This window comes from Achromobacter sp. Marseille-Q0513 (genome assembly GCF_018195695.1).
Lineage (GTDB): Bacteria > Pseudomonadota > Gammaproteobacteria > Burkholderiales > Burkholderiaceae_B > Achromobacter.
This window is the reverse complement of record NZ_JAGTJY010000001.1, coordinates 1-115,343: the sequence shown is the minus strand read 5'-3', so window position 1 is coordinate 115,343 and position 115,343 is coordinate 1. Positions and strand designations below refer to the sequence as shown.

The window sequence follows — 115,343 nt, the reverse complement described above, 5'->3', positions numbered from 1 at the left end:
ATGCGGGCGCCCACGACTTCACCTGGGTCGATCCGAAGCCGTCCAGGATCATCGAAACGCCCCCGGCGATCAGTTTCACGGTTTCGACCGCGAAGTTCGCCGGCCAGGTGACGATCCTCTACCAGCGCGGCAGCGATACCTATGCGGTGGAGCTGCGCCGCGACGGCGAGTTGGTCGATCGGCACGACGAGGTGTACTTCGACATGCTCGGCGAAGTGCTGGAGCGGCTCATCGACGACGGACGCTGGCGTCTGATCGATGTGAGCGTGATCGGCGCGGAGACGTCCCGACGGCGCCGCGCTGTACCTGCGTGACACCACGAAAAAAACCAGGCGACATGCCCCCACAGGCTCTCCCTCCATTCGGAAGGAGGGCCTTTTTTCTGCCTGGGAGATTCATCAAAGGGAATCGCCCGGATGCCGATTGATGGCTGCCTCGCGCGCGAGGCGAGGCCATGATGAGCCCATGCCTGCTGACGTTGTCAGCGACATGCCAGGCAACCATCGGTCTTCGAGGTTGCGGCGCAGCTCCCACTGCGTGACCGAGCCAGCTCGCACCGCATCCATCCGCGAGCGGCCACCAGTCTCTGGTGGTGGATGCTTTCGCCTTATCAACCCATCGCGGGGTTACGCACCTTTCCCCGCAGCGTGGGACTGGCGTGTCTCCGCTTCATCCCTATGGAGATTCACCATGAGCACCACGTCCAACGAGAAATCGTATTTCGACCTCCACACCTCGGGCATCGGTTACATCCAGCGTGTCCGTGAAGTACCTGTTCGGGGCGGCCGCCGTGCGCAGCCTTTTCTGGCATGCACCATCGCCGCGCTGGTCGGTTCCGCAAAGGACCCCAGCTATCGCTATTTCGATGTCAAGGTCTCGGGTGCCGAGGCCAAGAAGCTGGTCGAGCGCTGCATCGGCGTTGACGATCCCAAGCAGCGCCCGCTGGTGCGCTTTCGCCTCGGCGACCTGTGGGGCGATGCGTACATCCGCGACAAGGGCGAGCAGAAAGGCCAAGCCGCCGCGTCCCTCAAGGCGCGACTGCTCAAGGCCGAGCCACTTGACCGAGCCGAACTGGCTTCGATCAGGCATCACGAGCTGATCACCCGCGGCATCGGCTACCTCAGCCGTCCGAAGGACGTCACGCCCAAAGATGGCGACCCGTTCCTCTCTTGCACCGTCGCCGCGCTGGCCGGGCCTGTCGATGAACCGGAGTATCGGTACTTCGACACCATCGTTACCACCCCTGAAGCCGAGCATCTGGTTCGCCGGTGCGTGCAGGCCATCGAAGGCGACTGCAAGGTGCTGATCGCCTTCCGTCTCAACGACATGAAGATCGATCCGTACATCCGCGCCAAGGGTGAACGCGCTGGGGAACCGGCCGCAAGCCTGGAATCGACGCTGATCCACATCGGCCTGATCAAGATCGACGGCACCAAGGTCTATCCGACGAGCCCCGCGCAAGCCGAGACGCCGCCAGCCCAGGACGCATCCGCGTCCGAAGCCGAGGACGCCGGCCCCGCTGCCGATCAGCCTGCCGAGCCCGCCGAGCGCGAGCCCGAAGGTGAAGTGGAGAAGCAGGAGCCGGCATTGGCTGCTTCGTTCTGATCGGCAAGGCCCTCGCGGGCCTTGTCGTTTTCCCAATCGCTAAGGAGAACCATCATGGCAGCCACATCGGCATCCGATAAATCGGTTTCGCCCATTGTCGTCCCCGGCCAACTCACGCTGCGCACCATTCGCGGCAAGAACGGCCCCTTCACCGTCGGTCGCCTCGCCACGCACCTCGGTACGTTCGAGGTCAAGGACCCGGAGCTGGAGCAATACCCCGAAGGCAAGTACGACGGGGAATTCATCATCAGGTACATCTTCCCGAAGTCCTACCCGGTCGGTGGTGGCATGCGTTTCGAAATCCGCGCCAGTCTGGACGGAATGACGCTCTACGACATCGACAAACTGAGCCGTGACGAGGCACGCAGCTTCGCCACTCAGGACCTCGATCCACTTGACGAAGAGCTGGGCGCACAGCCTGCGGTAACGCCGGCAATACCGGCCAAACCAGCCAAATCGTCCAGGCCCGCCAAGCCCGCACCTGTGCAGGCATCCGCAGACCCGCTGGTCGATACCACCCCCTTTGGTGTGGATGCGCCGACGCCCGCTACGGCGACTGCCTCCGGCAGTACCGAAGAGGGCGATGCCGCGCTGTTCGGCCTGCTGTGGCCACTGGATGAGTCCGTGAAACTGGATTCGACCATCGACCGCCGCACCCTGCGCGCGCAGATCGCTCGCTTGAGCGAACTGGGTTATGCGCTGGACTTCAAGACGCAAGAGTGGAGCCGCCAGGCCGAACTGCAACCCGCGTAGTACGGAACGCTGCATCTGCGGTGTTCCTCACCCACCCGCCGGGGGCCTTCCCCTCGGGGGAAGCCTCCGGCTTCATTTCTCCCGGAGGCCTCTCATGGGCTGGTATTTCTCCCCCCAATCGCGGTCTGAACTGATCGCGGAACTGATCACACCGCAAGAGACCGAGCGCACCAGCGTGAAGGTCATCGCCCACGCACTGCGTGGCAACGTCCTCTGGTCTGTTACGCAAGTGACGGCCAAAGCCGACGGCGTACATCGTGATCTCGCGCCAGGTCAGTCCCTGCGCTATATCCGCTGCGATCTGCTGCAACGCAGCGGCGGCCAGTGGGGCTACAAGCCGCTGGACGAATCCATGCACCCGTACTACTACTCGTGCCCGCTGTCCTATCTGGATCTCGCACCGGAGCAATCCGCCGACTGGCGTGCAGGCGTTCGCGCCTACCACGCGCAGAGGCGCATCCCCAAAGCAGCCCCGGCTACGACGCTGACGGCCTGAGCCAGGGCGTTTGCCCTACCACCCCAAGGGGCAGCACTTGCCCCAGCGGCGCTGCTGTTCCCGCTTATCCGAGGACACCACTATGCCCGCAAACCCTTCTTCCACCACGCTGTATCGCATCGACGAATGCCCGGACGTGATGGCCGACGCTTGCGTCGGCGATGACCAGGGCAATCTGATCTTCCTGTCGATCTGGGCGCGGGACACCGCCGTCCAGCAGTTCCTTGCTCGCCTGACCCTCGGGCGTGACGAGCAAGGCCTGGAGCAGTTCCACGTCATCACCGACCAGGGCGGCAGCGTCCCGGTGTTCGTCGGCAACGTCGATCGCCTGGAAAAGCGCATGACCCGCGCCTACCGGCGAACGCTGTTCGGTTCGCTGTCCAACGTGTGGCTGTTCGATCGGCGCTGCGTCAAGCCCGACAAGGCCAACGCCAGCGCACTGGCATTGCTGCCCCGCGATAGCGACCACCGGCTTGACCGCCTGTGGACGTTGGTGCAGGACACCTGCCCACTGCCATTGCTCGACCACTGGCGCGAAACCGTGCTGGAACTGCTGCAAAGCCGCGAGATGCTGACCCGCCTGCCGTTCGCCCTCGGGCCTTTGGTGGGCCATCGGCTCGCCATCGACGTGCCGGCGCTGACCCAGGCGCTCGGCTCGCTGATCCGCAGTGACGTGCTCACCGCCTATCCCTATCCGGCCAAGATTTGGACGCCGGAAACGGTAGCGGCTTGACCCACCTGCGCAGGCACGCCAAGGCGTGCCTGCGCCAATCATCCCCGCCAACCAGGAGACTTCCATGGCTCTCATGTTCCCGCGGCTCGCCCGCAATTTCGTGAAAAACGGGTACTTCCCGACCGACGAACCCACGCTCGAAAGAGCGCTCAACGCATTGATGCCCAGTAACTCTGAATCCAATGGGCCGATGTGCATCCTCGATCCCTGCGCCGGCGAAGGCGTGGCAATCGCTGAAGCGGCTCATGCCCTGGGGCGCGAGCATGCCAAGGCGTTCGCCGTCGAGTTCGACGCAGAGCGGGCGCGCCATGCCCGTGGTCTGGTCGATCACTGTCTGCACGCGGACCTGATGGACACGATGATCTCCAAGCAGTCCTTCGGTCTACTCTGGCTCAATCCGCCGTATGGCGACCTGTCCAAGGACGTCAACGGCAACATTGGCTATCAAGGTCAGGGCCGAGCCCGCCTCGAAAAGCTGTTCTACCAGCGCACGCTGCCCCTGTTGCAGTACGGCGGCGTGCTGGTCTTCATCGTCCCCGGCTACGTGCTCGATGCCGAGCTGGTCGGCTGGCTGACACGCCACTACACCGACCTGCGGATCTATCGAGCGGTGGAAACGCAGTTCAAGCAGGTGGTGATCTTCGGGCGACGGGTGCGTCAGCGTGAGCAGACACCCGATGCCGTCAAGGCCGTGCGCAGTCTGTTGCTGCAGATTGGGCTTGGCGAAATCGAAGCCGAGGAGCTGCCGAGCGAATGGCCGTTCCTGCCGTACATCGTCCCCGCCAGCCCGGCGGAGCCGGGGCATTTCTTCCGCGTGACGATGGAGCCGGAGCAGTTCGCCGATGAGGTTGGCAGACTGCAAGGCCTCTGGCCGTCGCGGGATACGCAGTTGGGGGCCGCGCAGCAGACGCTGCGTCCACCGGCGCGGGCCTTGTCCCACTGGCATCTCGCCCTGGCTCTGGCCGCAGGCGCGATCTCGGGAGTCGTGCAATCCAAGACGGGGCGCGTGCTCGTCGTCAAAGGTGACACCCACAAGGACAAGACGCTCCAGCGGGAATTCACCGAGCGCGAAGACGGCTCGATCGCCGAGACGCGCATCCTCACCGACAAGTTTGTTCCCGTCATCCGCGCGTGGGACATGACGCCTGATTCCCCGACACGGGGCGAGGTGTTGACCATTCGCTGATTGTTTTTCACCGCCGACGGTTCGCCGTCGATTTTTCTACCCACCGGGGGCCAGTCGCCCCGATGGGGTGCCGTGGCCCCTCCAAATCCAGGAGCCTTCCATGGCAGCCCAAGCACTTTCCATCAGCCAGACACCGAGCCTGCGCTTCTCGCCAGGCCAGGTGGTCATGACCTGCGGCGTCGATGACCTAGTCCGACAGGGCCGGCTCAACCCGACTCCCTACCTGCGTCGCCACCTCGGCGGCGATTGGGGCGACCTCGACGACAGCGACAGGGGGCAGAACGATGCCGCGCTGAAGTCCGGCGAGGATCGTCTGTTTTCTTCTTACGAGGTCACACCCGGCCTGAAGATTTGGATCATCACCGAATGGGATCGCAGCGTCACCACGCTGTTGCTGCCCAGCGAGTAATGATCTTCTCCAACGCGGGGCCACCGACACCCGCAAGGGTGCCATGGTCCCTTCACTCAGAAGGAAGCCACATGACATCCAACCAACATGACAAGCATCGCCGCAAACGGCTGTTCGAGATCGGTGCACTGGAGTTCAGCGAAGGCGTCGAACGCCTGATGAACGAAGGCCGGCTCGATCCCATGCCGCTTTTCGAACGCCACATGCGTGGCGACTGGGGCGACGTCGCGGACTACCAATGGCAGCAGAACAACGCTGCGTTGGAGTCTGGCGAACGCATCGACTCGTTTTACGTCGTCACCCGTGACCTGAGCATCCGCATCTTCACCGAAGCAGATCGCAACGCGACCCACATCGTGCTGCCGTCCGAGTACTGACCCTGAGTTGTCACCGCAGGCCACAAGCGCCTGCACTGTCCAACCACCGACGGTTCGCCGTCTCTCTTCCCACCACGGGGCATGCCATCGCCCCGCTGGGGTGGTGCATGTCCCATTTTTCTTTGGAGCATCTCCATGTCCCTCGATCTCGACACCACTGCCAACGATGCAGCGCCCGTACAGGGCGACCTGCTCGATGCGCAATCTTCCCCTCTGACCCTGAGCCTTCAGGATTTTGTCGGTGAATTCGGCGACGAACTGCTCGACTCTCTCAACCGCGCCAACCCGCCGGTCTATACCGGCCAAGCGCAAGCACAGCGGCAACTCGTCGTCGCCAGCCTCAAGCGTAAGCTGTTCCAGGCCCAGGCCGAAGTTGTCCATGCCGCCGCCGAGCTGCTGGTCGATCAAGGCGAGCGCGCTGCGATCGTCAATGGCGAAATGGGCTGCGGCAAGACGACCGTCGGCATCGCCACGGCCGCGGTGCTCAACGCCGAAGGCTACCGCCGCACCCTGGTACTTTCGCCTCCCCACCTGGTCTACAAGTGGCGGCGTGAGATCCAGGAGACGGTGGCTGGCGCCAAGGTCTGGGTGCTCAATGGTCCGGACACGCTGGTCAAACTCATCAAGCTGCGCGAGCAGTTGGGTGTGCAGCCCACAGGCCAGGAGTTTTTCATCCTGGGCCGCGTCAGGATGCGGATGGGTTTCCACTGGAAGCCGGTCTTCACCCAGCGGCGCACCCGACACGGCGACGTGGCAGCGTGCCCGGACTGCGGCACGGTCATCACCGACCTCGACGGCGAGCCGGTCAACCCGGTCGCGCTCGAAGCCGAGGAGTCCCGCAGGAAGTGCAGCCACTGCGCCGCGCCCCTGTGGACGCTGATCCGCCCGCGCAGCCTGTCCGGCAGTGACCAGTCCTCGGTCGTCCTCAAAGCCTTGAAGCGCATCCCGACCATCGGGGAAGTCACCGCGCAGAAGCTGATGCAGAAGTTTGGCGATGGTTTTCTGGCGTCGATGCTGGGCGACAACATCCATGAGTTCATCAACCTCATGGATGGCAACGGCGAGCTGGTTTTTTCCGACCGTCAGGCCACGCGCATGGAACGTGCGATGGCCAACATGGAGTTTGGCTTTGGCGAAGGCGGCTACCAACCGTCCGAGTTCATCAAACGCTACCTGCCGCAAGGCACGTTCGACCTGCTCATCGCCGACGAGGCGCACGAGTACAAGAACGGTGGCAGCGCCCAGGGCCAGGCCATGGGCGTGTTGGCGGCGAAGGCTCGCAAGACCTTGCTGCTGACCGGCACGCTGATGGGCGGCTACGGCGATGATCTGTTCTACCTGCTGTTCCGGGCACTGCCAGGACGGATGATCGAAGACGGCTACCGCCCGACCACGAGCGGCAGCATGACCTCGGCTGCGATGGCATTCATGCGCGATCACGGCGTCCTCAAGGACATCTACTCCGAGAGCGTCGGCACGGCGCACAAGACAGCCAAGGGCACCAAGGTATCGGTGCGCACGGTCAAGGCCCCGGGTTTCGGCCCCAAGGGCGTCTTGCGCTGCATCCTGCCGTTCACGATTTTTCTCAAGCTCAAGGACATCGGTGGCAACGTCCTGCCGCCGTATGACGAGGAGTTTCGTGAAGTCCAGATGGACGTGGCGCAAGCCGCGGCCTACCGCGATCTGGCGGGTCGGCTGACCGCGGAGCTGAAACAGGCTCTGGCGCGACGCGACACGACCTTACTGGGCGTGGTCCTCAACGTGCTGCTGGCCTGGCCGGATTGCTGCTTCCGGTCGGAGACCGTGGTGCATCCGCGCACGCGCAACACCTTGGCGTTTGTCCAGGCTCAGTTCAATGAGTTCGAGATCAGTCCCAAGGAGCGTGAGCTGATCGATATCTGCAAAGCGGAGAAGGAACAGGGCCGCAAGGTTCTGGCATACACGGTCTATACCGGCACGCGCGACACCACGTCGCGCCTGAAGGTACTGCTGGAGCAGGAAGGCTTCAAGGTGGCGGTACTGCGCGCAAGCGTGGATGCCAGCCGCCGCGAGGACTGGATCGCCGAGCAACTGGATCGTGGCATCGACGTGCTCGTCACCAATCCCGAGCTGGTCAAGACGGGGCTGGACCTGCTGGAGTTCCCGACGATTGTGTTCATGCAAAGTGGCTACAACGTGTACTCGCTCCAACAGGCAGCACGCCGCTCCTGGCGCATCGGGCAGAAACAGCCCGTGCGCGTGATCTACCTCGGTTATGCCGGTTCCTCGCAGATGACCTGCCTGGAACTGATGGCCAAGAAGATCATGGTCTCGCAGTCCACCTCGGGCGATGTGCCCGAATCGGGGCTGGATGTGCTCAACCAGGACGGCGATTCCGTCGAGGTCGCACTGGCCCGGCAACTGGTCGCTGCCTGATTCCCACGCCCGCCGGCCTCGCGCCGCCGGCTTTCCGTTGTTCCCATCTTGCAGCCCCACCCGCGTTCTTCGTGGGCGGGGCTGCGTTTTTCTCTCATCCCAAAGGGTTCCCGTGAAGGCCCAGCACTTGCCCAAGGCAGAAAACCGGGCACCACCCAGTTCGCATTCCTAGCTGACCGCTCAACGGCGCTCCGCCAAGGTATCGGCATCGCAACAGAAGAGCCGATGCCATGCCCGCAACCCATGTATCCCGGCGTCTGGTCGGCGCTGCTCTCCTGGCCGCAGCGCTGGCCAGCGGCTGCGCCACCACGACCACGCCGCTGGCGCCGGACGCTATAGAAGAAGTTTCAACCGCTCCCGAACCCGAGACACCCGAGTTCATTCCCGTCGTGCGCTATGGCCGCTACACGCTGGTCGAGCTGGCACCCACGGCGGCGCAGCGTGACTTGCTGTCGCAGACCATCGACGTGTCCATGCCCGAGGACACCCGTACCACGGTGGGCGATGGCCTGCGGCATGTGCTCAAACGCAGCGGCTACCAGCTTTGCGAGACGCCCCGCGCCGTGACCGAGTTGTATGCGCTCCCGCTGCCGGCAGCACACCTGCATCTTGGCCCCATGACCATGCGCGATGCGCTGCTCACCCTGGCTGGCCCGGCCTGGGAACTGCATGCGAATGAGCGGGCACGGCAGATTTGCTTTGAGCAGCCTGGAGGCAGTGCGACTGCCGAGCACGCACACGAACCGCCTGCTGCCGAGGCGGTGCAGACGTTTCCGCTGATGCCTTCGGTTTCGGGAGGCCAGCCATGAATGCCGCGCAGTCTCCCCGTCGCCCGATCACCGCCGTGGTGTTGCAGAGCCTGATGTGGCTCTGGCTGATCGGCCTCAGCGTTTTCGTCGCTCTCGGCTACCAGGCGGTGAACGAGCAGGCCGACCAGAAGCGGCTTGATTCCCGCCTGCAACATCTCGAAGCGCAGGCGGCGAGCCTGACCGAGGCCATTGATGCCATCCAGCAGCGTCCAGCCGTCGCAACAGCGGCAGACCTCAAAGACACCCGCGAACTCCTGGAAGCACGCGCTGCCCAGGTCGAGACAACGCTGAGCGGCTATGCCGCTGCTGACGACCTTCAGGCTCTTCGTGCGGAAGTCGAGCAGATCAAGGCACGCCAGAGCGCCCTGCGTGCCGCAGCACCCGCTCAGCCGCGCGCACCGAGCAAGCCCACCGCCAAGCGGGAACCGCCGCCACTGCCGTTCCGCATTGTCGGCGCCGAACTTCGCGCCGGCCAGCGCAGCCTGTCCGTCGCGCCGAACAACGGGAACTTCACGCCCGACCAGCTTGAGGTGCTGCTTCCCGGCGATGCCGTCGGCCCGTGGCGCTTGCAGGCGGTCGAGGGCAACTCCGCCGTGTTCCAAACCGGCGACCAGACCCATCGCATGGCGATTCCCTGAGCGGAGCACGTTACATGAGGCCGTCCATCATCCTTTCCGCGCTCCTGCTGGCGTCTGCCCAGTTGTCCGCCTGGGCGCAGCAGCCGGCCACGGCTCCCGCCCGCAATACACAAAGTCAGGAGCGCTCGCTGATCGCCCGCTCCGTGGACGACCGGGTGGCAAGCGACTGGGGCCTGCAACCGCAGGAGTGGGCGCGTTATCGCGAACTGATGGACGGGCCGTTGGGCATCTACTCACCCAACCTGGACCCACTGTCCGCCCTGGGCATCGAGGCGCGCACAGACGAGGAGCGGCGCCGCTACGCCGAACTGCAGGTGCAGATCGAAGCGCGCCGTGTCGAGAGGCTGCTCGCCTACCAGCGTGCCTACGACGAGGCCTGGCAGCGCCTGAATCCCGGCATGCAGCGGGTGAACCTGCCTGACGACAAGCCCGACACCGGCACAAGCGCCAATCCCTTGCGCGGCTCCGGCCGCACGGCGGTGTTCGTCAAGGACGGCTGCGCGGCCTGCGGGCAGCTTGTGCAGCGCCTGCAATCCTCTGGCACCGAGTTCGACCTGTACATGGTTGGTAGCCGCCAGGACGACACACGTATTCGCGACTGGGCCAAGCGTGCGAACGTCGATCCGGCGCGCGTGCGCAGCGGTGGCATCACGCTCAACCATGATGGCGGGCGGTGGCTGTCGCTGAGCTTGCCCGGCGATCTTCCAGCAGTCGTGCGCGAGGTGAACGGCCAATGGCAGCGCCAGCCGTAACGGCCACCTCCGTTTCGCAGTGCTTGCGCGCACTGGCGCTCGCGGCGAGCCTGTGCGCCTGCGCCGCCCATGCCCAGGAGATTCCGCCACCGGCCTATCAGCTTGCCGCTCAGCGCGCGGGCATCCCCCCGTCGGTGCTCTACGCGGTGGCCTTGCAGGAGAGCGGCATCCGCCGCAACGGGCGCATCGTCCCGTGGCCGTGGTCGCTCAACGTCGCCGGTCAGTCGCGCCGCTTCGCCACACGCGCCGACGCATGCGCCGGTTTGCAGCAGGCAATGCGCTCCACGCCGCACACGCGCATCGACGCGGGCCTGGGTCAGATCAACCTCGGCTATCACCAGCAGCGCTACGTCAGTCCGTGCGACCTGCTCGACCCATACCGCAACCTCGCCATCGCCGCTGAAATCCTGAAGGAGCAGCACACCGCTGGCGAGGACTGGTTGCTGGCGATCGGTCGCTACCACCGTCCTGCGGGTGGAGAGCCTGCCGCCCACTATCGGCGCAGCGTGTCGCGCCATCTTGCCCGCGTGCAGGGCACGCGCCCAACCGCTGCGGCACTCGTCGCGCACCAGGAGAAATCCCCATGACGAAGTTCCAACTGACCAATCTCACGCTGAAGGGCCTGCTCGTGCTACTGGCGGCTCTGCCGCTGGCCTCGCGTGCCGGCGAGCCGCTGATCGTGGTCGAAGACCGTGGCGGCACATCGGCGCTGCCGTACTACGAGGCCCTGAACCTTCAGCCGCGCGCCGATGCTCCGGCCCGACCGCCCATCCCGATGCTCCCGGTGCCCGCTACGCCCATGGATGAGGCCGCGATGTTGCCGGTGCGCAGCGCCAAGCTCACGCCTGGCACCGTCGCGCGGCGCGTTATCGAGGCACCGGGCCTGCGACCTTTCGTGGTCGTCGGCGACGACGAGGCTTCCCACGCCTGGCTTCGTCGCCTGGCAACATCGCTGCGCGAGCGCGGCGCGGTGGGCCTGGTGGTTGACGTCGAGACCATGCAGGGCCTGGCACGGCTGCGTGCCCTGGTGCCGGGCGTAGCCCTTGCGCCTGTGGCCGGTGACGACTTGGCTGAGCGCCTGGGTCTGCAGCATTACCCGGTGCTGATCACAGCCACCGGCATCGAGCAATGAAGCCATGTCGGGGAAACAGCCGGTCGAGGTTTTGCTGCGTCCAGCGGTGGAGTTCTATACCGTCGCGGCGTGTGCAGGCGCCGCGTTTCTGTCCCTGGTGGCCCCGTGGTCGCTCGCGCTGAGCCCCGCCATGGGCGTCGGCAGTGCGCTGGCGTTCTGCATCTACGGTGCCATCCGCTACCGCGATGCCCGCGTCATCCTGCGCTACCGGCGCAACATTCGCCGCTTGCCGCGCTACGTGATGACCAGCAAGGACGTGCCGGTCAGCCAGCAGCGTCTGTTCGTGGGGCGCGGGTTTCTGTGGGAGCAGAAACATACCCATCGGCTGATGCAGACGTACCGACCGGAGTTCCGCCTCTACGTCGAGCCAACGCCGGCCTACTCGCTGGCGCGCAGGCTGGAGGAGCGGCTGGAGTTCGCGCCGTTCCCGCTGTCCCGGCTGCCCGCACTCACGGGCTGGGATGTGCCTTTCAACCCGGTGCGCCCGCTGCCGCCTGTGGGCGGCCTGCCGCGCCTGCACGGCATCGAACCCGACGAGGTGGACGTCAGCCTGCCGCTGGGTGAGCGCGTCGGGCATTCGCTGGTGCTAGGCACCACGCGCGTGGGCAAGACGCGGTTGGCCGAGTTGTTCGTGACCCAGGACATTCGACGCAAGAACGCCGACGGCGAGCACGAGGTCGTCATCGTCATCGATCCCAAGGGCGATGCCGATCTTTTGAAGCGGATGTACGTCGAGGCCAAGCGCGCGGGCCGCGAAGGCGAGTTCTACGTCTTCCACTTGGGCTGGCCGGACATTTCCGCGCGCTACAACGCGGTGGGCCGCTTCGGCCGCATCAGCGAAGTGGCCACCCGTGTTGCAGGGCAGCTCTCCGGGGAAGGCAACAGCGCGGCATTTCGCGAGTTTGCGTGGCGCTTCGTCAACATCATCGCCCGCGCCCTGGTGGAACTGGGGCAGCGCCCGGACTACATGCTGATCCAGCGCCATGTGATCAACATCGACGCGCTGTTCATCGAGTACGCCCAACACTACTTCGCCAAGAACGAGCCCAAGGCCTGGGAGGTGATCGTCCAGATCGAGGCCAAGCTCAACGAGAAGAACATCCCGCGCAACATGATCGGGCGCGAAAAGCGCGTGGTGGCGCTGGAGCAGTACCTCTCGCAGGCGCGCAACTATGACCCGGTGCTCGATGGCCTGCGCTCGGCAGTGCGCTACGACAAGACCTACTTCGACAAGATCGTCGCATCGCTGCTGCCGCTGCTGGAGAAGCTCACCAGCGGCAAGATCGCCCAGCTTCTGGCCCCGAACTACTCCGACCTGGCCGACCCACGCCCGATCTTCGATTGGATGCAGGTGATCCGAAAGCGCGCCGTGGTCTATGCCGGCCTGGATGCGCTGTCCGACGCCGAGGTCGCCGCAGCGGTCGGTAATTCCATGTTCTCCGACCTGGTTTCGGTCGCAGGCCACATCTACAAGCACGGGATCGACGACGGCCTGCCGGGCGCATCGGCTGGCTCGCGCGTGCCGATCAACGTCCACGCCGACGAGTTCAACGAATTGATGGGCGATGAGTTCGTGCCGCTGATCAACAAGGGCGGCGGCGCTGGACTGCAAGTCACCGCGTACACGCAGACCCTCTCGGACATCGAAGCCCGCATCGGCAACCGGGCGAAGGCCGGTCAGGTGATCGGCAACTTCAACAACCTGTTCATGCTGCGCGTGCGCGAGACGGCTACCGCTGAATTGCTGACCCGGCAATTGCCGAAGGTCGAGGTCTATACGACCACCATCGTCAGCGGCGCGACCGACAGCTCAGACATTCGCGGCGCAACGGACTTTACGTCGAACACCCAAGACCGCATCAGCATGTCCAGCGTGCCGATGATCGAGCCATCGCACGTCGTCGGCCTGCCCAAAGGCCAGTGCTTCGCGCTGCTGCAGGGTGGCCAGCTTTGGAAGGTGCGCATGCCGTTGCCGGCGCCCGACCCGGATGAGGTGATGCCGGAGGACTTGCAACAACTGGCTGGGCACATGCGTCAGAGCTACAGCGAGGCCACGCAGTGGTGGGAGTTCACCAGCTCCCCGGTCTTGCAGGACGCGGCCTTGCCGGACGACCTGCTCGATGAGGCGGCCAACGCCACACCCATCACCGACACGGGCGGCACGGCCAACGAAGAGACCGCGCCATGAGCGATGCCGCAGCCACTGCGCAGCGCGAGCAGAACCGCCGCCAGGGCCTGATCGTCGGCACCATCACCTTGCCGTTCCGGCTGCTCGGGGTACTGGTTGGCTCGCTGCTGTTCTCGATCCTGATGGAGTGCATCGGCATGCACCTGTTCTGGAAAGACCAGGGCTGGCAGCACTCCCAGCAGATGTTGCAGTACGAGTTGGGGCACCTGTCCGAGCACTTCACGCGCAGCGTGGTCGTGCAGGAGCCGGGGCGCACGGCGCATGCGCTGGTGGATACCGGTTATGAATGGGTATTCGTGCGATCAGGGCTGCTGGAGCGCATGAGCCAGACCGCAGAGCGCGCCCGTGCGCCCAGCCAAGGACAGGCGCGGAACTTCCGTTACTTCATCAGCCAGGTCTATGTCTGGACGGAGAGTTACTTGATCGCCGCAGCCTTCACGACGCTTACTTTCCTCGTGCGCCTGCTGATCCTGGCGCTCACGCTGCCACTGATTTTCACGGCGGCATTCGTCGGCTTGATCGACGGTCTGGTGAGGCGTGACGTGCGCCGGTTCGGCGCGGGCCGCGAGTCCGGCTTCATCTACCACCGCGCGAAAGCGAGCCTGATGCCGCTGGCCGTGCTGCCTTGGGTCACGTACCTGGCGCTGCCGATCTCCGTGCATCCGCTGCTGATCCTGCTGCCGAGCGCCGGATTGCTGGGGCTGGCCGTGAGCCTGACCGCGGGCAGTTTTAAGAAATACTTATAAGCAAATCGCGTGTGGTGCATGATTCTCGTGCGGAATTCATTCCATATTCAAACCATTGATAGAAATCATAAAGACTCCGTTCGAAGCAGCCACTCAACTTGCCGCCGCGCGGTGGAAATAACCTGACCAAAAATCCGAGCTTCAACATGCGGCTCACGATTGTCCGTAGGAAAGTCGGGGGAGCGACTGCCGCCAACGAGCAGAACCTGAATTGAAGAAGAAAAATACTTTGCCAATTCGTGCCTGTAACCGATCGCTTGTACGTAGTCATCGTGATTCAGCGCATGGTTCGGCCGCTTGAACTCAATCAACAGATACTGTCCACCGAGGTTTTCGTTGAGGAGAAGGTCGGGGCGCCTGTCAGCCTTTTCACCTTTGTAGGTCTTGCCCAGGATATCTTCCACTTGCCTCCGCAACGTACTGTTCGAGCTAAATAGCGAGTACTCGGGGCCAAATACCCATAGGTTTCGTTCCAGGGCTCTGTGCACGACTGCCTCCGTCGTAGCGGTGTCACGAGCGAGAGCGTCCAGTTGATCAAGGAAGACCTGACGAGCCGTCGCTTGCTGTACAAGGAAGGCCATCTCTGCCAAGCCAAATTCATCTAGGCGCTCAGCCACCCCAGCGACATCGCCCGGTGTTGCTTCTGCGATGTGCTCCAGAAGGATGCGGTAGTCAGAACGCTCCATCGCTTCCAACAGCACATTCACCACCGGCTCGACTTTGCTCTCCGGCTCACCGTAATATTTGTCGAGAATCTTTTTGATCGCGCGATCAGCAAATACACGTTTGTGCTCTGGCAGAGCCGACAAGCGCGTGAGGATCGCTCGCTGCAAGCGGGCTTGCGCTAACTGAATTTCGCGCCGGTATTGCTGCTCATAGGCTTCTCGCAAGATGGGCTGGACGTAGCCCTCAACCTCTCTCAGAAGTTCGCTGTTCTCGACCGCCGCATCCCAGCCCGCTGTGATGTGGTCGCGTAGTCCATCTGCTTCGATCTCGCCGTAGAGCTTTCGCAGCAGCTTGGTTGGAAAGTCATCTCGTCGATCAAGGCCGAAGAACCCAGGCCGCCCTACGGCCTTGCCGTCTACACGCAGAGTAACGCCAGGCTGGCGCAAGCCAGACTTGCCATCGCTGATGGAGAAACGCAGCTTTATCTTGCCCGCACGTGGAAGCTCCTCTTCATGCTCCGAATAGCTACCGGAGACATCATCGACGTCAAGCCGCTTGCCATCGATCGAGATTGCGAAGTCATCCTGTCGCCCATAGTCCTGCAAAAGAATCTGGCGCAGCCTATTGGCATCCGGATAAGCCAGACCCTGATGAAGATCGCTCAGCGTGATTGTCGTGCCGTGCAGGTTCGGCCCACAAGGCTCGCTCTGCAGGCTGATATTCAGCTGTTCAATGTCGTCGACTTGCGAAAGGTCGTCTAGGCGCAAAATAATGCGGCATGATCGACTGCGCGCACGGGTTTCAAGCGCCATCACCGCTGCGGCCATGAGCCCGGCGAACTTGCCGATGCCCTTACGCCCCTTGACCAAACGATTTTTTCCGGCCGTGCGCTCACCGCGCCGCGAGCGCCGATCAGATGCGATCGACAGATAGTGGCGGCGCAGTTCTTCCTCGGTCATGCCAGTGCCGTCATCTTGGATAACGAGAGGGTCGCCACTCAGGGGCGTGGGGAGGAGGATCGCTACCTGCTCCGCGTCGGCGTCCCATGCGTTGTCAACGAGTTCCTTCAGCGCTCGCTCGGACGAGGAATATTCCTGACTCAACAATGTGGCGAGGCGGGAATCTACCTGGAAGCGCAGATGAGCACGACTCATATCGGAATCTCCGTGGGGGAACAGCGGCCGTTCGACTACGCCTTGACCTCATAGCGCAGGTAATCCGCGAGCAGTTTCGACTCGTTGACCTCATCATGGGGCACCAGCAGGTATTTTCAGGGCTTGGTGCCGACGTTCGCCGCGTGGTCTGAAGCGTGCTTGCACCACCGCATGGCGGCTGCGGCCTTGGCCTGCACCTCCTGCGTGCTGATGTCGGCGCGCGCCTTGGTCTCCACCATGAAGATGGTCGCGTCCGTCTCGGCTACGAAGTCGGGGATGTACTCCGGCTGCTCGGTGCCGAGCTTGTAGTAGATCTGGAACTGCCCCTTCGCAGGCTTGATCCGCCAGCACCTTCTTCAGAATGGCCATGTATTGGGGTTCGAGCGCCGCCATGTCAGTTCTAGTTATTGTTTGCTGCTCATCAACGATTTTTGTGTTGGGTCCTCAAGCAAAAGCCTTGGCCTGAGGAATTTGCTCGTCCGGTACGACAAGGTTCTGGCTGAAAAACATCACCTCATTTCCCACATACCGGCGCTGTGCCGTGTAGTTCAAGCCATAGCTGAGCGATTGACTGAGTTTATACATAGCGCAAATTTCCTCGCTGTTGTCGTAGGAGACCACCCAAGGCCACTTGAAGCTATTTTTTTGTAGCTTTTTGGCAATCGCCACATGGTCGTCATGCTCGTAATAATTACGATACAGGCCCTTTCCTTTGACGTAGTAAGGCGGGTCAAGGTAAATCAGAGACTGCTTCGGCAGGAATTCAGAGCACCGCTTGAGAAGTTGAAGAGAATCCTCGCAATACACGGTAACGTCTTCCGCACGCTTGGAAATTTCTTGAATGCGAGCTGCAACCACGTCTTTTTTGAAGCGCGCATCCAGCTTGTATTCGCCATCCTGGTTCTTGCCACCGATAACACCGGCCTTGAGAATGCCGGAGCGATTTGTTCGGTTCATGAACAGAGTTGCAAATCCTCTCTCGACCATGCTGGCTTTGACATCGCCGCGCAAGACTGCTCGCCACTTGAACCACTCTTCGATGGTGATGGGCGTGGCTTCAAGCAGATTCAGCAGAGCACAAGAATGTTTAGTGACAGAAACCCAGAAGGCATACACCGCCGGGTCGGCATCGTTGATGTGAATATGGCTAGCGTGGCCGTGGAACAGCAACTCCAGCGCCACGCCGGCGCCGCCTGCATACGGCTCCAAGTAGTGACCACCGACGAGGCCGTTCTGCCGCATCACTTCAGCAATGAAGGGCGCGAATTGCGCTTTGCCACCTGGATAGCGCAATGGGCTATACAGCTTGTTGGAATACATGACTAACTCCCCTTCAGCTTTACTTTCAATGCGACCAACTTGCCACCATCAACAGCATAGCCGCCGCTCATCACGCCGCGAAGGGCCAACTCGAATTTTTTCAAGAATTCATTGCAAGCATCTTGATTGTTTTCAATCCAGTGTTTCCACGGGTTGTATGGCTTGGATGCCAAGGCAACAAGCTTTTGAAATTCAGCATCTTTGTAGAAGCGCTTGAAGATTTCTCGCGACTTACTTCCACCTTGGTATGCTGCGATGCTTGTCTTCACATCAGCTTGATTCCCGTTGATGGCAAATTCACGAATGACTTCCGCGGCTGATTGGGTGAAATTGGGGCGGGCATACCCTAAATCGTTTCGCCAAAAATCATCCCCGGCAGAGAGGTTGAATAGATATTCGAAAATCAGCTGGTCGGGAGGCAGTTTTCCCGGAAGAAGAACTACGGTCTTCGGGTTCTTCCTGCCAACCTGCTGAGCAGCATCCGAGTCCAGGCACACGATGCTTCTTTCGGAGAACTCCGTCACTCCCTTGTCGATCAGCTGAAGGTAGTTTGAACAACCCAAGGTGATTTCCGGCAGCGGGTTCGTAAACTTCTTGATGAATTGCCGATTCATCAGGGCAGCGAAGAAATCGGCCGCTTCCTTGTCCTCGAAGTAAACATTGACCTTGGGAAGCTTTTCGTCTGCCCCTGCCGCGACGGTTCTAGTGTTGATGTCCGCACCGATCTGAACCCAAGACCAGTCCTGCATCACCTGCACACCACCAAACGTGTTGCTCAGATAGATGGTTTTGTATTTCCGGCGGTATTGCTGGCTTTGCTGGTAGGCGTACTCAATCAGCGTGGGCGAGTGGGAAGTCATCACGACCTGAAGATTCAGGTCTTTGCATTCCCTGTCCAAAATTTTCAACAAATTCGCCTGTGCCGTTGGGAACAGCCCGGCATCCGCTTCGTCTATCAGCAACAAACCACCCTTGTAGTCGGCGTATTCCTCTTTTAACTTGCGGAATGACATCAACGCCAAGATGATCTGACCGGCATTATCTTCACCAGCGGAAACGGATTCTTGATCATAATTGTCACCATGCGCCACGGCAGAACTGATGGTTCCTTCCGTTCCTGTTGCCAAGGAAGATTGACGGTTGAGTAGCTCATTGGTCAATCCAATAAATTGTGACTTGTGGTTCTTCAGGTAATCGAAATCAATGACCTTGTAGTCCCGGTCTGCAATCGGGTAGAGCCTTTTGAGGCTCAGAAAAATTACCGGATGCGTGAAGTTGCGACTTGTATTCTCCCCCTTTTCGACAGTGCTGTTGTTGCGAACTACTGGTCTGGGCGATTTGCCCCGCTTCATCAATTCGAGCTTTGCGGTCGCATTCTGATCTGTGTATCCATCGTGCAGCTCTATGTTGACCGTCATCGAACCGGGCTGGTCAAATTGATCAGAAATTCTGAAATGCTCGCTGTATTGGGACTTGAACGGGCCACCAGCGATTTGCCGGAACGAAAGCGCTGAGTCTTTGAAATAGTCTTTCTCGAAGTTGAAAATTTGCGCAGCAATACCAAGAATGGATGACTTGGACGTGCCATTTTTTCCACAGATGACTGTGATGTGGTCGCCAAATTCGACTTCCACGTTATTCAGTGCGCGGAACTTTTCAACGATCAGCTTTTTAAGCTGAGTTTTTGGCATGTTCTTCATCCTTATTTCAGCTCCCACTCAACAGTGAACAGCGTGCGCCCTTCGATCTGCTACTGGAGTTGCCGAGCCCCACATCGTCAGCAAGGAGCACACCACGCGAAAGGGGATTGCGGCATGCGAAGAGAGCGGCATCGACCTGATGTGGATTGAGATCAACCTGCGAGTCGACCAGTGTTGAGGCCAGCGATTCCACGGAGTCGCCCGCCGCACGGCGCGTGAGCAGCCACGCAACGTACTGACGTTGATGCGGTGTCAAGAGCTGCGTTGTCGTCAACTGCGGTCTCCCCCATGTGTCTCAGGCGTTACTCGGCTGCTGGCTTTTCCAGACTCAGTCCGTCTCCAGTTTCATCTTGCTGATGCTGCTGGCGATCCAGCTATCCAGTTCGGATCGCCGGAAACGCCACGTCCCTCCCAACTTGAACGCCGGAATCTCTCCTCTTTGAGCCAGGCGATAGACCGTCCGCTTGCCGGCTTTGAGGTATGCCGCGACCTCTTCAAGCGTGAGGATTTCGCTTTCGGCGTCAGTCATCTGAAAACCATTTCGGTTGGTCTTTCATAGCCGTCACTTGCCAAGTTTGCTCAATTCTACCAATAGGCGGCTGTCGGTGACCACTATCCAGTGGTGAGTTCGCAGGCAATCCACAACCCGGTCGCCGCGCGGTTCCTATTTTTTGCAGCAGAAAAATCGCCTCTTTACCAAGATCACCGCATCGCTGATCTAGCGGAAGGAATAGTGCGATGTTGGCTACGATCTGGCTGCACGCCGCGCATCGCGGCGTGCCCGCCTTTCTTGTGACGGTCTTCCTGCTGGGCCAATCCCCGATGGCGCTGGCCGAGTCCCCGGCGCAGCGCCAGGAACTGGTCGCGGCACTTCGCCAGCTCGACGCACTGGAGCGCACCGTCGCGCACAGCGCCGCGCATGCCCCCGTCATCCCTGGCGAGCGCTACCACTTCGATTACCCGCGGCTACTGGCTGACCTGGCGCGCGTGCGCGCTGGCATCCAGGTCCATTTCACCCCGTCGCGCGCCCAGCCACGCGACCCTGCCGAACTGGCCGGCGACTACCGCACCGAACGGGTCGCTGAACCATCGCCGCTGGCGACTGCGGAGGGCAAGCCATGAACGGCGCCCAGGTCTCGGCATTTCAAGCCAACAGCGGCATCGCGCCTTCCGCGATGGCGACTGTCCTGGTCGGCGTTGTGTTCGCCGTCCTGCTCGTCTGGGGCGTCTGGGCCATCCGAACGGCCTATGTGGGGTGGTCCGAGAGCCGCCTCAACCAGCGCCAGTTCCTCGGCGTCTGCATCCGCTTCGTCGCGATGTACCTCGTCCTGAGTTTCTTCCTCCTCTCCTGACCTGAAAGGCATCACCATGCAAAACCGCATCCTCAATTCCCGTCTTGCCCAGCGCACCGTCGTGGCCCTGGGCACTGCCGCGCTGCCCGCGCTGTCGTTCGCGCAGGGTTTGCCGCAGTTGGAAAACCCGACCCGCGGCGCCGGCAGCGGCATCATGGAAACGATCAGGAACTACGGCTACGACATCATCATGCTCGTGGCCCTGTTGGTGGTGGCGTCGATGTTCATTGGCGTGTGCTACCACGCCTACGGCACCTACGCGGAAATCCACACCGGCCGCAAGACCTGGGGCCAGTTCGGTCTCACGGTCGCCATCGGCGCCGTCCTGCTCGTGATCGGCATCTGGCTGCTCACCGAAGCCACCGGCATCCTGTAAGCGAGGACGGGCCATGTCCGAGCAACAGCATGTCCGTGCCGATGGGACGGTCACATTCCTTCCACACCGGCTCAACAGGCACCCAGTGGTCGTGCGCGGCCTCACCGCCGACGAGTTGTGGATTTGCTGCGGCCTGTCCGGCGCCGCCGGCCTGGTGGTCGGCGCGCCGCTGTCGTGGGTGTTCCGCACGATCGCTATCGCGCCAACCTTCGTCGTCCTGGGCGTGGCGCTGGGCGTGTTCATCGGCGGCGGCATCCTGCGCCGTCTCAAACGCGGGCGTCCCGACACCTGGCTGTACCGGCAGTTGCAATGGCGCATCGCCACGCGCCATCCGCTGATGGCCGGTTGGATGGGCGGCCATGTGCTGATCTCGCGCTCTGGCTTCTGGACTACCCGCAGGGGCACGCACGGGGGCGCGCGATGAGCCGCTTCAAGAACGAGATCACCCACCTGCAGGCGCACATCAAGACGCTGCGCCTCGGCGCGGGTGCGCTGGTCGTCGTCGCCCTGGTCATGGGCGGAGGCTGGTGGAGCGCTCCCCGCGACCTGACCATCCACGTTCCGCCTGACCTGCGCTCCGGCAGTACCCGCAAGTGGTGGGAAGTACCGCCTGAATCGGTCTATGCGTTCACGTTCTACGTGTTCCAGACGCTCAATCGCTGGCCGACGAATGGCGAAGAAGATTACCCGCGCAACCTCCACACGCTCTCGCCGTACCTCACCCCGTCCTGCCAGGCATTCCTCAAGGCGGACTACGACTACCGCCGCAGCACGGGCGAGCTGCGCCAGCGGGTGCGTGGCATCTACGAAATTCCCGGTCGCAGCTATGGCGACAACCCCACGGCGCGCGTGCGTGTGATCTCCGACCGCGACTGGGTGGTGACGCTGGACATCAGCGCCGACGAGTACTACGGCGCCGAGCAGGTCAAGCGCGCCCTGGTGCGCTACCCCGTGAAGGTCGCGCGGGTGGATGTCGATCCCGCCCGCAACCCGTTCGGCCTGGTACTCGACTGCTACGAGGGCACGCCCCAGCGCATCAGCACCCCGGAGCCGACGCGCCCGGTGCCTGGTGGCCTGACGCCGCAAGCGCCTCAAGGAGGTAATTCCCCATGAAGCCCATGAAGCATCCTGTACTCGCGCTGCTTGGGCTGCTGGCCGTGGCCGCCGCAGTGGTCGTGTCCCCCGCTGTCCAGGCGGTGGAGATCCTGCGGTGGGAGCGCATGCCGCTGGCAGTGCCGTTGAAGGTCGGCCAGGAGCGCATCGTGTTCATCGACCGAAACGTCCGCGTGGGCGTTCCCGCAGGCGTCGGTGAGCGCTTGCGCGTGCAGAGCGCGGGCGGCGCGGTGTACCTGCGCGCCAGCGAGCCGATCGAGCCTACACGGCTGCAATTGCAGGACGCCGACACCGGCGCGCTGATCCTGCTCGACATTGCGGCGGAGCCGCCCAAGGACGGCGAAGCCGAGCTGGAACCGGTACGCATCGTCGAGGGCAACAGCACACCGGCACGGTATGGCGATCAGCCTGACGGTGCCGATGCGCCCCAGGCGCGCGCCCAGGATCAGGCGGGTACCCGGACGGCGCGGCGCGAAACGCCAATCCCCGTCGTGCTGACACGTTTTGCTGCGCAGAACCTCTACGCGCCGCTGCGCACTGTGGAACCCTTGCCAGGCGTTATGCGGGTCAACCTGCGCAGCGACCTCGACCTCGGCACGCTGATGCCGACCTTGCCGGCACGCGCGGTCGCACTCGCCTCGTGGCGCCTGGAAGACCAGTGGGTCACTGCCGTGCGCCTGACCAACACCAGCGCCGGCTGGGCCACGCTCGACCCGCGCGTGCTGCAAGGCGATTTCCTCACCGCCACCTTCCAGCACGAGGCGCTTGGCCCGCGCGGAACCCCCGAGGACACCACCGTCCTGTACCTGGTGACGCGCGGGAACGGCCTCGCGCAATCGCTGCTGCCGACGATCCATCGCTTCGACCCCGCTGTGCATCTCCCGCAGCCCAAAGCAGCAGCCAGCGACGACAGGGAGGCCCGCCATGCGCAGTAACGGACTCCTGAAGTGGCTGCTGATCCCCGTGGCCCTGCTGGTGCTGTTCGTCGCCATCCGGCTGTTCTCCGGTGGCGGTGCGTCGGCGCCGCCCACCGCAGATGGCAGCAGCAGGCTCACGCCGGAGGAAATGAAGGCGCTGGGCATCGAGGGCGATACCCCGCGCGACACCGTGGCAACACTCGTTGCCCAGGTGAAGCAGTTGCGTACCGAGCTTCAAACCGCGCTGTCCGACAACAGGTCGCAGCGTGAAGAGAACCAGCGGCTGCGCCAGCGCGAGAACGCCATCGACCAACGCATTAATTCGGCCCTCGAATCCGAGCGCTCCAACCTGCGCCGCGACCAGCAGCAGGCAGCCAGCACGCGCCAGCAGACCGAGGGGCTGCTCGCCGACCTGCAGCAACGCCTGGACAGCATCGGCGGACGTGGCGGCGGCCATGCCGATTTGCCGGTGGGGCTGGGCCTGCATGACGGCGACGAGGCCGGCATGGAAGGCGGTATGCGCTGGGTGGAGCCTGATGACGCGAAACAAAGCGACGGACGCGGCAGGTCGAATGGCGGCATAAACTTCCCCACCAGCTTCGGCTCCTCGCAGAGCACGCTGGAAACCACAGCGCAAACCGTGGCAAACGCGGGCGCACGCGCGGCTGGCGTCAAGAGCGCGATGCCCGTCTATACCGTGCCGACCAACTCGACGCTGATGGGGTCGGTGGCAATGACGGCGCTGATTGGCCGCGTGCCGATCGACGGCACGGTAAACGATCCATACCCCTTCAAGGTCTTGGTCGGGCCGGACAATTTGACCGCGAACGGCATCTACATCCCCGATGTGGCCGGGGCCGTGTTCTCCGGCACCGCATCGGGCGACTGGACGCTCTCGTGCGTGCGCGGCCAGGTGCGCAGCATCACCTTCGTGTTCCATGACGGGACCATCCGCACCATTCCCGAGGATCGCGAGGGCAACCAGCAGAACAACCAACAACGTGACGGCCTGGGCTGGATCAGCGACCCGCATGGCATTCCCTGTGTCAGCGGCGAGCGGCGCAGCAATGCGCAGCAGTACCTCGGCACCCAGGCGCTGATCACGGCGGCTGGCGCAGGCGTGGCCTCGCTCATCGAATCCGACAGCGGCAGGGCGTCCTATGTCGGCGCCGACGGCTCCATCGGCAGCGTGGGCATCAGCGGCCAGGAAGCCGTGGGCCGGATTCTCGCCAGTGGCGTTCAGGACATGTCGAGCTGGGTCAACAAGCTCTACGGCCAGGCCTTCGCTGCCGTTTATGTGCAGCCCGGTGCCAAAGTCGCCGTCCACCTCGAAAAGCCGCTCGCCATCGACTTCGATCCAGAAGGCCGCAAGGTCGATCACCGCGCAGGAGAAAGCCATGCTCTCGAACTTGAATAGCTGGGCTCAAGGCCTGGCGCTGGCCTTAGCCGTCGCGCTGCTCGGCGGCTGCGCCACCAGCAAGGAAAAGCTGCTGACCCACGGTGACCGCACGATGATGGACATCTGGCAGCAGGAGGCCGGCGACGGCGGTGGCGCGGCCGGACGGAATGCCGGCCGCCAACTGCTCGATGCGCGCCAGAGCCTGCGCCGGCCCCTTACAGAGGTGGACGTGCAGGCCGCGCCCGCCGAGCAGATGCGCTATACGCGCACGGCGCGCAACGAGGTCTATCGCCAGTTCCAGCGCCTGCCCAACCCCGACCTCGTGATGTACGTGTATCCCCATTTGGCGGGCACCGACCCGGTGCCGATTCCGGGCTATACGACCGTGTTCCCGCTGTACCAGCGCGTGCAGTACGCCATGCCAGGCGAGCGCGTGGAGGACTACTGATGCGCTGGAAACTCCCCTGGCCGAAGCTGGCCGCGTCCGGCGCTGCCGATGACGAGCAGCCGGACGGCTGGCAGCGCCACGTCGAGGCACTGCACCAGGCCGGCCTCCCCGAACCTGGCGCGGTGGTGCAAGCTCGCAGGCCGGCGACCATGGCAGACGAGCAGGCGCTGTACGAGGTCGCGCCGTCGTTCGTGGAACTGCTGCCCTGGGTGGAGTTCCTGCCACAGTCGAAGGCCATGTTGCTGGAGGACGGGCAATCGGTGGCGGCGTTCTACGAGCTGGTGCCGCTGGGCACCGAAGGCCGGGAACCTGGCTGGCTCGCGCAGGCCCGCGATGCTTTGGAGAACGCGCTGCAGGACAGTTTCGATGAACTGGACGAGAACCCCTGGGTGCTGCAGCTCTACGCTCAGGACGAGCCCAGTTTCGACCAGTACATGCAGACCCTGCGCGACTATGTGCAGCCGCGCGCCCGTGATACGGCGTTCAGCGAGTTCTACCTGCGCTTCTTCGGCCACCACCTACGCGCGGTGGCCAAGCCGGGCGGCCTGTTCGAGGACACGGTAGTCACGCGGTTGCGCTGGCGCGGCCAGACCCGGCGTGTGCGCATGGTGGTCTATCGCCGCGTGACCGGGCAAGGGCAGAACAGCCGTCGCGGGCAGACGCCTGAGCAGATGCTCAATATCGTCTGCGACCGCCTGTGCGGCGGACTGGCGAACGCCGGCATTCAGGCCCGGCGCATGTTGGCTGCGGATGTTCATGACTGGCTGCTGCGCTGGTTCAACCCGCGCCCCACGTTGCTTGGGCCTGGGGCCGAAGACCGGGAGCGCTTCTATGCACTGGCGCGCTACCCCGACAGTGCGGAGGACGGCGAGGACGGCGAGATCGAATTGGCGAGCGGGCGGGATTTCAGCCAGCGGCTGTTCTTCGGCCAGCCGCGTACCGACGTGGCGCACGGCACCTGGCATTTCGACAGCATGCCGCACCGCGTGCTGATCACCGACCGCCTGCGCATGCCGCCGGGCACGGGGCACCTGACCGGCGAGACGCGCAAAGGGGACGCCATCAACACGCTGTTCGACCAGATGCCCGAGGACACCACCCTTTGCCTGACGCTGGTCGCCACGCCGCAGGATGTTCTCGAAGCGGATCTCAATCATCTGGCGAAGAAGGCCGTGGGCGAAACCCTGGCGTCCGAGCAGACGCTCAAGGACGTGCATGAAGCCCGTTCCCTGATCGGCAGCGCGCACAAACTCTACCGGGGCACGCTGGCGTTCTATCTGCGCGGCCGCGACGAGGCGGAACTGGACCGGCGCGGCCTGGATCTGGCGAACGTGATGCTCAACGCCGGTTTGCAACCGGTGCGCGAGGACGACGAGGTGGCGCCGCTCAACAGCTACCTGCGCTGGCTGCCGTGCTGCTACAACCCTGGCCAGGATCGGCGCCGGTGGTACACGCAACTGATGTTCGCCCAGCACGCGGCGAACCTCTCGCCCGTGTGGGGCCGCGCCCAGGGTACGGGGCACCCCGGCATCACGATGTTCAACCGCGGCGGCGGGCCGATCACCTTTGATCCGCTCAACCGCCTGGATCGGCAGATGAATGCCCACCTGTTTCTGTTCGGCCCGACGGGTTCGGGCAAGTCGGCGACCCTCAACAACCTCTTGAATCAGGTCACGGCGATCTACCGGCCACGGCTGTTCATTGTGGAGGCCGGCAACAGCTTCGGCCTGTTCAGCGACTTTGCCCGGCGCCTGGGTCTGACTGTGAATCGGGTCAAGCTTGCGCCGGGCTCGGGCGTTACCCTGGCGCCGTTCGCGGATGCGCGGCGGCTGATCGAGACGCCCAGCGACGTGCAGACGCTCGACGCCGATGCGCTGGATGAAGACCTGCCCCCCGATGCTGTGGCCATGGAGGCGGATGAGCAGCGCGACGTGCTGGGCGAATTGGAGATCACCGCACGGCTGATGATCACCGGCGGCGAAGACAAGGAAGAAGCCCGGATGACGCGGGCCGACCGCTCACTGATTCGTCAGTGCATCCTCGATGCCGCCGAGCACTGCCACAGCAAGGATGGAGAGAAGCGCACCGTGCTCACGCGCGATGTGCGAAACGCGCTGCGCACGCGCAGCCAAGACCCAACGCTGCCGGAAATGCGGCGTGTGCGACTGCTGGAGATGGCCGATGCCATGGACATGTTCTGCCAAGGCACGGACGGCGAAATGTTCGACCGCGACGGCTCGCCGTGGCCTGAAGCCGACATCACCCTGGTCGATCTGGCGACCTATGCGCGCGAGGGCTACAACGCGCAGCTCTCCATTGCCTACATCAGCCTGATCAGCACGGTGAACAACATTGCCGAGCGCGACCAGTACCTGGGTCGCCCGATCATCAACGTCACCGACGAAGGACACATCATCACCAAGAACCCGCTGCTTGCCCCCTACGTGGTGAAGATCACCAAGATGTGGCGCAAGCTGGGAGCCTGGTTCTGGCTTGCCACACAAAATATCGACGACCTGCCGCGCGCCGCAGAACCCATGCTCAACATGATCGAGTGGTGGATCTGCCTGTCGATGCCACCCGATGAGGTGGAGAAGATTGCCCGGTTTCGCGAACTGTCACCCGCGCAGAAAGCATTGATGCTTTCCGCGCGCAAGGAAGCCGGGAAGTTCACCGAGGGCGTCATCCTGTCCAAGTCGATGGAGGTGCTTTTCCGGGCGGTGCCGCCGAGCCTCTACTTGGCGTTGGCGCAGACCGAACCCGAAGAGAAGGCGGAACGCTATCAGCTCATGCAGCAGCACGGCATCAGTGAACTTGATGCGGCCTTCAAGGTGGCCGAGAAGATCGACCAGGCGCGCGGCATCGAGTCGCCGGCCTTGGGCCTGCCGCAATAGCCGCCGGAGACTGCCGTGAAACCGAAACCTCCTTCCGTTCCTATGCCGGTGCAGGCGTTTCGCCATCGGTGCTCGCTCAAGCGCTGGCCCTGGTTCCTGGCCGCAGGATTGATCACACTGCTGCTGATCTGGCTGGTGTCCCGTGCACCCAGCGAATCAGTATCGCAAGCTCACGCGCCGATCAGCACGGCGCAGGTAGCCGGCCCGCCCTGGCAGATGGGCAACCCCGAGGGCCGATTCACGCTGACGCTCTATGCCGACCTCGAATGCCCGTTCTGCCGAGCGTACTTTCCGCAACTCAAGCGCTGGGTCGGCAGCAACACCGACGTGGCCCTGCAATGGCAGCACCAGCCGCTGGCCGCGCACGAACCGGCTGCCTCCGCCGAGGCACGCCTGGCCGAGTGCGCCGCCGAAACAGGTGGGCATGCGGCCTTCTGGCAGGCCATCGAATGGGTCTATGCGCACACGCGCAGCGACGGCCTGGGCTTGCCAGAGGGTCTGCGTTATCCCGGCCTCAACCCAGCCGTCGAGCAGTGTTTGGCCAGCGAGCGACCCGAAGCGTTGATTCGCGCTCAGGCCGAGGACGCCATGAAGGGCGGTGTGACCGCGACGCCTTCGATTCGTCTGCACGATCGCCAGACCGGCCAGGCGATCCTGCTGCAGGGGCCGATCGAAGGCGATGCACTGCTGTCGGCCATGGACATGCTGGCGGTTGAGGATGCCGCCACTCCACCCACCACCGAAATGCCTGCCGACGTCGTCGGCGACATGCCCAGGTAGCCCGCGGTCATTGAGGCTACGGTGCAGCACGCTGCGCTGACCGCTACCCGTTCGCCTCGCATCCTGGCCGCGAACGATCACCGCAGCAGCGGTGATGGATGCACCTTGTTCCCTTGTTCCATTCCCTGGAGGGCCTGCCCTCCTGGGGCATGTGCGCCCTCCGATTTCCCTGTCTGGAGGTTCGCCATGTCTGTCGTCATCAATGACTCCTGCCTGGAGTCACTTTCCGATATTGCCGCTCAGCACGAAGACTGGATCGTTCAGCAAGCCATCGTGCTGCTGGAGCGACGGGTTTTCAAAGCCGGGCCACGTCTTGAACGGCCCGCTGCGGTCAGGGACTACCTTCGCTTGAAGCTGGTCGCCGAGCCCAACGAGATCTTCGTCGTTGTATTCATGAACAGCATGCACGACGTGCTGGCCGTGGAGCCAATGTTCCATGGAACGATCAATGCGACCTCGGTTTATCCGCGCGTCGTGTTGCAGCGCGCTTTGCAACTGAACGCCGCTGCGGTCATCTTCGCCCATCAGCACCCCTCGGGCTCCACCGAGCCATCCAATGCGGATCGCGTGCTGACCGAGCAGTTGAAGACCGCCTTGGCGCTTATCGACGTGCGCGTACTCGACCATTTCGTGATTGGTCAGGGCACGCCGTACTCGTTCGCCGAATCGGGTCTTTTGTAGGAAAGCACGTGGTTCACTGATCACAGCGGGGGCTTCGGCCTCTGCTTTTTTCCATGCGGCAGCACCGAACAGGTATGCGGGGTGCCCGCGATGCGCATTGTTTGTTGGGGCCGCAGCGGGTTCGCGTTCGACTATGGCTCTGATCAACTTCCAGGGCACGCGACATGCCAGCATCTTTACTCCGCTTCACAGCAGGCTGGCGAACCCTTGGCCTGGCCGTTGCACTACCGGCGTCCTTGGCTGTTTTCAGCCCCGCCACCTTCGCCGCCGATGTGGTGGTCATCACCGATAGCCGCCACCCGGTCAAGACCATGGGTGGCGAGCGGCTGATTGAGCTGGATGAAGGCCCGCGCATCGAAGCCGAGCTTTCCGCACAACTGCCCGTCGATCCCGAGCAGGCCACGGCCATCGTCAAGCGCCAACTGAATCAAGGTGGCGCCGACCTTCAGCGCCGCATCGCTTCCGCCTACCAGGGCGTCACCGACGCTTGGAGTTTGGGCGTCACCAGTATTCCGGCGGTCGTGGTGGATCAGCGTTACGTGGTCTATGGCGAGCCGGATGTGGCCCGTGCCGTCGTGCACATCGAGCAACATCGGAGGTCCCAGCCATGACCCGAGCCTTCGAGCGGATGCGCCGCCTGCGCGCGGGCGTGGCCTCAGTGCTGCTGCTCAGCGCCACGGGCAGCTACGCACTCAACACCGCCACCATCGTTGGCTCAGTGGCATCGCCGGACTGCCTCGAATACCGCGTCGTCGGCATCTGCTACTGGCTCTACTGCACCTGGACGGGCTGCACGGTGCGCACGTCCATCAAGGTCCGCCACTACATCCCCGATGCGGTCGTATCCAGTTACAGCAACACCGGCGAGAACCCCTGGGTCGAAGTCCGGGCGATGAGCGTGCCCAACCCGTCCGCACAGGCCGGCGGAGACGGCACCACCAACGAGGATCACGAGAACAATCTCGCCAAGTTCAAGAACGCGGACGTCATCGGCCATCCCGGCGTCGAGGTGTTCAACCAGTTCATCTCGTCTTCGGGCTATTTCTGCGAGGGCGCGGGCACGGCGTTCATGCCGTACCTGCTCAGCACCCTGGACACGCTGGCTTGGCGCTACAACGTGCCCGAGATGGCCTACCCGGAGGCGCTGATTCCGGGTAGGCGCGAGATCGGCGCGCGCACCACGATGAACCTGTGGGGCAATGTGTATCCGCGTGGCGGCTTCCTGCACCAGGCCGACGACCACAAGGCCGGCGCCGTGGTGGCCCAACGCGCCGGCGATGTCGTCACGCGCCGTGGGCAAATCCACGTCTATCAGCCGCTGCTCGCCAACTCGCGGCCTGGCTATTGGCCTGCCGGCGCGCTGATGGAAGGCGATGGCTCGACGGGCAAGTGGCAGGAACTCACGCCCGTCCTGTCCTCGTCCTGCACGGTCTTCCCCCGCAGCGGCTTCCTGACTCAGGCGCAGCAAGGCGACTACGCCTGGGCGCTGTGGCGGCCCTATGCGTGCTGCGAACGTCGCGGCCAGGTGTTCCTCGGCAGCGTCGATTTCCAATGAGGGTACGGCGATGAAGCGTCCTGAACTGACAAACCTCTCCACCAAGGCGTGCCGCCTGCTGCGTCCCACGGTATTGACTGGGGTATTGACCGGGGTGCTGTCTGGCGCGCTCGTTCTTGGCGGCGGCCTGGCGTGGGCGCAGACCGGCTTTCAAACCGGCGGCTCCGTGATCGGCGACGAGGTGATGTATTCGATTGGCGGCGGCAGCGCAGTGTCCATGGGGCGTGCGGCCGGCATGCGCTCGATCGGCGTCAGCGTGGGCTGGAACAGCAACCTGATCTGCGGCGACATGAGCATCCAGACCACGCTGCGCAACCAGCTCAACGGCGTCACCAACGGCTTTCAGCAGATCATGAGCAACGTGATCCAGAGCGCCACCAGCGCGGTGGCATCGCTGCCTGCGCTGATCATCCAGCGCGCCGATCCGGGCCTGTACAACCTGCTGACCAACGGCGTGCTGCAGGCACGGCTGGATTTCGACCGTTCCAAGCTGACGTGCCGCGCCATGGCCGAGAAGATGGCCGAAACAGCTGGCGGACAGCTTCGCTGGAGCCAAGTCGCCGAGGGCATGGCACTGCGCGATGCGGTGTCGAGCACCGATGCCGTGTCGGCGATTGAGCAGGCAGAGACGCGCCGTGGCAACGACGGCGTGCCCTGGGTAGGCGGCAACAACGCGGGCGGTGCAGGTCAGTCGGCCATCCGCGTGGTCGGCGACGTCACCCGTGCGGGCTACAACCTGGTCAACGGTCGCAGCGTAACCGACACGTCGTCCATCGCTTCCGCCAGTTGCGCGAGCCTGTCCTGCCAGACCTGGACTTCGCCGCAGCAGGCGACCGAATGGGCCACGCGGGTTCTTGGGGAACAGGTGCAGCGCACCTGCGATGCCTGCACCAAGACCGAAACGGTGCCCGGCGTCGGGCTGACGCCGCTGATCCAGGAGGAGTACGAGGCCAAGCTGGAGGCCTTGCAGGAACTGGTCTCGGGAACGCGCAATACCACCTTCGGGAACCTGCGCGCGGCCGGCAGCACCTCGCTGCCCATCACCCGCGGCGTCATCGAGGCGCTGCGCGACGAGCCTGACCAAGACTTGCTGGCGCGGCGCCTGGCCTCGGAGGTTGCGCTGGCGTCGGTGCTGGAGAAGGCACTGCTGCTCCAGCGTACCCTGCTGACCGGCAAGAAGGAGCCCAACGTCGCGGCGAACCAGTTGGCGGTCGAGGCCGTGAACCACGAAAGCGACACGCTCGACCAGGAGATCCGCAACCTCAAGACCGAACTGGAGCTGCGCCGCGAGCTGGCGAATAACTCGCCCATGGCCATCATCCAGCGCCACGGCACGCGCGCGGCTGGCTCTCGCGGTATCTACGAGGGCGATCCCATTCCCGACCGCCTCGACCGGCTCCAGAAGGGCAATCCGGGAGGCAACCCATGAACCTGCCGCGCGCCAGTTGGCTGCGCCCACGCTGGCAGCTCAGCCTGCGCGCGGCGAAGGCGTTGCTGTGGGCAGTGGTGCTCGTCGCCGCTGCGGTGGGTGCCAACGTCGTCGGCATTTACCTCGTCGGCAGCGTTGCCAACTGGGAACTGTGGCTGACGGCCACGGCGGGCTACTTCCTGGTGTGGCGGCTGTGCCTGTACGGCGCAACCGCCTACGGCTGGGTCTGGATGCGTCGCCGGCTGCTGGCGCGTGAGGCCCAACGCGGGGCGGATAGGCAGGCGCGGCGGCGACTGTTGCGCAGCGAGATCGCTGGCGTCGCCGCCATTGTGGCGCTGGAAGCCAGCCTGTTGATGCAGGCCGCTTGAGGGGAGATCGGGGTCATGACGCTTTTTACGACCGACTACCTGGAGTACTACCTGACGCTGGTGTCGTGGATTGTCCATAACGGCATCTGGGCGGTGCTGGTGGCAAGCGGTGTCTTCGCGCTGCCTTTCATTGCCATCATCGTGCAGGAATGGCTGAAGGCCCGTGCGGAGGGTGCCGACGAAGGCAACAAGGGCGTGCTCTCGGCTGCGCGCATCGAGAACCGGGTGTTCGTCGCCATCGTGGTGGTGATGTTCGCCGGCATCCCCTTTATCGACGTGGATCTCAACACCATCCGCTACGACAGCGCGCGCTCGGCGCAGTGCCAGGTCAGCGTGCCACAACCCTCGGCGACCGGCTGGTCGCAGTCTTTCAGCACGCTCAACAACCAATCGGCGAAGGTGCCGGTCTGGTGGGCCTTCATGCACGCGCTCTCGCGCGCCGTCACAGGGGCCTCGGTGGCAGCGATCCCATGCGGCACAGACCTGCGGCAAATGAGGATGGAGATCGACGCGACGCGCATCGACGCCCCGGTGCTGGCTCAGGAAGTGGCGGATTTCTCGCGAGACTGCTACGGACCGGCGCGCGCCAAGCTGTTCATGCAGCGCCCAAACCTCGATGAGGCGCAGATGCACGACGTGACCTGGATCGGGTCGAGGTTTTTCACGGACACCGGCGGCTACTACGACAGCTACCGCTCCAGCACACCACGCGATGACTGGCCCTACGACAGCACCCGCGACGCGGGGCTTGCGCAAGTGGCCAGCGGTGGCGGTTATCCGTCCTGCAGGCAGTGGTGGGCCGATGGCAGCAATGGCCTGCGCGCACGCCTGCTGGGGCAGGTAGACGCAAGCCTGCTGAATCGCTTGGCGGGCTGGGCCGGCTTTCTGAGCCGAGCCGAGGTGGACGACTCGGTGATCCGCACGATCGCCTCGCCGAGGCAGCAGAAACTGAACCAGGGCAGCGTCTATACCGACTACGGCGGCCAGATCGACAAGACCCTGCCGAACATCGTGACGCGGGCCACCGGCGACGTCGGGATGGCCGTCGGCGCGATTGCCGCGTTTCCGGCCATGGACGTGGTGCGCCAAGCCTTGCCCATGGTGCTCGCCTTGCTCAAGATGGCGCTGGTCATCTGCATCCCGCTGGTGCTGGTTGTGGGCACCTACGACCTGAAGACCGTCGTTACTGTGAGCGTCGTGCAGTTCGCGCTGTTCTTCGTCGATTTCTGGTTCCAGCTCGCACGCTGGATCGATTCGACGATCCTGGATGCGCTTTATGGCTGGGGGTTCGGCTGGAACCGGCCACACGCCAACTTCGATCCACTCGTGGGGATGAACAACGCCTTTGGGGATCTGCTGTTGAACTTCGTCATGGGGACGATGTTCCTTGTACTGCCGGGATTCTGGCTCGCGAGTCTTACCTGGGTTGGAATTCGAGCCGGGCACGCCATCCAGGGGCTTTCAGACGGCAGCAAGAGCGCTGGCCAAGCGGGCGGTAAGGGTGCAGGGGCGCTTACCGGAGGTAAGCTGAAGTAGCGCAAGGCCGGTCAGTCGTCGGTGTATAGCTCGTGGGACGTGTCGTTGTACAGATTCGGATCGTAGCCCGGCGTCTTGCGCAATTCGGTGAGATCGGTGAAAGACCACTCGTCGTCATCCGAGGTATTGGCAGCAGCAGCCCATCCTGCCGCCACAACGCCCAGCAACACGAGGGCGAACCAGAACGCAACGTATAGCAGCAGCCCCAGCACAGCCAGCTTGACCGCCCACAGCAGCACGGTGGTGCCGGCCACCGGCACTCCCTTGGATACCAACCAGCTCGATGTGCGCCGCTCGCCCCGCGCATAAGCGCGCCATCCACGGCCAAAGGCGCGGCCGATGCGTTCTGCAGTGCTGATGCGGGTTGTCGTAGTCATGGTCGTCTCCTGCTACATGAGGAATGCCTATTCCAGTTTGCTCCAATCCTGTTTGCTTGACTCTACCAATGCGCTCCAGTCGTCCGGCGGGTTCCCGCGCCCGAGCATCTTCTCGAACACGGCATAGGGGTCTGATTTGCTCCCCGAAGACCGCAGGGTCTGCTCATCGTTGACCCAGGCGTACACGATGATCTTGGCCTTCGAGTCGTAGCGGAAGAACAGCCGGTATCGCCTTCCGAGCTTGGCTCGCCGCCAGTGGCGATAGACCGGCCCCATGGTATTGCCTTGACGGTACTCGTCGCGTGCTGGATCACTCGGCACCACGTCCTGTATCAACTGAACCAAGGCCCGGAAGAACTTGACGTTGGCGTTCGATCCGAACCCTTCCGGGTCGTTCTCTTGGGCGCGCAGCACAGCCGCACGCAGCTTCATCATCTGCTCGATCAGGTTGTCGTGGAACAGCAGTGTCCAGCCATGCTGTCGCATCAGATTTCCACGTCCTCATCGAAATCATCGCCCAGCTCCACCTTGTGGCCCGCGTGCTCCAGCATGGTGCGAGCCAAATCCTCGGGCAGGCCGCGCACATTCCGGCCCGCTTCAATGTCGTGGGCCAGCAGGGTCAGGAACGCGGCAATGGCAGGGTCCTCGTGCTCGGCATCGGCGCGGGTCACGACGACTTCACTGCCACGAAGCTCGAACGCGAGCTTGCTGCCGGTATCGGCACCCAGCGCCTGCCGGATGGATTTGGGCAGCGTGATCTGACCTTTGGAGGTCAGCGTGGCAACTTCGTGAATGGCAGGCATGGCGGCTCTCCTGATCGCAATGTCTGCATTGTAAGGAAATATCCTTACTTCGTCAATCTGTGGTCTCACCGCAGCTCTCCAGCATCCAACAATGGATCGCATCGTAGAGCGGGAACAGCCACCCTCCCCGCATCAACCCGGCCCCGCCATACTCGCATTGACGATGGACGACCCATGCTCACCGCTCTATATCCAAAGGCTTCTAAAGGCAAAAAGGTCAAGGGGGCAAGGGAATGGGGTGCAAGGGGAAAGGCCCTACCCGAAAAGGCGAAAAGGCCTCCCGCTTGGCCAGCCACCAGGACACCCACATGCTCTCCCTGTTCCAGCGGAAACGGCCTCCGGTCGCTGCCGCTCCGTCGCCAGCACCCGCCACCGATCTCCCGAAAGGGCTGATGCGGCCGCAGTCGGCCGCATCGCTGCTGGCGACACCGCGCCGGCAGAAGCTGCTGGAACACATCTGGCAGCGTACCTCGCTCTCGCGCAAGCAGTTCGCCGCGCTGTACCGTGCGCCGCTGGAACGCTATGCCGAGCTGGTCCAGGCTTTCCCTGCCTCCGAAGCGCATCACCATGCCTACCCAGGCGGCATGCTCGACCACGGTCTGGAAATCGTTGCCTACAGCCTGAAGCTGCGCCAGTCTCATCTGCTGCCCATCGGCGCCAGCCCGGAAGACCAGGCTGCGCAGGCCGAAGCCTGGACCGCCGCCGTTGCCTATGCGGCCCTGTTGCACGATATCGGCAAGATCGCCGTCGATCTGCACGTCGAGTTGGCCGACGGCAATACCTGGCATCCGTGGCACGGCCCGCTACACCAGCCATACCGCTTCCGCTACCGTGACGATCGCGAGTACCGCCTGCACAGCGCCGCGACAGGCTTGCTCTACCGGCAACTGCTTGACCGTGAAGTCCTGGACTGGCTCAGCAGCTACCCATCACTGTGGGCACCGCTGCTTTATGTCCTGGCCGGGCAGTACGAGCACGCTGGGGTGCTGGGCGAATTGGTGGTGCAGGCCGACCGGGCTTCGGTGGCCCAGGAACTGGGTGGCGACCCCACACGTGCCATGGCCGCGCCCAAGCACGCGCTGCAACGCAAGCTCCTGGACGGGTTGCGTTACCTGCTCAAGGAGGAGCTGAAGCTGAACCAACCCGAGGCCTCCGATGGCTGGCTCACCGAAGATGGCTTGTGGCTGGTCAGCAAAACGGTCTCGGACAAACTGCGGGCGCACTTGCTGTCACAGGGTATCGACGGCATCCCTGCGAACAACACCGCCGTGTTCAACGTATTGCAGGAACATGGCATGTTGCAGTCCACGCCGGACGGCAAAGCGATCTGGCGTGCGGTCGTGACCAGCGCCACCGGCTGGACCCATTCGTTCACGCTGCTGCGCCTCGCGCCCGCGCTGATCTGGGATTATGGCGAGCGACCGGCGCCATTTGCCGGGACGGTGGTGATTGACACACCCACCGCAGGCGAAGATGTCGTGGCAGCGGCCATCCTCCCTGCTGACGGCGAGGTGTCCGCCTTGGAGGGTCAAAACGCTCCGCCAGAGAAAGATCGTGACATTGCGCCGGCCCATACATCCAAAGCCCAGGCTATCCCTGACGTCATGGAGGACATGCTGGCGATGGTGGCAATGGAAAACTCGCCAACCACCCAGCAGGACGTGGAAACCGCAGCGAACGAAGTACCCGCTGATTTTCCCGATGAACCCCTGGCAACCTTGGCCGTCGTTGCGCCTTCGCCGTCGGCCTCCATGCCCTCGGCGACACAGCCATCAGGCGAGCACTTCATGGCGTGGCTGAAACAGGGCATCGCCACGCGCCGACTCATCATCAACGATGCGAAAGCGCTGGTGCATACCGTGAGCGACACCGCCTACCTGGTCAGTCCGGGTGTATTCCAGCGCTATGCGCAGGAACACCCGCAGGTAGGCAAACTGGCCAAACAGGAGAACCTGCAGGATTGGCAGTGGGTGCAAAAGCGCTTCGAACGGCTGCAATTGCATCGAAAACAAGCCAGCGGTTTGAACATCTGGACATGCGAAGTCACAGGCCCCAGAAAGTCGAGGAAGCTGCACGGCTACCTGCTGATTGAGCCTCGTGCGATATTCAGTGATACGCTTGCAAATAACCCATTCTTGAAGTTGACATAACCAATCAAAAACGGACGAATTGCTGGCTGTTCCCCAAAGAAGTCCGTGCCGCGAGGCGAACTGGCTACTTGGTCCCAACTTAGGCCCGACTTGGTCCCGACTCGATCTTCTGCCTGCGCGCGTGCTTCTCAATGCAACGCGGGAACGTGAGAATGTTCGGTAAAAATCCGGGCAAACTCTAAACCCGAAAAATATCGACCTTGGTCTCCAGGCACTTTCGCAGGCTCAGATCGTTCGCGCCCACCTCGAACCAGCCGCCAGGCTTCTGGTAAAAATCCAGTCCGCGCCCGATCTTGATGACCCAGCCGTTATCCAGACGGATCTCGCGGTCATGGATGTTCGGATTGAGCTTCACCTCCAGTTCGACATCCAGCTCCAGCAGGCTCTGCTTCAGCTCATCGAGTTTTTCGGCGATGTCGGCCAACTGTGTTTTGTCGTCGTAACCGGTGATCAAGTTGATTTTCTTTACCGTATCGGCCTTTAGCACCGTCTCGCAGAAGCGCACGAAATTCTGAATCTGGTGTTGCAGCCGGATGTACGGGTCTTCGATGACGACGGTCTTCGCACCCTGCAGATAGGGGCCAAGGATGGATTCATAGCTGTAGCCGGTATCGCCATAGAGGATGGTGAAGTGCTGTTCCTTGAGTTCGACCGATGGTGGGGTCAGCGCCGTAGGCGCAGGAGCCACCTGTATCGGCGTCGCCGGAGCTTCCACGACTGCAGCAGGCGCCGGCTGTGCGGAGAGCTGCACCTCGACTGCCTCAACGGGCTGCTCACCTGCCTGATTCAAACGACGGCGCGCTGGCTCTTGCGTGGCCGGTGCATCCTTCGATTCCGGGCAGAACACCACCACTTCCTCACCACTGGCCTTGAAGTAGGACAGATTGATGCGCGCGAACTCGTCATCCGGCTTGCGCTTGTTCATTTGTTCTTTGACGCGGCGGCGGCACTCCGTCGCGTAGGCCACGTATTCCTCGAACTCCTCGTCCGTTGGCGGCCCATTCGGATGCAGCACCTTCAAGAATGCGCAGACGGTTTTCTTGATGCCTTTCTCGTCGCGCCCCTCAATCGATTTCCCGAGTCGAATGCGCTTGCTGACCTCCTCATACCGGTTTGTGTGCTTGAACTGGTAGTGGAAGGCTTCCGCCAGGTAGTCGGTGATGAAGCCGTAGTTGCTGGTCAGGAACTCGCTGCTGTTCTTGGGCATCTCCCAACCTGGGATATACGCGGCGAAGCGATCCATCACCGCCAGATCGAGTTCCGGCGGCAAGGGCTGAAACAGGTCGTGCTCGTTGGAGTTGACCACCTGCTGCACCGATACGTCGATGTTGCCGACAAAGCTCAAGCTGGCATCGGCGATCACCTCGGCTCCGCGCGAAAAGCGCCCATTGGCCATGAAGTCCTTCATGATCTGGATGGTGTCCGGGTCGCGCACCTTGATGCCGCCGACTTCATCAAAGGCGACCGTATCCCAAAACCCAACCAGGCCCACCTTGCGCCGCGCGTTGTTGTAGAACAGGGTGGCCTTGGTCGCCTGTCCGCCTGAAATCAAGGTGGCGTAGGGCGAGAACTCACTGAAAAAATAGGATTTCCCCGTGCCGCGCGGCCCCAGCTCGATGTAGTTGAAGTTGGGTTCCACCAGCGCTGCCAGCCTGGCGATGAAATGCATCTGCACGCGCTTCGACAGCTTGCCGGGCTCCAAGCCGACGGAGCGCAGTACAGCCGCCAGCCATTCGTCGCGCGTGAACGCAGCGCGACCCTCGGCATAGCGCTCAAAATCGAATCGCGTCAGTTGGATAGGCCGCAAGTCCTCGATGGAGAATGCATAGTCATCCTCATCGATGTCGTTGTGCGCCAGGGTGACTTCGGCCCAGATGCCGCCTTCCAGCAGCCTGTCGTTATCCCGGTAGAACTTCTCGCCAATGGCGATGCGTTGCGAGTTGAAGTTTTCCAGCGATGCCCAGTGGCGCTTCTCCTTCTCGACATAGCGAACATGCACCTTGTCGATGAAGCGGTGCTTGCCCTTGGTGGCCACCTTGGACTGCGCAGCGTTGGCTTCATCTGGTCGAACATAGTTCTCCTGCAAGGAGGACAGCACGGCCTCCATGCCTGCATCCATCTCTGCCTGGTCATTGCTGGCGCAATATTTGGCGAGCAAAAACTCCAGGACGAAGGTCGGAACGTTGGTGCCTTTCTTGATTCGATGCAGCAAATCCTTGCGTAGCACCTTGCCGTCGAACGTGGCGTTCAGTTTTTGGTCGAGTTCGTCCATAGGGCTCATTCCGTGTAGTCGGTTTCAAGCGCCAGATTGCTGTAAGCGGCCAAGGTCGTCGGGTTCAGCGCCACCACCTTGAACTTGCCCCTGAACTCCTCATCCATGCGCAAGGCAATCTGCTTACGCTGGTTCGGCATCAAGGTCAGGGTTCGCGTCGCAGGGTTCACCTCGCCACCGGGGCGCGGCTCACCCACGACATTGCCTTTGCTGTCCTGGGCTTCCAGCAGAATTTCCACGCTCATGTCTTGCGTGAACATGTCATCGGAGACCAGGGTCACCTCAATCACGGGCAGGAAGGTGGTGATGCGCTTGGCGCCGTTCTTGTAGCTCAGCTCCACCAACACCTTGCGCGGCTCAGCATGGGTTCCGCCATCCAGCCGGGCGACCAGCACCGGAACAACCGCCTCCGCTAGCGACGCCCCGCCATGAAAGTAAAGATGGCCAGAGCGGTACGGCGCCATGCTGCGCGGCAGCGCCACCTGCGCAAAGTCGCCGCGAATACCGACCTTGTCAGCGCCAACAATCAGACTGTGACTGTCCGACGTGCCGTTGCCCAGCATCATGCGGTCATGGGCATTCAGCCATTTCCCCTGCGGTTTCACGCACACATCGCCAGCTTCCGCTTGGGCATTCAGGAAGAAACCGTGATCAGTCACGATGACCGCCTCTTTGAACCCCATGCCGCGCAGCTTGTGCAGTGCCACGCGAATGAGCTTCAAGGTGCCGGGGATCAGCCCCAAGGTGGTCTCGGGGTTGCTTTCCAGTTGGCTGTCGATTTCCGTAGAACGCAGCACCAGCAGATCGACGGTCTCGGCGATCTTCGGCTTGCCGCGAACAAAGTCGCTCAGCGGCATTTCCTCGAAGCGATCGCCATAACGCTTGGCCAACACACCCATGCGCTGTACCACGTTCCCCACGGATTCGCCGTCTAGCTTGGGCACCAGTCCATCGTTCTCCAGCGCCAGGGCCAGCCCTGTGCGAGCATTGGGCAACAAGCTGGCCATGCCGACCAAGGTGATGGTGGGCAACTGTGCATAGGCCACCTGCAATTCAACAGGGCCGTCCTCAGTCAGCAGCTTTTCAAGCGCCACGCCCAATTCGTAGCGCAGGGCGTCCACCATCAAATACGCCACCTTGCGGCCGCGCTCCTTAAGGCGGTCGGCCACTAGGCGATCAAACACATCGGCGTTGGCCAAGCGTCCGGCTGGCGGCCAGCCGGACGTCTCGATGTGCTTGACGAAGAGGCCCTGCACCTTCTCCGCCAAACGGCGATAGCGGGCACGCGCCTGACTGATGACCTCGTGCATCAGCCCGTGCGGATCGAGAAAATCACCTGCGGCCTGCTCAAACTCGCGCTGCAGGCGATCCGCCTCGCGCAGGCTGTTCAGATAGAAGTCGATCAGCTCGGCCTGGGAGCGAGCGTGGTCAGGCAGCTGGCGCTCGAAGTCGTCGCAGGCTTCAACCAGGCTCAGCCCCGAGCGCACCAGTTCCCACTGCGCCTGGCTCTCGCCCATGCCCAGCCAGACCGAGCCTTTGTGGCGGGCCAACACGCGGCGCGTGGCATCGGTATCGTCGGTGACGATGCCTTTGATGGCCGTGCGCAAGAAGGTTCGTTCCTCGAAGGGGAAGGTATCGCGCTCGCCCAGGTCTTCCAGCGAACCACAGAGTTCCACCAGGTTGAGTTCCTTCTCTATGGCTTCTGCACGGTCGATATAGGCCGCTCGCGCTTTGGGATCATTGCGCAGCTGCTCGCACACACCTTCGACGATAGGCTTGGCCTCCGGCGGCGCGTGCGGCACACCACTCAAGGCATCCGGCAAGGCCGCAGGTAGATCAAAGACGAACTCGGAAAACAGCACATAACGCCACAGTTCATCCGCCAGCGCGCCCCAGCTCTTGCCGCGCGTCTTTACGCTCAGCCCCAAGGTGGCACGGAGAAAATCGCGCGCTTCCTGCCCCCAGCCTTCCTGCCCCTTGAGCGCTTCGGTCTGGTTGGCGCTGGGTGCCAGCAGCGCGGCCAAAATCTCGCGGCCAGACTCCACCCGCAACGTGGCGCGCAACTGGGGCCAACTGACGCCACCGCCGATGGCATCGATCACCGCAAAAGTCGGCCCAGCGGGAGACGTGGCGAACACCTGGCGTATCTCGGTCGCGTGATCCGGCCTGGCGCGCAGGCACAGGCTCAGGTATTCGTCGCCATCGTCTTGCGGGAACACCGCGCCGCATTCTGCGTACAAGGCGAAGGGGTCAGCCTGCTTCTGTTCATCGGTTTCGGGGCGCTGGGTGGGCACATAGATCAACACCGCTTCCAGCGCAGCCTTGCCCACTTCGCGAAGCGCCAGTAGGGCCGCCTCGCGGCTTTCGATGCTGCTGATCGATGCATCCACCACCCGAAGCTGGTCGCCCGCCAGATCGAAGCATTGTTCGCGGTAGCGGCGGTCTGCGTCGTACACCACCAGGCAGCCCGCTTGCTTCAGGCGCGGTCGCAGCACGCTCTCGCGAATGAACTCGGCAATGCTCATACGCCTGCCCCCAAGCGCTCGTGTTTGTGGATCATGGATTCACCTCTATTGTTTTGCGGCGCACAAATAGCCGCTTCATGCGCAACAAAGTCGCTTGTATCGCACCCGTGCGCATCAAAATGCATCCCGCCCTTCGGCAATGTTGAGCAGCGCCGGGAAGCACAGCGTGGCCGCCCGCCGGCCGCTGGCCTCTACCAGTGCCCGCAGCACACCGGCGTCGCGCAGGGCAGGCAGCATGCGCTTGGCGGTAGGCTCTGGAATGCCACTGCTGGCCACAAAGTCCGAACTCTTGAAGATCGGCCGCTCAAAGATCCAGTCCAGGGCATGGATGGCGTACTGCGAGCGCGTCAGGTCGGCCAACTCGCGCTTCATGCGCTCATACAGCGCCAGAATGTCAGCGGCCTTGTTCTGGTTCTCTTCGGCCTGGGTCTTGATGGCCTGCAGAAAGAAGCGGCACCAGCCCGTCCAATCGCCATCGCGCGACACCGCCAGCAGGCGCTCGTAATACTCATCGCGGTGCGCCTCCAGAAAGGCGCTCAGGTAAAACATCGGTCGTTGAATCACCGCGTTCTGCCACAGAAACAGCGGCACCAGCATGCGGCCCAGGCGGCCATTACCATCCAGAAACGGATGCAGCGCCTCGAACTCCGCATGCACGATAGCCAGTTGCACCAGTCGGTCGGGCGCATCGATGTGCAGATAGCGCTCCCAGGCGCTCATGGCATCAGGCAGTTTGTCCGCGCCAATCGGCACAAAGCGCGCCTGTTCTACGGTGCAACCCGCCGGGCCAATCCAGTTGGGAATGCGCCGGTACTCGCCGGGCGATTTGCCCTGGCCACGCACGCCGTCGAGCAGCACCTTATGCGATTCACGCACGACCCGCTGCGACAGCGGCACCGTCGCCAGCATTTTTTCCGCCATGCGCATCGCAGCGCGGTAGTTGAGCACCTCGCGGATATCGTTGCGCCGCGCCTCGCTCAACTCGGGCGCACCGCCTTCGGCCTCGAACTCCAGCACCTCGCCCATGGTGGCCTGGGTGCCTTCGATGCGCGAAGACAGCACGGCTTCTTGCGTGGTCAACGGCGACAGCAGCACCGCCGCATTGGGAATAGCGGCCAGCGTACCGTCGTAGCGCGCCACTGCCGCCGAGGCAGGCCCCAGCAGCGGGATCAATTGCGGCCACTCCAGCTCGGCCGGAGGAAACGCGCCCAGGTGGTAGTGAACGGTCGCCATCAGGCCTCTCCCTTCTTCTTGCGCGTTTTCTTCGGTACAGCCTGCTTCAAACGCGACCGCCGCACGCTTTCCTGGATGAATTCAGAGATGCTCATACGGTAGCCTCCGCGCTATCCTTGTTATTGGCTAGGTGAGTAGCCCACAACGTCTCAAGCGCGGGACTGCCTCCCTCGGTGAGCAATGTCATCGCTGCAACAACCAGGTTGGCGCGATCACGCAAGAACTCGTTGAAGTCAGCGGCCAGTTTTTGCTTGAACGCAGCACCTTCCATTCCTGCGTAATGCGCCTTGGAAAGCAAGTCGAATGAAATCAGGTGGGACTTCAAACGCTCTCGAACGACGTTTTCATCGGCCCACTGAACACGCTCTTGCAAGTAACCCAGCGGATCTTTGCGGCCGATCATCCGATTGGTCTTCCAAGTAATAAGCGCGCAGTTCAGCGCCAGGTAACTTGGGATTTCAGCCTCCGAGAGCAATGCATCCGGAAATACATGGTGGTACTCGCGTTTCTGAATGCTGTCGTAGGTTGCCGTCTTGTGGTCTGCGAAGTCGATCGCCCCAAGATAGGTCGTTACCGCCAAGATCGCGCGAGCTTCTATACCCGCCGCCTTTGGCCAGCCGGCAGCCATCAATGAGTCCACATCTGCCAGCGGGAATTCCGAGCGATTCAGCGCAGGCACCGTCGTCAACTCGGCATCGGTAAAACCAGGATTTTTCAGCAGTGCCTTGATGGCCTTGAAGTCGGCAAATGCACGAGATGCTGCTGTATTCTCATAGCGGTCAGTAAAGAATGCCGACCAGAGATAGCGACGCAGCAGCTTCTCCGCTTTGGCTAGGAAATCACCGTGATCCGGGATCAGCTCGTAAGCAGCAGCAATGACTGCCAGAACCGCATTTGTGGGCAACCGAGCTTCGTCGAACACACGCTGGCTGTCCAAGAAAGACGCCATTCGCTCAAGCCCACGCTCCAGCTTCGGCCAGTTGGCCAGCAATTGCTTCTTGTCCATCTCGATCATGCCGCGCGTGTTGGGCAGCTTTTCCTGCAGCAACGCAGAGGTGGACAAGATGAGGTCGGACACATTGCCATAACGCCCGGCCGTCGGGCACTTGTCCGTCAGGCTGGCTTCAAGCGCGTGGAGGGACTTCTCGGCCACGCTCTCCACTTCTGCCACGATGATGTCGTACAGAGAAAGTGGTTTGCTATTGGTGTTCATGTTGATGAACACCTGTAATGCCACATCCTTGCTGGTATCCGCTGGCAACGAAAGGTAGGGCAGATTGAAGTGCGTCACCCGCTCGCGCAGCGTGGTGATCTCCCCGAGCAGCCCTTTCTTGAATTCGCCGAACTTTTCGAGCTTGGTAAAAGCATCGTCTTCAGTAGGCAGTGGCTTCAATGGCTTGGCGGCCTCATCCAGCCACTGCTCAATAGACTTCGAGAGGTCGCCTGGTCGAAGCAGCGACACCGGAACCAAGCCACGCTCCAAGCACTTGGCGGGTTCCTCGGCCCAGCGCGGCATCCGCAACTGATGCTTGTTGACCCAGCGTGGAATACAGCGAATCTCCACCTCCGAACCCGATTTGCTCTCCCCACGATCAAACTGCGGCAGATATACGAAAAACGTTTCCCACTCGTAGTTGTTGTGTAGCGAGCGCCAGAAAGCAGTGAGCCGTTGTTGACCGTCCAAGAGGTGCTGGGTCACTGTGCCAGGCGTCGCTGGGGCGGCACTTGCGATGTGGCGCGACTCGAATTTTTCCAGTCCAGCCACTTCAAGCGCCAGTGTCACACCCACTGGTAGGTTATTGATGATAGTGTTTAGAAAGCTGGTAATGCGCCCACGATCCCAGGCCTCAAAACGCTGGAAGCGCGGTAGTTTGACCATGCCTTGTTGTATGTGTTGAAACCACACGCCCAAGGTTCTGTCCTGGGCCTTGCTCGATTGCTGCATGATGCTCATTGGATTTTTCCTTCCCAGTGTCTGGTGTGAAGGCCGAGCCGAGGAGGAAGTGATGGGATGAACTGATTCAACTTCTCCACATCACGCCCACCAAACCAGCGCAAGGAATATTCTTTTCCATCAGAAAATTGCTCGGCTCCAGACATCTCTTCATAACGCAGAGGCGATGGATAACGGCCAGCCCACTCAGCACACCTCGATAAGCGCCTAAGAAGATCCTCTTCACCGTCCTCAAGATGAAGATTGACCTTGACAGCCAGCTCGAACAAATCGTGTGTTTTCAGCTCGGATGGGAAGCACTTTCCAGACTTCACTCCGCTCGCTACACATAATTTGAAATCGCTTTTGTATTGGGAACTGCCAGCCTGTATCAGTGCCGCTTTAAGAAAGTTTTCAACGCTAAACGACATCAGCATGAAGTACGTGCCCAGGAAATGGTCGGGAACGTGTTCTGCGTGCTTGCCTTCTGACTTGTTTCGCCAATAGCTCCAAAGCTCTTGGATTCTCGACTCGAGCAGCTTGGCGGATTCAAACAGATCAATACCTTTCTGAATCCACTTGGCTGAGCTAAACGCAGTGGATTCAAAGGTGGAGCGATGAACCGCACTCCAGTCGACGACATTACCTCCTGTTTTCGGCTGGCTCATTCATCGCCTCCGGTCTTCTTTCTGCCGCGCGTCTTCTTCGGCGCTGCCTCCGGCTCGATGTACAAATCCTCCAGCCCATGCGCAATAGCGAGACTCTTGTCGGTCTTGCACTTCTCGCGCACGCGCTCCGGCCAATAGTTCATGGCCAGGTGTGCCCAGTCATAGTCGCCTTTTTCCAGCTTGCCCCAGGTGTCTTTCAGCACCCTCTGCCATGGTTTGTGGCGGAACAGCGGCCACAGCGGAGCGGCGCTGATCTGCACGCCGTCGTCGTGGTTGGGCTTGTAGGTTGGCGCGAGCTTGAGCAGGGTGTCACGCAATTCGATCAACTCCAGCTCGAAAGCTTGCAACGTCTCGAACTGCTTTTCGTCGTCACGGGTCCGAGCAGAACCCTTGTTGCGCAGAGCCGTCACATCGGCGCCGACTTGTTTGAGCTTGGGCTCGATGAAGTCGTTGATGGCGGTGTACAGCGTTTGGCTGGTCAAGCTGGGGTAATAGACCCACAGCGTGTAGCTGCAAGACGTGGTGGACAGCGGCCAGTAGATAGGCGCTTTGCGGCGGCTCTTGGAGTAGCGCTGCAGATGGAAGGGGAAGAAGTCGCGTTGGAGCCAGCGACGCACGTCTTCCGGCACCGCGACATCCACGCGAGCCAACACCTCCTCCACCAGACGCGCGAGGTCATGGGGATGGCCTTGGTCGTCCACCAGGATGCCTTCGTGCACATGGAAGGGCGCGGCCCCGTCCGGCAGCATGCCTGGGCTCTTGGCAGGAAGTGGGTCAAATGGATCTGGCTCAGGAGGCGCAGATCTCTCAAGTGTCGCTAAGCGCAAGTCAAATCGACCAAAGCCGACACCTACGCACCACGACAGGAGATTTCCTTGGTCAGATGTGTTGTCACCCGATTCTTCTTCAAGATCGTCAGCGTCCGCTTCCTCGTCTGCCTCGATTGAGGAGTCAAGGCTAGATTCTTCTTTGTTCCCAAGCTTGATGGCGTTTTGGTCGTCTTCGCTGATTTCATAAAGTTCGAATGCGATTGCATCGATTTTCTCCTGAATTCCTTCAAGCTCGCTTACTAGGGCTGAGATTGAAAATTCTCCCACTCGACCTCGAAGCAACGCAGGCAACAAAAATGCGTGAGAAATTTCGTTGACGGTATCCAGTGTCCTCTTTATCGATATTGCTCTTTTTGCAGGTTCATCCAACGCGGATGCACACTGAGGGAAGTTCTTTGGAACCGGCGTCTTGCAAAGCGTCCCATTATCAAATTGTGGATGGCCGAACCTTCCAAGCATGCACTTGACCAAGAAATCGAAAGCTGACGAGGAATAAAGACCTGCAATCCGGAAAAGATCCTCTCGTCGACCATAGATCCCACTCCCTCTAACGCTAATAATTGCCCCCTCTGGCATAGGCATAACAGCGAGCCGATGAAGTCGCCGAGGATAAGTGAGGCCAGCTTGAAAAAAGTGATTCTTGGCGGACTCATTCAGCATCCAAATGTTGGATCGAACGCCACCCGCTGTATTCAAATTATGCCAATACTTAATACCATTCCCGAACCAGTCCACTAGCAGCGGTATGTCCGCGTAGAACGGTGAAAATTCGCCTCCTTTCGGATACAGTACCCAATATCGCTCCGAATTGATTTCGTCGGCGCGCGAAGCCACTCTTGATGATTCAATTTCCCAATAGGTTCTGACAAACCGAAAATCATCCGCCGTTGCAAGCCCCTGTTTAACGGTGCGACCATCTCCCTCGTATATTGGAAGCTTTGAAAATAGCGCTCGAATCTTGTCACTGACCCAGTAGGCAAACGGGCTACCCGGTATCTGTTTGAAAGATTCTGGATCAACGTCGAAAACCTTCTTGTCATCGACATTGGCGATGGCATTAAGCAATGCGCTACGTTTGTCCTGCGCCTCAATCAGGCGAATAAAGATCGTCATTATTGTTTCTCCAGAACATATGCAGCAGCTTCTACCATTGCATCATCCATTACGCCCATACCTAAGTCGGCAAGCACAATTGGATTTGCCGCATCGAGAACAGTGCTTTCTCTCCATTTCTTGAAACTAGAAAGGAAGAAACAGGTGCGTGACGTAATTGCGCCGAGCATGCCGTTTGATCTAAGCAGGTCCAATCCGCGCTCAACAAAAACCGCTAGCAAGTCATTCTTCGACTTCGCGTAACTCTTGTTTATTAATTCTTTTACGCCCAGGCTGACTGCCCCGAAGGGGGGGTTCATCACCACCACATCGAACACTTCTCTGCATAGATCGATAAGCCGCAATCCTTGCAGGGCATCCTGTGCAAAAAGACGTCCTTGGTAAGTCGATTTGGCAGCCTGGGCAAATTCGGTGAGTGCCTCACGCAGCCTTGCCTCTGCTTGCTGCCAGTTCTCCTGCTCCTGTTGGGCAAACAAGCCAGTACCCTTGCCGACATAAATCTGACGAATCAAATGTGGCAACTCGCGCTCGACCTGAAGCAGCACTCCTAGCTCCGGCAGGCCCTTGAGCAGTTGCAGGGTCTTCTCGAACAGCTCGGCATCGCGCTGATCGAGGTTGGCGGCAAACTGCTGGCGCAGCTCACGCTCTGCCGGCGGCGCAATGGCGGCAACTACATGGCCTCGCCCAATCGGCGGGCGGTCTTTGGCCTTCACACCGGCATCGTGCCAAGCGCGCTGCGCTCGCAGCCACAGCGCCAACGAAGCTATCTGCGCAGCGCGCGGATCGATGTCCACGCCATAGATGTTGTGCTCGATGATTAGGCGTGGCACGTCGCGCAGATATGCCGCCTCATCGTCGTAGGTTTGGCTCAGTGGCTTGAGTGCTGCCTGAGGTTGAGTCGATACATCCAGCGAACCGGGCCCCTGCTGCTGCTCCCAAGCCCAGGCTTCGCGGTAGATCTCGGCGAACAGGTCGAAGGCATACAGGCCGAAGTGCATGGAGCCGCAGGCCGGGTCCAGCAGCTTGAGGGTGCGCGGGTCACGCAGCTTTGTGGCGGCTTGTGGCGTTTCGTCCGGCTTCACCAGCAGGTACTGGCAGCGATCGCGCAGGCCGGTGGCCCCGCCCTTGGCGTTGAACCAGAGGCGCCCGAGGGTGTTGTCCACCAGAAACTCGACCACGTAGCGTGGCGTGAAGAACTGGTTGCGAACGGCCAGTTCGCGGCTGTTGCGCGGTGCCTGGCTGGCATCGCGCATGGCTTTGCGCTCTTCTTTCGAGTTGAAGTACTGGTAGATCCAGCCGATGGTTTCATCCTCGCTCCACAGCGGGGCGATGTCGGCATCGTTGATCAGGGTCAGCACTTGCAGCAGTGCGGCCTCGCGCGGGAACAGGCGGCCCTGCGGTGAGTAGCGGTCGAACAGGCCGGGCAGGTCTTGGGCGAGCTCATCGAACACGCTGAACAAGTACACGCGGTAGGCATCGCCGGTTTCGCCCAGGCCGGTGCCAGCCAGGCGCGCATAGAGTTGAAAGCCCTTGGCCTGGAAGCCGTTACCCACCGATTCCACCAGCAGGCCGCGAGCCTCCGCCATGCGCAGTGCGGCCAGGCGGTTGAGCACTGTGAAGGCCTGCTCGCGCACGATGCGATCCAGACCCTGGGTGGCATTCATGTCGCCGCTGGCGGTGTAGTGCGCCAGGGTATCTCGGAGGATACGAGCGGTTTCACGCTGGGCGTCGTTGATGTGGCGCAGGCTGGCCAGCTCCGCCACAGTGCCCGCGTTCGGGTCGAGCCCATAGTCGTTCTGCAACTGACGGGTGAATTCTTCTTCCAGCACCCGGCGCGCGTCGTTGACGAAGCGCTGCAGGCGGTTTCTGGTGGTTTGGTCAAAAGCCATCAATCGATTCCTATTGTTCTGTGCCTGCTTGCAGTGAACCGGGCGCTTGCCAATCCAGGCCAAAGTGAGCGCGCAGGCTCTCGATGGCGGGCGGCAGAGCGCCGTCGCAGGTCACGCCCAGGTAAGTGGCCGCGCGCGTGGTGCCCACGTACAGGTATTTGTCGAACAGTGCCGGGTGCTTTGCGGCGAGCTGGTCGATGCCCACGAAGAACACGGCTTCGAACTCCAGGCCCTTGATGTGCTGGATGTCGAAGACACGCACGTTGCCTTCTTGGCCCACCGTTCGCCCATCCGATGCGATCACCGGTATGTTGTGCTCGGCCAAGGCGGCATTCAGCGCTTCTGCCACTGCGGGAACGTCGTCTTGTGAATTTACAAAGATGGCGGTGGACGGCAGTTGGCCGACGAAGCGCTCGATCTCACGAATACGGTCGGCCAGCCAACTGATCACGACTTCAGTTTCGCTGGCGTACTCAAGCAGCGCAGGCGCTACGCCGCCACTGTCCACATGGACGGGCATGCTGACGCTTTGTTCGGTGCCGCCGACGGCGCGGATCATGGCGCGCGCCAGATCGTTCAGTTGCTTGCTTTGCCGGTAGGAGACGGTGATCTCCTTGATGTCGAAGTCGGCAAAGACCCACTTCATCTCGTCGGCAGATCGCGCACCCCAAGTGGTCAGGCGTTGGTTGAAGTCGCCGCATGCAAAAAACGAGCGCAGCTGTGGATGCGCCAGGGCTGCCATGCAGGCGAGCTGGATGGGCGAGAAGTCGGTGGCCTCATCTACCAAGACCTGGTTGCGGTAATGGCCCAAGATGGGCTGAAGTGCAGACCAAGCGGGGCTGTCGATATCCCGCAAAACGTTGGGCCGGCTGATCAAGTCGCCTGCGGCGCGCAGGATGGCGAGCAGGACAATGTCCAGTTCGAGCGAGTGGATATCGCGGGCTTCGAAGCCTTCGTTGCGATACCAGCTTTGGGCTTGTTGGCGTTCGCGCCGGAACGCACGGTAGCGCTTGGGAATGCCGTCGAGATAACGTTTAACCGGGTTCGCGAAGCGGCGCGCGTTGGTCTGCACCAGCAAGCTCGCACCTACTTCGGCGCGGTCGGCCTCCGTCAGGCCACGATCGGCCAGCCATTCGATGATCTTGCCGTTGCGTGACGTTTTGCTGACCGTGCGCTTTGAGACCGAGGCCCTGGCTTGGGCACGCACGGCTTGGTTGTACGCTGCCACAACCTTCTCTATAGGGGTCTTGGCGGGGCTGGATTCGTCCTCTTCCTCGTCCTGGTCATCGTCACCTTCAACAAGACTAGTTTGCTGCAAGCTATCAATAAGCTTCCCTAAGCTCCCAACAAAGGTCTTGTCCCGATTTAACTGAAGATTCAAGGATTCCCTCAACTTCTTGTCTGAGGTTTCCTTCAGGCTCGCGACGAGCGACTGCACTTTGGGAAGTTCGGCTGCCAGCGCTCCGAAGGTGGACGCCAGCGCGCCGTCGCCCGCTTGCGCCAGGATGCGGTGCAGCCGCTCGCCCAAGCTCTGGACGTCTGGCGCCTTGGCTTCGCGGAGCATGTTGGCCGCTTCATGCAGCTCTTGCACATAGGCGTTGCGCTGCCACGTGTTGAAGTCGTCGAACCACTGGATCGGACGTTCCAGCGCCTCCTCACTCAGGCTCGGTAGATCGTCTTTCAGGACAAAGCTACCGCCACCCGATGCGGTTCTGAGAACGCCGAAAGCGTTTCTGGCCAGTTCGCGCCGGTAGTCCTGCCAGGTTCTGATACGCAAATCAGAGGCGGGAACGCCTTCACGTGCAAAAGCCTCCTTGAGGTACTGCTTGAGCAATTCGGTGGGCGTGAACATCAGCCAGCTGTTGGCGTGGGCGACACCCTGGGCGGTAGCCACCATCTCGACCAAGCGCTGTTCACCTTCTTCCAGGAAGGCGGTGTCGAGCTTCTGACCCAAGCGACGGATCAGGGTCGTCGTTTTACCCGTGCCGGGCGGGCCAAGAATCAGCAAGCGCTTGTCGAGGGGAAGGCGAAAAATCTCATCCTGGTATTGATCCAGAACGGGCTGATCGCGCAGTCCCATCTTGGTGATGACACTGCGGCGCACGCCGTCGATGATGTTGGCCTTGACGGTTTCCTCAGCCAGCAGTTGACCCAGGAGGTCTTCGGTGACCTCTTCCCCGACAACCTCAGTCAGGAGCGCTCGCAGCGACTCGATGGTGAGTGGGCCGAAATGCTCGGTCTCCACCACGGTATCGCGCGAATCCCAACCATCGGCCAGCGCCGCGGGTCGCAGATGGGCGCGCTCAAGAACCTCGACGACATCGCCGTTCGGCAGGGTGAACTCGGTTCCTACTGTCAGGGAGGCCAGCCGGCCGACTGGTGCGCGGTAGCTGGCCAGGTTGGGAAAGCCCGCTATGGGTGTCGTGCGGCAGATGTAGTAGGTGCGTTCTTCACCTTCCTCGTCCGCGACGACAACACGAGCAATCGCTGGCTCCCTTTCCAGCACAGAATAACTGTCTCGATTCGCCTGATTGATCTGATCTAGACGCTGCACCGCCGAGCTGGACGTCATGGTGTTGATGCTCGCGAGGGCATCGGAGCCGAGCGTTCTTCCGTCGAGTAACTTGCTCTTTGCCGCTGCAGCGATGCTGTCAAGCTGGGTCAGTGCCTCCTCTGCAAGGTGCTCGATGTGTTGCCTGGATTCACTGGTCACTTCCATCCTTGACTCCCACCTGTTCCAGGTTGATCACTGACCACCAAAGAGACCTCGATCTCGGAGTAGAGGCCAAGCTGTACCTTGATTTCATTGAGCTGTTGGATCAGCGCGTCGATGTCTGCCGCCGAGGTCATCTTCACCGGCACAGCGATTGACTTGGTGAGCTTGGCTGGGCCTTGCTCGCCAGTCTTGGCCCGTTCTTCCTCCATGCGCTGACGCAGGCGTTCCTGTCCCTGGCGCTGGATCGACCGCTTCAGATCGTCGAGGGTGCTGTTGATGTCGTAGTCGCGCGCCAGCAGCTTTTTGAGCCCGGCCAAATCCTGTGTGGCGGCCAGGGTGAGCCCGTCCAGCCGATTCACGGCGTTGCCACGTTCTTCCTGGGTGAGCTCTTCCCACTCGGGGATACGCTGCAGGTCCTCGACGCCTTCCTTCAAACGCAGCTTTTGCTGATCTGAGAGCGTGATGACGGCATCGCGCACCCGGCCCTTCAAGTGGGTTAGTTGCGAGTTGAAGTCTGCGCAGTGTTTATAGAAGTCTTCTTGGCCCAGGCGCTCTGACAGGGTTCCCAGGTCTTCGGCAAGTTCGCGGCGCAGTTCCCCAGGCACACCGGTATCGGGCAGTGCTTCGATATCGCGGCGATGGACTTGCAAGTCACGCAGCGTGGCGTCGAGCCCGTTGTCGAGCACGCGCTTGACTTCCAGCGCCCACTTGATGTTGTCGTAAATGGCGGAAGTTTCGGCACCCAAGCGCTGCGGCGCGTCGGAGGCATCGGTGAACAGAACGTCGGCAATGTCCTGGTTCAAGCTGCGGATGCGGTCACTGCCTGCCAGCCCAAGACCGCTGAGCTTTTCGGCCAGGGAGCCGTAGTCGTGCTGGAAGCGTGGAAAGTGCTTGGCCGCCGCCTTGCTGATTTCTTGCTCCAGCGGGATCACCATGTCGCCGACCAGCTCAGAGAGTCGCTCTGCCGCCCGACCGAGGGTTTCGATGGATGGGCGCTCGTCGCGAAGTGAAACGCCGATCTGCTTGAACGAGTTGTTGGTCTTCAGCGCATCGATGGCCTGTTGCCCAGCCGCTGTGACTTCACGCCCCGAGACTTTGAGCTTGATTTCACCGGCCATGAGCATGGCGGCCACGATGTAGCGCGTGGTGTCTGGCGACCAGCCGAACGGGTCACTGCTGAAGTCGTCCAGTAGGCGCTTGCCATCGACCGTGCCGCGCTTGTCGATGTAGTCGCGGATGCTGATCATCGCCTTGTGGTCGGTCTTGAAGGAGGCGCGGCCTGCCACGGTTTGCACCAGGCCGAGCGGGTCCAGCGTGCTGCTGATGGCTGCGGGGTTGGCAACTTTGAGGAATTTCTCGGCGGTGTCGGTGCCAGCGCGTACCGGCGCTTCGACGTAACGGTCGAACACCTGGTCGGCCACGTCGGAAAGCAGCTTCTTGGCGGCTTCCAGCAGATCGGCATTCAGCGCCGACACGGCAGTGGCCTGCCCCCGGAAGACAAATGAGCCGGCTTGCAGGGTTTGCTTGATCTTGCTTTGCAGTTGGGTGGCGAGCTTGGCAGCGCGGTCGAGCTGGCCGGCGCAGTAGTCCTTGACCTCTTGGTCGGGTTCGTTGCGGTGCAGCTCGGCGATGCGCTGGCAGCGATAGATTTCGTTGGCCAGGTCGTCGAGGTCGGCGTTGGAGCGAGCCAGAAGGCCGATGACGTTACGACCGGCGCGACTGCGGGAGTCGTCCAGCATCCGGTTCTTGGCGGCTTCGTAGTCACTGGCAGGCACCAGCTCTACGACGGTTTGGATGGCGTTGTTGTCGCCCGCCAGGCTGGTGGTGGCGCTACCGGCCTGAACCTTCAGGCCCGTAGCAACGGCCATCGTGCCGTGGAGGCTGACGCGGGGCAGCGGATCGAATGATTCGCGCAGTGCATCGTTGAAGATGCGCTTGACATCGACCGTGCGCAGCGCAATGGCACCGCGTTCTTGTTCGATGTCACGCAATTTTTCGCTGAGGAACACAAGGTTGCCGTCTTTCTCGCCCAGCGGGACATGCACGTCGCCCAGCATTTCTTCAACGGCCTTCTTGACCGTATCGAGCTGCGAAGCTGCGGTGACGGAAGGGTGCATCAAGCTGGCAACGTTCTGCACCGACACCGGCAGGTTGCCGAGGATTTGCAGCACGGCAACAGACTTGGCAATGTCCTGGTGGAGCGGCGAATCCGGGAAGCGAATCTGCACCTTGCCGACCGCCTGGTGGATGGACGTGAAGGCGCGGCGAATGTCCTTTTCCAGCTCGTCGTACAGGGTGACGGTGGTGGCGAGCCAACCCACGGGTTGATCGGCCATGGCCTTGGAGCCGCCTTCACCCTTGAGGACGTCCTGGATCACCTTGATCGCGGAGCGCAGGCCGATACCGCCAGTGGACTTGGCCAGGGCGCCCAGCAGGTGCAGCAAGATGTCGAAGTGCGCCGGCAGGAATGGGTAGAGATTGGTGAAGCTCTCTTTGCTGAAGTCGGCGTCGTAGTACTTGGCGTCTTGCAGCTTGGTGTTGTGCCGCAGTGCCTGACCGTGGGCCTCAAACAGCTTGCCAAGCTCGGTCTCGCCCGTTGGCGATTTGCCGAGCAAGCGGCGGTAACAGATCTCCTTGATGTCGCTCGATTCGAGGTCGATCTGGATCGGGAAGCGGTCTTTCAGCTTGTAGAGCTTGTCGGAGTTCAGTGCGGCGCGCGGGTCGTCTTCTGTCAGCGTCTGCTGAGCGGTAGAGATGATCCAGGCCTTGCCGTCGCCCAACCGTTTGAGGTTTTTGGCCAGACCATCGAGGTTGAGAATCAGGTTGTCACGTGAGGCGACGTACTGGCCGACTTCGTCGACGATGAAGATGATGTTCTGCTTGCCGCTCTTTTCGCGGACGATGTCGATCATCTCCTGCACGCGCTGGTCTTCGAACTGGAAGAAGCCCTCGGTGCTGGATGAAAAGGACTTGGTCTCGGGGAAGAGTGCCGGATACATCTCATGGGCGATCTTTGGGATCAGACCGTCGATGGCCAGCGGGTTGTTCTGCACGCGCGCCCAGGTGGCACCCGGTAGCGCCTGCGCGATGCGTTCATGCAGCTCGGGCGTGCGACCGTCCTTCTCGACCATGCGCTCGAAAGCAGCCACCTTGAGGTTGCGCGAGTAGCCAGCCCACTGCAGCACCTTGAAGTAAAGGACGGTGGAGACATCCTCCATCGTGGCGCCGGCAAGCATTTCGCTGGCCAGGTCGAGCATGACCACGGCGGCCGGAAAGCGCTTTGCAACAGTGCTGAGGAGCGCCTTGGTCTGTGGCTTGTGCAGGCGATCCTGCAGGTAGTTGATGAATGGTGTGCCGTCGATGGTGCGCTGATCATCGAATGCCAGGCCGAGGTACTTGGTGAACGAGCTCTTACCTGAGCCATAGAAGCCGGACACCCAAACGCCCACTTCGTTTTCGCCACCGGACTCCATTGCCAGCTGCATGCGATCGAGAAGCTTGCGGAATTGCTCCTCGATGCTCTCGGTGACCACGTATTCGGAGATTTCAGCCTTCAGACGGCCTTCTTGCGAGGCGCCATAGGTGATGACCTTTTCGATAGTCCGGTAGATGTCCTTGCTTGGATCGAAGAGTGAGCGGATCGTCATAGATTTGTCCCAGGATGCTTTTGTCTGTTCAGCCGCCAACGTGTACGGAGCGGTAATTGCCATCTTCCGGGTAGAAGCCGAGAAATTTCAGGCGCGTTTTGCCGGTTCGCACACCGGGATACAGAAAGATTGTTGGCACGTGAAACTTGCCCTGGAGCTGGCTTTCGATGGCGCCGATGCGCATGAACGGATGCAGCGCTTCCAGGTCGGTGACCAGCAGCAGTGCGTTGTGCTGGCCTTCCAGCGGCTGCAAGACATCCTCAAGCCGCTTGAGCAAGCCGTTCTCCGTGGTCAGAATGTCGGCCAGTGCCTTGTTGGTGCGCGGCCAGTCCAGTGGTGCCGACTTGTCTTCCATCACGCACAGCGACCAGAACGGATCGTCTTTGAGCAAGGCCCAGATGTGCTCAACGATGGAAAAGGTATGCACATCCCAGCCTTCCTGATGCAGCTTGGCCACCCAGGCAGACGTTTGGCGTTTAACTTCCAGAATTTGTTCTGGCGAGAAGACCAGGTAGTAGATCGGCTCGAAGCTCGCATGGCCGAGCTCTCGCCCGTGCCGGATGCGCTCGCGCAACTCGTCGAAATCAGCTTTGAGTGAGGACATCGCAGAGCGTCTCCATGTCTTGTAGTTTCCAACTGATGCGGATCACGTCGCCCGCAGCCTGGACGATGAGCAAGCCCTTCAGCGATAACCGTTTGATTTCCTCCAGCACGTCTTCACGCGCTAGGCCAAACAGCTGCCAGTCTTCGTGGGTCAGCAGCGCGTTGTCGCCGACACCGGAAAAGTGCAGCTCAAAGGCCAAGTAAGCGGCCACGGCTGGTGAAATACGGAACGGCAGGATGCGACGACTCGAACGCAAACCGCGCTCAAGCATTCCGTAGTCCGCGCAGCATCCGGTCAGATAGGCGGAGACGCGCCGTACAGTGGTTTCCGACCAGCGTTTGACGGTCTTGCCGTCATCGATGCCGCGCTCGACAAAGGTTCGTGCATCTTCGTTGGTGATTTGGGTGTATCCGCCGGCATACCGAGCCCAGTAAACGTGGCGCACGAAGTCGCCAAGGATCGGGTTGGCCCGACTCGTGAATACGAGCATGAGCTGTGTCAGGTCAGCCGTGGATAGCGTTGCCGACAGCCGCTTGAGATGTGCCGCCGGTGCGCCGCCTGACACCAGGTAGCGAGGAGCGAAGCACTCAACAACGATGTTGCGCAATCGACGTGCGGTCACGGTGGGGAATCGGCCCGATTCCAGTGCGGCCTGATGCAACTGGTTTGCCGACATTCCTGACGACCACAGGTCAAGCAGCGTCTTGGTCTCGTTGACGAGCCCAAGGCCTGCTTGCAACTGAGTCGTGTAGGGCGTCTTGTCGGCCACGATCACCCCACCAAATACGGATAGGTTTTGGCGTCTTGGGTGAACGCTGATAGATAGGCCGCCGCGATTGCTTCCAGGGTGTCGCTGGAATCGAGATCCTTGATGCCCCCAATCGCCATTGGCCCCACGCCGGGCGTGCCGCCCGTGGAAGCCAATTGCTTCAACGCATCGAGCGCAGCCTCTTTGCTCTGTGGTGCCTGGCTGGCGAGTTCTTCTCCCACGCCGCTTTGCATGGCCACGTGCAGGTCTTGCTCAACCTCTTCGGGCAAGCGAAACAGGTGGTAGCTGCCCACACTCAAATGCTCGTCATGCAATCGCCTGGCGGCTTCCAGCACACCGTGGTACTGAGCGAGGCGAGACGTTTTCGAGAAAACCGGCTCCAGGAAGAGCTTGCTTGACGCCTCATAGAACGCCGTTGGCCACCATGCACACTGAGCACGCTCGCCAAGGAAGCCGACGAGGAGCCTCATCTGCAGCAATGTCGGTAGGTAGGATTCTCTCATCTCAATTCTCGTCATTTGTTTGTTCTGCCCAAGTGACCCATAAGGACAGCGTCATTTTTTGATCACTCATAAGCGGTTCCTGCGTCAGCACTTTCTGACGAGGCATACCCCGGTGCAAGCACCGCATTGCGCACGCCATAGATGGCGAGGTGATCCTTCAGCCAAAGCCGGTACTCGGGGCCGCGCAGGCGATGGTCGGGGGAACAGTCCACACTCCATTTGCGTAGGATGTAGCCCGCCGTGGCAGCACGCAGCTTCATGTGCAGCGCACCACCCTGCATGCCGTAGTCCATTTCGGTGATTTCTGGCCGAGGCTGGTCGGGATGAGGGACCAGCTCCAGCTCGACAATCCGGGTCCACTGGATGTCTTGATCGCTCATCTCACAGGACGCCACGGGCTGCCCTTTGCGCACCACAGGGCGTTTGATCCGGGTGAGGACGAAATCGCGGAACTCCTGCGATTTGCGGTCGAAGGCGCGCACGTGCCAGCGCAGGCCGTTGTCGATCAGCGCGAACGGGACGATCTCCCGCGCGGTGCGGCCGCTGGAGATGGAGTGGTACTCGATCCCCATCGGGCATTCATAGTGGATGGCACGAGTCACGCTCGCCAGGATTGCTAGGTCAGGGTGAGTGAGCCGGGACGGGCTCTCGCTGGCCACCCACGCCTTGATGTGCATCGGTTCACCGTCGCCAAACCCCTGCGTCAGCCACGACAACACTCGCTCGGGTGGGAAATCGAAGATCGGCTGGAAGCTCGAACCCAGGACGTAGAACTTGCCTTTGCCGTCGTAGTCGATATTGCCCGGTGCCAAGTCCTTGTACAGCGCCAGATCCCTGGACGCGGCAGCGGACTGGATACCAAAACGCGCGACCAAGTCCTGGCGGCGCATCTCCCCAATGAAGCGCAGACGCAATTCCACGAACGCGAGGCGGTCACGCTGTGGCTGGGTGAGATCGGCAAGCTGTTCGTGGAGCATCCTGGTTGGCTCGTTCGGGTTAGCGAATGCTTATGCAGATTTCTGCCGAAAGTATATTGTCTGTGTGGAAAGACGTCTATAAATCCAAGTTGATTCGCTAGTTGGCGGCATTATGATAACCATTTTTGAGGCGCAAATGAGCGATCCGACGTGAACTGGCGTGCATCCAGCAGGTCACTGCGGACGAGAACTGGTGCGAATAGATCGCTGATACGGAACAGGAGCACGGCCCATGGAACTGCGACACCTTCGCTGCTTTGTGGCTCTCGCAGAAGAGCTGCACTTCACACGGGCCGCAGAGCGCCTGCATATCGAACAGCCACCGCTGTCCCGCGCCATCAAGGAGCTTGAGGATGATCTGGGTGTGGTGCTTTTCGAGCGCAACCGCCGAGGCACGGTACTGACCGAGGCGGGTGCAACGTTCCTGCAAGATGTGCGCAGGGTGTTCGCCGTCCTCAAACAGGCTCAGGAGAACGTCCGGGCGGTCGCTGCGGGCTTGAGCGGAAGCCTTCGCATCGCCGTATCCGACGGCGCAATCGATCCCAGGCTGTCGGCCCTCTTGGCCCGCTGCCGCGAGGAAGAGCCGGAGATCGAGATTCGCCTGTCGGAAGTGCCGTTAGCCGATCAGTTGCGTGGTTTGCGCTCAGGCGACTTCTCGATCGGGTTTGCGCACACGGCGGAGGTCGGCGACGGCATCGTTACCGAGCCACTCTGGCACGATCCGCTGGTGGTTGCCGTGCCCGCCCGGCATCCTTTGCTTTCACACAAGGCTGTTCCGCTGCATCAGCTTGCGATCTACCCACTGGTCTTATGCGATCCGCAGGTATGCGAAGGCTACTATCGTGAACTAGCGCGGCTGCTGCGGCCTTTGGAGCGTCCACCCGACGTCGCCGAGCACGTGTCGTCATTGGACATGATGCTCACCCTGGTCGGTGCCGGCTACGGGGTAGGCTTCATCACCGAAACCAGGATCGCGGCGAGCCTGCGCCCCGACGTGGTGATCCGCCCTCTGGCTATGGATTCCGCGGTCATCACGACCTACTTGCTACGGCCCGCCGGCGAGGACTCGCCGGTGTCGGTGGAGCGATTCATCGCGCGCCTGCGCGCGCACTCGGACGATTGATCCGGCGGCAACAAGTGCCGTAATTGAAGTTCGCGACCGCTATGCCGAATCTTGCGGCTCAATGCCAGCGCTGAGGTTCTTTTCAGTCGCGGCCATCAATTCGCTGGCGCTGATCCCGAGTGCGACAGCAATTTTCAATATCAAAGGTAGCGTCGGCACATGCTCCCCGCGTTCGATCTTGCCCATGTGCGAACGCGATATTCCAGCCTGAAATGCAAAGTCGTCTTGAGCGACCCCTTGCGCGACGCGAGCGGCACGCACGGCCCGCCCGAAAGCTAATGCTGGTTCGGATTCATATGTGGGTGTGCCAGGCGGACGACCTGGCTGAATAGTAAGCTTCTGCATCAACAGAAGCGTCAAACAATCCTCTTAAATTAACCACGTTAAACATATAGACGTTAAACTTCTCTCTTTACTACGATGCTGGTTTGCCCTTGACCTGCTTCGTCGCTTCTGTAGGTTCTCCGTGGACAACATCACCAGCCAACCCGCCCAGCTCAGGCTTGCGATAGCGCCAGGCGTATCGTCATCTCAGCTCTCGGCGCTGCTCGCGCTGCAACGAGCGGAAGAACCCGAGGTCAGCATCACGTTCTTTGAAGTGGCAGGTGACGAGCTGCTTGATGGACTTCGTGAAGGCCGCTACGACGTGGGAATGTCGCTTCAAGGGGCGAGCGCTCCGGCCCTGGAAACCCAACCCTTGTGGACTGAGCACATGGCCGCTGCGATGCCGCTGCGGTTTCCCTTGCGTGATCAGACAGCGATTACCATCGCCGACCTCCAGAACTACCCGATCTTTCGCTGGGAGGCTGAGACCTGTTCTTCGCTGGATCGTCGGCTGCTCTCGCTCCAGGCGGCTGACCAGCAGAATCTTCAGTACGTGACTTCCTTCGAGATGATGGCGCTATGGGTTTCTGCCGGCTACGGTGTCGGGGTATCCGCACAATCGCGTATCAAGCACGCCCATGGATGGGGAGTCAGCATGCGACCACTGGACGACGGTCCCTACGAAATCGTGACGCACCTGCATAGGCCCCAGGGGCAAGCGAACGCTGTTTCCGAACGGTTCGAGCGCAGGGCACTGCAGATCGCGAAAGCGCTCCCTTCCTGATCGCAGTGGCTGTCGGTAGCTGCCAGCAGAAGGCGGTGGATTTATGCCTTTCGCCAAGAGGGGTGATGTGGTACATTCAGAGGCCACTTCTGGTTTGAATAACCAGAAAAAATCTTTATTAATCAATTGGTTGGCTGCCTTGGGTGATTCCCTTCGCCCGCTCCATTTTCCGGCAAGTCTTCCGCCGCAAGTTCAGCTTTCCTTTCCCTCGCTGTAGTGCCCATGCTCCAGCGACGCGCAGCTGAACCGCTGTATGAACCTTGGCGTCTTCTGCTCGTCCCGCCTGGGCACGAAGTGTCCCGCGCCCGTCGCCCAGTCATAGGCGCTCAGGTTCAGAGGCATTCTCGTCAGCACGCCCGACACGGACTGGCTTCTGATCCATTCCTCGGCGAGTGCCTTGTCGTCAAAGACCGCGGAGCAGAATTGGGCCGATTCGCCGGTGAAAACCCAGATCCACTTCTCTTGGTGATGTTCATTCATTGCTTGATCCATTTGCGCTGCCCAGGACGCCGCAGGCGCGGCCCGATTTTCCTATCCGCGCGTCCCGTTCAGCCCCGGCACGCGACGTGGAATGACTTCTTCCTGCCGGGGCGGTCCCAGTATCGCTGGTACATGTCAAAGCGATCCATGGCCCAGTTCAGGCCATGATTCGGACCGTCGTTGGGTTTCTTTTTCGCCTTGTTCAGGTTGACCAGCGTGATGTTGATGCGCTGCTCCGCAATCCAGCCCAGATCTTGCATGCCGCTGTCGACGACGCTGATGGCGTTCCAGAAGTCTCCCGGGAATTGGAATATCTCGTTCATGTGCCGAACAAAGCCGTTCTGCGTCAGGCATTTGGCCAGGTCGATTTCCACGTTCAGTTCGCTCATTTTTCAGATGCCTGAATCAGCTTGCATCGCTTGAATACCCGGACGAATTCAAGCCTGGGCGGCATGCCGGGCGGACGGCTGCATCCGCGTCCGGGAGGGCCGCCGCGCCGATCCCGTTGACGCGGTGGACAAGGCTGGCCGTGAAGGCGCGATCAAGGCACGGCCGTTTCCTGCAGATAGTGCCACAACAAGCCCTGGCTCGCCCGCTTCATGATCACCACGGAGCGGCGCGAGGTTTCCACCCCATTCAGCCGATGGGTTTCCCGGTAGCGCATCGCGATGCCGGTTTCATCCCGCCAGACCGGCTGCACCTCGTCCACGGCGATCTCCAGTCCCGGACGCTTGCCCGCAGCGAGCCTGAACATTTGCGTCACCTGGTCCAGCGCGACGACATCGCCCGCCGTGGTGACCATGCTGAACCCGGGCGTGAACATGGGCAGCAGCGCGTCCAGCGCGGCCTGCGAGTCCGTCGGGTGGGTGAAGATGGCGTGGATCAGGTCGTGGACCCGGTGGATGTTGCGCGCGGCCAGTTCAATGGCTGTGTCCTGCATGACGGTGTTTTCCTGTGTTGAAGAATCCCAGTTGCAGCGCGGGCAGCAATCCCGTCAACGACGCGATCACGAACGTCAGGTGATAGGCCCGGCTGGCATCCAGGTGGGTGGCGAGGGAATTGAAGATCATCAGGAAGAACGCCGCGCCGACGCTGAACGCCATCTGCCGGTTGATGTTCCAGATGACGCTGGCCTGATGCGTCTGCCGGCCGTCGAAGTCCAGCAGCGCGGTGGTCTGCGCGGTGTTGGCGCCCATGCCGCCGCCCAGTCCCATCAGGCCGTAGGCGGCGGCCAGCAGCCAGGTGTCGGTCGCGGCCGTCACGCCGGCCAGCGCGGCCACGCCCAGGCTGTGCAGCGCCATGCTGGCCAGGAACAGTGGCCGCATGCCGGCCCGGTTGTACAAACGGCCGCCGGCCATCATGGCCACGAAGGCGCCGCAGGCGTAGACGATCATGAGCATGCCGGTGGCCCGCGCGCTCATGCCCAGCACGTCCTGCAGATAGAAAATGTTGAGCAGGTTGACGCCAGTGAAGACGCCGGGGATGGCGTGATAGATGGCGACCGACAGGCGCAGGCGCGGACTGCCGAGCAGTTTCAGTTCCACGATGGCATGGGTCGACCTGCGATAGTGGAGGACATACGCGAAGGCGGATGCCACGCCCGCCGCCAGGCAGAGCCAAGCCAGCGTCATGTCCTGGCCGGCGCCATAGAGCGACATGCCCGTCAGCAGGCTGGCCAGCGCGATGCTGATCAGCGCCAGCCCCTTGAGGTCCGGACGCGGCGGGCGCTCGGAGGGGGTGTCGCGCACCCAGCCCCAGGCCAGCGCCGCTGCGGCCAGCGCCAGCGGGATGTTCGAATGGAAGATCCAGCGCCAGGATCCGTGATCCACGATCAGGCCGCCCAGCCACGGCGAGAGCGCGGGCGCGATCAGCGCCACCGCCATGACCAGCGTGGAGATCCGGGCGCGCTCAGGTCCCTGGAACAGATTGAAGGCGGCGGCCTGTCCCACCGGAATCATCAGGCCGCCCGCCATGCCCTGCACGAAGCGCCAGCCGACCAGCTGGCCGAACGTGCCGGCCAGGCCGCAGGCCCAGACCGCCAGCGCGAACGCCAGCATGGATCCGGCCATGAGCCTGCGCGCGCCCCAGCGGCCGGCCAGCCAGGTGCTGACCGGGATGGCCAGGGTCAAGCCCAGCATGTAGGCATTGGCGACCCAGGCGACGGCCGACACGCCGACGCGGAACTCGGCCGCGATCGTGGGCAGGGCGATCGCGGGCATGAATATATTGATGCAGTCGACAAAGAACCCCATCAGGAACACGGCGGCCAGTCGGTATCGGTACGTCATCTTGCTCACTCCAGGGCCGCAAGCGTAGCGAGCGTGGACGGGCGCCGTCGATATGGATATGCTTGATTCTTTGTTTGATGGAATTGAACAATGACCCGGCCAGCCATGCATACGCTGCTCAATCAGGCACAGACCTTCCTTGCCGTGGTCGACTTCGGTTCCTATACCAAGGCGGCGGATTTCCTGGGCATCAGCAAGGCCATGGCCAGCCTGCACGTCAAGGCGCTGGAAGAGGCGCTGGCGGTGACGCTGCTGGTGCGCAGCACGCGCGCGCTCTCGCTGACCGAGGCGGGCAAGGCGTTCCATGACGAGTTCAAGGACGTCGTGCGCGACATGGAAGGCGCGTTCGAAAACATCATGCATCAGGGCCGGCGGATTTCCGGCAAGCTGCGCATCAGCACCACCAGCGAATATGGCGAGCGGTTCGTCCTGCCGCTGATCCCGGACTTCGTGGCGCAGCATCCGGGCATCTCCGTCTGCTACGACGTCAACGCTTCCCTGAGCGACCTGCTCGCGGAAAAACTGGACCTGGTCGTGCGCCTGGGCAACCTGGCGGACTCCAGCTTCAGGAGCCGCAAGCTGGCGCAGTACGACATCGTGCTGGTCGCGTCCAAGGCATTCCTGCGCAAGCATCCCGTCCGGCGGCCGGCGGATCTTGCCGCCGCGCCCTGGATCGCCAACAGCAATCTGTCCCATCCCACGGCCTGGACGCTGCGCAGCGCCAACGGGCAGCGCGTGGACGTCGCCGGACGGGCCGCCCACCAGTCCAACTCATCGACCGCCATCCGGGCCATGGCGCGGTCCGGGCTGGGCGTGGCGCTGTTGCCGGCCTGGTTCGTCGAGGACGACCTGGCGAGCGGCGCGCTGCAGCGGATCCTGCCCGGCCATGCCTTGCCGCAACAGCCGATCAACGTGGTCTTTCCGAACAGCGGTCATCTGCCGCGCAAGACGCGGGCGTTCATCGATTTTCTTTGCGAGCGCCTGGGCGAGGCTTGAGGGCGCGGAGCGCGCGGCGCTGGCCAAGACCCGTCACGGCGCGCAGCCCGTCCCGGCCCGCGCCGCGGGCAGCGGCGTATCCCCCGACGTATTCCCCGCGTACTTGCGGATCCTGTCCGCCAGTTCCGCCGTGGGCCTTTCATAGCCATAGCAATACGGCGGCGTGGGCGCGGCTTCCGGCCGATAGTCCTGCAGCACCGGCTTGGCGTCGCCCAGGTACAGGTTGTCCTTCAGCCGCAGGAAGGCCTTGTAGTCGCGCGTGTAGCCATTCTGGGCCTTCAGGGTCTGGTAGGCGCCCTCGTCCGACGCGCCGTTGTCCAGCGCGCTGCGCCTGGCCGCCTCGGGGATGTAGCGGCAGTAGTTCACCTTGACGCCTTCCACCGTCGGGAAGAACTCCGGCTCCACGCATTGGCGCTTGGCGTCGTTGTTGAAGATGTTGCCCTCGACCAGGGCCTTGGCCTCCAGGCTGAAGCTCATGCCGTAGAAGTCCCAGTTCTCCAGCAGGTTGTTGAAAAGATGAAAGGTGCCGAACTGGCCCCGGGGATTGCGTTGCACCGTGTTGAAGAAGTAGTTGTGGTGCAGCGTCACGCGCGCGATCGAATCGCGTTCGTAGTTCTCGAACAGGTTCTTGGACGTGATGTTGTTCAGCAGCATGACCTTGTTCGAGTTGTGGAACTTGGTCCACGAGATCGTCACGTCCGTCGAACCGTTCTTCACGTTGAGCAGCCGGTCCGACATGCGCGACAGGTCCATGTGATCGACCCAGACGTCGCGGCTGCCGTTGGCCACGTTCACGGCCTGCGTGAGCCGGTTCAGGCGGCCGTCGATGGTCAGATGGGTCAGGATGACGTTCTGGCTGCCATACACGCCCAGGCCGTCGTCGATCAGGGCCACGCGTCGGCCGCGTCCGTCGATGGTGGTGTTCGATGGCACGCGCAGCTGCTTGTCCAGCACGATTGTCATGTCGGACGCGAAGCGGATCCAGGTCGGACCCTTCTTGGCCTGCGCCAGCGCGGCGCGCAGCGTGCCCGGGCCTGAATCCTGGTCGGAGGTGACTTCGATGAAGCGCCCACCCAGTCCGCCGGTGGCCTTGGCGCCGTAGCCTTCGCGCTGTTGCAGCAGCGCGGAGACCAAGGCACAGCGTTCGTCGGGGCTGGCGCAGGACTCGTTCGCGAGCGCCGCGCCGCCGTGCAGCAGGGCCAGGACGGGCAACCAGCGCATTGCGCGGACCAGCCCGCCAGGCCGCAGCCGGCGTGGCTGCCGGGGCGTCGCCGCCTCGGTGGAATGCATGTGTGATTTCATGGTGATTCACTCCTTAAGGCGGCGCGGATCGATCCGCTGCCTGCACATGGCGCCAGATGCCGCCGCTCAGGCGCAGGTTCTCCGGCGGACCGGCCACATGCGCGCGCAGATGTTCGAAATAGGCCTGCCGCCAGCGCAGGGCATAGGCGTCGGCATCCTCGCCGGGCGTCGCGGCGGGCAGCAGCGCCAGCGTGTAGGCCACGCTGCCATTTTCCCAGCGGGGCGCATAGAACACCGACGGCACGCCCTGGCGATGCGCCAGGCGGGCCGCGAAATCGGAATACGTCACTTCCTGTCCCGCGAAGGACGCGCGCGGCGCGGCGGGATTGGCCGCGCCGTCCACGGCCAGGCACAGCACATGGCCCGATGCCAGCGCGCGCATGCAGGCCTTGGCGACCTGAGCCTCGGTCTGATCGGCGGTGGAGATCAGGGCGGCGGCGTAGCTGCTTTGGGCGATGCTGGGCGCCGTCGCCAGCCAGCGCGACGGAATGCCCAGCAGTTCCAGCGCCATCAGGCCGGCGTACATGGGACCGACGTGGGCGGTGGCGACCACCACGCCCCGGCCCGCCGCGAGCAGCGGCGCGAAGAAGCGTTCGCCGGTGTCCAGCTCGCCCAGCAGCTGCATGGCCTCTTCGACGCTGTCCTCGCGGCATTCGAGCCAGTCGAACAGCAGATGATCCACCAGGTGGCCCCAGCGCGCGCGGCGCTCCCACTGCGCGCGGTCGGCCTGCGCGTCGCCGCGCAGCGACCAGGCCCAGTCCAGGCGCGCCTGCGGAATCTGCGCGGTATCGAGCCGGTCGTCCAACTGGTCCAGGGCTTCCCGGAAGGTCGGCGGCAGGCGCAAGCCGCGCTGCGCGACGTACTGCTCGAACAGCGCCTCGGCCTCGCGCGGGCGGCCCGCCTGCGACAGCGCGCCGATGGCCGAGCGCTGCCAGAGCAGCTTGTCCGGGGACTTGCCGACCAGTTGCAGCAACTGGTCGGCGGCGTCGTCGTACCGCAGCGTGTAGCGCAGCGCGCGGGCATAGAGGGCGCGGGTCTGCTCCAGTTCCGGCGCCAGGGCGATGGCCTGTTCCAGCGGCGGCGCGGCGTCCTTGTAGCGCCCGGCGCGCAGCAATGTCTCGCCGTACAGCGTCAGCAGCCGCACGTCCGCCGGCGCGGCGGCAAGGCCCGCCTCGAAATGCGCCAGCGCATGGCGCTTGCGGTCGTCCTCGGTGGCGCGGCGCAGGTGCGCCAGCCCCAGCGAGGCGCGCAGGTGCGCGCTGTCGTGACCGGCCGCCAGCGCGGCGCCGCCCAGCCGGATCGCCGCCTCGATCCGGTCGTCGTCGAGCAGGGCGCGCACGGCCACCGTGGCCACGCGCGCGTTCGGCAGACTGGCCGCGTCCAAGGCCGCCGCGATGCCCGCCGCCTCGGCGGCGTCGCCGTGGCGCGCGTAGGCCAGCATCCACCAGTGCGCGTCGGCGGGCGCGGCCAGCGCCAGGGCATGCGTCTGGCGCGCGACCCCGGCGGCGTCCTCGATCCGGCCGGCCTGCACGCGCAGCTGTATGCGCGCGGCGTGCAGGCTGGCGTCAGCGGGCGCGATGCCGGCGGCGGCGTCGGCCTGGGCGATGGCGCGGTCCCATTGCTCGGTGCGGCCCAGCAGGCTGGCGAGCAGGCGGCGGTCGTCCACGCGCGCGGGGTAGGCGGCGACCAGCGTCTGCAGCGCCGCGATGGCCGGCTCGTAGCGGGCCTGGCGCACCCAGGGCGACACCAGCAGGCGGCGCGCGTCGCGCCAGCCGTCCGCCGCCTGCGCAAGCGCCGGCCCCAGCGCGGCCATGGCTGGCACGGGATCGGCCGCTTCCAGGATACGCCGGATGACATCGCGCAGCCGCGTGGCGGCGTCCGGTTCCGTGGCGGCGCGCGCGCCGCGATGTTCGATCGTCGCGTCAACCATGGCGCAATCCTCTCAACAAGGCCATCGCCGCGCGCAGCACGAACATCAGCACGAAGCCCAGCGCCAGCGCCTGCAGCAGCAGGATGGCCGTGCGCGGACTGCTGGGCCGGTCGGTGGACACCGGCTGCGCGATGATGGACAGGTAGCGTTGCAGGCGCAGGGCGTCGGTCACGGCCTGCTGGTACGACTGCTGCGCCAGGGTCAGGTTCGAATCCGCGAAGGCCTGGGTGTTGCGCAGCGCCTCATAGGATTTCAGTTGTCTCGCCTCGGTGTTGCCGTCGCCGCTCAGGCGCTGGCGCACGGTTGCCAGCCGTTTCTTCAGCGCCACGACCTGCATCTCGGCAGGCTTGAGCATGAAGTGGTCCTTGTTGCCCAGCGCGCGGATCTTGTCCAGGTTGACCTGCGCGCTGCTCAGTTCCGCTTCCAGCTGGCTGGACAGGTTCAGCAGCATGGCCACCGTGGCCGTGGGATCGATATTGCCGTGGGTGGTGCGCCAGGCCGTCAGCGCCTCGCGGGCGGCCAGCGCCTTCTGTTCGGCCAGCTTGACCGATTCCTCGCTCACCTTCAGCTTGTCGGCCACGCCCTTTTCGTTCATGGAGCTGACGAATTCCTCCGCCAGGCCGATCAGGGCGCGCGACAGGGTTTCGGCGTCCTGCGGCGAATAGGCGCGCACGCGCAGCACGTCGATCTGTTCCAGCGCGTTGAAGGAAACCTGGACCGAGGCGCGATAAGCGCGGTAGAGATCATCCTCGCTCGAATCCTCGGACAGGTGGTTGACCGGGTCCATGCCCGCGTTCAGCAGGAACTGGCGCAGGCCGATCTTCTGGTCGAGCTGCCGCATGCAGTCGCGCGACTTGAGGAAGTCGCTGACCGCCCAGCCGTCGACGAAGCCGCCCAGCATGCCGCCCGAATTGCCGGTGGTGAGCAGGCTGGCCGCCATGGCCCCGCCGCCCTGCTGGCCCGAACCGGATTGCACGAAGAAGCGCGATTCCGCCTCGAAGCGCGGCGTCGCGATGCTGAGCGCGTAGATCAGCGCGCAGGCGACCGGCGCCACCACGATGAGGGCATTGAGCCAGCGCCGCCGGCGGCGCTCGCCCACCATCGCCTGCCGCTCGCGGCGGCGGCGCTCGATCTCGGAGCCGCCGTCAGAGGCCGAGCTGGCCCTCGTCGAATCCGCCGGGAATGTCGTCGCCTGCGCTGCCGGATTCGCTTCTTGATCGTCGCGGGGGGAACTTGCGGATGCACTGGTCGAGGTCGTCTTCGATGCGGAGTGCGCTTCGTTCATAAATCAGGCCCTTGAGGCAATAGTCCGCCAGCTGGTTCTGGCGGTAGCTGGAAAGAATGAGCGTCCTGCCGATCAGCCGTTCCTCGAACAGCGCCAGCCAGAGACGGGTGAAGCGGCAGGGCTCGAAGGGAATGGCGCCTTCGATCACGTAGACGTCGAACGCCGGCGCCAGCGCCAGCGCGAACGAGAACTCCTGCCGCGCATGCAGCGGCCAATGTTCCATGGGCCGCGCCAGGGTCGCGGGATCGCTGACCAGGTCCGCCACCAGCTCGCAGGTGGCGTCGGCGTCGATCTCGTACATCTGGCAGGCCAGCTCGATCATGTTCAGGCCGGTGGCCTTGCCTCGGATGAAGCCCTGCCGGCCGATGGCCCAGGACACGCTGCCTTCATGCTTGACGAAACCCTGGCGCGGCGGACGCAGGCCGCAGAGCACGTCGACGATCTGGCGATGCAGCTCGGGCGCGGGCGAGAGCAGGGCGTAGCGCCCGACCGGAATGTCGAGGTCGGCCCCGGCGAGCAGCGGCTGCCGGCTGCCGAAGGCATAGGGTTCGTCCGTCACGCCATTGAGATGGATCATCGTGCCTCCTCACATCGGCTGGACATTGGGGCGGGCCAGGCGCTCGGCCGCCAGGGCGAGCACCATCAGGAACACCAGCGAGGTCAGGAAATAGCCCAGGCTCGCGTCCTGCGAGGCGTATGCGTCGAAATAGGCGGACCGCAATAGCTGCATGCCATGCGCGAAGGGCAGCCACAGCATCCAGGGCCGCAGGTGCTCGGGCAGTTGTTCCGAGACGAAGAACACGCCGGAGAAGATCTGCAGGAAGCGTTCGATCACCGGCGCCAGCCGCAGGAAGAAGTGCCAGAAGGTCGCGATCGCGCCGAACAGCAGGCCCATGGCGGCGGCGCAGCAGGCCATCAGCACCACGTACAGCATGAATCCCGGCCAGCTCCTGGGCAGCGTGATGAGTTCCAGCGCATGGCCGGCGCCGATCAGGACCACGAACACCACCAGGTACACCGACACGTACAGCAGCGCCTGCACCAGCGCGCACATCAGGGGCGTCACGCCCTGGAAATTCAGCAGGCCGCGCGCGGACACATACGCGGTGCTGCTGCGGAACACGATCTGCCGGAACATGATCCAGGTCGTCGCGCCCAGCAGCGAGAAGGTCTGCACGTCCATCCCCAGGATGTAGTGCGTGCCCATCAGGATGTACAGCGACGAGATCAGCGTCAGCAGCACCACCGGGCCGACCAGCGCCCACAGCAGGGCGATGCGGCTTTCGCCATGCATCACGTGCAGCTGGTAGACGAACAGCGCCAGCAGCGTGCGGCCGCTGGGCCAGCCCTCGCCGGCCGCGCGCGGTTGATGGCGCGCATGCAGGCCGTTCAGCCTGTCCCGCAGGATCGCCAGGTCGCCGGCCTCGCCCCGGGGCAGCTCCATTTCCAGCGCGATGTCGTGGCGCGAGGCATGGCGTCGCGCGTCGCGCGCCGCATCCTGCCTGCGGCGCTCCTCGCGCCGCGCGTGCGCCTGGGCCAGGCGCTGGTCCTCGGCTTCCAGCCGGGCCGGCATGTAGCCCGGGACGAACACCGCGATGCCGGCGCGGATGTCCTGTTCGAGCAGCCGCACGATGAGGCGCAGCCGCCGCCGGGAAAAGTCGGCCAGCGTCTCGTCGACGCCGGCGCGCGCGATCTCGGCGTCCAGCTCCGCCTGCACCGCCTCGTACACCGTCCGCCGCGCCGCCACCGAGTCATGCGGCTCGCCCTGCAGGCGCGCGAGCAGCGGCTTGAGCAGCACGGCCGGCTTGGCCTGGGCCTCGAACAGCGCGGCCGGGTCCAGCCGCCAGGCCGAGACGCCGGCTCCCACCGCGTAGTTGCTGTCCTTTCTGCGCGCGCGCCACCCCTTGATCCGATCCTCGTTGCTCATCGGAACGCTATGGGTTGACGCCGGAGGCGCCGGACTTGTCGGCGTCGATCTGCCGGGTGGCGCTGAAGCCCGCGCTCATGGTCACGCGGAAAGCCGACAGCACCTTCTGCACCTGGGTGAAGGGCGCGTCGGAGATGTAGATGGCCTGGCCTTCGCGCACGCTGAAGTCGCGCGCCAGCGCCACCTGTTCCGGGCGCGTGAGGTCGAACTGGTACACCACCGGCAGCAGGTCCGGCTTGCCCTCGACGCCGGCCTGCGCCGGCGTGAACAGGAAGACGGAGCGCGGGTCGGCGGTCTGGTCGTCCAGGCCCTTGGCGTCGGCCAGCGCGTCCAGCACGCTGTAGTTGCGCTTGCTGATGGCCACGCGCCCCTGGTTGCCGGCCGCGCCCAGCACGGTCAGGAACTCGCGCGATTCATAGGCGGTGATGACGTCGCCCGAGCGCAGCAGGATGTCGTTGTTCTGATTGCGGTAGATGTCCGACAGCCGCACCGAGGCCACCTGGTTGTCGCGGCGCAGGCTGATGACGAGCTGTTCGGGGTTGGTCTGCACCGGTGCCGCCTGCGCCAGCGCGCTGCTCAGGCGCTGGGCGGTCTGCGTGATCGGATACATGCCGGGCTTGGTCAGGTTGCCTTGCACCGTCACCATCTGGCCGCGCGCGTCGGCGGCGCGGGTCACGCTGACATCGGCGCCCGCGACCAGCCGGCTCAGGCGCGCCACGATGGCGTCGTGCAGCTGCGCCAGCGTCATGCCGCCGGCCTGGAACCTGCCCAGGATGGGGAAGGAGACATTGCCGTTGCGGTCCAGCTCCTGGACGCCCAGGTCGCTGACGCCGGACGGATCGGCGGCGAACACGCCCAGCCCGCCGCGTTCCCACACCTTCACGTTGATGCCGTCGCCCGGCACCAGCCGGTCGAAGCCGGCCTGCGTGAGGTCGCGGTAGGGCACGGGAAAATCGGCGACCTCGGGCACCTTGCTCGCGCTCGCGAGCGCGCGCGAGGCGGGCATCACGATCACATCCTTTTCGTGGGCGCCCGTCATCTCGCTCAGCATCGGGCCGGAGCGCGGCAGCTGGCAGCCGCTGAGCGCCAGCACGGTAATCAGCAGCAGGGCCGGCGCCGCGAGGCGGCGCGGGCCCGCCGCCGGGACTGTCATTTGCATAGATTCCTTTCTTGTTCCAGGACGCGGGGACGGCCGGCGGCCGTTCAGGCCTGCATCAGGCGCATTGGCGCCATGTCCATGCATTCATCGTTCTCCGATTCGGGCATGACGGGCACGCACAGGCTCAGGAACTTGGCCAGCATCGCGTCCAGCGAGAACAGGTTCTGCGCCCGCTGGCGGCTTTGCGTCTTGAGGGTCTGGTCGCCGCGCACGCGGTCCACGATCGAGGCCACCTTGTCGCAGGCCTCGTGCAGGTCCGGATGCTCGACATCGCCCAGCAGGTGGCCGGTCTGGTCCTCGACGAAGCACTCGCCCGCGCCGCCGGCGGGGGTGGAGACCACCGGCACGCCCAGCAGCTGGGCCTCGATCAGCACATTGGGCAGGCCTTCGTAGCGCGACAGCAGCACCTTGGCGTCCATCCGTGAATACCAGTAGCCCACATGGTTGGACAGGCCGACGAGCAGCAGCCGTTCCGTCACCTGCAACTCATCCGCCAGCGCCACGATGTTCTCGTGCAACCGGCCGTCGCCGACGATGACGAAGCGCGCCTGCGGACGCTGCTTCAGGTAGAGCGCCGCGAGCTTGATCCACAGCTGCGGCCGCTTGTCCGGTTCCAGGCGGAACACGCCGCCGATGGTTTCCGTGGCATCGGCCGTACTTTGCTGGAACGCCTGCCATTTCTCCTGGTCCGTGGCCGCGGCATCGGTGGCCAGATCCGGCACGCCGTTGTACAGCACATGGAAGCGCACGATGGGAATGCCGAGCCATTCCGAATAGGCCTCGGCCGCCTTGCGGCTGTTGCTGACGAAGTGCACGCCGGGCACCTGGGCCAGGGCCTGGTACAGCTCGGGATACTCTTCGCGGAAACGGTCCTTGCGGATGTTCGGCGGCAGCCCTCGGAACACCAGGTGGATGGTGGGCGCGCCCGCCAGCAGCGCCGCCAGCGCGCCGAACAGGCAGGTGCCGTCCTGCCACAGGCTCACCACGTCGAACGTGTTCGCCCGCAGCACCGGCGTCAGACGCGTCACGCCGTAGTGCACCGGCGGCGGCAGCTGTTCCAGCAGGCGGCCCAGGCTGCCGTCGGGCACGGCCTGGTGCGACGCGGAGATCGCCGGCAGCTTGTTGATTTCCGTGACCGGGATCTGCGCCTTGACCAGCACGGGCAGGAAGAAATCCAGGCCCTGCTTCTTGGTCGCGCCGGACGGCTCGGTGTGCTGCTTGACCAGCACCTCGACCTTTTCCGGCTTCGGCAGCAGGTCCACGGGGGCTTCCTGGGGCTGTTCCGCCAGGCGGGTCAGCTCGCCGGCCAGCCGCGTGAGCTGGCGCTCGGCGCCGCCCGGGCCGAGGCTGCCGGTCACCAGCGCGACGGAAACGGGTTTTTCCGGCGCATGCTCGGGCAGATGCCGGCCGCGGAAGTGCAGGATCGCGTGCTTCATCGACACGATCCGGATGTCCTTGCCGGCCAGCGCCGTCTCGGGCTCCAGGCGTTGATAGAAGGCATAGTCGGTGGCCAGCGCATCGGCCAGCTCCGCCGCCTTGCTGCCCGGCGCCAGATGGCGGGCCACGGGCGCGATGACCTCGAACGCATCCGCCAGCAGCCCGCGCTTGCGCAGGCGCTTGGCGAATTCCACGCGCATGTTGCGGTCGGTGTGCTGCGAGATCAGCCGACGGAACAGCGCGTCGGACTGCTCGTGCGCGCGGATGTCGCTCAGCAGCTTGGCGCGGGCGAACAGCCGGGCGGGGTTGTCGCTGGACTCGGGCAGATGGCGCTCGACCAGGGCCAGGGCTTCCTCGACATGCCGTTCCTTGACCAGGCGGGTCGCGCAGTAGCGCACGATCTCCAGGTCATCGGGGCACTCCTGCAGCAGCGTGGTCCACTGTTCGGACAGGCCGTCGTTCAGGCCCGCGGCTTCCTGCAGCCGCAGCAACAGGAAGCGGACCTTGGAATCGGCCATGTGATCGCGCGCCAGCGACTGCGCGCGCGCCAGGTTGTCCCGCGCGACCTGGACCCTGCCCGATGCCGCGACGATTTCCTCCAGCCGCGCCTGGACCTCGGGCAGGTCGGACGCGGCGTGCTTGCGCTCTGTGGTCAAGGGCGGATTCATGCTGCCTTCCTTCGGTTGGCCTTTTCGATCCACACCAGGCAGCGCTGGATGTAGTGGTCATACTGGGCAGGATTGTCGGAACGTTCCTTGAGCGCGCGCCAGTAGGGCAGCGCTTGTTCGAAGCGGTGCAGGCGCATGGCGCCGACGGCGGCCAGGCGCAGGCCGATGGGATCGTCCGGCACGAGCTGCAGGATGCGTTCGCCCAGCGCCAGGCGTTCGGTGGTGCTGGACGATTCCAGCCCGCGCGCCTCGGCGTACAGCACGGCCAGGATGCGCCGCTTTTCGTGGTCCACTTCCGTCATCTGCGGCCAGGACTGCGCAACGCGCTCCAGCAGCTTCCAGGCCCCCTTGGGATCGCCCGCCGACAGGATCTCCCGGGCGCCTCGGATCGCGCGCGGCCCCAGCCGGCCGAGCTGGCGTTCGGCCTCGTCGCGGGCGCTCTGATCGGCGGACGCATGGGCCAGCACCATCTGGTAGGCGTCGATGGCTTCGCCGAACCAGCCGCCGTTGAACGCCACCCGCGCGAAATGCAGCTGCGTGCTGAACGGCGCGGACTCGTTGGCGGCCGCCTGTTCCAGGTGCCGCATGGCGGTCTGCTTGTCGCCCAGCGCGTCGGCCGCGCGGCCGCGCATGGCGTGCAGCTCGGGGAATTCGACCTGGGTGTCGAGCGCGATGTCGGTCAGGTCGATGACTTCCTTGTGATTGCCCGCCACCAGCGCGGCCCGCGCGCCCAGGCGCATCGCGCGCTCGAAGGCGCGTTGCGCGCGCACGCTGGCCAGCGCGTCGGGGTTGAGCAGGCGGTGCGCGCAGATGCGCTCGGCGGCGTCGCGCAGGCGGCCTTCATCCAGGGCCCGCGCGCCTTCCTCGGCCCAGGTCGAGGACTGCGCCCGCAGCCAGGCGGGGATGTCCTCCTGCGCGCTGTCGGCCAGCTTGCAGGACACGGCCAGCGCGGCCGCGGCCATGATGCAGCCGCGCCAGGACGCTTCCTTGACCAGCTCCAGCGCTTCGGCATCGGCCAGCGCGGGCGATTCGCAGGCCAGGTTGCGCAGTCCGGCGCGGTCGCCGGCGATCAGCCGGTCGCGCCACAGCATCGCGAAGCCGCGGGCATGGCGGGGGATGGCCGCGCGCACTTCATGGACCCATCGGATCGCCGCGTCCATGTCGCCGCCGGCCTGCAGCAGCGAGAGCACCGTGTCGGCGGCCTCGGCGGCCGCCGGGTCTTCCGGCGATGCGATGCGGAACAGCTGCTTCCAGTTGCCCAGCGCCTCGTCGGCATAGCCCAGATGGCTCGCGGAGATCGCGGCGATGCGCAGGATTTCCGGGGTTTCGATCTCGTCGCCCAGCAGGCCGGCCGCCAGCGAGTAGGCCGCGTCATGGCGGCCCAGCTTGAACTGGTTGCGCATCAGGATCTGCTCGGCCTTGCTGCCGACGGCCAGCGCGCCGTCGGCGCCGTCCAGCAGCGCCAGCGAGCCTTCGTAATCGCCCAGCTCTTCCTGGATGCGCGCGAACAGCAGCGTATGGTCGGGCAGGCCGGGATGGCGGCGCAGCACGTCGCGCAGGCGGCGCGAGGCCTCGCGCAGCTCGCCCGCGTCCCAGAGCTTCTCGATGCGCTCGGCGCCGTCGTCGGCGCCCAGCTTGGGCGCGGCGGGCTGCGGCGCGGACGCGCTCATGCGCGGCCGCATGAAGTTCTTGTACCACTCGGTATACAGGCGCTCGGCGAACAGCGGGGTGTAGTGCGTCAGGTCCAGGCCGCCGTCTTCCATCGCCTCGGCCTGGCCGAGCTTGTTCATCAGCGGCGTCGGGTCGTAGCAGGGCACGCCGATGCGCTGGCTGCTCGCGATCACCGCGGCGATCAGCTGCTCGCGTTGTTCGATCGGCACATTGTCGGGCGTCATGGCGTTGACGTGCGTGACGAACACCACCTTGTCCCGGCCCAGCTGCTCGACCAGCTGGCGCATTTCCTGTTCGATCTCATCGTCGGTCAGGTCGCGCTTGACGATGCGGGCCAGCAGCTCGCGGTTTTCCGGCGTCAGGCTCTTGTAGACCGCATCCTGTTCCAGCGCGGCGCGCCGCTCGGCCAGGCGGTCCGCGCTGGCCATGGACCAGAACAGCCGGGTGCGCGCGCGATCGGCGAAGAACTCGCTGAAATAGCGCGCCACGTAGTTGGACTGTATCGGATGGCCGTCGATGGTCAGCAGCTTGCGCGAGGACAGTTCGACCATGTACAGGTCGGCCGGCTTGTGCGTGGCGCGGCGCGCCTGCTCGCCGTTGGACGGGCGGAAGACCAGGCGCTGCACGTCGGCGGGAATCTCGCCCTGGCCGAACATGTAGCGGGCCTGCTGCAATGCCTCGGTGCTGGTGTGCACGAAGCCGTAGTTGCGCCCGAGCTGCAGCTTGATCGGGTAGCGGCCGACGGCGTCGCGCAGCGGCGTGTGGATGCGGCAGGTGCCGATGGGAGCGATGGTGAAGGCGGTCATGCCGGGCCTCTCCTGTGATGATGGGTGGCGGGACGGACTCAGAGCGTCCAGTACAAGAGGTCGGACTGAAGTCGGCGGCTGTCCAGCACGGACTTCAGGTCGCAGACCATGCCGCCGCTCCTGACCAGGTCCGGCAGGTCGTCCCAGATGGTGTCCATGGTCTCGCGGTGCGGCACGGCCAGGATCAGCACGTCCAGGTCGCCGAATTGGTCGCGCGGCACGAGGCTGATGCCGTACTCGTGCTGCATCTGCTCCGCGTCGACCATCGGGTCGCAGGCCGCTGGCGTGATGCCGTAGTCGCCCAGCGCGCGATACAGGTCGACCACCTTGGAGTTGCGGATGTCGGGCACGTTCTCCTTGAACGTCATGCCCAGGATGCCCACCCGGGTCGAGGCGTTCAGGCGGCCGTTGCGGGCCAGCGTCTGCACCACGCGCGAGGCCACATGGCTGGCCATGCCGTCGTTGATGCGGCGGCCCGACAGGATGACTTCCGGGTGATAGCCCAGTTCCTGCGCCTTGGAGGTCAGGTAGTAGGGATCGACGCCGATGCAGTGACCGCCCACCAGGCCGGGCGTGAACTTCAGGAAGTTCCACTTGGTGCCGGCGGCGTTCAGCACTTCGGCGGTGCGGATGCCGATCAGATCGCAGATCTTGGACATCTCGTTCATCAGCGCGATGTTGATGTCGCGCTGCGTGTTCTCCAGCACCTTGGCCGCCTCGGCCACCTTGATGGAGGACGCGCGATGCACGCCGGCGTCGATGATCTGCTCGTAGACGCCCGCGATGTGGTCCAGCGATTCCTGGTCCTGGCCGGACACGATCTTGACGATCTTCTCCAGCGGGTGCTCGCGGTCGCCCGGGTTGATGCGCTCAGGGCTGTAGCCCAGCTTGAAGTCCACGCCGCAGCGCAGGCCGGAGGCCTTTTCCAGTTCGGGGCCGCAGATGTCCTCGGTGGCGCCGGGGTGGACGGTGGATTCGAATACCACGATGCAACCCGGGCGCAGCACGGGGCCGATCGAGCGGCAGGCTTTTACCAGCAGCGAGAAATCGGGGTTGTTCTTCTCGTCGACCGGCGTCGGCACGGCCACCACGAAGAAATCGCAACCCTGCAGTTCCGTCACCTGGTCGGTGAATTGCATGGGGGAAGCCAGCAATGCCTCGCGTTCGATTTCGCCTGTCCAGTCGTCTCCGGCTTTCAGGCTGGCGATCCGCCGCTTGTCCACATCAAAGCCGATGACGTCAAAGCGCTTGGAAAATGCCACGGCCACGGGCAGGCCGACATAACCAAGGCCACACACTGCGATTCTCTTTGCCACGGGGGGACCTCTCTGTTTTCGTCGTGTCGTAGACACTAGAAACCGACGCCCAAATACTCGTCATCGATATGAAATCGACGCGCTGCGGGATTATTTGGGGTGGATGTGATGCTGAAATTTGATTACAACTCGATACCCAGTTATACGTGCCGGGTAGCGAACAGACGAATCGTAGAGGTCGTGAACAGCAATTTTCTTTCTAAATATTCTGATTGCTGTGAAAATAAATCAGAGATATCGCAATAAACCTGGGATATCCCTAATATTGATTACATCCATTACATAAATCGCTACATCTTCCTTCCTGGAAAATGTTTTTAAATATTAAAAGTCGTTTTTCTTGGTCCTTTTAATAAAGTTGAAAAGACGCGATATGCAGTCTGCGGAAATTTATTAATAAGCAGAAGAAATGTCACCGCAACAATATCGGGTTACGGACGAGCCGTGATTCATCTGCCCGCCCATGCAGGCCTCCCGCCGCTTCAGCGCGGGAACACGATAGCAATGGGAGGCCCGGCCTGTCGGCCGGGAAACGGGCATTGCACGATGCCGGGGATTTTCACCAGTGCCACGCCGTCGCTATGCCGGTTGCGGTGATCTGGGTCTTGGTATATGAAGCCGATCTTGTGCATGAGATTCTGGTTTCGGGAAAATCCGGGCGACGGGCTGCCCCAACGCCACGGCGTCCGCTGCCTGGTCCGCGCGGATCGACCCAAGGAGCGCAATTTGCATTACCAATACCACGACGGCCTGCTGGAGCACGCCAGCCTCGATGCGGCGGCACGCGGCGCCGTGCTGACTTTCCTGCTCTATGCGGTGTTCGACAGGCCGCAGGCCAGGGTGTCGCTGCGTTTTGACGGAATCTACAACTTTGCCGCCGTGCAAGCGTACTTTGCAAAAGTCCTGAGCGACGCGGACCCTGAGGCGGACGACTGCCTGGACCGCTGCGATGCGCTGCATTGGGACACGAAGCGGCCCGCCTTGGCGCGGTCGCTCCATGTATTCCTGAGGTTGGCGCACTATGGCAGCTTGCGTATCCATTGCGAGGCGGTGACGGAGACGGAGATGTAGTTCATGCTGGCCTGGACTGATCTTGTCCGGAAGGCATTTGAGACATGTCCTATGGGGTGTCGCTGGCGCCTGATCATTGCTTGCGGCAGGCTGCTGACGCTTGCCCAAGAGCGCCCGTCTGGGCGGCAATTGATGACACGTAAACTTTTTTTCGGCTGACCTCTAAACTGATTTCCGGTGGGGGGGATAACTTGGCTTATGTAGCGGCGCGAAAGGCGCGCCGCGCTTTTCAAGTCGATCCATGCTCCGCGAAATCCAATGGTTGTGGCCCGCTCCCATCTTGCATAGCAGCCCGCGCGTAAGCGGCCGGGTGGATGGACGGGCACAGCGCGCATGGCCGGCATGCCCTGAGCGCCGGGCCGACAGGCCGGTGGATGGCATGCCAAGGCGGACCGGACGACGGCTGAAATATCTGGCCGGAACGGCGCGCATCGCCCACGGCAAGTACGAAAGACCCTCGTGAGACGCACGCAAGCCCCGCCCTGTAGGCAGGGCGGGGCTTTCGTGCGGCCAGCGTTTGCAACATTTAGATTTTCTTGTGCATTTCTTGACACGTCAGTTCTCTAATCCAGAACTTTGAAGTAGCGCGAATCTTCCTGCTTTCCGTTGCCGGTTTCGAGTCCATACATGTCTTTCCCGTCACGTCCCGTCAAGCGCTGGCATCCTGTCCAGGGATGGGCCTGCGCTCATGGCGTCGTCGGTGCCGCAAGGCGCGCGGAGGCGGCGCATGCGGCCTGATATGGCAATCCAGTTGATGAGCGACCTGTTCTGGACGGGTCTGCTGATTTGCGCGCCGGTATTGTTGTTGACCCTGACGGTGGGCGTGGTGATCAGCATCCTGCAGGTGGTGACGCAGGTGCAGGAGATGTCGCTGACGTTCATCCCGAAGATCGTCGCCGCGGTCATTGCCATGGCGTTGTTCGGGCCATGGATGCTGCGCACCTTGATGCAGTACGCGACGGCCTTGTTGCGCGACATGCCCGGGATACGGTGAGGATCTGATGCTCGGCCTCCAGATCCCCCTCATCGCGACGATCGCATTGCTGTCTTTGCGCGTGGGCGTGATGCTGGCGTTCACGCCGGTGTTCTCCTTGTTTCCCATTCCGGCGACGGCGCGCGTACTGCTGGTCGTCGCCTTGTCCGTGGCGATCGCGGGAGCGCTGCGGAAGCCCACGATGCCAGCGCCCGATACCGGCGCGTTCCTCGCCCTGGCGGCGGCGGAGTTTTCCTTCGGCCTGTTGCTGGCCTGCGGCATCTTCTGCGCATTCGCCGCCGTGGCGTTCGCCGGCCGGATCCTGGACATCCAGATCGGCTTCGGCATCGGCCAGATCTTCGATCCCGTGAGCCGCGCGCAAGTGCCCGTGGTGACCTCGGTCTTCATGTACTCGGGCGCGCTGATCTTTTTTCTCGTGGATGGCCATCATGCCCTGCTCAGGGGGCTGGCCCACACCCTGGACATGGTGCCGGTGGGCGGATTCTCGTTCGACGCCATGAACCTGCCGGCGATGCTGGCAGCCTGGGGCAAGCTTTATGGGCTGGGTTTCATGCTGATCGCGCCCGTGGCCGTGGCGATCCTGCTGATCGAACTCGGGCTGGGAATGCTGGCTCGCGGGCTGCCGCAGATGAACGTCTTCGTCATCGCGCTGCCCGTGAAGATCCTGGCCGGGCTCGCCGCGTTGACGTTCTGGTCGCGCCACATGCCCGCCGGATTGTCCAGGATCTTCGACCTCGTGTCGGACGTGTGGAATGGGGCGGTGCGCTGATGCAGGAGTTCGACAAGAGCGAGGCCGCAACCCCCTACAAGCTGCAGCAGGCGCGCCGACGCGGAACGGTGGCGCGCAGCCCCGACCTGACTGGAGCCGTCGCGCTGTTGACCGCGGCCTGCGCCCTGTACGCCTGGGGCTGGGAGGCGTCGCGGGCGTTGGCGATGCTGGCGCGCGCCGCGCTGGTCCAGGGCCTGTCCATGCCGTTCAGCCTGGCCTCCGTGGTGGCGTTGGTCGGCCACGTCGGCGCCGACGCGCTGCTGATCATCGCACCCTTCGCGATCGCGGTCGGCCTGGCCGCGATCGCGGCCAATGTGGCGCAGACCGGACTGATCTGGAGCGGATTTCCGCTCAAGCCGGACCTGGCGCGCATCAATCCCGCGGCCGGGCTGAAGCGTCTGTTCTCCCTGCGCACGACCTACGACGCGGCCAAGAGCGTCTGCAAGGTCGCGCTGCTGGCCGGCGTGCTGTACATGACGCTCAAGGCCTTGCTGGGCTCCCTGTCCGTGCTCGGTGAGCGCACGCCGTTCGAGGCGCTGAGGCAGTTGCTCGCCATGCTCGCCTCGCTGGCCCTGAAAATGGCCTTTGCGGCCTTGTTGCTCGCCTTGCTGGACATGGCCTACACGCGCCACGAGTTCAAGCGCAAGATGCGCATGAGCAAGCGCGACGTGAAGGACGAGGTCAAGAACCGGGAAGGCGATCCGCGGGTCCGTTCGCGGCTGCGCTCGCTGCGCATCGAAATGCTGCGCAAGGCTGCGTCGGTGCGACAGATCGGCCAGGCCGACGTGTTGATCGTCAATCCCACGCACATCGCCGTGGCGCTGCAATACAAGCGCGGCGAGATGGCCGCGCCCGTCATGCTGGCCAAGGGCGCGGGCCTGCTGGCGGCGCGCATGCGCGCCGAGGCCGCGCGCCTCGGCGTGACCGTGGTGCGCAATCCCGCGCTGGCGCGCGCCCTGTATTTTCAAGGGGAAATGGGGCAGGCCATTCCGTTGGACCTGTATCCGGCGGTGGCGCGGGTGATGGTGTGGCTGATCGCCCGGCGCGACGCCCGCCATGCCGTGGGAGCCGCGCAATGAACCGTCTGGCGCAATGGCTGGCGGGCAACCGGGACATCGTCATGGTCCTGGTGGTCATGGGCGTGCTGGTCGTCCTGTTCATGCCGATTCCCCCCGGCATGCTGGACTTCCTGATCCTGGCCAACTTCAGCTTCGCCTTTCTCATCCTGTTGCTGACGTTCTACATGGCCAGGCCGGTGGAGTTTTCCACCTTTCCGTCGCTGCTGCTGATCGCGACCTTGTTCCGCCTGTCCCTGAACGTCGCCGCCACGCGGCTGATCCTGTCGGACGCCAACGCCGGCAAGGTGATCTCGGCCATTGGCGGCTACGTGGTCGGCGGCAACTACGTGATCGGACTGATCGTATTCCTGATCCTGATCGTGGTGCAGTTCGTGGTGGTGACCAGCGGTGCGCAGCGCGTCTCCGAGGTGGCGGCACGTTTCACGCTGGACAGCATGCCGGGCCAGCAGATGAGCATCGACGCCGATCTCAACATGGGCTTCATCACCCAGGAACAGGCGCAGCAGCGGCGCAAGACACTGGAAAAGGAAGCGGCCTTCTATGGCGCGATGGACGGCGCGTCGAAGTTCGTCAAGGGCGACGCCATCGCCGGCATTCTGATCATGGCCATCAACATCATCGGCGGCCTCGTGATCGGCGTGATGCAGCTGGGCATCCCGTGGGGCGAAGCCGTCAGGACGTACACGCTGTTGACCATCGGCGACGGCATCGTCACGCAGGTGCCGGCGCTGGTCATCGCCGTGGCCACCGGCATCATCGTCACGCGGTCGGCATCCGACGGCAACTTCAGCGGCGAGGTCGCGCGCCAGATCACGCTGTTTCCCAAGACGCTGTTCCTGGTGTGCGCGGGTTTGTTCGCGATGGTGGCGCTGCCGGGGATTCCGGCCCTGCCCGCGCTGGCGCTGGGCATCACGGTGTTCGGACTGGCCTGGCTGGCCAGGCGGGCCGGCCGCGATGCCGCCGCGCCGCAAGAGGAACCGGAGGCCGGGCTGCCGCAGGCCGCGCAGGCGGGCGATCCCTACGAGGCGCTGACGGTGGAAGCCGTCGAGATCCAGGCCGGCGCCCAGTTGCTGCCGCACGTGATCGAGCACAGCGGCTTTCCGGATCGCATCGCCGTGTTCCGCAACCAGTATGTGCTGGAAATGGGCATGGTCATTCCCACCGTCAAGATCCGAGGCAGCGCCCGGCTGGGGCCGGACGAATACGAGATCCTGATTCACGGGGTGCCGGCGGGCAAGGGAATGGCCATGGCCGGCCGCTGGCTCGCGATCCACCCCGCTGGCGTGACCAAGACCGTGCGCGGCATCGAGACGCGCGATCCCACCTATGGACTGCCGGCGGTGTGGATCGAGGAGTCGGAAAAGGCCAATGCCCAGCAGGGCCGCTACACGCTGATCGACGGCATGACCGTGCTGATGACGCACCTGACCGAGGTGTTGCGGCGCGAATCCGCCACGCTGCTGACCCGCGCCGAGACCGACCGGCTGCTGGAGCGCGTGCGCAAGTCGCAGCCTGGCTTGGTGGAAGAGATCACGCCCGGCGTCCTGTCCGTGACGGAAGTGCAGAAGGTGTTGCAGGCGCTGCTGCGCGAGAAGGTGAGCATACGCAATCTGGAAGCGATCCTGGAGGTGCTGGCCGATGCGGGCCGCCATCAACGCGACGCCGCGCAGCTGGCCGAGCTGTCCCGCCAGCGGCTGGGGCAGGCGATCTGCCGTTCGCTGTCCGGCGACGCCGGCACCTTGCATGTGATCACGCTGGATCCGCTGGTGGAGGCCCATATCGGCCAGTCATTGCGGGCGGCGGCCGAGTCGGGCGGCCGGCTGGCGATCGAGCCGCGCGTGGCCGATCAACTGGTCGGTGGCCTGGTGCAGCAGGCCGAGGGAATGATGAAGGCGAATCTGCTGCCGGTGCTGCTCTGTTCACCGGATCTGCGACGGCACATGCGGATGCTCACCGAGCGCGTGCTGCCGCATCTGCGGGTGCTGTCGATGTCGGAGATACCCGGCAGCATCGATCTGAAGGCGTTCTCGGCGGTCTCGGTGCCATTGTTGCAGGACGCGACCGGGGCTTGAACCCACGGACCGGACCACAGGAAAGAGGAAGGAGTCCAACTTGGAAATCATGAACGTGATTGCGCAGGGCATGGGAGCGGACCAGGACCGGCTGACGGCCATCGCCACGAACCTGGCCAACGTCCGCACGCCGGCCTACAAGCGCGAAATGATCAATGGCGCCGGTTTCGAGGCGCAGCTCGACGCGCTCGAACAGGGCGATCCGGTCCGGGCGGGCGCGCGCGCCGTCAGCCGCGCCGATATGCGGCCCGGCGCGGTGCAGTACACCGGGCGACCGTTCGATGTGGCGCTGAGTGGCGAGAACGCGTTTCTGGAGCTATCGCGCGATGGCGCCACGTTGTACGGACGGCAGGGCGCCATGCGGGTGGACAGCCAGGGCAGGCTGGTGAACGCGGGCGGCGATCTGGTCATGGGGATGGGCGGAGAGATCCGGCTCGCCTCGAATGCGCCGCGTATCGACGCGCAGGGCAATGTCTACGACCAGGGCAAATTCGTCGACAGGCTCAGCCTGGCCAGCTTCGACGCGCCGCAAAACCTGACGCGACTGGGCGCTGGTGTCTATCGCGCCGGCCAGGAACGGGCGCAGCCCTTGCGCGAAGGCGGCTCTTCGGTGCTGCAGGGCTATCTGGAAGGGTCCAACGTGGACCCCGCGCATGAGATGGCTGGCCTGATAGAAGTCATGCGTCATTTCGAAAGCCTGCAAAAAGCCGCGCAGTTCGTCGACGACATGACGGGGCGGGCTGTGCAGAAATTGGGTGAAGTCTGAGGAGCGCGGGAATGATCGATTCGTTGTACGTGGGCGCGACGGGCATGCATGCCCAGCAGACGGGCGTGGACGCCGTAGCGCAGAACCTGGCCAACATGAATACCGTTGGCTACAAGAAATCGTACGTGGTGTTCGGCGATCTGATGACGCGCGCCGCGATGGGCGGGCAGCCTGCTGGCGTGGCCGGCGCCGATGCGGCCCGGAACCTGGGGCTGGGCGTGGCGATCTCGCGCAATGCGAAGTCCTTCGTGTCCGGCGAAATCAAGCAGACCGGCAAGCCGCTGGACCTGGCGATACGCGGCGAAGGCCTGCTGGAGGTGGCGATGCCGGATGGCGGCGTCGCCTATACGCGGGGAGGTCCGCTGAAAGTGGACCAGGACGGCATGCTGACGACGCTGGCGGGCCTGCAGCTCAAGGCCATGATTTCCGTACCGAACGACACAGACAAGCTGACCATCGCGCCGGACGGGAAGATCACTGCGTGGCGCAACGGCGGTCGCGACGCCGACGAGCTGGGCAAGCTGGACCTGGTCCGTTTCAATGCCGCCGAGGACCTGGCCGCGCTGGGCGATGGCCTCTATCAGGCGACCGAGCGCTCCGGCGATCCCGTGCTGGGGCGCCCGGGCGAGGACGGCATGGGCCTGTACGCGCAGGGCTATCTGGAATCGTCCAACGTGCAGCTCAACGAGGAAATCGTCAACCTGATGGTCGCGCAGCGCGCCTATGAGGCGAACGCGAAGATCGTCCAGGCATCCGACGACATGCTGGGTCTGGTCAACAACCTGCGACGCTAGGCGATCCCGTGAGAAAGCTCATGCTCGTAGCGGCGTTGTGTGGCGGTGGCGCCGGCGCCACGCCCCAGGAGGACGTGGCCGAACTGTTCCTGCGGGCCTCCGTCCAGGTTCGCGCGCCCGCGTTGACGCTGGGCGACGTGGCGCGCATCGACGCGCCGGCCGATCGCCGCGACCGCCTGGCCCGCTTGCGCATAGGCACCGTGCCCGCTTCCGGCGAGGCGCGCGAGATCACGCGCGATGAACTGGAGCGCTGGATCGCCACGGCGGACGAGGATCTGGGCGTGGTGGCCTGGCAGGGCAATGCGTCCGTGCGCGTGGCGCGCAAGACCGTTGCGCTGGACCGCGACGCGGTGCTCCGATGCGCGACCGAGGCCGCGCGCGCGGCATTGCGGCCGAGGTTCCGGGATCTGGCCATCGAAGCGGCCGGCAGTCCCTTGCCCGATCTGGTGGCGGCTGGCGCCGTCGAGCTGCGCGCCCGCCCGGTCGACCCGCAGGTCGAGGTGACGCAGCGCCTGGTGGTGTGGGTCGAACTGTGGCAGGGCGGTCGCCTGTACCGGGCGATTCCGGTGGCCTTGCGGATCCAGGCGATGGCGCCGGTGCTGCGTCTGAACGCCAGCATTCCGGCCGGCGCGTCGGTATCGATGACGGACATGAGCGTGGAGCAGCGCGATGTGGCGGCGCTGTCAGGCGCCTACTGGCCGGCGCACGAACCGCTGGGCGCCGTGCGCGCGCGCCAGCCGCTGGTGGCCGGCGCGGTGTTGATGCGCTCGCAGTTGCAGGCGCTGCCGGACGTGGAGCGTGGCGATCAGGTGGCGCTGCGCGTGCGGGCCGGTTCGGTGACCATCGAAACCTCGGCCAGGGCATTGCAGGACGGTTGGACCGATCGCACCTTGCGGGTCATGCCAGCCAACGCTTCCGAGGCCGTGGTCGCGCGCGTGGTGCGTGGCGGACTGGTGGAGGTGAGCCAATGACGCCCGGATTCAGGTTCGAAGTCGCGTCGCGCGCCGTCGCCTGCCTGACATTGGCCTGGGTGTTGGTGATCGTTGGCGGGTCTGCGCGCGCGGAAAGCCTGTTCGATCCCGACCTCTATCGTTCGCTGGGCACGGACCGAAAGGCCGCGCGCATCGGCGATGTGCTCACGATCCAGGTGGTCGAGACCTCGTCGGCGAGCAGCTCGGCCGATACCTCCACCGGCCGAAAGTCCAGTTTCGACGCGGAGTTTCGCCTGTCACGGCGGCCCACCACCTCGGGGGGCATCGACGTGGACAGCGATTTCGACGGCGGCGGCAAGACCCAGCGCTCCGGCAAGCTGTTGGCGCAGATGTCGGTCGGCGTGGTCGGCGTGGCTCCCAATGGCGACCTGTACGTCAAGGGCGACCAGCTGCTGACCGTGAACGACGAGCAGCAGAAGATCCAGGTGAAGGGCCGGGTACGGCCGCAGGACATTTCGCCGGGCAATGTCGTGTTGTCCACCCGCCTGGCCGAGGCCGAGATCGTCTACATCGGCGAAGGCGAACTGGCTGGCCGGCAACGCCCATCCTGGTGGGCCCGCTTTCTCAACTGGCTGGGATTCTGATGCGCGCGCTGATTCTGCCTTTCTTCCTGGCCGCGATGCTTGTCGCGCCTTCGGCGGCCATCGCGGCTCGTTCCAGCGCGACCGAGGTGGTGCGCATCAAGGACCTGGGAAAGCTCAAGGGCTGGCGCGAGAACTCGTTGATCGGCTACGGCATCGTGGCCGGCCTGGCGGGCACGGGGGATTCACCATCCAACAAGACGACGCGGCAGGCCATGGCCAATGTCTATTCCCAGTTCGACCTGACGGTCGCGCCGGAGCAGGTCCAGAGCCGCAACGTGGCGGTGGTGATGGTCAGCGCCATGCTGCCGCCGTTCGCGCGGCCGGGCGACGCGGTGGACGTGGTGGTGACCTCGGCGGGCGACGCCCGCAGCCTGGTGGGCGGCAACCTGCTGGCCACCGCGCTCAAGGCGCCGAACGGCAAGATCTATGCCTTGGCCCAAGGCCCGCTGTCGGTGGGCGGCTATCGCTACGACATGAACGGCAACGTGGTGCAGAAGAACCATCCCACCGCCGGTTCGATTCCCGGCGGCGCCCTGGTCGAGGTCGGCGTGAATGCGCAGGTGGTGACCGAGGACGGCGCGATGACTTTCGTCCTGTCCAATCCGGACTACACCACGGCGGGCAGGGTGGCCAACGAGATCAACCGCGCGCTGGGGCGCCCGCTGGCCAAGGCGCGCGACGCCGCCGGCGTGGACATCCAGGTGCCCGAGTTCGAGCGCGACAACCTGGTCGCCTTCGTTTCGCGCATCGAGGCGCTGTCGATTACGCCGGACCAGCGCGCCAAGGTGATCCTGGACGAGCGCACGGGCACGGTGGTGTCGGGTGGCAATGTGCGTCTGTCCAAGGTCGCCATTTCGCATGGCGACCTGCGCATCTCCATCGTGACCGACAACCAGGTATCCCAGCCCATCTTCGTGCGTCAGGGCGGCGACGGTGGCATCCGCACCGAAGTCGTCTCGAATTCCAGCATCGATGTGCGCGACGGCGAGGGCAGCGCTTTCGTCATGTCGGAAGGCAGCACCGTCGCCGAGCTGGTGCAGGCCCTGACCAAGATACGGACCAGCACGCGCGACATCATTTCCATCCTGCGCGCCATCAAGACCGCCGGCGCGCTGCATGCCGACCTGATCATCCAGTAACCCCCCCAACCGAGGCCCAGCGTACCCATGATAGATCCCGTCACCCTGAGCGCCCTGAGCGCCGCGCTCGACGCCGCCAGCCTGCGGCATCGGGCGGGCGCGGCCAATATCGCCAATGCGCATACCGCGGGCTACGTCCCGCAGCGGGTCGAGTTCGAAAGCTTGATGCCGGGCGCGCAGGCCGCGCTGGCGCGTGGTGGCAGGCTGGCGGCGCACGATCTCGCGCCGCCCAGGCTGGTCAGCGCGTCGCCGCGCAGCGCCGCTCCATATGGCGCCAACGCCGTGGCCATCGATCAGGAAGTGGCCGGCGTTGCTCGCAATGCGCTGCACTACCAGGCGCTGGTGAAGGCGCTGAGCGGCCAGCTCGCGCTGGTGGAAACGGCCTTGAACGACGGACGGCGCTGATCATGGATTATCAAAGAGCATTCGCCATCAGCGCCGCCGGCATGAGCGCGGAAAAGCTGCGCGTCGACGTGGCGGCCCTGAACCTGGCCAACGCCAATTCGCCGCTGTCGCCGCAAGGCGCCGGGTATCAGCCGCTGCGGGTGATGTCCACCACGCGCGCCGCCCATGGCGTGCGCAGCTTCGGCGACCTGGTCGAGCAGGGCATGGCCGTCAACCAGGGCTTGAGCGTCGCGCCCTATCGGGCGCCTGCCCGGCGCGTGCATGAGCCGGGTCATCCGCAGGCGGACCGGGATGGCTATGTCTCCTATCCGGGCGTGGACACGTTGACCGAGATGATGATCATGATGGTGGCGAGTCGCGCCTACGAGGCCGATGTGGCCGCGTTCAACGCCGCCAAGACCATGGCGTTGAAGGCGCTGGAGATCGGAGGGCGGACATGATCGCGCAAGCTGCCCAGGCGCTGCAGGCCGCCGCCGCGCAAGCGCCCGTCGCGCCGGCCATCGCGCCGCGCGACGCGTCCTTCGACGCCATGGTCGGCGCGGGATTGCGCAACGTCAACCGGGCGCTGCTGCGCACGGAGGAAGACGCGCAGCGGCTCGCGGTGGGCGAGGTGCAGGATCTGCACCACGTGATGATCCGGCTGGAAGAGGCCAAGGCTTCCTTCCAGCTTTTCTTGCAAGTACGCAACCGGCTGCTGGACGCATATCAGGAAGTCATGCGCATGCAGATCTGAACGGGATTGATCGGAAATGTTCATTACGGAGTTTTGGGCTCGCCTGGACCGGCGCAGCCGCTATCCCCTGGTCCTGGGGGCCTTGGTGATCGTCGTCGCTGTCGCGGTGGCGGGCTACCTGCTGACGCGCGGCAGCTATCAGGTCCTGTTCTCTGGCGTCAAGCCGCAGGACGCCTCGACCATGCTGGCGGAACTGGACAAGCAGAAGATCCCGTATCGCCTGGACGCGGACGGCTCGACCATCCTGGTGCCGCAGGAGCTTGTCCACAAGACCCGCCTGCGCCTGTTGGGCCAGGATCTGCCGCTGCACGGCACGGTGGGATTCGAGCTGTTCAACAACGCCGATTTCGGCATGACCGAGTTTGCCCAGCGGATCAACTACCAGCGCGCCCTGCAAGGCGAGATCACTCGCACCATCCTGTCACTGTCCAACGTCGAATCGGCGCGGGTGCTGATCGCCTTGCCCGAGCAAGGCCTGTTCCGTCGCGGCGCGGGCGTGCCGACGGCCTCGATCGCGGTGACGCTGCGCGACGGACGCAACCTGACGCCGGAGCAGGTGCTGGGCATGCAGCGGCTGGTGTCGGCGTCCATCCCGGACATCGAGTCGCGCAACGTCACCATCGTCAACCAACATGGCGTGGCCCTGACCGCCTCGGCGGATGGCGACGACGCCGCGGCCTCGGCTGACACGCGGCTGGCGCTCAAGCGGTCCACCGAGGAATACCTGACGCGCAAGATCGCCGGCATGCTGGACCAGACTTTCGGACCCGGCGCCGTGGTCGCCAGCGTGGACGTGCTGCTCAACATGGACCGGATACGCATCACCACGGAAGACGTGCTGCCCTATTCACAGGCAGGCAAGGGCCAGCCCACCGGCGTGGTCGTGCGCGAGCGTCGCTCCAACCGTGAAGGAGAGCCGGGCGCCGGCGTGAACAACGGCCGCCGCGCCGGCGGCGGCGCCGACAGCGAGATCGACTATCAGGCGGGCAGGAAGGTCGAGGAGATCGTATCCACGCCGGGTGTCATCATGAAGATGGGCGTCACCGCCGTGGTGCGCAGTCCGATGGATGGCGTTGCGCTGGACCGCCTGCGCACGCTGGTCGGCAATGCCGCCGGCGCCCAGGTGGAGCGAGGCGACACCGTCATTGTGTACAGCACGGAGCAGGTGGCCGCGCGCAGCGGCGTGGTGGCGCAGGACGCGGGTATGACCGTGGCGCAGGCCGCGCCGCTGGCTGCCCCCCGCACCGAGTTCGAATGGACGCCCCGCCTGGCCATTGCCCTGCTGTTGGCGATCGGCGGCGTGTTGGTCGCGCTGGCCTTGCTGGCCAGCCGGCGGCGGCCGCAGTCCGCGCGGCTGTCGGCCGAGCAGCGCGATGCGCTGTTGCAGCAGTTGCGTGGCTGGCTGGAGCCGGCGCGTCAGCCGGCCGACGCGGAGAAGTCCTGATGGACGGCTTGCGTCTGAGCGCATTGGCCCTGCACGCCGTCGCGGATCGTGACCGCGCCTGGCTGCTGTCGCGCCTGCCCGATGCGCAGCGTGGGCCGCTTGCCGAGCTGTTGACCGAGCTGCGGCGCACCGGCATTCCCGCGGATCCCGGCTTGATCACGCAATTGGTGCGCGAGCGCGAGGCCATGAATGATGGCGCGCAGGGCGGCCAGCCCTCCACGAGCCTGTTGCAGGCAGGGGCGGAAGACGTCTGGGCGCAGTTGCGCGGCGAGCCCGACGCGGTGGCCGCCCGTATCCTCCGGCGAAATCGCTGGCCGTGGCTCGGTGGCGTGATGGCGCTGTGCGGGCCGGGCCGGGCCAGGAACATCGAGGCGTTGATCCGCACCCTGGATCCCGCCCCGGCGCTGGAACTGGCGCTGGTGCAAGAGCTGGAGGCGCGCCTGCAGGCGCGGCAGGCGTCTTCCGGTCGTCGGCAGACCGTCAAGTGGCAGTTCTTCCGGCGCGGCGGGAGCGCGCCATGAAAACGGCGCCCATTCTGCGTCAAGCGCCGATCGCGCCGGCTTCCCGCTTGGTCGGCTCGACGCGAGCCGTGCCGCGCCCGGCGGCGTCCATGCAGGAAGCGGCGCCGTCGCGCCCGGATGAAACGCGGGCGGATGAGACGCCCGCCAGCCCGGCGTCCGTGGCGGCCCTGAGCGAAGCCGAGATCGAGCAGCGCAGCCTGGCCTTGGCGCAGCGCATGGTGCAGGCGGAAGCGGAGCAAGCCCGCAAGGCGGCGTGGGAAGAAGGCTTGCGGGCCGGCCGGGAAGAAGGCCTGGCCCAGGCCCGGGCGCAGGCCGAGGAGGGGCGGCAGGCGCAGCAGGCCCGGTTCCAGGACGTCATGGATGCCCTGCTTGAGACCTTGCGATGCGAGCAGGAAGCGACCCTGGACGCGGCGCTGGAGCTGGCGCTCGCGGCGCTGGTCCGCATTCTGGGAGTGCGTCCGGATGCTGAGCGGGTGATGGCCTTGGTGCGCCAGGCCAGCAGCCAGCTCAGGCATCCGGGGCAGGTGCGCGTGAAACTGGCGCCGGCGGATCTGACGCTGCTGAAAGAGGCGGGCATAGACCCGGCCGCGCTGGCGCCGCAGGCCGCCGAGGTCATGTGGGTGGCCGATGCCACGATCCAGGGCGGCTGCGTCTTGCAGACGGAGGCCGGCAACCTGGACGCGCGCTTGCAACGGCAAGTCGCGGCGCTGGGCGAAGCCCTGTCGCAGGCGTATCGCGCGCACGAGGCGACGCCATGACGGCCCAGGCCCTGTCCGCCTGCCTGCGGGCGATCGAGACGGCCGCGCTGTATGCGCGCGACGGCGCGGTGCGCCAGGTGTCCGGGCTGGCGGTGACCTGCTCGGGTCCGGACGCCAGCCTGGGTGAACTATGCCGCATCTCGCCGCAGGCGGGCGGCGCAGGCATCCTGGCCGAGGTCGTCGGCGTGCGGCCCGACGGCGTGGTGCTGATGCCTTATGGCCGCCTGGACGGCGTGGCGGCCGGCAGCCGGGTGACCACGGCCGGCGTCTCCGATCGCGTGCCGGTCGGTTCGGCCTTGCTGGGGCGCGTGGTGAATGCGTTTGGCGCGGCGCTGGACGACGGGCCGCCCATCGCGGCGCAGGCCATGGTTCCGCTGAAACCCGCTCCGGTCAATCCGCTGCGGCGCAAGCCGATCGATACGCCGCTGGAAACAGGGGTGCGGGCGATCGACGCCCTGCTGCCGTTGGGGCAGGGGCAGCGCGTCGGCATTTTCGCGGGCAGCGGCGTGGGCAAGAGCACCTTGCTGGGCATGTTGGCGCGAGGCGTGCGCGCGGATGTGAACGTCATCGCGCTGATCGGCGAGCGAGGTCGCGAGGTGCGTGACTTCATCGAACGCCAGCTCGGTCCGGACGCGCTGGCGCGTTCCGTGGTGGTCGTCGCCACGTCGGACGAACCCGCCCTGATGCGGGCCCGGGCGACCTATGCCGCGCTCGCGATCTCCGAATATTTTCGGGACCAGGGCCGCGATGTGTTCCTGACGATGGATTCCGTCACGCGCTATGCCATGGCGCGGCGCGAGATCGGGCTGGCGGCGGGCGAGCCGCCGACGGCGCGGGGCTACACGCCCACCGTGTTCTCCGAGATTCCGGAGCTGTGCGAGCGCTGCGGCCGGGTGGAAGCCGGCGGATCCATCAGCGCGGTGTTCACCGTGCTGGTCGAGGGGGACGATTTCAACGAACCCATCGCCGACAGCCTGAGGGCCACGCTGGACGGCCATATCGTGCTGAGCCGGGACCTGGCGCATCGCGGCCACTATCCGGCCATCGACGTGCTGCGCAGCGCCAGCCGCCTGGTGACCGAACTGACCACGCGTCAGGAGCGGGAGCTGATGCGGCAGGCATCCGCGAGCCTGGCCTTGCTGGAAAGAAACCGCCAGATGGTCGATATCGGCGCCTATCAGTCGGGCGCCAATCCCGCCCTGGACGCGGCGTTGGCGATGGCGCCGAGGTTGGACTCGTGGCTGCGTCAGGATGCCGACGCGCCGGAGCCCAGGGCGCAGGCATACACGGCGCTGGCGGCCATTCTCGGCCGGCAGGAGGAGGAGGGGGTATGACCGCGACTTCGCGTTTCCGCTATCCGCTGGCCGCACTGGAATCGCTGTACGGCCATCGCCTGGAGCAGGCGCGCCTGGATCTGGCGCGGGCACAAGACAGGCTGGACGAACAGGCCGCGATACGAGACCGGCTGCGCCTCGCGCTGGGCCAGGGCCATGCGGATTGGGCGGCCGCGAACGCTGGCGCGGCGGGTTTCGATCCGGCCCGGCATATCGCCGTGCGCGAAGCGCTCGCGGCCATGCGGGGGCGATGGGAGCAGGCTCGTACCCAGGCCGACGCGCTGCGCGCGGAGGTCGAACGCTGTCGCGACGACCTGTTGCAGGCGCACCGGCGCACCGAGATCGTGGATCGGCACAAGACGCAGGCGCGGCGCGAATTCGATCTTGACGCGGCGCGCGCGGACCAGCGCCAGGCCGACGCGGCCTGGCCCACAGGGAGAAATCGTTCATGACCGTTCCCGAGTACGCGTCCGCTGGCGCGCAGAGTCCGGTGTCGGCACGGGGCGACCGAGGGTTGCCTGCGTCGCAGGAGGGATGGCGCCAGGCCATGGAACAGGCCCAGGCGCGCGACTGGCTGGGCGGACGCAATCTGACGCCGGGTGGCGAACGGCAAGGGAGCGCGGATCCATGCGCCGCGCGGCCGTCGGTCGCCCCTGCGGAACTGGCGCGGCCCGCCGACACGGCCGGGCAGGCAGGGGCGTGGCGCGACACGCCCGCCGCGTTGCGGCAGGGGATCGAATCCGCGGCGCCGGCGAGGATCGCCGGCGGCCGCGGCGATATCGAGGTTCGGCCGGCATACGCGGGCGGGCCCGGCATTGACGCAACGCCGGTATCCGCGCGGCCGAGGGCCGTGTCGCCGATTTCGGCGGAGCCCGCCGCGGCCGCCGGATGGGCGGGCGCCGCGCAGGCGCGCCGGCCGCGCAAGCAGTCCGTTCACGCGCAGCACGACGAGCAGGGCGTTTCGGTATGGATCCGCGACGCCGCGATGAACAGCCTTCAAGCCCGGCATCTCGCCATGGCCATCGCCGAAGGCATGCAGGGCGGGGCGCGCGATCTGGCGTCGCTCTATCTCAACGGCCGTCCGCTGCTGGGCGGCCCGGACTCTCCTTCAACCGCTACGCCGGAGTAACGCTTCATGGCCATCGATTCGACCGCCGCGGCTTCCGCCTCGACCCAGCTGGGCATGCAGGACCTGCTCAAGGTGCTGCTGGCCCAGCTCACCAACCAGAACCCGCTCAAACCCATGGAGAACCAGGATTTCATCGGGCAGATCGCCCAGTTCTCATCGCTGGAGCAGAGCCGCCAGACCTACGCCAAGCTGGACCAGCTGGTCACGCTCCAGTCCACGTTGCAGTCCGTGGGCCTGATCGGCAAGACGGTGGACGCCCAGTCGCCCACGGGCAGCATCACCGGCACCGTGACGGCGCTCAGCCTGGCATCGGGCACGCCGACGCTCAGCATCCGGACATCCAGCGGCTCTGTCGTCAATGACGTGAGCCTCGGTTCGGTATCGGCCATACGCTGAAGGAGCGCGCCATGCTGGATAGCATCTGGTTGAGTCTTTCAGGCATGAACGGATTCTCCAAGGGACTGAAGACCATCAGCAACAACGTGGCGAACATGAACACGCCCGGCTTCAAGAAATCGCAAGTCCTGTTTGAAGAGCAGTTCAACGCCTACGCGCCCTACAGCAAGGGCTGGAGCGGCCCCGACGCGGGCGGCGGCGCCGGCGTGGACACGTACGCGACGCGCATGGATTTCAGTCCGGGCGAAGCCCGGCAGACCGGCAGCGGCCTGGACATGGCGCTGGACGGCGCCGGCTACTTCATGCTGCGCATGCCCGATGGCGAAGTGCGCTACACGCGCGCCGCCCAGTTCGACTTCGGCGATGATGGCGTGCTGCGCAACAAGAGCGACCGCGCGACGGTCCTGGGCACGGGTCGCAATGGCGAGGGGCCGCTGGGCGAGATCTCCACGGCGGGACTGACCACGTCCCCAGCCAATTCCACATCGCGCATCCGCTTCAACGGCTACCTGTCGTCGACCGGCACGGATCATCAGCTCAACGCCGTCAAGGTCTACGACCGCAGCGGCGCGGAGCATCTGCTGAAGGTGTCTTTCGTCAATACGGGCGCAACCAGGCCGGGCACCTGGAAAGTGACGGTCGAAGACGGGCCGAACAAGCTGGGGGAAGGGACCCTGGCCTTCAAGGACGGCCGGATCGATCCGGCCGCGTCCAGGATCTCCATCATCTACAGCCTGCCTGCGCTGGACGCGCAGCCGATCGAGCTGGATTTCAGCGAGGGCGTGACGGCGTTCGCGTCCGGGACCACGTCCACGCTGACGGTCTCGAACCAGGACGGCTACGCGGCAGGCACGGCCACCGGCATCACCTTCGACGGTTCCGGAGTGCTGTCCGTCAGCTATTCAAATGGCCAATCCCGGCAGGGCAGCCGCATCGCGCTCGCGCGTTTCGGTTCGGATGACGCCTTGTCTCCGATGGGCGCCAGCCAGTTCGTGCTCAGGGACGAGGCCGCGCGCATGCTGGGCAACCCGCGCCTGCCCGGATTCGGACGCCTGCTGACGGGGCGCGTCGAAGGTTCCAACGTGGACCTGTCGCAGGAATTCAGCGATCTGGTGGTGATGCAGCGCGGCTATCAGGCTTCGTCGCAGGCCGTATCCACGGCCAACGATCTGATCCAGTCCCTGTTCGATCTGAAGGGGCGGCGCTGATGACGGCCTGGAGCATCGGATGGTGGACCGGCCAGGAGAGCGGACGCGTGGCCGACGCGTTGCGGGAATCGCTGCGGGACTGGTGCGGGCAATGGGGGGCCGACTTCGCGGCCCTGCGCGTCGAACCTGAAGCCTTCGACACGCGTCCCTCGACGGATCCGGTCTGGCTGGTGCTGTCCGATGGCGCGGACCAGGGCGGCGCATGGATGGGGCATTCCGACGTCGCGGCCCGCGCGCTGGGCGCGGCGTTGTGCGGCGAGGCCGAGGGCGATGTCGTCGCGCGTTCCGGCGGGGCGATGCTGGCCGGCGCTGGCCGGCGCGCGGCATTGGCGCTGGCCGAGGCGCTGCGCCAGGCGCATGCGTGGCATGCCATCGAGGCCACGCCTTGCGCGTTGCCCGGCGGCGTTGCGCGAGGCGGCTTGATGCTGTCCGTCCGGCTGGGCCTGGCCAGGTTGCCGCTGGCGTTGAGCGCCGGGGCGGCGCAACGGCTGGCCGGGCGCGGTCGGCGGGAAGGCGGACCGCTGGCGCCGTTGCAGCAGGCCATCGGCCGGCGTGCCGTCAGGCTGAACGTGACGCTGCGGCCGGTTCGGCTGGAGATCGGTGGCCTGTGTTCGCTGTCCATCGGCGACGTGGTTGCCCTGGACCATGGATTGGAGGAGCCCGCGATGCTGCGGGCGCAGGACGCCACGGCGGTCGCCGAGGTGCATCTGGCAAAGATTGGGCCCCACAAGGCCATCCGGCTGGACCGCGCGGCGCCATGAGCGTCGTCTGGTCCGATTATTAAAAGAAGTGCCTAGGAGTACGGACTTGACTCATCCCCATACGGACATTGCCGGCGCAATGGCCCAAGCGGTCGATTTTCCCGAAGGCGCGGATATCCAGGCGGAGCAAACCGCGCTGGCTATCCGCAATCTCAACCCGATCCACAGCGTGAAGGCGACGCTGTCGGTGCGTGTCGGCGAGGTCGAGCTGACCGTCGGCGACCTGATCAATGCCAAGAGCGCGCAGGTCTTCGCGCTGGACCGACGGGTCGACCAGCCGGTGGACCTGTTGCTGGAGGGCAGCGTGGTCGCGCGCGGAGAGCTGGTCGCAGTGGGCGATCATTTCGGCATCCGCGTGACCGAATTGCCGCTGGACCTGCGTTCGCTCGCATGAACGCCGATACGCCCCTGGCCTGGGGGCAGGATCGGGCCGCGAGCACCGCGTTGCAGTCCTGGTCGTGGGCGCTGGCCGTTGTGCTGGCCCTGCTCGCCTGCGCCGCGGTTTTCTGGTGGCGCCGGCGCCCGGGGCCGCAAGGCGGACGCCGGCGGACGGATGCGCCGGTGAGACGCCTGGGTGGCGCCCGGCTCAGCCAGCGCGTGGCGCTGGAGGTCGTCGAGTTCGGCGGCCAGCGCATCCTGCTGTCTGTCAGCGAGTCCGGAGCCCGCGAGATCGCGCGCGCGCCGGCCGATGCCGGCGCGCCGGGGAGCGGGCAATGAGGCGCGCCGCGCTCGGCCCGGTCCTGGCGACGCTGGGCCTGCTGGCATGGCTGGCGCCGTGGCAGGCGGTGGCGGCGGGCGCAGCTGGCGCCTCGTTGGGCATGGGCGAACTGGCGGGCGCCGACGCGCCCGCGACGGCCAGCGCCTTGCGCATCGCCCTCGGCCTGACCGCGCTCAGCCTGTTGCCGGCCCTGCTGGTGTGCACGACGGCGTTCCTGCGCATCATCATCGTGCTGTCCATGTTGAGGCACGGATTCGGCATGCAGGAAACGCCGCCCAACGCCGCGCTGCTGGGCCTGGCCCTGTTCCTGACGCTGTTCGTGATGTCGCCGGTCATGAATGAACTGAACCGGGATGCGCTGCAGCCGTTCATGCAAGGCAGCATCTCCGTCGAAGAGGCCTACGAGCGCGGCGCCCGGCCCTTGCGGGCGTTCATGGCCAGGCATACGCGCGAGGAAGACCTGGCGCTGATGCTGGAACTGTCGGGCGCGCCCAAACCGGCCACGCTCGAGGAGGTCGGCAACGTCCAGCTGATCCCCGCGTTCATGCTGTCGGAGCTGCGCGTCGCGTTCCAGATCGGCTTTGTCATTTTCCTGCCGTTCCTGCTGATCGACCTGATCGTATCGAGCGTGCTGATGGGCCTGGGCATGATGATGATGCCGCCCGTCACGGTCTCGCTGCCGATCAAGATCCTGCTGTTCGTGCTGATAGACGGCTGGGGACTGGTCCTGCGCTCCACCATCGGTTCCTTCCATTGAGGCCGGCCATGATGATCGCAGCTGTGCAAGAGCCGGAATGGCCCGTGCTTCCCGAAGAGGACATGCTCTGGTTCTCCTACCGGGAGCAACCGACACAGGCGTTGCGGGACCGCCTGGTGTCGCGTTATCTGCCCTATGCGCGCGCGATCGCGGCGCGCATGTACTCGCGGCGTGGCGGTCAGGATTTCGAGTTCGACGACTATATGCAGTACGCCTCGCTCGGCCTGATGGAGTGCGTCGACCGCTATCAGCCTGGCCTGGGCGCATCGTTCAAGACCTATGCCACCACCCGCATGACCGGGTCCATTCTCAATGGCCTGGAGAAGCTCACCGAGCGCCAGCAGCAGCTGTCCATCCAGCGGCGCATGACCGCTACCGGCGAGCGCGTCGCCTCGCTGGCCGAGGATGACGCGCCCGATGGCGCCGAGGAGTCGACCGAGGCGCTGTTCCGAAGGCTGGCGGCCGCTGGCGTGGGCGTGGCGCTGGGCGTGCTGCTGGAAGGGTCCGGCCTGATCGAATGGGAAAGCGCCGAGGCCGCGCGCGGCCTGGGCGCCTATGAGCAGGTGGAGCTCAGGCAGCTGCGCGACCGCGTGTTGGCGCTGGTCGCCGCGCTGCCCGAGCGGGAACGTCATATCGTGCGTTCGCACTACATGCAGGACGTGCCGTTCCAGGATATCGCGGCGGAGATGGGCCTGACCAAGGGCCGCATTTCCCAGCTGCACAAGCGCGCCCTGGACATGCTGAGACAGGAACTCGGCAAGCTCAGGCAGTCCGCCGCCGACTTCTGAAGCCGAGATTGGCGCTACGCTCTTCCAAGAATGAATCCCGCAGCAAAGGAGCCCTGAACATGTCGACCTCTTCCGAACGCCTGGACCGCTATGACGCCTACCTGCGCCAGGATCCCGCCAACGCGCCGCTCGCGATGCAGGCGTTCGAGCTGGCGCTGGAGCTGGGCTATCTGGAGCGGGCCCAGGCTTATCTGGACCAGGCCAGGGCCGTGGATGGAGACGCGGCCTATCTGTCGCACCGACAGGCGGCGCTGCTGGCGGCCCAGGGCCGCTGGCCCGAGGCGCTGGCCGCGCAGCGGGCGCTGTGCCAGCGGTTTCCGGACGACGCGGATTTGCAGGCCACCCTGGCCACGCTGTTGCATTGCGCCGGGGAGCACGACGCGGCCGAGGCGGTCTGGTCCGAGTTGCTGGCGGGCGGCCGTCTGCCGCCGCATGCCTGGGCCTATCGGCTGCGCACCCTGCATTTCCAGCGGCGCCTGACCGAAGGGCTGGCGTGGGCCAGCGCGCAACCGCTGGAAGGCCAGCCGGAAGCGGCGGGCGTGCTGAGCCTGATGGCCGTGGACGCGGGCGACTTCGCGGCCGCGCGGCGCTGGGTGACGGTTGCGCTGGCGGGCGCGCCGGGCTGCGGCGAGGCCCTGGCGGCGCGCGGCGCGCCGGCGCTGGCGGCCCAGGATCCCGTGAGCGCGCTGGCCGACCTGAACGCTGTGTTGCAGCGCCGGCCGGCCGAAGGGCGCGTGTGGTCGTCGGCGGGTATCGCCCGGCTCCTGCTGCGACAGCCGCAGGCAGCCATCGATGCCTTTCAGCGCGCCACGGCGCTCATGCCCGCGCACATCGGCAGCTGGCACGGATTGGGCTGGGCGCAGTTGTTGCAGGGAGACCTGGCCGCTGCATCGGCCGCATTCGAGAGCGCGCTGGCGCTGGACCGCAACTTCGGCGAAAGCCATGGCGGCGTCGCCATCACGCATGCGCTGGCGGGGCGGGCGGAACAGGCCGATCATCACATCGAGCTGGCACTGCGGCTGGACCCGGCCTCCCTGTCGGCCCGTTATGCGCAGGCCGCGCGCAGCGGCGCGCTGCAGCATCCCGAAGCGTTCCAGCGCCTGGCCGAGCGCGCGCTGCGCGGCGCGCAAGCCCCGGACGGCCGTTCGCTGCTGGACTGGGTGTCGAACTAGACGCGCCGCGCGGCCGGCTCAGCCCGGCTGGGCTTCCCGGGGCATCGCGAGCAGCAGGCGCGCCGCTTTCTGGCTGGCGGCCAGCAGATCCGGTTGCGCCTGCATCCGCTGCTGGACGATGTCCACCAGCTGATGGAACTTCGGATCGTTGATCAGCCCCGCGCCCAGTTCGGACAGCAGGGCCGCCTCCAGGAAATAGCGGAAAGCCTTGCGCTCGCGGTCGGGGTCGTCGCGGTCCAGTGCCGATACCCGCGTCAGCAAGGCCGTGAAGACCGGCGGCTCCGCCGTCTTGGTGGGTTTGGCCGCGTTGGACGCCTTGCCGGTCATTCCTGTCTTGCCTGTCCGGCCGCCCGCGAGCGTGCGCTGCTGGATGAGCTGGGCCAGGCGCCCAATGCCGTCGATCATGAGGGGCCTACAGGTTCTGCTTGTAGGAAGCCAGCACGAATTGGGCGGCGGCTTCGTTCTGCGGGGCCGCGGAATCGGCCGCGGCGTCGCCGCGTTGCGTCCGGATATGCGCGGCCACCATGCCCATGTCCTGGTTCAAGGGTACGTTCTCGTCATTGTGCGAAATGCCCTGTTCGATGAGGAACAGGGCATCGTCGAAGCCGTCCATGGCCAGCGCGGCGAAGGCGCGCTTGAAGCACACCAGGTAGTGCGATTCCCCCAGCGTTTCGAGCGGCGCCCAGGTCTGGAACGCGGTCTGTGGCCGCGCGCTGGTGAATTGCAGCAGGCCCAGCTGGAACCTGGCGGTATTCAATTCCGGATCGAGAGCCAGGGCGCGAATAAACGCCGCCTCCGCGGCATCGACCTCGCCCGCGTGCATGTGCTGGGCCGCCAGCAGGGCATGCACCGTGCCGGATCCGGGATGATCGGTACAGGCTTGTCTCAGGATGCGCAGCGCAGCCTCGCTGTCGCCGTCTTCCAGCGCCTGGACGTAGTGGTCGAGATAGAGCGGGCGGTCTGTGGGTGTGGTCATGTCGAAAGGACGGCGGAACCGGGAATCTGACGGCGGGCCGCGTGGACAACGGCATGGCGTGAACCTGTTTTCCCACAACCGGGAGACGAAGCGGGGAGCTCAGCCCGGCGGGTCTTGCGCGCTTCGATCGGCAGGCCATGGCGGTCGCCAGCTTCTGCCGCGCGAGGATCATGCACCAAGGGTACCACCGCGCTTCTCGGGTTCGGAGGACAGAGCAAGCGCGTCATCGCGTTCAAACAGCGACCTTCGCGGCGACGCCTGCGGAAGATTGCGGCGCGACGGCGAAAGTCTGGCTCATGGGTGCTCCGGAATCGGGTACGGCTCGGCCATCGGCACGCCGTGAGGATTGGACCCGTCAAGTGGGGCCTATTCGAACTTGTCCTAATGGGGAAGGTTCGGTTTAGGGCGGCTATTCCTGGCATCCGGATCTGCTACCCGTTTGACCCGCGGCAAGCCGCTGCCGCTAAACCGGCGAGGTCCCGGAGGGAGAAGTTGAGCACGGATAGTACGCCCTCGATATTTCGGGGCGGTGCGCAAAAACACTCTGAGGGTTGCCTGAACATGGTCGCGATCGTAAGTGGAAACACGCTGGGGCTTAATCTGAGTTCGCTGGCGACGCTGGGCGATAGGGGCGTATTCGGCGATGCCGCCCTGGGCAGAAGTTCGGAGCAGGTGTACGTCAACATCGCGACGGGCAATCTGGTGTTTCGCAACGTGGACGACCAGTTGGCCGGACATGGATCGATATACGGTTCCGTGCGCACCTACAACAGCCAGGGCAAGCTGGGTCATGAGGACGCCTGGGCGGTGGGGGCCGCGCTCAAGCGATTGCGTATCAACGGTCCGATCAACAATCCCTCGGGGTCGATCACGCGCATCGACGAGGATGGTTCGGAGCAGGGATTCGGCTACGGCTACAGTCAGCTTCCCTCGGGATATCTGTCATTCACCGGTACGGGGGCGTATGACACGATCCAATACGACGCGCAAAAGAACCAATATGTATGGAAGGACGGCGCGACAGGCCTGATCGAGCGCTACGAGGGCAGCGGCTCGTTGCGCTTGCTGAGTTCGACGGACACGAGCGGCAACACGCGCAGCTACGCCTATGGCGCCAACGGCAAGCTTTCCAGCGTGACCGATGCGAGCGGCGGCATCACGTTCTACGACTACGCCGGGCTGAATCTCACGCAGGTGCGCACCGCCACCGTGGAAAACGGCGTGCAGGTGATTCAGACGCGGGTGCGCTATGGCTACGACAGCCTGGGCCGTCTGTCGGCGGTGTCGGTGGACCTGACGCCTCAGGACAACTCCATTGCCGACGGCAAGGTGTTCCAGACCTTCTATACCTACGACGGCGACAGCGACCGCCTGGCCTCGGTATCGCAGACGGACGGCACCCAGTTGTCGTTCCTGTACGTCAAGGATGGCAATACCTACAAGGTCTCGCATGTGACCGACGCGCTGGGGCGAGTGACCCGGTATCAGTACAACGGCACGCGTACGTCGGTGATCGATCCGCTGGGCAATCTCACCGCCTATGAAAGCGATGGAAACGGCAATCTGAAGTCGGTGACGACGCCGGCGGTTGACGGCGTCAGTCAGACCACCCTGTATACGATATCCGGCAATGGCAGGACGACGCGTATCGTCCATCCAGGCGGCTATACCGTCAATATGGGCTACGACGCCAGCGGGAATCAAGTCAGCTGGCAGGACTCAGTCGGCAATGTCATGTCGCGAGTTTTCGACAGCAATAACCGGCTCCTGATCGAGAACGCGTACACGATTCCGATGACCCAGGCGGGTGGCGCGGCGCGGGGGGAATTGATCACGCGCAACGTCTATGATGCCGCGGGCCGGCTGCGGTTCCAGCTCAATCCCGCCGGAAACGTCACCGAGCACCGCTACAACGCTTATGGCGAGCGGGTTGCGACATTGACCTATGCCGGCAGCCCTTATCCGCTGCGCACGCTGGCGGCCACGGACGTGCCGACGGAAGCCGTGATGCAGGCCTGGGCCGCCGCGGCGGACATGAGCCAGGTATCGCGGGTGGATTCGGTGTACGACTACCGGGGCCAGCTGCAGCAGACCATCGCCTATCAGGCCGTCAGCGCCAGCGGCGACGGCATACTTGACGGCACGCAAGTCCTGACGCGCTATGTCTACGACCAGTCGGGGCGGCTGCTGACTACTGTGTCGCCCAATGGCGGCGCGACCAGCTATGTCTATGACGGGCTGGGACGGGTGTTGTCGGTGCAGGACGCGCAGGGCAATACCGCGCTGACGCAGTACGACGACGCGGGCAACCGCGTCACGCTGACGCAGGCCAATGGCCTGAGCGTGGTGTCGGTCTATGACAAGGCCGGCCAGAAGATCAGCCAGTTCAACCAGGGGCCGGCCGGGCTGAGCCTAGGGGAGACGCGCTACGCCTATGATGCGGCGGGCCGGTTGGTGATGACCACGGACCCGTCGGGCGGACGGCAGTTCATCCTGTACGACGCGGCGGGCCGAAAGTCCGGCGAGGTGGATGCCGGCGGCGCCTTGACCGAGTACGTCTACAACTCGGCGGGCCTGCTTTGGCAGACACGGGTCTATTCCAGCAAGCCAAACCTGTCCTATCTGGTGGACGCCCAAGGCAAGCCGTTGACGCCCAAGGTGGGGAACGTGGCCCCCAGCGGCACAATCGCCACGGTCTGGAATCTCTACGATGCGTCGAACAAGCTGGCCAAGCGGATCGACGCGACCAATGCCATCACCGAGTTTCGCTACGACGGCCTGGGCAGGCTGGTCGAGGAAATCGGTTACGCGCAGCGCATGACGACCTGGAATGTCGCCAAGCCCGTACGGCCTCAGGATGCGACGGTGGCGATTTCGAACGCCGACCGTCACTCGTATACCTTCTATACCGATGACGGCAAGGTGCGAGGCCGTCTGGACGCCGAAGGCGCGCTCACCGAGTACGTGTACGACGCCGCCGGGCGCGAGGTGCGGAAGATCGCCTATTCCAACCGCGTGACGGGCATCCTTTCCAACCCGAGCTTCGCCTCTGTCAAGCCGGCGGAGTCATTTTGGGACATCGTCGAATACAAGTTCTACAACGGCCTGGGCCGCCTGACCGGCACGCTGGACGGCGAAGGCTATCTGACCGAATTCGTCTACGACGCGAGCGGCAACCTGACGACCAAGGTGCGCTATGCCACGTCGCTGACCGGCGCCAATACCGGCTCGACCATGCCGGTGAAGTACTCGCCCGATATTGCCAAGATGCGGCCGGCGACCAGCGCGCAGGACCAGGTCTGGACCTATGCCTATACGCGGCTGGACAAGGTCTCGTCAGAGCGCAATGCCGAAGGCGCGCTCACGCTGTACGTCTATGACGAGATGGGCCGCATGACGTCGATGGTCCGTGCCGCCGGAACCTCGACCTCGCGCGGCGTGTTGTCGCGCTACGACCTGCAAGGCCGCTTGATCGGCGAGCTGTCCGGAGAAGGCGCAGCCAGGATAGACGGCAACCAGACGCAGGCGCAGATCGATGATATCTGGCGGACCTATGGCACCTCGTACACCTATGACGCGGTGGGACGGCGCACCTCGATGGTGGACGGCGCGGGTCAGCGCACGCTGTACTACTTCGACGCCAACGGCCGGGTCACGCACACCATCAATGCTCTGGGCTATGTGCAGGAGAACGTATACGACAACCTGGGCCAGCTGGTCGAGACGGTGCGCTACGGCGCGCCCATCAATACGCAGGGCCTGAACGGCGGCCCGATCAACGATGCGCTCAAGCTCGCACTGGCCGCCGCCAGCAATGCCAATGTGGACATTCGCGCGACCTATACGTACACCATCGATGGGCGCGTGCAGAGTGAAACCGACGGCGCGGGCGGCCTGATACAGCGCAGCTATGACGCTTTCGGCAACGAGATCCAGCGCATTACCCGGATTGATGGCACGAAGAATCGCACGGATACGCGGGAGTACGACCGGTTGGGCCGGTTGACCTTACTGAAGGAGGACGCGGGCGCATATGGCCGCAAGACCACGAGCCTCTATGACGTATTCGGCCGAGTGATCGAGTCGCGCGACGGCGGAGGCAACTCAACCAAGTTCGAATACGACAAACGTGGCCGGCAGGTGTTGTCTTACGGCGTGGGGCGCTGGGAGAAGACCGCCTACGACGCCTTCGACAATGTGCTCTGGCGCATCGACGAGCTGGGCCGACGCACCACCTACGCCTACGACGCACAGAACCGCAGCGTGACCATGACGACGCCGGACGGCGTCTCGGTGACGACCATCCACAACGCCTTCGGGCAGACGGTGGAGCTGCGCGACGGCAATGGCAACGTGACGCGTCATGCGTACAACGCGGACGGCAGCCTGGTGCGCACCGAGGACGGCGGCGTGACGGTCGCCAACCGCTACGACAAGCTGCAGCGTCTGATCGAGACCGTGGACGCGCGCGGGGTCAAGACCAGCTATACCTATGATGCCCTGGGCCGGCGCCTGAGCCGCCTGGTGGATCCGGACGGACAGAAGCTGCTAACGGAGTATCGCTACGACGCGTTCGGCCGCCAGTACCAGACGATAGAGCCGGGCGGCCGCCAGACCCTGGTGACGTTCGACAAGGCCGGCCGCGTGCTGTCCTCCACCGAGGACGCGACGGGCCTGAAGCTGACCACCCGCTACAGCTACAACGAGGCCGGCCAGCAGCTGACGGTCACGGCGGCCAATGGCGTGGTGACCCGATACAGCTATGACAGTCTGGGCCGGCGCGATAGCGAGACGCTGGATCCGGCTGGACTGGCGCTGGTCACGCGCTATGTGTACGACCTGAACGATCGTGTCGAAGCCAGGGTGGCCGCGGACGGCACGCGCACCTATCAGACCTACGACGACAGAGGCCGGCCGACGATGACGGTCAACGGGGCGGGCTATGTGGTCCAGACCCGCTATGACGCCGCCGGCCAGGTGATCGGGACGGTGGCCTACGCCACGCCCGTGGATCTGAAGGGGGCGCTCACCGTCAGCGATTTCGAGCTGCGCGGCCTGCTCAAGCCAAACTCCGCCGACGTCTCGGAATACCGCTACTACACCGCTGGCGGCCGCCTGGCGATGACGGTCAGCGGCACGGGCGACGTGGTCAGCTATGCCTATGACGGCAACGGCAACGTGACCGAGCGCATCGCCTACGCCACCCGCCTGCCCGCCGCCAGCATAGGCGCCGCGCAGATGCCGGCGCCGCCGCAGCCCAACCCCGTCTACGACCAGCGCCAGCGCACGGTCTACGACGCGCTGGACCGCGCGGTCTTCCAGGTGGATGCCCTGGGTGGCGTGGTGCGGCAGCGCTACGACGGCAACGGCAACGTGATCGAGCGCGTTGCCTACGCGGCCCGCATTCCGGCCGGCACGGCGATGACGGAGGCGGCGATCACCGCCGCGCTGGCGCCGCTGGCCGATCCTGCGCGCGACCAGCTCGCCGTCAACGTCCATGACGCCGCGGGCCGGCTCATTTATGTCATGGACGGCACCGGCGCCGTTACCAGGAACACCTATGACGCGTCCGGCAACCTGCTGACGCAGATCCGCTACGCCACGCGCCTGGCGCCGGGCAGCAATCCGGCCAGCGTGCCGGCGGCGGCGGGCGACATCACGGTCTCGCGCGTGTACGACAGCGCCAACCGGCTGGTTGCCGCCGTGGACGGCAACGGCAACACCACGCGCTACGTGCTGGATGCGGCGGGTCGGATCATCCTGCAGGTCAATCCCGACGGCGCGGTGAGCGAGAGCCGCTATGACGCCGCCGGCCGCCTGACGGCGTCCATCGGTTACGCCACGCGGGTGGCGACGGCGGGGCTGGGATCGCCGGCCAGCGAGGCGCAAGTGCGGGCGCTGTTGTCGCCGCAGCCGTCGGACTTGGCCGAGTACCGTTACTACGGCGCCGACTCGCGGCTGGCGATGACGGTGGACGCGCTGGGCTCGGTCGTGACCTACAAGTACGACGCCGCCGGCAATCTGAGCGAACGCATCGCCTATGCCAACCGCCTGGCGGCCGCCAGCGTGGGCGCGGCCAAGATGCCGGCCGCGCCGGCGGTGGATATCGCCTATGACCAGCGCCAGCGCGCGGTCTACGACGCGTTTGGACATGCCATCCTGCAGGTGGACGGCACCGGCGCCGTGGTGCGCCAGCGCTACGACGCCAATGGCAAGGTGGTGGAACGGATTGCCTACGCCGCGCGGGTGCCGGCCAACGTGGCGCTGACGGCGGCGGCCATCGACGCGGCGCTGGCGGGCGTGGCCGATGCCGCGCGCGATCAGCGCAGCTTGAACGCCTACGACGGCATCGGCCGGCTGACTCACGTCATGAACGGCCTGGGCGCGGTGACCGAGAACATCTATGACGCCGCCGGCAACCTGCTGCGGCAGATCCAGTACGCCACGCCCGTGGCGGCCGGCGGCGATCCGCGCTCGGTGCAGGGCAGCCTGAAAGACCGGGCCACCGACTGGGTCTACGACGGCGCGCATCGCCAGATCGCCTCCGTGGATCCCACGGGCGCGGTCACGAGCAAGGTGCTGGACGCCAATGGCAACGCCGTGCAGGTGATCCGCTACGCGACCCGCCTGGGCGCCACGGTGCCGCGCGAGGGCGGCGCCATCCTGGCGGCCCTGGTGTCCAATGCCCAGGACCGGGTCACCACCACCGCCTTCGACGCGGCCAACCGGGCCGTGCTGGTGGTCGATGCCCTGATGGGCGTGGTGCGCAATACCTATGACGCCGTTGGCAATCTGCTGGAAACCTACCAGTACGCCAGGCCGATGCCGGGCGACGCGCTGGGCGGCGCCGCGCCGGGCCAGTTGAGCCTGGCGGCGCTGACCGCGCGCCTGCCGGGCGTGGACTCGCAGGACCGCAGCAGCCGCAGCGTCTTCGGCGCGGCGGGCCTGCCCGTATACAAGATCGACGCGGCGGGCTTTGTCACGCAGCTGAGCTACGACACGCGCGGCAACGTGGTGAGCAGCCGCCGCTACGCCAACGGCGTGCTGCTGGGCGGCACGCCCTCGGCCGCCGGCGTGGCCGCCGCCTTGTCAGCCGACAACGCGCGCGACCGGGTCGACAGCTATGTGTTCGACGCGGCCGGCCGTCTCCTGGGCGTCACCGATACGCTGGGCAAGTCCGAGTCGTATACCTATGACGGGGTGGGCAACAAGATCCGCTTCGTCAACAAGGCGGGCGAACCCTGGTCCTATGAGTACGACGCGGCCGGCCGCCTGCTGGTCGAGCGCACGCCGCAGATCGGTTCGCTGGAGACGGGCTGGACCGCCGATGGCAACATGACCGTCGGCGCCCATCGCTCCGTCTCGCTGGTGACCCGCAATGTCTATGACGCCCTGGGCAATCTGTTGTCGCGCACCGAGGCGGACGGCCAGCCCGAGGCCCGCACCACGCGCTATGTCTACGATGCGGCGGGCCGCCAGGTGCGGACCATCTTCGCGCCGGTCAGCCTGTACGACGCTGCGGCCGACAACTTGCTGGCCAATGGCGCCAGCGGTGTCGCCGCGCGCAAGGAAACCGCGCCCATCTCGCTGACATCGGACGTCCTGTTCGACGCGTTCGGCAATGCGGTGGCGGGCCGGGACGTGGCGGGATCGATCAGCTACAAGGTCTATGACAAGACCGGCGCGCTGAAGTACGAGGTCGATGCCGAAGGCTATGTCACCGAGTACGACCGCAACGCCATGGGCGATGTCACGCTGCGCCTGCGCTACGCGGTCAAGACGGGATTGACGGCCAATGGCTACACCGGCATCACGGCGGAAGCCGTGGCCGCCGCCGTCAACGCGGCCGGCCTGGATCATGGCGGCGATCGCGGCGAAGTGACCGCCTACGACAAGCTGGGCCGCGCGGTGGAGGTGAGCCAGTCGCAGATCTACGCCTACGATTCGTCGGCCGCGGCCGGGGCGCAGTACTTCACCAGCAACAAGCTGGTGCGCACCGAATACGATGCTTTCGGTCAGGCGGTGGCGATCCGCGAACTGGTCAATCCCGTCTCGCAGGTCTGGGCGAACACGACCCAGCACTACGATCGTGTCGGCAACATGGTCGCGCGGGTCGATGCCCTGGGTTATGTGACGGTCTCGTCCTATGACGGAATGGGCAACAAGACCTCGGTGCGCGATTACGCCACGGCCACCAACGTCTGGAACGCGCAAGGCTACGCGCTGCCGGTGGCGAACGCCAACGACCGCCTGGTGACCTATGCCTTCGACGCCCTGGGCAGGAAGCTGTCCGAGACCCGCGTCAACGTGGAGTACAGCAGCCAGTCCAACGGTACCTCGCAGCGCGGCGACCTGAAGACGACCTATGGCTACGACGTGCTGGGCAACCAGACGCGCGTGACGGACGCCAAGGGCGGCACGTCCTACACCTATTACGACGCCCTGGGCCGGGTGAAGGCGGTGACCGAGGCGGCGCGCCTGAACGCGTCCGGCGCCTCGTACGCACCGTTGACCGTGTTCTACCGCGACGCGGTCGGCAACATCATCCGCACCATCCAGTACGCCAACGGCACGCCGCAAGCGTCCGAGGCGGGATACACCGAAACATCCAGCGGCGACAATCGCTACACCTTTGCCGCCTACGACAGCCGCGGCAACAAGATCCAGACTATAGACGCCAATGGCGCGCGCACCAACTACTCGTACAACGCCGCCGGCCAGCTGGCCAAGCAATGGCGTGGCGTCACGGGCAACGACGGCAGCGTCAAGACCTGGTTCCAGGCCTTCCAGTACGACAAGCTGGGGCATCAGACGCGGGTGATCGATCCGGCGTCGACGGCCGTGCTCAAGAGCGGGGTCCAGACCAGTTGGTCGTCGGCGACCAAGGAATTCCGCCATTGGGAAAAGTATGTCGTCAGCGGCACCAATACCATCAATCTGAACTGGTCCTCGCTGATCGATGCCAGCGGCGGCCTGGTGCGGGTGCAGGTGTACTACACCACCCTCAACACGCAGTACAGCGAGACGGTCGCCAATGAAGGCGGCGAGACCGGAGAGGGCGGCGTGTCCACCGGCGGCACCACCATCACTTATGGCTCCCCCGGCGTGGCGACCAGCCGCACCGTCGATTTCGGCGCGGCGTCGGCCGCATCTGGCGTGTCGATCAGCTGGAGCGAGCGCAGGGTGGCCGTGGGCGGCATTGCCCAGCTGAGCTACATCCGCGTGTGGCAGCAGGACGCGGCCGGCAACTGGGTCAGCAAGTGGGAAGGCAGCAACGCCCAGGCCAACGGTTCCGGCATCGTCGACGTGTCGCAGCAGGAAGCCGGCTGGTCGGATACCGTCACCGAGTACAACGCCTTTGGCGAGATGGTGCGCCGTGGCGTCAACGGCGGCCGCCAGGAGTATTTCCAGTACGACAACGCCGGCAATCTGGTGCGGACCAACGCCAAGGACGGCAAGGACCAGGTCACGCTCTACAACCTGCAGGGCAAGGCCACCGCCAGCATGACCAGCGCGGGCGCCGGCGGGGGCAACGTCAACCTCGCGGCCATCGGCTCCATCCAGCAGGCGTCCGCCATGGGCAACCTGCGGCGCGAGGATACGGTCTACGACCTGCTAGGCAACGCGCTCAAGACCATGGCGCCCGCGCGCACGGTGTACGAGGGCGGGGTCACGGTCAACCGGGACTATACCTACGCCACCATCGCCTCCTCCGCCACGCTCTATTACATTCCCAAGCCCGGCGGCGGTGAGAATGGCGGCGAGGGCGGCGAAGGCGGCACGGATCCCAACGATCCCGGCACGCCCGCCTGGCGCGGCACCAACACCGTGCAGCTCGGCTGGACCAGCCTGGCCGGCCTGGGCGACGGCGACGTGCGCGTCGTCATGACCTACCAGAGCGCCGGCGGCACGCGCCGGACCCTCACGCAGAACTACCTGGCCGGCGCGGCGCAGACCGGCGTGACGTTCAGCTGGGACGGCGCCGCCATGAACACCACCGACGGCGGCGTCACCCGGGTGGTCGCCATGACGGTCTACAAGAAGGACACCAGCGGTACCTGGCAGACCGTCATCAACCAGCAGGGCACCTTCGGCAATACCGGCAACTTCATCGACATCGCCGCGCCGGTCGATCCGGGCGTCAAGGTCAGGCTGGAAATCCGCGTGCCCAACGGCGGCTGGAGCGAAGTGGGGCTGGTGAACTACGGCAACACCTTGCGCTATGACGCGGAAGGGCTGGCCGTGGGCAACTACGAGTATCGGGTATCGCAGATCGCCCGCGATGGCATGACCAAGGTCACGGGTTCCGGCACGCTGGCCCTGGCGGCGCCCAGCCTGTCCTCGATCAGCAGCGCCATGGGTTTCGGTGCCGTCGGCCACGACGTGTTCAGCTGGCCCTCGTTCGGCGCGGGCGTGGATGCGCAGTTCCGCTACCGCTCGCCGGGCGGCGCCTGGGTCCAGCTGCCGGTATCCGCGCGCAGCTCGGGTCATGATGGCGTGGACTGGGTCGGCATGGGCGCCGGCCAGTTCGAGTATGAATTGCTGCTGATCGACCGCAGTTCAGGCGCGGCCTACGCGCATGCCACGGGCTTCATCAACAAGGAGGCCGCGGTGCCGCCGCGTTGGGTGCCGCCGGTCGGCATTCCGCCGATCGCGGAGGGCCTGACGCTGGACACGGGCAGCACCGGCATTTCCTGGACCACGACCGATCGCAGCAACCTGAGCGGCACGGCGGTGCTCAGGTACCGGTTGCAAGGCACGCAGGCCTGGTCGACCGTGGGCTTGAACCAAAGCCCGACCAGCACGCCGTTCGGTCCGGTCGGCACGCCCGGAACCGGGGAAGGCGGCGAGGGCGGCGGCGAGGGCGGTTCGACGACCGTCATGACCTATTGGGTCCGCCTGGGCACGCTGCCCGCTGGCAACTACGAGTTCGACCTGCTGTTCACGCCCACCGGCGCGTCCGAGCCCAGCAAGCACCGCATCGGCGTGATCTCGCAAGGCGCCACCACGCCGGGCTATTACTACACCCGCAGCTATACGGTGTCCGTGCCCTATCAGGTCTGGGTGCCGCCGACCGGCAACGGTGGCGAGGGCGGCGAGGGCGGCGAAGGCGGCACGCCCGGCTATTGGAAGACCGAATATCGCCAGGAGACCCGCTACGAGCAGGTCTGGGTGAACGCCGTCACGCCGCGTCCCGGCATGTCGCACACCACCGCCACCTATGTGGCGGGCTACACCATCCCGGGCCGTCCGACCAGCTATTCCCTGAGCAGCACCACGGGCAGCTATCCGCAGCCCATCAGCACCAACGTTTCCGGCATTCTGGGCGTGGTGGCGTCGTGGGGCACGTCCGGCCCGAACGGCGGCGCCATCACCAGCCGCCCCACGGTGGAGCGGACCTACGACCGCTGGGGCAACGTGCTGACGGTGTCCGATCCGCGCTCGCCCTACTGGATCACCCGCTACACCTACAACGCGGCCAACCAGATCACCTCGGAAATCCGACCCAGCGCCGATGGCGCTGCGGGCGCCGGACCGGCCACCTACCTGTACTACGACGCGCAGGGCAACAACGTCGCCACGCGCGACGGCAACGGCAACCTGACCGGCATGGAGTACGACGCCGGCGGCAAGCGCATCGTCGAGCGGCACGCCGACGGCGGCGTCTACCGCTACGGCTACAACGGTTTCGGCGACAAGATCAGCTGGACCGATGCGCTGGGCAACGTCACGTCCTACACCTATGACTGGCTGGGACGCCTGACGCTGACGTCGCACGCCGCGCTGACGCGCTACAGCGTGCAGGACATCATGAACCTGGTCGCCACCGGCCAGAAGACCGTCATCGAGAGCGTGCGCTACGACGAGCTGGGCAACAAGCTCAGTTCCACCAACGGCGCGGGCGACACGGTCTACTTCCGCTACGACCTGCGCGGCAACGTCACCGGCGTGCGCAAACCGGGCATGTCCACCGAGCTGCGCACCGCCTACGACGCACGCGGCAACAAGACCTTCGAGGCCGACGCCAACGGCAACGCCTCGACCTGGGCCTACGACTACTTCGGCAAGCTGGTCGGCCATACCGACATCGGCGGCGCCAAGTACTACTACGCCTATGACAATGCCCGCCAGCTGCTGCAGCAGACCAATACGCGCGGCCAGAACCTGAACTACACCTACGACGCCGCAGGCCAGGTCACGCGCATCTACGATGCGGCGCTGGGCAAGATCACGGACTTCTCGTACGACCATGCCGGCAACAAGGTGCGCGAGCGCACCGAGCAGGGCGGCCGGGTCTACCAGAACAACATCATGGCCTACGACGCGCTGGGCCGCCTGCGCGAAGTGTCCGACGGCTACCTGCGCCAGAACATCGACTACGACGCCAACGGCAACCGCAAGCGCGTCCAGACCCAGTACACCGACGCGTCCGACACCTGGCGCAACCGCGACTACTGGTACGGCTACGACGCCATGAACCGCCAGACCACGGTGGAGGCCGTCAACGCCAACCTGGACCTGAGCGCGGGCCAGGGCCACCGGCTGACCTACGACGCCAACGGCAACCGCCTGAGCGACACGTACTGGGACAAGGTCGTCTACGGCGACGGCAGCACCGCGGCCGGCTTCACCACCGAGACCTATACCTACGACATCCTGAACCGGCTGGTCACGCAGCGGCGCGACGGCAACCTGCTGGACTACCGCTACTACGACGGCGCCGACCGCGTGGTCTGGAGCGGCATCGACGGCTCGCTGGGCAAGGCGTTCTTCGATCGTTCGGGCCTGGCCAACGAGCAGCGCCGCAACATGTACGACGGCGCCGGCCGGCTGTACAACACGCGCTTCGTCAAGATGACCAACGCGGGTCTGTCGAGCAGCCACAACGTGACCTACAGCGGCTACGACCAGGCGGGCAACGTGACGCAGTACCGCATGGACATGTACGAGGGCACGGCGTACACGAACATCTACAACTACACGCACGCGCGCTACGAAGGCTACCGCGAGGCCACGCTGTCGGGCACCAGCACGGAGCTGGATCCGGGCCAGACCACGTACCAGTACGACGTCAACGGCAACCTGGTGGGCGTGGTCGACACCAAGGACGGTAGCAAGAACCAGACGCTGGTGAACGACACCAGCGGCAAGATCCTGCAACGCGTGCAGGACGGCAAGACCACGCGTTCCTTGATCGTCAACGGCGAGCTGCTGGGCACGACAGGCCCGACGGTGGGCGCGGACGACTTCTCGCCGTCCTTCCGTCCCATCGACGGCGGCAACCCGCAGGCCAGCCCGGGCTCGTACCGGATCCAGCCGGGCGACACGCTGCAGACCATCGCACAGCAAGCCTATGGCGACAGCCGCCTGTGGTTCCTGGTGGCCGAGGCCAATGGTCTTGCCAGCGACCGCGACCTGAGGGTTGGGGCGACGGTGACGATCCCGAACCGGGTGTCGGGCAACCATAACGACTACAAGACCTTCAAGCCGTATGACCCGGGCAAGCTGATCGGTGATACGCAGCCGACGATGCCGGTGCCGGAGGCGGAT

Annotated in this window: 100 protein-coding genes and 2 pseudogenes (1 of these 102 running past the window's edge); 64 read left to right on the top strand and 38 right to left on the bottom strand. The window is 64.4% G+C overall.

Features of this window, described 5'->3' with window-relative positions; genetic code table 11:
- The 16 genes from KDH83_RS00505 to KDH83_RS00430 all read left to right on the top strand — a co-directional run.
- Window positions 1–314: the 3' portion of a hypothetical protein gene (locus KDH83_RS00505; RefSeq protein WP_041025082.1), read on the top strand. Its footprint begins 499 nt before the window's first position; the window shows 314 of its 813 coding nt (coding positions 500–813); its start codon lies beyond the left edge, outside the window; it ends in the stop codon at window positions 312–314.
- A 376-nt stretch (window positions 315–690) separates the two neighbouring features.
- Window positions 691–1,605, top strand: coding sequence for a DUF3577 domain-containing protein (locus KDH83_RS00500; RefSeq protein WP_212312092.1), 915 nt, complete (start codon window positions 691–693; stop codon window positions 1,603–1,605).
- Between the two features lie 54 nt (window positions 1,606–1,659).
- On the top strand, window positions 1,660–2,358 hold the full coding sequence (locus KDH83_RS00495) for a DUF3275 family protein (RefSeq protein ID WP_033981914.1): 699 nt from the start codon (window positions 1,660–1,662) through the stop codon (window positions 2,356–2,358).
- 94 nt (window positions 2,359–2,452) lie between these two features.
- Window positions 2,453–2,854 (top strand): hypothetical protein, encoded by a 402-nt coding sequence (locus tag KDH83_RS00490; protein ID WP_003158624.1) that lies wholly within the window; start codon window positions 2,453–2,455, stop codon window positions 2,852–2,854.
- A gap of 82 nt (window positions 2,855–2,936) precedes the next feature.
- The gene (locus KDH83_RS00485; RefSeq protein ID WP_003158625.1) at window positions 2,937–3,587 is read left to right on the top strand and encodes a hypothetical protein; all 651 of its coding nucleotides are present in this window, start codon (window positions 2,937–2,939) and stop codon (window positions 3,585–3,587) included.
- Window positions 3,588–3,627: 40 nt separating this feature from the next.
- Window positions 3,628–4,773, top strand: a complete 1,146-nt coding sequence (locus KDH83_RS00480; protein WP_254920059.1) for a DUF6094 domain-containing protein — start codon at window positions 3,628–3,630, stop codon at window positions 4,771–4,773.
- 100 nt (window positions 4,774–4,873) lie between these two features.
- The gene (locus tag KDH83_RS00475) at window positions 4,874–5,182 is read left to right on the top strand and encodes a hypothetical protein (protein WP_212312090.1); all 309 of its coding nucleotides are present in this window, start codon (window positions 4,874–4,876) and stop codon (window positions 5,180–5,182) included.
- Between the two features lie 71 nt (window positions 5,183–5,253).
- Window positions 5,254–5,559 carry a hypothetical protein gene (locus KDH83_RS00470; RefSeq protein WP_194770476.1) on the top strand — a complete coding sequence of 102 codons (306 nt, stop codon included), beginning with the start codon at window positions 5,254–5,256 and terminating at the stop codon, window positions 5,557–5,559.
- A gap of 135 nt (window positions 5,560–5,694) precedes the next feature.
- Window positions 5,695–7,974: a helicase-related protein gene (locus KDH83_RS00465; RefSeq protein ID WP_212312088.1), complete on the top strand. Its 2,280-nt coding sequence runs from the start codon at window positions 5,695–5,697 to the stop codon at window positions 7,972–7,974.
- Window positions 7,975–8,204: 230 nt separating this feature from the next.
- The gene (locus tag KDH83_RS00460; protein WP_212312086.1) at window positions 8,205–8,783 is read left to right on the top strand and encodes a PilL N-terminal domain-containing protein; all 579 of its coding nucleotides are present in this window, start codon (window positions 8,205–8,207) and stop codon (window positions 8,781–8,783) included.
- Window positions 8,780–9,421, top strand: a complete 642-nt coding sequence (locus KDH83_RS00455) for a hypothetical protein (RefSeq protein WP_212312084.1) — start codon at window positions 8,780–8,782, stop codon at window positions 9,419–9,421. The genes KDH83_RS00460 and KDH83_RS00455 overlap by 4 nt, the downstream gene beginning before the upstream one ends.
- Window positions 9,422–9,435: 14 nt before the next feature.
- Window positions 9,436–10,173 (top strand): TIGR03759 family integrating conjugative element protein, encoded by a 738-nt coding sequence (locus KDH83_RS00450; protein ID WP_212312082.1) that lies wholly within the window; start codon window positions 9,436–9,438, stop codon window positions 10,171–10,173.
- Entirely contained in the window at window positions 10,155–10,760 is a 606-nt protein-coding gene (locus tag KDH83_RS00445; protein ID WP_212312081.1) for a transglycosylase SLT domain-containing protein, read from the top strand. Before KDH83_RS00450 ends, KDH83_RS00445 begins: the two co-directional genes overlap by 19 nt.
- Entirely contained in the window at window positions 10,757–11,305 is a 549-nt protein-coding gene (locus tag KDH83_RS00440; protein WP_212312080.1) for an integrating conjugative element protein, read from the top strand. The genes KDH83_RS00445 and KDH83_RS00440 overlap by 4 nt, the downstream gene beginning before the upstream one ends.
- Window positions 11,306–11,309: 4 nt before the next feature.
- A complete protein-coding gene (gene traD, locus KDH83_RS00435; protein WP_212312079.1) occupies window positions 11,310–13,493 on the top strand; it encodes a type IV conjugative transfer system coupling protein TraD in 2,184 nt (727 codons plus the stop codon).
- Window positions 13,490–14,239, top strand: a complete 750-nt coding sequence (locus tag KDH83_RS00430) for a TIGR03747 family integrating conjugative element membrane protein (protein WP_212312078.1) — start codon at window positions 13,490–13,492, stop codon at window positions 14,237–14,239. Before traD ends, KDH83_RS00430 begins: the two co-directional genes overlap by 4 nt.
- Window positions 14,240–14,304: 65 nt before the next feature.
- Here KDH83_RS00430 and KDH83_RS00425 read toward each other — a convergent pair whose 3' ends face one another.
- The 6 genes and pseudogenes from KDH83_RS00425 to KDH83_RS00405 form a co-directional block, all read right to left on the bottom strand.
- The gene (locus KDH83_RS00425; protein WP_212312077.1) at window positions 14,305–16,059 is read right to left on the bottom strand and encodes an ATP-binding protein; all 1,755 of its coding nucleotides are present in this window, start codon (window positions 16,057–16,059) and stop codon (window positions 14,305–14,307) included.
- A gap of 35 nt (window positions 16,060–16,094) precedes the next feature.
- Window positions 16,095–16,397 (bottom strand): annotated as a pseudogene (locus tag KDH83_RS00420) (type III restriction endonuclease subunit R); the annotation flags it as partial.
- Window positions 16,398–16,503: 106 nt separating this feature from the next.
- A complete protein-coding gene (locus tag KDH83_RS00415) occupies window positions 16,504–17,379 on the bottom strand; it encodes a DNA adenine methylase (protein ID WP_212312076.1) in 876 nt (291 codons plus the stop codon).
- A gap of 2 nt (window positions 17,380–17,381) precedes the next feature.
- Window positions 17,382–19,079 carry an AAA family ATPase gene (locus KDH83_RS00410; protein ID WP_212312074.1) on the bottom strand — a complete coding sequence of 566 codons (1,698 nt, stop codon included), beginning with the start codon at window positions 19,077–19,079 and terminating at the stop codon, window positions 17,382–17,384.
- A 61-nt stretch (window positions 19,080–19,140) separates the two neighbouring features.
- A pseudogene (locus KDH83_RS32425) lies at window positions 19,141–19,353 on the bottom strand (hypothetical protein); the annotation flags it as partial.
- A 54-nt stretch (window positions 19,354–19,407) separates the two neighbouring features.
- Entirely contained in the window at window positions 19,408–19,608 is a 201-nt protein-coding gene (locus KDH83_RS00405; protein ID WP_212312072.1) for a helix-turn-helix domain-containing protein, read from the bottom strand.
- A 209-nt stretch (window positions 19,609–19,817) separates the two neighbouring features.
- Here KDH83_RS00405 and KDH83_RS00400 point away from each other — a divergent pair, with 209 nt between their 5' ends.
- From KDH83_RS00400 to KDH83_RS00325, 16 genes are all read left to right on the top strand, one after another.
- Window positions 19,818–20,201: an RAQPRD family integrative conjugative element protein gene (locus KDH83_RS00400; RefSeq protein ID WP_212312070.1), complete on the top strand. Its 384-nt coding sequence runs from the start codon at window positions 19,818–19,820 to the stop codon at window positions 20,199–20,201.
- Window positions 20,198–20,431: a TIGR03758 family integrating conjugative element protein gene (locus tag KDH83_RS00395; protein ID WP_003050225.1), complete on the top strand. Its 234-nt coding sequence runs from the start codon at window positions 20,198–20,200 to the stop codon at window positions 20,429–20,431. The genes KDH83_RS00400 and KDH83_RS00395 overlap by 4 nt, the downstream gene beginning before the upstream one ends.
- A gap of 16 nt (window positions 20,432–20,447) precedes the next feature.
- A complete protein-coding gene (locus tag KDH83_RS00390; RefSeq protein ID WP_212312068.1) occupies window positions 20,448–20,807 on the top strand; it encodes a TIGR03745 family integrating conjugative element membrane protein in 360 nt (119 codons plus the stop codon).
- A gap of 13 nt (window positions 20,808–20,820) precedes the next feature.
- Window positions 20,821–21,231 (top strand): TIGR03750 family conjugal transfer protein, encoded by a 411-nt coding sequence (locus KDH83_RS00385; protein ID WP_058135863.1) that lies wholly within the window; start codon window positions 20,821–20,823, stop codon window positions 21,229–21,231.
- Entirely contained in the window at window positions 21,228–21,920 is a 693-nt protein-coding gene (locus tag KDH83_RS00380; protein WP_058137607.1) for a PFL_4703 family integrating conjugative element protein, read from the top strand. The genes KDH83_RS00385 and KDH83_RS00380 overlap by 4 nt, the downstream gene beginning before the upstream one ends.
- Before the next feature lie 5 nt (window positions 21,921–21,925).
- Entirely contained in the window at window positions 21,926–22,855 is a 930-nt protein-coding gene (locus KDH83_RS00375) for a TIGR03749 family integrating conjugative element protein (protein ID WP_058137614.1), read from the top strand.
- Window positions 22,845–24,254, top strand: coding sequence for a TIGR03752 family integrating conjugative element protein (locus KDH83_RS00370; protein WP_058137606.1), 1,410 nt, complete (start codon window positions 22,845–22,847; stop codon window positions 24,252–24,254). Before KDH83_RS00375 ends, KDH83_RS00370 begins: the two co-directional genes overlap by 11 nt.
- Window positions 24,235–24,684, top strand: a complete 450-nt coding sequence (locus tag KDH83_RS00365; protein WP_042919405.1) for a TIGR03751 family conjugal transfer lipoprotein — start codon at window positions 24,235–24,237, stop codon at window positions 24,682–24,684. Before KDH83_RS00370 ends, KDH83_RS00365 begins: the two co-directional genes overlap by 20 nt.
- Window positions 24,684–27,578: a conjugative transfer ATPase gene (locus KDH83_RS00360; protein ID WP_058137605.1), complete on the top strand. Its 2,895-nt coding sequence runs from the start codon at window positions 24,684–24,686 to the stop codon at window positions 27,576–27,578. The genes KDH83_RS00365 and KDH83_RS00360 overlap by 1 nt, the downstream gene beginning before the upstream one ends.
- Window positions 27,579–27,593: 15 nt before the next feature.
- Complete coding sequence (locus tag KDH83_RS00355) at window positions 27,594–28,358, top strand: thioredoxin domain-containing protein (RefSeq protein WP_058137604.1); 765 nt, start codon at window positions 27,594–27,596, stop codon at window positions 28,356–28,358.
- Between the two features lie 186 nt (window positions 28,359–28,544).
- Complete coding sequence (locus KDH83_RS00350; protein WP_033981957.1) at window positions 28,545–29,039, top strand: JAB domain-containing protein; 495 nt, start codon at window positions 28,545–28,547, stop codon at window positions 29,037–29,039.
- Window positions 29,040–29,203: 164 nt separating this feature from the next.
- On the top strand, window positions 29,204–29,650 hold the full coding sequence (locus KDH83_RS00345; protein WP_072293665.1) for a TIGR03757 family integrating conjugative element protein: 447 nt from the start codon (window positions 29,204–29,206) through the stop codon (window positions 29,648–29,650).
- The gene (locus KDH83_RS00340; RefSeq protein ID WP_212312066.1) at window positions 29,647–30,594 is read left to right on the top strand and encodes a TIGR03756 family integrating conjugative element protein; all 948 of its coding nucleotides are present in this window, start codon (window positions 29,647–29,649) and stop codon (window positions 30,592–30,594) included. Before KDH83_RS00345 ends, KDH83_RS00340 begins: the two co-directional genes overlap by 4 nt.
- Before the next feature lie 10 nt (window positions 30,595–30,604).
- Window positions 30,605–32,023, top strand: a complete 1,419-nt coding sequence (locus KDH83_RS00335) for an integrating conjugative element protein (RefSeq protein WP_212312064.1) — start codon at window positions 30,605–30,607, stop codon at window positions 32,021–32,023.
- Window positions 32,020–32,391, top strand: coding sequence for a hypothetical protein (locus KDH83_RS00330; protein WP_212312062.1), 372 nt, complete (start codon window positions 32,020–32,022; stop codon window positions 32,389–32,391). The genes KDH83_RS00335 and KDH83_RS00330 overlap by 4 nt, the downstream gene beginning before the upstream one ends.
- A gap of 15 nt (window positions 32,392–32,406) precedes the next feature.
- Window positions 32,407–33,927, top strand: a complete 1,521-nt coding sequence (locus KDH83_RS00325; RefSeq protein WP_212312060.1) for a conjugal transfer protein TraG N-terminal domain-containing protein — start codon at window positions 32,407–32,409, stop codon at window positions 33,925–33,927.
- Window positions 33,928–33,938: 11 nt separating this feature from the next.
- Here KDH83_RS00325 and KDH83_RS00320 read toward each other — a convergent pair whose 3' ends face one another.
- The 3 genes from KDH83_RS00320 to KDH83_RS00310 are packed head-to-tail and all read right to left on the bottom strand — an operon-like array spanning window position 33,939 to window position 35,107.
- Window positions 33,939–34,304, bottom strand: a complete 366-nt coding sequence (locus tag KDH83_RS00320) for a DUF3742 family protein (RefSeq protein WP_102886006.1) — start codon at window positions 34,302–34,304, stop codon at window positions 33,939–33,941.
- A 27-nt stretch (window positions 34,305–34,331) separates the two neighbouring features.
- Window positions 34,332–34,790: a type II toxin-antitoxin system YhaV family toxin gene (locus KDH83_RS00315; RefSeq protein WP_033981966.1), complete on the bottom strand. Its 459-nt coding sequence runs from the start codon at window positions 34,788–34,790 to the stop codon at window positions 34,332–34,334.
- On the bottom strand, window positions 34,790–35,107 hold the full coding sequence (locus KDH83_RS00310) for a type II toxin-antitoxin system PrlF family antitoxin (protein ID WP_041025051.1): 318 nt from the start codon (window positions 35,105–35,107) through the stop codon (window positions 34,790–34,792). Before KDH83_RS00310 ends, KDH83_RS00315 begins: the two co-directional genes overlap by 1 nt.
- Before the next feature lie 308 nt (window positions 35,108–35,415).
- On the opposite strand from KDH83_RS00310, the gene mobH reads away from it, so the two are divergent.
- On the top strand, window positions 35,416–37,257 hold the full coding sequence (gene mobH / locus KDH83_RS00305; RefSeq protein WP_212312058.1) for a MobH family relaxase: 1,842 nt from the start codon (window positions 35,416–35,418) through the stop codon (window positions 37,255–37,257).
- A 178-nt stretch (window positions 37,258–37,435) separates the two neighbouring features.
- Here mobH and brxL read toward each other — a convergent pair whose 3' ends face one another.
- From brxL to KDH83_RS00240, 13 genes are all read right to left on the bottom strand, one after another.
- Window positions 37,436–39,529 carry a BREX system Lon protease-like protein BrxL gene (gene brxL, locus KDH83_RS00300; protein ID WP_249204714.1) on the bottom strand — a complete coding sequence of 698 codons (2,094 nt, stop codon included), beginning with the start codon at window positions 39,527–39,529 and terminating at the stop codon, window positions 37,436–37,438.
- Window positions 39,530–39,534: 5 nt separating this feature from the next.
- Entirely contained in the window at window positions 39,535–42,054 is a 2,520-nt protein-coding gene (locus KDH83_RS00295) for a PglZ domain-containing protein (RefSeq protein WP_212312054.1), read from the bottom strand.
- A 114-nt stretch (window positions 42,055–42,168) separates the two neighbouring features.
- Window positions 42,169–43,287 (bottom strand): Fic/DOC family N-terminal domain-containing protein, encoded by a 1,119-nt coding sequence (locus KDH83_RS00290; protein ID WP_212312052.1) that lies wholly within the window; start codon window positions 43,285–43,287, stop codon window positions 42,169–42,171.
- 91 nt (window positions 43,288–43,378) lie between these two features.
- Window positions 43,379–45,241, bottom strand: a complete 1,863-nt coding sequence (locus KDH83_RS00285; protein ID WP_212312050.1) for a DUF262 domain-containing protein — start codon at window positions 45,239–45,241, stop codon at window positions 43,379–43,381.
- Window positions 45,238–45,888 (bottom strand): hypothetical protein, encoded by a 651-nt coding sequence (locus KDH83_RS00280; protein WP_212312049.1) that lies wholly within the window; start codon window positions 45,886–45,888, stop codon window positions 45,238–45,240. Before KDH83_RS00280 ends, KDH83_RS00285 begins: the two co-directional genes overlap by 4 nt.
- The gene (locus KDH83_RS00275; protein WP_212312048.1) at window positions 45,885–47,831 is read right to left on the bottom strand and encodes a type II restriction endonuclease subunit M; all 1,947 of its coding nucleotides are present in this window, start codon (window positions 47,829–47,831) and stop codon (window positions 45,885–45,887) included. Before KDH83_RS00275 ends, KDH83_RS00280 begins: the two co-directional genes overlap by 4 nt.
- Window positions 47,831–49,720 carry a hypothetical protein gene (locus KDH83_RS00270; protein WP_212312047.1) on the bottom strand — a complete coding sequence of 630 codons (1,890 nt, stop codon included), beginning with the start codon at window positions 49,718–49,720 and terminating at the stop codon, window positions 47,831–47,833. The genes KDH83_RS00275 and KDH83_RS00270 overlap by 1 nt, the downstream gene beginning before the upstream one ends.
- A 10-nt stretch (window positions 49,721–49,730) precedes the next feature.
- Window positions 49,731–52,439, bottom strand: a complete 2,709-nt coding sequence (locus KDH83_RS00265) for an ATP-binding domain-containing protein (RefSeq protein WP_212312046.1) — start codon at window positions 52,437–52,439, stop codon at window positions 49,731–49,733.
- A complete protein-coding gene (gene brxC / locus KDH83_RS00260) occupies window positions 52,430–56,083 on the bottom strand; it encodes a BREX system P-loop protein BrxC (RefSeq protein WP_212312045.1) in 3,654 nt (1,217 codons plus the stop codon). The genes KDH83_RS00265 and brxC overlap by 10 nt, the downstream gene beginning before the upstream one ends.
- A gap of 28 nt (window positions 56,084–56,111) precedes the next feature.
- On the bottom strand, window positions 56,112–56,687 hold the full coding sequence (locus KDH83_RS00255; protein WP_212312044.1) for a BREX protein BrxB domain-containing protein: 576 nt from the start codon (window positions 56,685–56,687) through the stop codon (window positions 56,112–56,114).
- Window positions 56,668–57,456: a DUF1819 family protein gene (locus KDH83_RS00250; protein ID WP_212312043.1), complete on the bottom strand. Its 789-nt coding sequence runs from the start codon at window positions 57,454–57,456 to the stop codon at window positions 56,668–56,670. Before KDH83_RS00250 ends, KDH83_RS00255 begins: the two co-directional genes overlap by 20 nt.
- A 2-nt stretch (window positions 57,457–57,458) precedes the next feature.
- Entirely contained in the window at window positions 57,459–57,959 is a 501-nt protein-coding gene (locus KDH83_RS00245; RefSeq protein ID WP_212312042.1) for a BrxE family protein, read from the bottom strand.
- A 62-nt stretch (window positions 57,960–58,021) separates the two neighbouring features.
- Window positions 58,022–58,936: a WYL domain-containing protein gene (locus tag KDH83_RS00240; protein ID WP_212312041.1), complete on the bottom strand. Its 915-nt coding sequence runs from the start codon at window positions 58,934–58,936 to the stop codon at window positions 58,022–58,024.
- 232 nt (window positions 58,937–59,168) lie between these two features.
- Here KDH83_RS00240 and KDH83_RS00235 point away from each other — a divergent pair, with 232 nt between their 5' ends.
- On the top strand, window positions 59,169–60,059 hold the full coding sequence (locus tag KDH83_RS00235; protein WP_212312040.1) for a LysR family transcriptional regulator: 891 nt from the start codon (window positions 59,169–59,171) through the stop codon (window positions 60,057–60,059).
- Between the two features lie 39 nt (window positions 60,060–60,098).
- Here KDH83_RS00235 and KDH83_RS00230 read toward each other — a convergent pair whose 3' ends face one another.
- The gene (locus KDH83_RS00230; protein WP_212312150.1) at window positions 60,099–60,404 is read right to left on the bottom strand and encodes a helix-turn-helix transcriptional regulator; all 306 of its coding nucleotides are present in this window, start codon (window positions 60,402–60,404) and stop codon (window positions 60,099–60,101) included.
- A gap of 121 nt (window positions 60,405–60,525) precedes the next feature.
- Between KDH83_RS00230 and KDH83_RS00225 the strand changes: the two genes are divergently transcribed.
- On the top strand, window positions 60,526–61,167 hold the full coding sequence (locus KDH83_RS00225) for a LysR family substrate-binding domain-containing protein (protein ID WP_212312039.1): 642 nt from the start codon (window positions 60,526–60,528) through the stop codon (window positions 61,165–61,167).
- A 192-nt stretch (window positions 61,168–61,359) separates the two neighbouring features.
- On the opposite strand, the gene KDH83_RS00220 is transcribed toward KDH83_RS00225, so the two are convergent.
- From KDH83_RS00220 to KDH83_RS00205, 4 genes are all read right to left on the bottom strand, one after another.
- Entirely contained in the window at window positions 61,360–61,647 is a 288-nt protein-coding gene (locus KDH83_RS00220) for a hypothetical protein (RefSeq protein WP_212312037.1), read from the bottom strand.
- A gap of 68 nt (window positions 61,648–61,715) precedes the next feature.
- Window positions 61,716–62,036, bottom strand: a complete 321-nt coding sequence (locus tag KDH83_RS00215) for a hypothetical protein (RefSeq protein WP_212312036.1) — start codon at window positions 62,034–62,036, stop codon at window positions 61,716–61,718.
- Window positions 62,037–62,188: 152 nt separating this feature from the next.
- The gene (locus KDH83_RS00210; RefSeq protein WP_212312035.1) at window positions 62,189–62,587 is read right to left on the bottom strand and encodes a DUF4440 domain-containing protein; all 399 of its coding nucleotides are present in this window, start codon (window positions 62,585–62,587) and stop codon (window positions 62,189–62,191) included.
- Window positions 62,568–63,935, bottom strand: coding sequence for an MFS transporter (locus tag KDH83_RS00205; protein WP_212312034.1), 1,368 nt, complete (start codon window positions 63,933–63,935; stop codon window positions 62,568–62,570). Before KDH83_RS00205 ends, KDH83_RS00210 begins: the two co-directional genes overlap by 20 nt.
- 90 nt (window positions 63,936–64,025) lie before the next feature.
- On the opposite strand from KDH83_RS00205, the gene KDH83_RS00200 reads away from it, so the two are divergent.
- Window positions 64,026–64,931: a LysR family transcriptional regulator gene (locus KDH83_RS00200; RefSeq protein ID WP_212312033.1), complete on the top strand. Its 906-nt coding sequence runs from the start codon at window positions 64,026–64,028 to the stop codon at window positions 64,929–64,931.
- Window positions 64,932–64,964: 33 nt separating this feature from the next.
- Here KDH83_RS00200 and KDH83_RS00195 read toward each other — a convergent pair whose 3' ends face one another.
- The 9 genes from KDH83_RS00195 to KDH83_RS00155 all read right to left on the bottom strand — a co-directional run bounded on the left by KDH83_RS00195 (window position 64,965) and on the right by KDH83_RS00155 (window position 78,414).
- Window positions 64,965–66,152, bottom strand: a complete 1,188-nt coding sequence (locus KDH83_RS00195; protein WP_212312148.1) for a polysaccharide lyase family 1 protein — start codon at window positions 66,150–66,152, stop codon at window positions 64,965–64,967.
- Window positions 66,153–66,246: 94 nt separating this feature from the next.
- Window positions 66,247–68,163 carry a Vi polysaccharide transport protein VexE gene (locus tag KDH83_RS00190; protein ID WP_212312032.1) on the bottom strand — a complete coding sequence of 639 codons (1,917 nt, stop codon included), beginning with the start codon at window positions 68,161–68,163 and terminating at the stop codon, window positions 66,247–66,249.
- Complete coding sequence (locus KDH83_RS00185; RefSeq protein ID WP_249204712.1) at window positions 68,156–69,265, bottom strand: sugar ABC transporter; 1,110 nt, start codon at window positions 69,263–69,265, stop codon at window positions 68,156–68,158. Before KDH83_RS00185 ends, KDH83_RS00190 begins: the two co-directional genes overlap by 8 nt.
- A gap of 43 nt (window positions 69,266–69,308) precedes the next feature.
- Window positions 69,309–70,025, bottom strand: a complete 717-nt coding sequence (locus KDH83_RS00180) for an ATPase (RefSeq protein ID WP_212312030.1) — start codon at window positions 70,023–70,025, stop codon at window positions 69,309–69,311.
- 9 nt (window positions 70,026–70,034) lie between these two features.
- Window positions 70,035–71,375, bottom strand: a complete 1,341-nt coding sequence (locus KDH83_RS00175) for an ABC transporter permease (protein ID WP_212312028.1) — start codon at window positions 71,373–71,375, stop codon at window positions 70,035–70,037.
- A gap of 7 nt (window positions 71,376–71,382) precedes the next feature.
- Window positions 71,383–72,534, bottom strand: a complete 1,152-nt coding sequence (locus KDH83_RS00170) for a polysaccharide biosynthesis/export family protein (RefSeq protein ID WP_212312025.1) — start codon at window positions 72,532–72,534, stop codon at window positions 71,383–71,385.
- Window positions 72,535–72,578: 44 nt separating this feature from the next.
- Window positions 72,579–74,639 (bottom strand): glycosyltransferase, encoded by a 2,061-nt coding sequence (locus KDH83_RS00165; RefSeq protein WP_212312023.1) that lies wholly within the window; start codon window positions 74,637–74,639, stop codon window positions 72,579–72,581.
- Window positions 74,636–77,116, bottom strand: coding sequence for a hypothetical protein (locus KDH83_RS00160; RefSeq protein ID WP_212312022.1), 2,481 nt, complete (start codon window positions 77,114–77,116; stop codon window positions 74,636–74,638). Before KDH83_RS00160 ends, KDH83_RS00165 begins: the two co-directional genes overlap by 4 nt.
- Window positions 77,117–77,154: 38 nt before the next feature.
- Window positions 77,155–78,414: a nucleotide sugar dehydrogenase gene (locus KDH83_RS00155; protein WP_212312021.1), complete on the bottom strand. Its 1,260-nt coding sequence runs from the start codon at window positions 78,412–78,414 to the stop codon at window positions 77,155–77,157.
- Window positions 78,415–79,044: 630 nt separating this feature from the next.
- Here KDH83_RS00155 and KDH83_RS00150 point away from each other — a divergent pair.
- From KDH83_RS00150 to KDH83_RS00020, 27 genes are all read left to right on the top strand, one after another.
- Window positions 79,045–79,503 carry a hypothetical protein gene (locus tag KDH83_RS00150; protein WP_249204710.1) on the top strand — a complete coding sequence of 153 codons (459 nt, stop codon included), beginning with the start codon at window positions 79,045–79,047 and terminating at the stop codon, window positions 79,501–79,503.
- Window positions 79,504–80,191: 688 nt separating this feature from the next.
- Entirely contained in the window at window positions 80,192–80,497 is a 306-nt protein-coding gene (gene fliQ / locus KDH83_RS00145) for a flagellar biosynthesis protein FliQ (protein ID WP_349291588.1), read from the top strand.
- 7 nt (window positions 80,498–80,504) lie between these two features.
- Window positions 80,505–81,266 (top strand): flagellar biosynthetic protein FliR, encoded by a 762-nt coding sequence (locus KDH83_RS00140; RefSeq protein WP_212312020.1) that lies wholly within the window; start codon window positions 80,505–80,507, stop codon window positions 81,264–81,266.
- Window positions 81,266–82,345, top strand: coding sequence for an EscU/YscU/HrcU family type III secretion system export apparatus switch protein (locus KDH83_RS00135; protein ID WP_212312019.1), 1,080 nt, complete (start codon window positions 81,266–81,268; stop codon window positions 82,343–82,345). Before KDH83_RS00140 ends, KDH83_RS00135 begins: the two co-directional genes overlap by 1 nt.
- A complete protein-coding gene (locus KDH83_RS00130; protein WP_212312018.1) occupies window positions 82,342–84,417 on the top strand; it encodes a flagellar biosynthesis protein FlhA in 2,076 nt (691 codons plus the stop codon). The genes KDH83_RS00135 and KDH83_RS00130 overlap by 4 nt, the downstream gene beginning before the upstream one ends.
- Before the next feature lie 49 nt (window positions 84,418–84,466).
- Complete coding sequence (locus KDH83_RS00125) at window positions 84,467–85,183, top strand: flagellar hook basal-body protein (RefSeq protein WP_249204723.1); 717 nt, start codon at window positions 84,467–84,469, stop codon at window positions 85,181–85,183.
- An 11-nt stretch (window positions 85,184–85,194) separates the two neighbouring features.
- Entirely contained in the window at window positions 85,195–85,977 is a 783-nt protein-coding gene (flgG, locus tag KDH83_RS00120) for a flagellar basal-body rod protein FlgG (RefSeq protein WP_212312015.1), read from the top strand.
- Between the two features lie 8 nt (window positions 85,978–85,985).
- Window positions 85,986–86,948: a flagellar basal body P-ring formation chaperone FlgA gene (flgA, locus tag KDH83_RS32820; RefSeq protein WP_212312013.1), complete on the top strand. Its 963-nt coding sequence runs from the start codon at window positions 85,986–85,988 to the stop codon at window positions 86,946–86,948.
- A complete protein-coding gene (locus KDH83_RS00110; RefSeq protein WP_212312010.1) occupies window positions 86,945–87,553 on the top strand; it encodes a flagellar basal body L-ring protein FlgH in 609 nt (202 codons plus the stop codon). Before flgA ends, KDH83_RS00110 begins: the two co-directional genes overlap by 4 nt.
- A complete protein-coding gene (locus KDH83_RS00105; protein WP_212312009.1) occupies window positions 87,553–88,692 on the top strand; it encodes a flagellar basal body P-ring protein FlgI in 1,140 nt (379 codons plus the stop codon). Before KDH83_RS00110 ends, KDH83_RS00105 begins: the two co-directional genes overlap by 1 nt.
- A gap of 27 nt (window positions 88,693–88,719) precedes the next feature.
- Window positions 88,720–89,097 (top strand): flagellar basal body protein, encoded by a 378-nt coding sequence (locus KDH83_RS00100; protein ID WP_212312006.1) that lies wholly within the window; start codon window positions 88,720–88,722, stop codon window positions 89,095–89,097.
- Between the two features lie 2 nt (window positions 89,098–89,099).
- Window positions 89,100–89,537 (top strand): flagellar basal body rod protein FlgC, encoded by a 438-nt coding sequence (flgC, locus tag KDH83_RS00095; RefSeq protein WP_212312004.1) that lies wholly within the window; start codon window positions 89,100–89,102, stop codon window positions 89,535–89,537.
- A complete protein-coding gene (fliE, locus tag KDH83_RS00090; RefSeq protein WP_212312003.1) occupies window positions 89,534–89,830 on the top strand; it encodes a flagellar hook-basal body complex protein FliE in 297 nt (98 codons plus the stop codon). The genes flgC and fliE overlap by 4 nt, the downstream gene beginning before the upstream one ends.
- 16 nt (window positions 89,831–89,846) lie before the next feature.
- Window positions 89,847–91,274, top strand: a complete 1,428-nt coding sequence (gene fliF, locus KDH83_RS00085; RefSeq protein WP_212312002.1) for a flagellar basal-body MS-ring/collar protein FliF — start codon at window positions 89,847–89,849, stop codon at window positions 91,272–91,274.
- Window positions 91,274–91,795 carry a hypothetical protein gene (locus tag KDH83_RS00080; protein WP_212312001.1) on the top strand — a complete coding sequence of 174 codons (522 nt, stop codon included), beginning with the start codon at window positions 91,274–91,276 and terminating at the stop codon, window positions 91,793–91,795. Before fliF ends, KDH83_RS00080 begins: the two co-directional genes overlap by 1 nt.
- Window positions 91,792–92,553, top strand: a complete 762-nt coding sequence (locus KDH83_RS00075; RefSeq protein ID WP_212312000.1) for a FliH/SctL family protein — start codon at window positions 91,792–91,794, stop codon at window positions 92,551–92,553. Before KDH83_RS00080 ends, KDH83_RS00075 begins: the two co-directional genes overlap by 4 nt.
- Window positions 92,550–93,887, top strand: coding sequence for a FliI/YscN family ATPase (locus tag KDH83_RS00070; RefSeq protein ID WP_212311999.1), 1,338 nt, complete (start codon window positions 92,550–92,552; stop codon window positions 93,885–93,887). Before KDH83_RS00075 ends, KDH83_RS00070 begins: the two co-directional genes overlap by 4 nt.
- Entirely contained in the window at window positions 93,884–94,339 is a 456-nt protein-coding gene (locus KDH83_RS00065; protein ID WP_212311998.1) for a flagellar FliJ family protein, read from the top strand. Before KDH83_RS00070 ends, KDH83_RS00065 begins: the two co-directional genes overlap by 4 nt.
- Window positions 94,336–95,016: a hypothetical protein gene (locus tag KDH83_RS00060; protein WP_212311997.1), complete on the top strand. Its 681-nt coding sequence runs from the start codon at window positions 94,336–94,338 to the stop codon at window positions 95,014–95,016. Before KDH83_RS00065 ends, KDH83_RS00060 begins: the two co-directional genes overlap by 4 nt.
- Before the next feature lie 6 nt (window positions 95,017–95,022).
- Window positions 95,023–95,412, top strand: a complete 390-nt coding sequence (locus KDH83_RS00055) for a flagellar hook capping FlgD N-terminal domain-containing protein (RefSeq protein WP_212311995.1) — start codon at window positions 95,023–95,025, stop codon at window positions 95,410–95,412.
- 11 nt (window positions 95,413–95,423) lie between these two features.
- The gene (locus tag KDH83_RS00050; RefSeq protein ID WP_212311993.1) at window positions 95,424–96,620 is read left to right on the top strand and encodes a flagellar hook-basal body complex protein; all 1,197 of its coding nucleotides are present in this window, start codon (window positions 95,424–95,426) and stop codon (window positions 96,618–96,620) included.
- Entirely contained in the window at window positions 96,620–97,381 is a 762-nt protein-coding gene (locus tag KDH83_RS00045) for a FliM/FliN family flagellar motor C-terminal domain-containing protein (protein WP_212311991.1), read from the top strand. Before KDH83_RS00050 ends, KDH83_RS00045 begins: the two co-directional genes overlap by 1 nt.
- A gap of 46 nt (window positions 97,382–97,427) precedes the next feature.
- On the top strand, window positions 97,428–97,775 hold the full coding sequence (locus KDH83_RS00040) for a FliM/FliN family flagellar motor switch protein (RefSeq protein ID WP_249204708.1): 348 nt from the start codon (window positions 97,428–97,430) through the stop codon (window positions 97,773–97,775).
- Window positions 97,772–98,098: a flagellar biosynthetic protein FliO gene (locus KDH83_RS00035; protein ID WP_212311989.1), complete on the top strand. Its 327-nt coding sequence runs from the start codon at window positions 97,772–97,774 to the stop codon at window positions 98,096–98,098. Before KDH83_RS00040 ends, KDH83_RS00035 begins: the two co-directional genes overlap by 4 nt.
- Window positions 98,095–98,856: a flagellar type III secretion system pore protein FliP gene (gene fliP / locus KDH83_RS00030; RefSeq protein WP_212311988.1), complete on the top strand. Its 762-nt coding sequence runs from the start codon at window positions 98,095–98,097 to the stop codon at window positions 98,854–98,856. The genes KDH83_RS00035 and fliP overlap by 4 nt, the downstream gene beginning before the upstream one ends.
- Window positions 98,857–98,864: 8 nt before the next feature.
- Window positions 98,865–99,644: a sigma-70 family RNA polymerase sigma factor gene (locus KDH83_RS00025; RefSeq protein WP_212311987.1), complete on the top strand. Its 780-nt coding sequence runs from the start codon at window positions 98,865–98,867 to the stop codon at window positions 99,642–99,644.
- A 59-nt stretch (window positions 99,645–99,703) separates the two neighbouring features.
- A complete protein-coding gene (locus tag KDH83_RS00020; RefSeq protein WP_212311986.1) occupies window positions 99,704–100,816 on the top strand; it encodes a hypothetical protein in 1,113 nt (370 codons plus the stop codon).
- Between the two features lie 18 nt (window positions 100,817–100,834).
- Here KDH83_RS00020 and KDH83_RS00015 read toward each other — a convergent pair whose 3' ends face one another.
- Both KDH83_RS00015 and KDH83_RS00010 read right to left on the bottom strand, forming a co-directional pair.
- On the bottom strand, window positions 100,835–101,221 hold the full coding sequence (locus KDH83_RS00015; protein ID WP_212311985.1) for a hypothetical protein: 387 nt from the start codon (window positions 101,219–101,221) through the stop codon (window positions 100,835–100,837).
- A 7-nt stretch (window positions 101,222–101,228) separates the two neighbouring features.
- The gene (locus KDH83_RS00010) at window positions 101,229–101,792 is read right to left on the bottom strand and encodes a tetratricopeptide repeat protein (RefSeq protein ID WP_212311984.1); all 564 of its coding nucleotides are present in this window, start codon (window positions 101,790–101,792) and stop codon (window positions 101,229–101,231) included.
- A 561-nt stretch (window positions 101,793–102,353) separates the two neighbouring features.
- On the opposite strand from KDH83_RS00010, the gene KDH83_RS00005 reads away from it, so the two are divergent.
- Window positions 102,354–115,343 (top strand): LysM peptidoglycan-binding domain-containing protein (locus KDH83_RS00005; RefSeq protein ID WP_212311983.1); only part of this gene is annotated, 12,990 nt, incomplete at its 3' end.

Coding starts and splice junctions, on each gene's coding strand:
- KDH83_RS00285 (WP_212312050.1), bottom strand. CDS start 45,241: ATGAGCATCATGCAGCAATCGAGCAAGGCCCAGGACAGAACCTTGGGC.
- KDH83_RS00135 (WP_212312019.1), top strand. CDS start 81,266: ATGCAGGAGTTCGACAAGAGCGAGGCCGCAACCCCCTACAAGCTGCAG.
- KDH83_RS00270 (WP_212312047.1), bottom strand. CDS start 49,720: ATGGCTTTTGACCAAACCACCAGAAACCGCCTGCAGCGCTTCGTCAAC.
- KDH83_RS00335 (WP_212312064.1), top strand. CDS start 30,605: ATGAAGCGTCCTGAACTGACAAACCTCTCCACCAAGGCGTGCCGCCTG.
- KDH83_RS00010 (WP_212311984.1), bottom strand. CDS start 101,792: ATGACCACACCCACAGACCGCCCGCTCTATCTCGACCACTACGTCCAG.
- KDH83_RS00485 (WP_003158625.1), top strand. CDS start 2,937: ATGCCCGCAAACCCTTCTTCCACCACGCTGTATCGCATCGACGAATGC.
- KDH83_RS00070 (WP_212311999.1), top strand. CDS start 92,550: ATGACGGCCCAGGCCCTGTCCGCCTGCCTGCGGGCGATCGAGACGGCC.
- KDH83_RS00240 (WP_212312041.1), bottom strand. CDS start 58,936: ATGCTCCACGAACAGCTTGCCGATCTCACCCAGCCACAGCGTGACCGC.
- KDH83_RS00290 (WP_212312052.1), bottom strand. CDS start 43,287: ATGGCGACCGTTCACTACCACCTGGGCGCGTTTCCTCCGGCCGAGCTG.
- KDH83_RS00060 (WP_212311997.1), top strand. CDS start 94,336: ATGACCGTTCCCGAGTACGCGTCCGCTGGCGCGCAGAGTCCGGTGTCG.
- KDH83_RS00130 (WP_212312018.1), top strand. CDS start 82,342: ATGAACCGTCTGGCGCAATGGCTGGCGGGCAACCGGGACATCGTCATG.
- KDH83_RS00050 (WP_212311993.1), top strand. CDS start 95,424: ATGCTGGATAGCATCTGGTTGAGTCTTTCAGGCATGAACGGATTCTCC.
- KDH83_RS00430 (WP_212312078.1), top strand. CDS start 13,490: ATGAGCGATGCCGCAGCCACTGCGCAGCGCGAGCAGAACCGCCGCCAG.
- KDH83_RS00165 (WP_212312023.1), bottom strand. CDS start 74,639: ATGAATCCGCCCTTGACCACAGAGCGCAAGCACGCCGCGTCCGACCTG.
- KDH83_RS00265 (WP_212312046.1), bottom strand. CDS start 52,439: ATGGAAGTGACCAGTGAATCCAGGCAACACATCGAGCACCTTGCAGAG.
- mobH (WP_212312058.1), top strand. CDS start 35,416: ATGCTCTCCCTGTTCCAGCGGAAACGGCCTCCGGTCGCTGCCGCTCCG.
- fliE (WP_212312003.1), top strand. CDS start 89,534: ATGATCGCGCAAGCTGCCCAGGCGCTGCAGGCCGCCGCCGCGCAAGCG.
- KDH83_RS00170 (WP_212312025.1), bottom strand. CDS start 72,534: ATGCAAATGACAGTCCCGGCGGCGGGCCCGCGCCGCCTCGCGGCGCCG.
- KDH83_RS00275 (WP_212312048.1), bottom strand. CDS start 47,831: ATGACGATCTTTATTCGCCTGATTGAGGCGCAGGACAAACGTAGCGCA.
- KDH83_RS00180 (WP_212312030.1), bottom strand. CDS start 70,025: ATGATCCATCTCAATGGCGTGACGGACGAACCCTATGCCTTCGGCAGC.
- KDH83_RS00035 (WP_212311989.1), top strand. CDS start 97,772: ATGAACGCCGATACGCCCCTGGCCTGGGGGCAGGATCGGGCCGCGAGC.
- KDH83_RS00360 (WP_058137605.1), top strand. CDS start 24,684: ATGCGCTGGAAACTCCCCTGGCCGAAGCTGGCCGCGTCCGGCGCTGCC.
- brxC (WP_212312045.1), bottom strand. CDS start 56,083: ATGACGATCCGCTCACTCTTCGATCCAAGCAAGGACATCTACCGGACT.
- KDH83_RS00020 (WP_212311986.1), top strand. CDS start 99,704: ATGTCGACCTCTTCCGAACGCCTGGACCGCTATGACGCCTACCTGCGC.
- KDH83_RS00445 (WP_212312081.1), top strand. CDS start 10,155: ATGGCAGCGCCAGCCGTAACGGCCACCTCCGTTTCGCAGTGCTTGCGC.
- KDH83_RS00140 (WP_212312020.1), top strand. CDS start 80,505: ATGCTCGGCCTCCAGATCCCCCTCATCGCGACGATCGCATTGCTGTCT.
- KDH83_RS00185 (WP_249204712.1), bottom strand. CDS start 69,265: ATGGTGGGCGAGCGCCGCCGGCGGCGCTGGCTCAATGCCCTCATCGTG.
- KDH83_RS00255 (WP_212312044.1), bottom strand. CDS start 56,687: ATGTCCTCACTCAAAGCTGATTTCGACGAGTTGCGCGAGCGCATCCGG.
- traD (WP_212312079.1), top strand. CDS start 11,310: ATGTCGGGGAAACAGCCGGTCGAGGTTTTGCTGCGTCCAGCGGTGGAG.
- KDH83_RS00345 (WP_072293665.1), top strand. CDS start 29,204: ATGCCAGCATCTTTACTCCGCTTCACAGCAGGCTGGCGAACCCTTGGC.
- KDH83_RS00320 (WP_102886006.1), bottom strand. CDS start 34,304: ATGACTACGACAACCCGCATCAGCACTGCAGAACGCATCGGCCGCGCC.
- KDH83_RS00080 (WP_212312001.1), top strand. CDS start 91,274: ATGGACGGCTTGCGTCTGAGCGCATTGGCCCTGCACGCCGTCGCGGAT.
- KDH83_RS00425 (WP_212312077.1), bottom strand. CDS start 16,059: ATGAGTCGTGCTCATCTGCGCTTCCAGGTAGATTCCCGCCTCGCCACA.
- KDH83_RS00390 (WP_212312068.1), top strand. CDS start 20,448: ATGCAAAACCGCATCCTCAATTCCCGTCTTGCCCAGCGCACCGTCGTG.
- KDH83_RS00015 (WP_212311985.1), bottom strand. CDS start 101,221: ATGATCGACGGCATTGGGCGCCTGGCCCAGCTCATCCAGCAGCGCACG.
- KDH83_RS00325 (WP_212312060.1), top strand. CDS start 32,407: ATGACGCTTTTTACGACCGACTACCTGGAGTACTACCTGACGCTGGTG.
- KDH83_RS00045 (WP_212311991.1), top strand. CDS start 96,620: ATGACGGCCTGGAGCATCGGATGGTGGACCGGCCAGGAGAGCGGACGC.
- KDH83_RS00235 (WP_212312040.1), top strand. CDS start 59,169: ATGGAACTGCGACACCTTCGCTGCTTTGTGGCTCTCGCAGAAGAGCTG.
- fliF (WP_212312002.1), top strand. CDS start 89,847: ATGTTCATTACGGAGTTTTGGGCTCGCCTGGACCGGCGCAGCCGCTAT.
- KDH83_RS00370 (WP_058137606.1), top strand. CDS start 22,845: ATGCGCAGTAACGGACTCCTGAAGTGGCTGCTGATCCCCGTGGCCCTG.
- KDH83_RS00415 (WP_212312076.1), bottom strand. CDS start 17,379: ATGTATTCCAACAAGCTGTATAGCCCATTGCGCTATCCAGGTGGCAAA.
- KDH83_RS00195 (WP_212312148.1), bottom strand. CDS start 66,152: ATGCGCTGGTTGCCCGTCCTGGCCCTGCTGCACGGCGGCGCGGCGCTC.
- KDH83_RS00190 (WP_212312032.1), bottom strand. CDS start 68,163: ATGGTTGACGCGACGATCGAACATCGCGGCGCGCGCGCCGCCACGGAA.
- KDH83_RS00500 (WP_212312092.1), top strand. CDS start 691: ATGAGCACCACGTCCAACGAGAAATCGTATTTCGACCTCCACACCTCG.
- KDH83_RS00400 (WP_212312070.1), top strand. CDS start 19,818: ATGTTGGCTACGATCTGGCTGCACGCCGCGCATCGCGGCGTGCCCGCC.
- KDH83_RS00055 (WP_212311995.1), top strand. CDS start 95,023: ATGGCCATCGATTCGACCGCCGCGGCTTCCGCCTCGACCCAGCTGGGC.
- KDH83_RS00490 (WP_003158624.1), top strand. CDS start 2,453: ATGGGCTGGTATTTCTCCCCCCAATCGCGGTCTGAACTGATCGCGGAA.
- KDH83_RS00125 (WP_249204723.1), top strand. CDS start 84,467: ATGAACGTGATTGCGCAGGGCATGGGAGCGGACCAGGACCGGCTGACG.
- KDH83_RS00385 (WP_058135863.1), top strand. CDS start 20,821: ATGTCCGAGCAACAGCATGTCCGTGCCGATGGGACGGTCACATTCCTT.
- KDH83_RS00220 (WP_212312037.1), bottom strand. CDS start 61,647: ATGAATGAACATCACCAAGAGAAGTGGATCTGGGTTTTCACCGGCGAA.
- KDH83_RS00210 (WP_212312035.1), bottom strand. CDS start 62,587: ATGCAGGACACAGCCATTGAACTGGCCGCGCGCAACATCCACCGGGTC.
- KDH83_RS00295 (WP_212312054.1), bottom strand. CDS start 42,054: ATGAGCATTGCCGAGTTCATTCGCGAGAGCGTGCTGCGACCGCGCCTG.
- KDH83_RS00110 (WP_212312010.1), top strand. CDS start 86,945: ATGACGCCCGGATTCAGGTTCGAAGTCGCGTCGCGCGCCGTCGCCTGC.
- KDH83_RS00200 (WP_212312033.1), top strand. CDS start 64,026: ATGACCCGGCCAGCCATGCATACGCTGCTCAATCAGGCACAGACCTTC.
- flgG (WP_212312015.1), top strand. CDS start 85,195: ATGATCGATTCGTTGTACGTGGGCGCGACGGGCATGCATGCCCAGCAG.
- flgC (WP_212312004.1), top strand. CDS start 89,100: ATGGATTATCAAAGAGCATTCGCCATCAGCGCCGCCGGCATGAGCGCG.
- KDH83_RS00230 (WP_212312150.1), bottom strand. CDS start 60,404: ATGCAGAAGCTTACTATTCAGCCAGGTCGTCCGCCTGGCACACCCACA.
- KDH83_RS00205 (WP_212312034.1), bottom strand. CDS start 63,935: ATGACGTACCGATACCGACTGGCCGCCGTGTTCCTGATGGGGTTCTTT.
- fliQ (WP_349291588.1), top strand. CDS start 80,192: ATGGCGTCGTCGGTGCCGCAAGGCGCGCGGAGGCGGCGCATGCGGCCT.
- KDH83_RS00315 (WP_033981966.1), bottom strand. CDS start 34,790: ATGCGACAGCATGGCTGGACACTGCTGTTCCACGACAACCTGATCGAG.
- KDH83_RS00280 (WP_212312049.1), bottom strand. CDS start 45,888: ATGAGCCAGCCGAAAACAGGAGGTAATGTCGTCGACTGGAGTGCGGTT.
- KDH83_RS00330 (WP_212312062.1), top strand. CDS start 32,020: ATGAACCTGCCGCGCGCCAGTTGGCTGCGCCCACGCTGGCAGCTCAGC.
- KDH83_RS00395 (WP_003050225.1), top strand. CDS start 20,198: ATGAACGGCGCCCAGGTCTCGGCATTTCAAGCCAACAGCGGCATCGCG.
- KDH83_RS00465 (WP_212312088.1), top strand. CDS start 5,695: ATGTCCCTCGATCTCGACACCACTGCCAACGATGCAGCGCCCGTACAG.
- KDH83_RS00245 (WP_212312042.1), bottom strand. CDS start 57,959: ATGAGAGAATCCTACCTACCGACATTGCTGCAGATGAGGCTCCTCGTC.
- KDH83_RS00365 (WP_042919405.1), top strand. CDS start 24,235: ATGCTCTCGAACTTGAATAGCTGGGCTCAAGGCCTGGCGCTGGCCTTA.
- KDH83_RS00025 (WP_212311987.1), top strand. CDS start 98,865: ATGATGATCGCAGCTGTGCAAGAGCCGGAATGGCCCGTGCTTCCCGAA.
- KDH83_RS00405 (WP_212312072.1), bottom strand. CDS start 19,608: ATGACTGACGCCGAAAGCGAAATCCTCACGCTTGAAGAGGTCGCGGCA.
- KDH83_RS00105 (WP_212312009.1), top strand. CDS start 87,553: ATGCGCGCGCTGATTCTGCCTTTCTTCCTGGCCGCGATGCTTGTCGCG.
- brxL (WP_249204714.1), bottom strand. CDS start 39,529: ATGGACGAACTCGACCAAAAACTGAACGCCACGTTCGACGGCAAGGTG.
- KDH83_RS00460 (WP_212312086.1), top strand. CDS start 8,205: ATGCCCGCAACCCATGTATCCCGGCGTCTGGTCGGCGCTGCTCTCCTG.
- KDH83_RS00495 (WP_033981914.1), top strand. CDS start 1,660: ATGGCAGCCACATCGGCATCCGATAAATCGGTTTCGCCCATTGTCGTC.
- KDH83_RS00100 (WP_212312006.1), top strand. CDS start 88,720: ATGATAGATCCCGTCACCCTGAGCGCCCTGAGCGCCGCGCTCGACGCC.
- KDH83_RS00440 (WP_212312080.1), top strand. CDS start 10,757: ATGACGAAGTTCCAACTGACCAATCTCACGCTGAAGGGCCTGCTCGTG.
- KDH83_RS00340 (WP_212312066.1), top strand. CDS start 29,647: ATGACCCGAGCCTTCGAGCGGATGCGCCGCCTGCGCGCGGGCGTGGCC.
- KDH83_RS00175 (WP_212312028.1), bottom strand. CDS start 71,375: ATGAGCAACGAGGATCGGATCAAGGGGTGGCGCGCGCGCAGAAAGGAC.
- KDH83_RS00470 (WP_194770476.1), top strand. CDS start 5,254: ATGACATCCAACCAACATGACAAGCATCGCCGCAAACGGCTGTTCGAG.
- KDH83_RS00215 (WP_212312036.1), bottom strand. CDS start 62,036: ATGAGCGAACTGAACGTGGAAATCGACCTGGCCAAATGCCTGACGCAG.
- KDH83_RS00375 (WP_058137614.1), top strand. CDS start 21,926: ATGAAGCATCCTGTACTCGCGCTGCTTGGGCTGCTGGCCGTGGCCGCC.
- KDH83_RS00150 (WP_249204710.1), top strand. CDS start 79,045: ATGAAGCCGATCTTGTGCATGAGATTCTGGTTTCGGGAAAATCCGGGC.
- KDH83_RS00160 (WP_212312022.1), bottom strand. CDS start 77,116: ATGACCGCCTTCACCATCGCTCCCATCGGCACCTGCCGCATCCACACG.
- KDH83_RS00380 (WP_058137607.1), top strand. CDS start 21,228: ATGAGCCGCTTCAAGAACGAGATCACCCACCTGCAGGCGCACATCAAG.
- KDH83_RS00065 (WP_212311998.1), top strand. CDS start 93,884: ATGACCGCGACTTCGCGTTTCCGCTATCCGCTGGCCGCACTGGAATCG.
- KDH83_RS00350 (WP_033981957.1), top strand. CDS start 28,545: ATGTCTGTCGTCATCAATGACTCCTGCCTGGAGTCACTTTCCGATATT.
- KDH83_RS00450 (WP_212312082.1), top strand. CDS start 9,436: ATGAGGCCGTCCATCATCCTTTCCGCGCTCCTGCTGGCGTCTGCCCAG.
- KDH83_RS00075 (WP_212312000.1), top strand. CDS start 91,792: ATGAAAACGGCGCCCATTCTGCGTCAAGCGCCGATCGCGCCGGCTTCC.
- KDH83_RS00455 (WP_212312084.1), top strand. CDS start 8,780: ATGAATGCCGCGCAGTCTCCCCGTCGCCCGATCACCGCCGTGGTGTTG.
- KDH83_RS00475 (WP_212312090.1), top strand. CDS start 4,874: ATGGCAGCCCAAGCACTTTCCATCAGCCAGACACCGAGCCTGCGCTTC.
- KDH83_RS00410 (WP_212312074.1), bottom strand. CDS start 19,079: ATGAAGAACATGCCAAAAACTCAGCTTAAAAAGCTGATCGTTGAAAAG.
- fliP (WP_212311988.1), top strand. CDS start 98,095: ATGAGGCGCGCCGCGCTCGGCCCGGTCCTGGCGACGCTGGGCCTGCTG.
- KDH83_RS00310 (WP_041025051.1), bottom strand. CDS start 35,107: ATGCCTGCCATTCACGAAGTTGCCACGCTGACCTCCAAAGGTCAGATC.